Source organism: Halomicrobium katesii DSM 19301 (assembly GCF_000379085.1).
GTDB classification, from domain to species: Archaea; Halobacteriota; Halobacteria; order Halobacteriales; family Haloarculaceae; genus Halomicrobium; species Halomicrobium katesii.
In genome coordinates, this window is sequence record NZ_KB905378.1 from 2345669 (window position 1) to 2453072 (window position 107404).

Annotated in this window: 124 protein-coding genes, 5 tRNA genes and 3 pseudogenes (2 of these 132 cut by a window edge); 64 read left to right on the forward strand and 68 right to left on the reverse strand. The window is 66.5% G+C overall.

Annotation, left to right across the window (positions count from 1 at the left end; translation table 11 throughout):
* The 11 genes from HALKA_RS0112325 to HALKA_RS0112375 all read left to right on the forward strand — a co-directional run.
* Positions 1-205 carry the final stretch of a YqjF family protein gene (locus tag HALKA_RS0112325; RefSeq protein WP_018258284.1) on the forward strand. It extends 485 nt beyond the left edge of the window, so 205 of the gene's 690 nt are visible here — the last part of the coding sequence; its start codon lies beyond the left edge, outside the window; the stop codon is at positions 203-205.
* A 74-nt stretch (positions 206-279) separates the two neighbouring features.
* On the forward strand, positions 280-1005 hold the full coding sequence (locus HALKA_RS0112330; RefSeq protein ID WP_018258285.1) for an ABC transporter ATP-binding protein: 726 nt from the start codon (positions 280-282) through the stop codon (positions 1003-1005).
* Positions 1002-2411, forward strand: a complete 1410-nt coding sequence (locus HALKA_RS0112335; protein WP_018258286.1) for a hypothetical protein — start codon at positions 1002-1004, stop codon at positions 2409-2411. Before HALKA_RS0112330 ends, HALKA_RS0112335 begins: the two co-directional genes overlap by 4 nt.
* A gap of 105 nt (positions 2412-2516) precedes the next feature.
* On the forward strand, positions 2517-3920 hold the full coding sequence (locus HALKA_RS0112340; protein WP_245545393.1) for an ATP-binding response regulator: 1404 nt from the start codon (positions 2517-2519) through the stop codon (positions 3918-3920).
* A gap of 39 nt (positions 3921-3959) precedes the next feature.
* The gene (locus HALKA_RS0112345) at positions 3960-4745 is read left to right on the forward strand and encodes an HAD-IIA family hydrolase (protein ID WP_018258288.1); all 786 of its coding nucleotides are present in this window, start codon (positions 3960-3962) and stop codon (positions 4743-4745) included.
* 110 nt (positions 4746-4855) lie between these two features.
* Complete coding sequence (locus HALKA_RS0112350; protein ID WP_018258289.1) at positions 4856-5443, forward strand: DJ-1/PfpI family protein; 588 nt, start codon at positions 4856-4858, stop codon at positions 5441-5443.
* Between the two features lie 106 nt (positions 5444-5549).
* A complete protein-coding gene (locus HALKA_RS0112355) occupies positions 5550-5798 on the forward strand; it encodes an MTH865 family protein (RefSeq protein WP_018258290.1) in 249 nt (82 codons plus the stop codon).
* 144 nt (positions 5799-5942) lie between these two features.
* Entirely contained in the window at positions 5943-6122 is a 180-nt protein-coding gene (locus HALKA_RS0112360) for a hypothetical protein (RefSeq protein WP_018258291.1), read from the forward strand.
* A 77-nt stretch (positions 6123-6199) separates the two neighbouring features.
* Positions 6200-6883: a metal-dependent transcriptional regulator gene (locus HALKA_RS0112365; protein WP_018258292.1), complete on the forward strand. Its 684-nt coding sequence runs from the start codon at positions 6200-6202 to the stop codon at positions 6881-6883.
* 2 nt (positions 6884-6885) lie between these two features.
* Positions 6886-7476 (forward strand): AsnC family transcriptional regulator, encoded by a 591-nt coding sequence (locus HALKA_RS0112370; RefSeq protein ID WP_018258293.1) that lies wholly within the window; start codon positions 6886-6888, stop codon positions 7474-7476.
* A gap of 120 nt (positions 7477-7596) precedes the next feature.
* The gene (locus tag HALKA_RS0112375; protein ID WP_018258294.1) at positions 7597-10230 is read left to right on the forward strand and encodes a heavy metal translocating P-type ATPase; all 2634 of its coding nucleotides are present in this window, start codon (positions 7597-7599) and stop codon (positions 10228-10230) included.
* Here the strand turns inward: HALKA_RS0112375 and HALKA_RS0112380 are convergent.
* The gene (locus tag HALKA_RS0112380; RefSeq protein ID WP_018258295.1) at positions 10227-11915 is read right to left on the reverse strand and encodes an NAD-binding protein; all 1689 of its coding nucleotides are present in this window, start codon (positions 11913-11915) and stop codon (positions 10227-10229) included. The genes HALKA_RS0112375 and HALKA_RS0112380 overlap by 4 nt on opposite strands.
* 126 nt (positions 11916-12041) lie before the next feature.
* Between HALKA_RS0112380 and HALKA_RS0112385 the strand changes: the two genes are divergently transcribed.
* Positions 12042-13790: an ABC1 kinase family protein gene (locus tag HALKA_RS0112385; RefSeq protein ID WP_018258296.1), complete on the forward strand. Its 1749-nt coding sequence runs from the start codon at positions 12042-12044 to the stop codon at positions 13788-13790.
* A gap of 3 nt (positions 13791-13793) precedes the next feature.
* Here HALKA_RS0112385 and HALKA_RS0112390 read toward each other — a convergent pair whose 3' ends face one another.
* Entirely contained in the window at positions 13794-15320 is a 1527-nt protein-coding gene (locus tag HALKA_RS0112390) for a cryptochrome/photolyase family protein (RefSeq protein ID WP_018258297.1), read from the reverse strand.
* A 203-nt stretch (positions 15321-15523) separates the two neighbouring features.
* Here HALKA_RS0112390 and HALKA_RS0112395 point away from each other — a divergent pair, with 203 nt between their 5' ends.
* Positions 15524-16051 carry a halocyanin domain-containing protein gene (locus tag HALKA_RS0112395; RefSeq protein WP_018258298.1) on the forward strand — a complete coding sequence of 176 codons (528 nt, stop codon included), beginning with the start codon at positions 15524-15526 and terminating at the stop codon, positions 16049-16051.
* A gap of 157 nt (positions 16052-16208) precedes the next feature.
* Here the strand turns inward: HALKA_RS0112395 and HALKA_RS0112400 are convergent, their stop codons facing one another.
* Both HALKA_RS0112400 and HALKA_RS0112405 read right to left on the reverse strand, forming a co-directional pair.
* On the reverse strand, positions 16209-16508 hold the full coding sequence (locus HALKA_RS0112400) for a DUF7521 family protein (protein ID WP_018258299.1): 300 nt from the start codon (positions 16506-16508) through the stop codon (positions 16209-16211).
* Entirely contained in the window at positions 16505-16864 is a 360-nt protein-coding gene (locus HALKA_RS0112405) for a winged helix-turn-helix domain-containing protein (RefSeq protein ID WP_018258300.1), read from the reverse strand. Before HALKA_RS0112405 ends, HALKA_RS0112400 begins: the two co-directional genes overlap by 4 nt.
* A gap of 239 nt (positions 16865-17103) precedes the next feature.
* Between HALKA_RS0112405 and HALKA_RS19535 the strand changes: the two genes are divergently transcribed.
* From HALKA_RS19535 to HALKA_RS21005, 3 genes are all read left to right on the forward strand, one after another.
* A complete protein-coding gene (locus HALKA_RS19535) occupies positions 17104-17709 on the forward strand; it encodes a halocyanin domain-containing protein (protein ID WP_155119403.1) in 606 nt (201 codons plus the stop codon).
* Complete coding sequence (locus HALKA_RS21945; protein ID WP_169333104.1) at positions 17706-17975, forward strand: halocyanin domain-containing protein; 270 nt, start codon at positions 17706-17708, stop codon at positions 17973-17975. The genes HALKA_RS19535 and HALKA_RS21945 overlap by 4 nt, the downstream gene beginning before the upstream one ends.
* Positions 17976-18226: 251 nt before the next feature.
* A complete protein-coding gene (locus HALKA_RS21005; RefSeq protein ID WP_155119405.1) occupies positions 18227-18859 on the forward strand; it encodes a hypothetical protein in 633 nt (210 codons plus the stop codon).
* Positions 18860-19263: 404 nt separating this feature from the next.
* Here the strand turns inward: HALKA_RS21005 and HALKA_RS21010 are convergent, their stop codons facing one another.
* The 3 genes from HALKA_RS21010 to HALKA_RS0112425 form a co-directional block, all read right to left on the reverse strand.
* A complete protein-coding gene (locus HALKA_RS21010) occupies positions 19264-20466 on the reverse strand; it encodes a hypothetical protein (RefSeq protein WP_155119406.1) in 1203 nt (400 codons plus the stop codon).
* 609 nt (positions 20467-21075) lie between these two features.
* Positions 21076-21149, reverse strand: a tRNA-Arg gene (locus tag HALKA_RS0112420).
* 115 nt (positions 21150-21264) lie between these two features.
* Entirely contained in the window at positions 21265-21558 is a 294-nt protein-coding gene (locus HALKA_RS0112425; protein ID WP_015763632.1) for a Sec-independent protein translocase subunit TatA, read from the reverse strand.
* A 121-nt stretch (positions 21559-21679) separates the two neighbouring features.
* Here HALKA_RS0112425 and HALKA_RS0112430 point away from each other — a divergent pair, with 121 nt between their 5' ends.
* Positions 21680-22153, forward strand: a complete 474-nt coding sequence (locus HALKA_RS0112430; RefSeq protein ID WP_018258303.1) for a redoxin domain-containing protein — start codon at positions 21680-21682, stop codon at positions 22151-22153.
* 51 nt (positions 22154-22204) lie between these two features.
* Here HALKA_RS0112430 and HALKA_RS0112435 read toward each other — a convergent pair whose 3' ends face one another.
* Positions 22205-22915 carry an SDR family oxidoreductase gene (locus HALKA_RS0112435; RefSeq protein WP_018258304.1) on the reverse strand — a complete coding sequence of 237 codons (711 nt, stop codon included), beginning with the start codon at positions 22913-22915 and terminating at the stop codon, positions 22205-22207.
* Positions 22916-23615: 700 nt separating this feature from the next.
* Between HALKA_RS0112435 and HALKA_RS0112440 the strand changes: the two genes are divergently transcribed.
* Together HALKA_RS0112440 and HALKA_RS0112445 are read left to right on the forward strand one after the other, a co-directional pair.
* Positions 23616-25919, forward strand: a complete 2304-nt coding sequence (locus tag HALKA_RS0112440; protein ID WP_018258305.1) for a methyl-accepting chemotaxis protein — start codon at positions 23616-23618, stop codon at positions 25917-25919.
* Positions 25920-25921: 2 nt separating this feature from the next.
* The gene (locus tag HALKA_RS0112445) at positions 25922-26653 is read left to right on the forward strand and encodes a bacteriorhodopsin (RefSeq protein ID WP_018258306.1); all 732 of its coding nucleotides are present in this window, start codon (positions 25922-25924) and stop codon (positions 26651-26653) included.
* A gap of 156 nt (positions 26654-26809) precedes the next feature.
* On the opposite strand, the gene HALKA_RS0112450 is transcribed toward HALKA_RS0112445, so the two are convergent.
* On the reverse strand, positions 26810-27763 hold the full coding sequence (locus HALKA_RS0112450) for a transcription initiation factor IIB (protein ID WP_015763627.1): 954 nt from the start codon (positions 27761-27763) through the stop codon (positions 26810-26812).
* Positions 27764-28000: 237 nt separating this feature from the next.
* Between HALKA_RS0112450 and HALKA_RS0112455 the strand changes: the two genes are divergently transcribed.
* From HALKA_RS0112455 to HALKA_RS0112510, 12 genes and pseudogenes are all read left to right on the forward strand, one after another.
* Positions 28001-28867 (forward strand): 3-hydroxyacyl-CoA dehydrogenase family protein, encoded by an 867-nt coding sequence (locus HALKA_RS0112455; RefSeq protein ID WP_018258307.1) that lies wholly within the window; start codon positions 28001-28003, stop codon positions 28865-28867.
* A pseudogene (locus HALKA_RS19540) lies at positions 28864-29453 on the forward strand (DUF2391 domain-containing protein). Before HALKA_RS0112455 ends, HALKA_RS19540 begins: the two are co-directional and overlap by 4 nt.
* A gap of 90 nt (positions 29454-29543) precedes the next feature.
* On the forward strand, positions 29544-29729 hold the full coding sequence (locus tag HALKA_RS0112465) for an HVO_2753 family zinc finger protein (protein ID WP_015763624.1): 186 nt from the start codon (positions 29544-29546) through the stop codon (positions 29727-29729).
* Between the two features lie 2 nt (positions 29730-29731).
* Entirely contained in the window at positions 29732-29998 is a 267-nt protein-coding gene (locus HALKA_RS0112470) for an elongation factor 1-beta (protein WP_018258308.1), read from the forward strand.
* Positions 29999-30144: 146 nt separating this feature from the next.
* Positions 30145-30435 (forward strand): 50S ribosomal protein L21e, encoded by a 291-nt coding sequence (locus HALKA_RS0112475; protein ID WP_015763622.1) that lies wholly within the window; start codon positions 30145-30147, stop codon positions 30433-30435.
* 3 nt (positions 30436-30438) lie between these two features.
* Positions 30439-30795 (forward strand): RNA polymerase Rpb4 family protein, encoded by a 357-nt coding sequence (locus HALKA_RS0112480; RefSeq protein ID WP_018258309.1) that lies wholly within the window; start codon positions 30439-30441, stop codon positions 30793-30795.
* A gap of 77 nt (positions 30796-30872) precedes the next feature.
* Positions 30873-31445 (forward strand): DUF655 domain-containing protein, encoded by a 573-nt coding sequence (locus HALKA_RS0112485; protein ID WP_015763620.1) that lies wholly within the window; start codon positions 30873-30875, stop codon positions 31443-31445.
* Positions 31446-31495: 50 nt separating this feature from the next.
* On the forward strand, positions 31496-32368 hold the full coding sequence (locus HALKA_RS0112490; protein ID WP_018258310.1) for a 16S ribosomal RNA methyltransferase A: 873 nt from the start codon (positions 31496-31498) through the stop codon (positions 32366-32368).
* Positions 32369-32370: 2 nt separating this feature from the next.
* Positions 32371-32991 carry a HemK2/MTQ2 family protein methyltransferase gene (locus HALKA_RS0112495; RefSeq protein ID WP_018258311.1) on the forward strand — a complete coding sequence of 207 codons (621 nt, stop codon included), beginning with the start codon at positions 32371-32373 and terminating at the stop codon, positions 32989-32991.
* Between the two features lie 73 nt (positions 32992-33064).
* Positions 33065-34060: a 5-methyltetrahydropteroyltriglutamate--homocysteine S-methyltransferase gene (locus HALKA_RS0112500; RefSeq protein WP_018258312.1), complete on the forward strand. Its 996-nt coding sequence runs from the start codon at positions 33065-33067 to the stop codon at positions 34058-34060.
* Positions 34061-34142: 82 nt separating this feature from the next.
* Positions 34143-35210, forward strand: coding sequence for a methionine synthase (locus HALKA_RS0112505; protein WP_018258313.1), 1068 nt, complete (start codon positions 34143-34145; stop codon positions 35208-35210).
* A 471-nt stretch (positions 35211-35681) separates the two neighbouring features.
* Positions 35682-36080 (forward strand): OsmC family protein, encoded by a 399-nt coding sequence (locus HALKA_RS0112510; protein ID WP_018258314.1) that lies wholly within the window; start codon positions 35682-35684, stop codon positions 36078-36080.
* Between the two features lie 28 nt (positions 36081-36108).
* On the opposite strand, the gene HALKA_RS0112515 is transcribed toward HALKA_RS0112510, so the two are convergent.
* Positions 36109-37392, reverse strand: coding sequence for an FIST signal transduction protein (locus tag HALKA_RS0112515; protein ID WP_026190296.1), 1284 nt, complete (start codon positions 37390-37392; stop codon positions 36109-36111).
* 121 nt (positions 37393-37513) lie between these two features.
* Between HALKA_RS0112515 and HALKA_RS21645 the strand changes: the two genes are divergently transcribed.
* The 3 genes from HALKA_RS21645 to HALKA_RS0112530 all read left to right on the forward strand — a co-directional run bounded on the left by HALKA_RS21645 (position 37514) and on the right by HALKA_RS0112530 (position 40008).
* Positions 37514-37957, forward strand: a complete 444-nt coding sequence (locus HALKA_RS21645; protein ID WP_018258316.1) for a DUF5799 family protein — start codon at positions 37514-37516, stop codon at positions 37955-37957.
* Between the two features lie 125 nt (positions 37958-38082).
* A complete protein-coding gene (locus tag HALKA_RS0112525) occupies positions 38083-38865 on the forward strand; it encodes a class I fructose-bisphosphate aldolase (protein ID WP_018258317.1) in 783 nt (260 codons plus the stop codon).
* Between the two features lie 24 nt (positions 38866-38889).
* Positions 38890-40008, forward strand: coding sequence for a PfkB family carbohydrate kinase (locus HALKA_RS0112530; protein ID WP_018258318.1), 1119 nt, complete (start codon positions 38890-38892; stop codon positions 40006-40008).
* On the opposite strand, the gene pfkB is transcribed toward HALKA_RS0112530, so the two are convergent.
* The 11 genes from pfkB to HALKA_RS0112585 form a co-directional block, all read right to left on the reverse strand.
* Positions 40005-40913 carry a 1-phosphofructokinase gene (pfkB, locus tag HALKA_RS0112535; protein ID WP_018258319.1) on the reverse strand — a complete coding sequence of 303 codons (909 nt, stop codon included), beginning with the start codon at positions 40911-40913 and terminating at the stop codon, positions 40005-40007. The genes HALKA_RS0112530 and pfkB overlap by 4 nt on opposite strands.
* Positions 40910-41674, reverse strand: coding sequence for an HTH-type transcriptional regulator GlpR (gene glpR / locus HALKA_RS0112540; RefSeq protein ID WP_018258320.1), 765 nt, complete (start codon positions 41672-41674; stop codon positions 40910-40912). Before glpR ends, pfkB begins: the two co-directional genes overlap by 4 nt.
* A 74-nt stretch (positions 41675-41748) precedes the next feature.
* Positions 41749-42777: an isocitrate/isopropylmalate dehydrogenase family protein gene (locus HALKA_RS0112545; RefSeq protein WP_018258321.1), complete on the reverse strand. Its 1029-nt coding sequence runs from the start codon at positions 42775-42777 to the stop codon at positions 41749-41751.
* A 98-nt stretch (positions 42778-42875) separates the two neighbouring features.
* The gene (locus HALKA_RS0112550) at positions 42876-43517 is read right to left on the reverse strand and encodes a hypothetical protein (RefSeq protein ID WP_018258322.1); all 642 of its coding nucleotides are present in this window, start codon (positions 43515-43517) and stop codon (positions 42876-42878) included.
* 264 nt (positions 43518-43781) lie between these two features.
* Entirely contained in the window at positions 43782-44426 is a 645-nt protein-coding gene (gene leuD / locus HALKA_RS0112555) for a 3-isopropylmalate dehydratase small subunit (RefSeq protein WP_018258323.1), read from the reverse strand.
* The gene (gene leuC / locus HALKA_RS0112560) at positions 44423-45844 is read right to left on the reverse strand and encodes a 3-isopropylmalate dehydratase large subunit (protein ID WP_018258324.1); all 1422 of its coding nucleotides are present in this window, start codon (positions 45842-45844) and stop codon (positions 44423-44425) included. The genes leuD and leuC overlap by 4 nt, the downstream gene beginning before the upstream one ends.
* Positions 45841-46065 carry a DUF7989 family protein gene (locus HALKA_RS0112565; RefSeq protein WP_018258325.1) on the reverse strand — a complete coding sequence of 75 codons (225 nt, stop codon included), beginning with the start codon at positions 46063-46065 and terminating at the stop codon, positions 45841-45843. The genes leuC and HALKA_RS0112565 overlap by 4 nt, the downstream gene beginning before the upstream one ends.
* A gap of 1 nt (position 46066) precedes the next feature.
* On the reverse strand, positions 46067-47095 hold the full coding sequence (ilvC, locus tag HALKA_RS0112570; protein WP_018258326.1) for a ketol-acid reductoisomerase: 1029 nt from the start codon (positions 47093-47095) through the stop codon (positions 46067-46069).
* The gene (gene ilvN / locus HALKA_RS0112575; RefSeq protein ID WP_026190298.1) at positions 47088-47675 is read right to left on the reverse strand and encodes an acetolactate synthase small subunit; all 588 of its coding nucleotides are present in this window, start codon (positions 47673-47675) and stop codon (positions 47088-47090) included. The genes ilvC and ilvN overlap by 8 nt, the downstream gene beginning before the upstream one ends.
* A gap of 8 nt (positions 47676-47683) precedes the next feature.
* Positions 47684-49444, reverse strand: coding sequence for a biosynthetic-type acetolactate synthase large subunit (gene ilvB, locus HALKA_RS0112580; protein WP_018258328.1), 1761 nt, complete (start codon positions 49442-49444; stop codon positions 47684-47686).
* 360 nt (positions 49445-49804) lie between these two features.
* Positions 49805-50989: a LeuA family protein gene (locus HALKA_RS0112585; RefSeq protein ID WP_174259137.1), complete on the reverse strand. Its 1185-nt coding sequence runs from the start codon at positions 50987-50989 to the stop codon at positions 49805-49807.
* Between the two features lie 310 nt (positions 50990-51299).
* On the opposite strand from HALKA_RS0112585, the gene HALKA_RS0112590 reads away from it, so the two are divergent.
* The gene (locus HALKA_RS0112590) at positions 51300-51602 is read left to right on the forward strand and encodes a DUF5779 family protein (protein WP_018258329.1); all 303 of its coding nucleotides are present in this window, start codon (positions 51300-51302) and stop codon (positions 51600-51602) included.
* Here HALKA_RS0112590 and HALKA_RS21015 read toward each other — a convergent pair whose 3' ends face one another.
* On the reverse strand, positions 51603-51755 hold the full coding sequence (locus tag HALKA_RS21015; RefSeq protein WP_018258330.1) for a hypothetical protein: 153 nt from the start codon (positions 51753-51755) through the stop codon (positions 51603-51605).
* Between the two features lie 78 nt (positions 51756-51833).
* Here HALKA_RS21015 and HALKA_RS0112600 point away from each other — a divergent pair, with 78 nt between their 5' ends.
* On the forward strand, positions 51834-52508 hold the full coding sequence (locus HALKA_RS0112600) for a hypothetical protein (protein ID WP_018258331.1): 675 nt from the start codon (positions 51834-51836) through the stop codon (positions 52506-52508).
* A gap of 41 nt (positions 52509-52549) precedes the next feature.
* The gene (locus tag HALKA_RS0112605) at positions 52550-52960 is read left to right on the forward strand and encodes a JAB/MPN domain protein-containing protein (RefSeq protein ID WP_018258332.1); all 411 of its coding nucleotides are present in this window, start codon (positions 52550-52552) and stop codon (positions 52958-52960) included.
* On the opposite strand, the gene HALKA_RS0112610 is transcribed toward HALKA_RS0112605, so the two are convergent.
* The 3 genes from HALKA_RS0112610 to HALKA_RS0112620 all read right to left on the reverse strand — a co-directional run bounded on the left by HALKA_RS0112610 (position 52961) and on the right by HALKA_RS0112620 (position 54929).
* The gene (locus HALKA_RS0112610) at positions 52961-53170 is read right to left on the reverse strand and encodes a ribbon-helix-helix domain-containing protein (RefSeq protein WP_015763592.1); all 210 of its coding nucleotides are present in this window, start codon (positions 53168-53170) and stop codon (positions 52961-52963) included.
* A gap of 132 nt (positions 53171-53302) precedes the next feature.
* Positions 53303-53521: a hypothetical protein gene (locus HALKA_RS0112615; protein WP_015763591.1), complete on the reverse strand. Its 219-nt coding sequence runs from the start codon at positions 53519-53521 to the stop codon at positions 53303-53305.
* Between the two features lie 232 nt (positions 53522-53753).
* Entirely contained in the window at positions 53754-54929 is a 1176-nt protein-coding gene (locus HALKA_RS0112620) for a M24 family metallopeptidase (protein WP_026190299.1), read from the reverse strand.
* Positions 54930-55013: 84 nt separating this feature from the next.
* Here HALKA_RS0112620 and aroA point away from each other — a divergent pair, with 84 nt between their 5' ends.
* The 3 genes from aroA to HALKA_RS0112635 all read left to right on the forward strand — a co-directional run bounded on the left by aroA (position 55014) and on the right by HALKA_RS0112635 (position 58380).
* Positions 55014-56306 (forward strand): 3-phosphoshikimate 1-carboxyvinyltransferase, encoded by a 1293-nt coding sequence (aroA, locus tag HALKA_RS0112625; protein ID WP_026190300.1) that lies wholly within the window; start codon positions 55014-55016, stop codon positions 56304-56306.
* A gap of 198 nt (positions 56307-56504) precedes the next feature.
* Positions 56505-57752, forward strand: a complete 1248-nt coding sequence (gene aroC / locus HALKA_RS0112630) for a chorismate synthase (RefSeq protein WP_018258335.1) — start codon at positions 56505-56507, stop codon at positions 57750-57752.
* A gap of 1 nt (position 57753) precedes the next feature.
* Complete coding sequence (locus HALKA_RS0112635) at positions 57754-58380, forward strand: uracil-DNA glycosylase (RefSeq protein WP_018258336.1); 627 nt, start codon at positions 57754-57756, stop codon at positions 58378-58380.
* A 7-nt stretch (positions 58381-58387) separates the two neighbouring features.
* Here the strand turns inward: HALKA_RS0112635 and HALKA_RS0112640 are convergent, their stop codons facing one another.
* Positions 58388-58822 carry a CBS domain-containing protein gene (locus HALKA_RS0112640; RefSeq protein ID WP_018258337.1) on the reverse strand — a complete coding sequence of 145 codons (435 nt, stop codon included), beginning with the start codon at positions 58820-58822 and terminating at the stop codon, positions 58388-58390.
* Positions 58823-58906: 84 nt separating this feature from the next.
* Between HALKA_RS0112640 and HALKA_RS0112645 the strand changes: the two genes are divergently transcribed.
* Entirely contained in the window at positions 58907-59650 is a 744-nt protein-coding gene (locus HALKA_RS0112645; RefSeq protein ID WP_026190301.1) for a hypothetical protein, read from the forward strand.
* On the opposite strand, the gene HALKA_RS0112650 is transcribed toward HALKA_RS0112645, so the two are convergent.
* Positions 59647-60696 carry a lactonase family protein gene (locus HALKA_RS0112650; protein ID WP_015763584.1) on the reverse strand — a complete coding sequence of 350 codons (1050 nt, stop codon included), beginning with the start codon at positions 60694-60696 and terminating at the stop codon, positions 59647-59649. The genes HALKA_RS0112645 and HALKA_RS0112650 overlap by 4 nt on opposite strands.
* Positions 60697-60800: 104 nt before the next feature.
* Between HALKA_RS0112650 and HALKA_RS0112655 the strand changes: the two genes are divergently transcribed.
* From HALKA_RS0112655 to HALKA_RS0112685, 7 genes are all read left to right on the forward strand, one after another.
* A tRNA-Ser gene (locus HALKA_RS0112655) sits at positions 60801-60882 on the forward strand.
* A 183-nt stretch (positions 60883-61065) separates the two neighbouring features.
* The gene (locus HALKA_RS0112660) at positions 61066-62424 is read left to right on the forward strand and encodes a hypothetical protein (RefSeq protein ID WP_018258339.1); all 1359 of its coding nucleotides are present in this window, start codon (positions 61066-61068) and stop codon (positions 62422-62424) included.
* 38 nt (positions 62425-62462) lie between these two features.
* Positions 62463-62762: a DUF5785 family protein gene (locus tag HALKA_RS0112665; RefSeq protein WP_018258340.1), complete on the forward strand. Its 300-nt coding sequence runs from the start codon at positions 62463-62465 to the stop codon at positions 62760-62762.
* A 248-nt stretch (positions 62763-63010) separates the two neighbouring features.
* On the forward strand, positions 63011-63772 hold the full coding sequence (locus tag HALKA_RS0112670) for a GTP cyclohydrolase III (RefSeq protein ID WP_026190302.1): 762 nt from the start codon (positions 63011-63013) through the stop codon (positions 63770-63772).
* Positions 63773-63855: 83 nt separating this feature from the next.
* Positions 63856-64449, forward strand: a complete 594-nt coding sequence (locus tag HALKA_RS0112675) for a CBS domain-containing protein (RefSeq protein WP_018258342.1) — start codon at positions 63856-63858, stop codon at positions 64447-64449.
* Positions 64450-64458: 9 nt separating this feature from the next.
* Positions 64459-64926, forward strand: a complete 468-nt coding sequence (locus HALKA_RS0112680; protein WP_018258343.1) for a GNAT family N-acetyltransferase — start codon at positions 64459-64461, stop codon at positions 64924-64926.
* Positions 64927-64952: 26 nt separating this feature from the next.
* Positions 64953-65026, forward strand: a tRNA-Thr gene (locus HALKA_RS0112685).
* Positions 65027-65333: 307 nt separating this feature from the next.
* Here HALKA_RS0112685 and HALKA_RS0112690 read toward each other — a convergent pair.
* Positions 65334-65594: a PRC-barrel domain-containing protein gene (locus HALKA_RS0112690; RefSeq protein ID WP_018258344.1), complete on the reverse strand. Its 261-nt coding sequence runs from the start codon at positions 65592-65594 to the stop codon at positions 65334-65336.
* 144 nt (positions 65595-65738) lie between these two features.
* On the opposite strand from HALKA_RS0112690, the gene HALKA_RS0112695 reads away from it, so the two are divergent.
* The 4 genes from HALKA_RS0112695 to HALKA_RS0112710 are packed head-to-tail and all read left to right on the forward strand — an operon-like array spanning position 65739 to position 68249.
* A complete protein-coding gene (locus HALKA_RS0112695; RefSeq protein ID WP_015763577.1) occupies positions 65739-65975 on the forward strand; it encodes a hypothetical protein in 237 nt (78 codons plus the stop codon).
* A 46-nt stretch (positions 65976-66021) separates the two neighbouring features.
* Positions 66022-67077 (forward strand): ATP-binding protein, encoded by a 1056-nt coding sequence (locus HALKA_RS0112700; RefSeq protein WP_018258345.1) that lies wholly within the window; start codon positions 66022-66024, stop codon positions 67075-67077.
* A gap of 56 nt (positions 67078-67133) precedes the next feature.
* A complete protein-coding gene (gene msrB / locus HALKA_RS0112705; RefSeq protein WP_018258346.1) occupies positions 67134-67544 on the forward strand; it encodes a peptide-methionine (R)-S-oxide reductase MsrB in 411 nt (136 codons plus the stop codon).
* Positions 67545-67595: 51 nt separating this feature from the next.
* Positions 67596-68249, forward strand: a complete 654-nt coding sequence (locus HALKA_RS0112710; protein ID WP_018258347.1) for a DUF7978 family protein — start codon at positions 67596-67598, stop codon at positions 68247-68249.
* On the opposite strand, the gene HALKA_RS0112715 is transcribed toward HALKA_RS0112710, so the two are convergent.
* From HALKA_RS0112715 to rpl7ae, 5 genes are all read right to left on the reverse strand, one after another.
* Complete coding sequence (locus HALKA_RS0112715; protein ID WP_018258348.1) at positions 68219-68479, reverse strand: glutaredoxin family protein; 261 nt, start codon at positions 68477-68479, stop codon at positions 68219-68221. The two genes, HALKA_RS0112710 and HALKA_RS0112715, sit on opposite strands and share 31 nt — an antisense overlap.
* Before the next feature lie 80 nt (positions 68480-68559).
* On the reverse strand, positions 68560-69027 hold the full coding sequence (gene ndk, locus HALKA_RS0112720; protein WP_018258349.1) for a nucleoside-diphosphate kinase: 468 nt from the start codon (positions 69025-69027) through the stop codon (positions 68560-68562).
* On the reverse strand, positions 69024-69383 hold the full coding sequence (locus tag HALKA_RS0112725) for a 50S ribosomal protein L24e (protein ID WP_018258350.1): 360 nt from the start codon (positions 69381-69383) through the stop codon (positions 69024-69026). Before HALKA_RS0112725 ends, ndk begins: the two co-directional genes overlap by 4 nt.
* A gap of 2 nt (positions 69384-69385) precedes the next feature.
* On the reverse strand, positions 69386-69613 hold the full coding sequence (locus HALKA_RS0112730) for a 30S ribosomal protein S28e (RefSeq protein WP_015763570.1): 228 nt from the start codon (positions 69611-69613) through the stop codon (positions 69386-69388).
* Positions 69614-69624: 11 nt separating this feature from the next.
* Positions 69625-69987, reverse strand: a complete 363-nt coding sequence (gene rpl7ae / locus HALKA_RS0112735; RefSeq protein ID WP_015763569.1) for a 50S ribosomal protein L7Ae — start codon at positions 69985-69987, stop codon at positions 69625-69627.
* Positions 69988-70227: 240 nt separating this feature from the next.
* Here rpl7ae and tmcA point away from each other — a divergent pair, with 240 nt between their 5' ends.
* The 3 genes from tmcA to HALKA_RS21460 are packed head-to-tail and all read left to right on the forward strand — an operon-like array spanning position 70228 to position 73143.
* Entirely contained in the window at positions 70228-72459 is a 2232-nt protein-coding gene (gene tmcA / locus HALKA_RS0112740; RefSeq protein ID WP_018258351.1) for a tRNA(Met) cytidine acetyltransferase TmcA, read from the forward strand.
* Positions 72456-72941, forward strand: a complete 486-nt coding sequence (locus HALKA_RS0112745; RefSeq protein ID WP_018258352.1) for a DUF456 domain-containing protein — start codon at positions 72456-72458, stop codon at positions 72939-72941. The genes tmcA and HALKA_RS0112745 overlap by 4 nt, the downstream gene beginning before the upstream one ends.
* A 40-nt stretch (positions 72942-72981) precedes the next feature.
* Positions 72982-73143 carry a DUF8014 family protein gene (locus HALKA_RS21460; protein ID WP_018258353.1) on the forward strand — a complete coding sequence of 54 codons (162 nt, stop codon included), beginning with the start codon at positions 72982-72984 and terminating at the stop codon, positions 73141-73143.
* Here the strand turns inward: HALKA_RS21460 and HALKA_RS22375 are convergent.
* From HALKA_RS22375 to HALKA_RS0112880, 27 genes and pseudogenes are all read right to left on the reverse strand, one after another.
* Positions 73140-73289: pseudogene (locus HALKA_RS22375) on the reverse strand (GNAT family N-acetyltransferase); the annotation flags it as partial. The gene HALKA_RS21460 and the pseudogene HALKA_RS22375 overlap by 4 nt on opposite strands.
* Positions 73278-73529, reverse strand: a pseudogene (locus HALKA_RS22380) (electron transfer flavoprotein subunit beta/FixA family protein); the annotation flags it as partial. The pseudogenes HALKA_RS22375 and HALKA_RS22380, both read right to left, overlap by 12 nt.
* Before the next feature lie 324 nt (positions 73530-73853).
* Positions 73854-74183 carry a 4Fe-4S dicluster domain-containing protein gene (locus HALKA_RS0112760; protein ID WP_015763560.1) on the reverse strand — a complete coding sequence of 110 codons (330 nt, stop codon included), beginning with the start codon at positions 74181-74183 and terminating at the stop codon, positions 73854-73856.
* Between the two features lie 53 nt (positions 74184-74236).
* Positions 74237-75163: an alpha/beta hydrolase gene (locus HALKA_RS0112765; protein WP_018258355.1), complete on the reverse strand. Its 927-nt coding sequence runs from the start codon at positions 75161-75163 to the stop codon at positions 74237-74239.
* A gap of 67 nt (positions 75164-75230) precedes the next feature.
* Positions 75231-75377 carry a hypothetical protein gene (locus HALKA_RS21465; RefSeq protein ID WP_015763558.1) on the reverse strand — a complete coding sequence of 49 codons (147 nt, stop codon included), beginning with the start codon at positions 75375-75377 and terminating at the stop codon, positions 75231-75233.
* Between the two features lie 40 nt (positions 75378-75417).
* On the reverse strand, positions 75418-77151 hold the full coding sequence (locus HALKA_RS0112775) for a glutamate--tRNA ligase (RefSeq protein WP_018258356.1): 1734 nt from the start codon (positions 77149-77151) through the stop codon (positions 75418-75420).
* Positions 77152-77200: 49 nt separating this feature from the next.
* Positions 77201-78235 carry a geranylfarnesyl diphosphate synthase gene (gene idsA3, locus HALKA_RS0112780; RefSeq protein ID WP_018258357.1) on the reverse strand — a complete coding sequence of 345 codons (1035 nt, stop codon included), beginning with the start codon at positions 78233-78235 and terminating at the stop codon, positions 77201-77203.
* 1 nt (position 78236) lies between these two features.
* A complete protein-coding gene (locus HALKA_RS0112785; RefSeq protein WP_018258358.1) occupies positions 78237-79583 on the reverse strand; it encodes a ribonuclease J in 1347 nt (448 codons plus the stop codon).
* Between the two features lie 268 nt (positions 79584-79851).
* On the reverse strand, positions 79852-81132 hold the full coding sequence (locus tag HALKA_RS0112790; RefSeq protein ID WP_018258359.1) for a hypothetical protein: 1281 nt from the start codon (positions 81130-81132) through the stop codon (positions 79852-79854).
* Positions 81133-81197: 65 nt separating this feature from the next.
* Complete coding sequence (locus HALKA_RS0112795; protein ID WP_018258360.1) at positions 81198-81950, reverse strand: isopentenyl phosphate kinase; 753 nt, start codon at positions 81948-81950, stop codon at positions 81198-81200.
* Entirely contained in the window at positions 81947-82930 is a 984-nt protein-coding gene (mvk, locus tag HALKA_RS0112800; RefSeq protein WP_026190303.1) for a mevalonate kinase, read from the reverse strand. Before mvk ends, HALKA_RS0112795 begins: the two co-directional genes overlap by 4 nt.
* A gap of 142 nt (positions 82931-83072) precedes the next feature.
* Entirely contained in the window at positions 83073-84410 is a 1338-nt protein-coding gene (locus HALKA_RS0112805; RefSeq protein WP_018258362.1) for a cytochrome P450, read from the reverse strand.
* Between the two features lie 57 nt (positions 84411-84467).
* Positions 84468-84848 (reverse strand): DUF5518 domain-containing protein, encoded by a 381-nt coding sequence (locus HALKA_RS0112810; protein WP_018258363.1) that lies wholly within the window; start codon positions 84846-84848, stop codon positions 84468-84470.
* Position 84849: 1 nt separating this feature from the next.
* Positions 84850-85233, reverse strand: a complete 384-nt coding sequence (locus tag HALKA_RS0112815; protein ID WP_018258364.1) for a DUF5518 domain-containing protein — start codon at positions 85231-85233, stop codon at positions 84850-84852.
* Between the two features lie 97 nt (positions 85234-85330).
* Positions 85331-86110: a 30S ribosomal protein S2 gene (rpsB, locus tag HALKA_RS0112820; RefSeq protein WP_018258365.1), complete on the reverse strand. Its 780-nt coding sequence runs from the start codon at positions 86108-86110 to the stop codon at positions 85331-85333.
* Positions 86107-87312 carry a phosphopyruvate hydratase gene (gene eno / locus HALKA_RS0112825; protein ID WP_018258366.1) on the reverse strand — a complete coding sequence of 402 codons (1206 nt, stop codon included), beginning with the start codon at positions 87310-87312 and terminating at the stop codon, positions 86107-86109. The genes rpsB and eno overlap by 4 nt, the downstream gene beginning before the upstream one ends.
* Positions 87312-87488: a DNA-directed RNA polymerase subunit K gene (locus HALKA_RS0112830; protein ID WP_015763545.1), complete on the reverse strand. Its 177-nt coding sequence runs from the start codon at positions 87486-87488 to the stop codon at positions 87312-87314. Before HALKA_RS0112830 ends, eno begins: the two co-directional genes overlap by 1 nt.
* Positions 87485-87685: a DNA-directed RNA polymerase subunit N gene (locus HALKA_RS0112835; protein ID WP_015763544.1), complete on the reverse strand. Its 201-nt coding sequence runs from the start codon at positions 87683-87685 to the stop codon at positions 87485-87487. The genes HALKA_RS0112830 and HALKA_RS0112835 overlap by 4 nt, the downstream gene beginning before the upstream one ends.
* An 11-nt stretch (positions 87686-87696) precedes the next feature.
* Positions 87697-88095, reverse strand: coding sequence for a 30S ribosomal protein S9 (locus HALKA_RS0112840; RefSeq protein WP_015763543.1), 399 nt, complete (start codon positions 88093-88095; stop codon positions 87697-87699).
* Complete coding sequence (locus HALKA_RS0112845) at positions 88089-88535, reverse strand: 50S ribosomal protein L13 (RefSeq protein WP_018258369.1); 447 nt, start codon at positions 88533-88535, stop codon at positions 88089-88091. The genes HALKA_RS0112840 and HALKA_RS0112845 overlap by 7 nt, the downstream gene beginning before the upstream one ends.
* Positions 88532-88879, reverse strand: coding sequence for a 50S ribosomal protein L18e (locus HALKA_RS0112850; RefSeq protein ID WP_015763541.1), 348 nt, complete (start codon positions 88877-88879; stop codon positions 88532-88534). The genes HALKA_RS0112845 and HALKA_RS0112850 overlap by 4 nt, the downstream gene beginning before the upstream one ends.
* A gap of 23 nt (positions 88880-88902) precedes the next feature.
* Positions 88903-88987: transfer RNA gene (locus HALKA_RS0112855), tRNA-Leu, on the reverse strand.
* A gap of 101 nt (positions 88988-89088) precedes the next feature.
* Entirely contained in the window at positions 89089-89868 is a 780-nt protein-coding gene (locus tag HALKA_RS0112860) for a DNA-directed RNA polymerase subunit D (protein ID WP_018258370.1), read from the reverse strand.
* A 3-nt stretch (positions 89869-89871) separates the two neighbouring features.
* Positions 89872-90261, reverse strand: coding sequence for a 30S ribosomal protein S11 (locus HALKA_RS0112865; RefSeq protein WP_015763539.1), 390 nt, complete (start codon positions 90259-90261; stop codon positions 89872-89874).
* The gene (locus tag HALKA_RS0112870) at positions 90258-90779 is read right to left on the reverse strand and encodes a 30S ribosomal protein S4 (RefSeq protein WP_018258371.1); all 522 of its coding nucleotides are present in this window, start codon (positions 90777-90779) and stop codon (positions 90258-90260) included. Before HALKA_RS0112870 ends, HALKA_RS0112865 begins: the two co-directional genes overlap by 4 nt.
* Positions 90779-91315 carry a 30S ribosomal protein S13 gene (locus tag HALKA_RS0112875; protein ID WP_018258372.1) on the reverse strand — a complete coding sequence of 179 codons (537 nt, stop codon included), beginning with the start codon at positions 91313-91315 and terminating at the stop codon, positions 90779-90781. Before HALKA_RS0112875 ends, HALKA_RS0112870 begins: the two co-directional genes overlap by 1 nt.
* Positions 91316-91336: 21 nt before the next feature.
* A tRNA-Ser gene (locus HALKA_RS0112880) sits at positions 91337-91421 on the reverse strand.
* A gap of 153 nt (positions 91422-91574) precedes the next feature.
* On the opposite strand from HALKA_RS0112880, the gene HALKA_RS0112885 reads away from it, so the two are divergent.
* From HALKA_RS0112885 to HALKA_RS0112895, 3 genes are all read left to right on the forward strand, one after another.
* Entirely contained in the window at positions 91575-91859 is a 285-nt protein-coding gene (locus HALKA_RS0112885) for a hypothetical protein (protein WP_018258373.1), read from the forward strand.
* A gap of 57 nt (positions 91860-91916) precedes the next feature.
* Positions 91917-92972, forward strand: coding sequence for an Mrp/NBP35 family ATP-binding protein (locus tag HALKA_RS0112890; protein ID WP_018258374.1), 1056 nt, complete (start codon positions 91917-91919; stop codon positions 92970-92972).
* Between the two features lie 385 nt (positions 92973-93357).
* Positions 93358-93789 (forward strand): zinc ribbon domain-containing protein, encoded by a 432-nt coding sequence (locus HALKA_RS0112895; RefSeq protein ID WP_026190304.1) that lies wholly within the window; start codon positions 93358-93360, stop codon positions 93787-93789.
* A gap of 50 nt (positions 93790-93839) precedes the next feature.
* Here the strand turns inward: HALKA_RS0112895 and HALKA_RS0112900 are convergent, their stop codons facing one another.
* From HALKA_RS0112900 to cofD, 5 genes are all read right to left on the reverse strand, one after another.
* Positions 93840-94034: a 30S ribosomal protein S17e gene (locus HALKA_RS0112900; RefSeq protein WP_018258376.1), complete on the reverse strand. Its 195-nt coding sequence runs from the start codon at positions 94032-94034 to the stop codon at positions 93840-93842.
* A 153-nt stretch (positions 94035-94187) separates the two neighbouring features.
* Positions 94188-94766, reverse strand: a complete 579-nt coding sequence (locus HALKA_RS0112905) for a DUF447 domain-containing protein (protein ID WP_018258377.1) — start codon at positions 94764-94766, stop codon at positions 94188-94190.
* Positions 94763-95596, reverse strand: coding sequence for a triphosphoribosyl-dephospho-CoA synthase (locus tag HALKA_RS0112910; RefSeq protein ID WP_018258378.1), 834 nt, complete (start codon positions 95594-95596; stop codon positions 94763-94765). The genes HALKA_RS0112905 and HALKA_RS0112910 overlap by 4 nt, the downstream gene beginning before the upstream one ends.
* Complete coding sequence (locus HALKA_RS0112915; protein ID WP_026190305.1) at positions 95593-96339, reverse strand: tRNA-dihydrouridine synthase; 747 nt, start codon at positions 96337-96339, stop codon at positions 95593-95595. The genes HALKA_RS0112910 and HALKA_RS0112915 overlap by 4 nt, the downstream gene beginning before the upstream one ends.
* A 20-nt stretch (positions 96340-96359) precedes the next feature.
* The gene (gene cofD, locus HALKA_RS0112920; RefSeq protein WP_018258380.1) at positions 96360-97352 is read right to left on the reverse strand and encodes a 2-phospho-L-lactate transferase; all 993 of its coding nucleotides are present in this window, start codon (positions 97350-97352) and stop codon (positions 96360-96362) included.
* A 133-nt stretch (positions 97353-97485) separates the two neighbouring features.
* Between cofD and HALKA_RS0112925 the strand changes: the two genes are divergently transcribed.
* The 4 genes from HALKA_RS0112925 to HALKA_RS0112940 are packed head-to-tail and all read left to right on the forward strand — an operon-like array spanning position 97486 to position 100846.
* Positions 97486-98037 (forward strand): protein-tyrosine phosphatase family protein, encoded by a 552-nt coding sequence (locus HALKA_RS0112925; protein ID WP_018258381.1) that lies wholly within the window; start codon positions 97486-97488, stop codon positions 98035-98037.
* Between the two features lie 47 nt (positions 98038-98084).
* Positions 98085-99308: an HD domain-containing protein gene (locus tag HALKA_RS0112930; RefSeq protein ID WP_018258382.1), complete on the forward strand. Its 1224-nt coding sequence runs from the start codon at positions 98085-98087 to the stop codon at positions 99306-99308.
* Positions 99309-99329: 21 nt separating this feature from the next.
* Positions 99330-100367, forward strand: coding sequence for an amidohydrolase family protein (locus tag HALKA_RS0112935; protein ID WP_018258383.1), 1038 nt, complete (start codon positions 99330-99332; stop codon positions 100365-100367).
* A 32-nt stretch (positions 100368-100399) separates the two neighbouring features.
* Entirely contained in the window at positions 100400-100846 is a 447-nt protein-coding gene (locus HALKA_RS0112940; protein WP_018258384.1) for a universal stress protein, read from the forward strand.
* 23 nt (positions 100847-100869) lie between these two features.
* Here the strand turns inward: HALKA_RS0112940 and HALKA_RS0112945 are convergent, their stop codons facing one another.
* Both HALKA_RS0112945 and HALKA_RS0112950 read right to left on the reverse strand, forming a co-directional pair.
* A complete protein-coding gene (locus tag HALKA_RS0112945; RefSeq protein WP_018258385.1) occupies positions 100870-101802 on the reverse strand; it encodes a biotin--[acetyl-CoA-carboxylase] ligase in 933 nt (310 codons plus the stop codon).
* 70 nt (positions 101803-101872) lie between these two features.
* On the reverse strand, positions 101873-103714 hold the full coding sequence (locus HALKA_RS0112950; protein ID WP_018258386.1) for an acetyl-CoA carboxylase biotin carboxylase subunit: 1842 nt from the start codon (positions 103712-103714) through the stop codon (positions 101873-101875).
* Positions 103715-103909: 195 nt separating this feature from the next.
* On the opposite strand from HALKA_RS0112950, the gene HALKA_RS0112955 reads away from it, so the two are divergent.
* The gene (locus HALKA_RS0112955; RefSeq protein WP_018258387.1) at positions 103910-105097 is read left to right on the forward strand and encodes an ABC transporter substrate-binding protein; all 1188 of its coding nucleotides are present in this window, start codon (positions 103910-103912) and stop codon (positions 105095-105097) included.
* A gap of 39 nt (positions 105098-105136) precedes the next feature.
* Here HALKA_RS0112955 and HALKA_RS0112960 read toward each other — a convergent pair whose 3' ends face one another.
* Positions 105137-106687, reverse strand: a complete 1551-nt coding sequence (locus HALKA_RS0112960; RefSeq protein WP_018258388.1) for an acyl-CoA carboxylase subunit beta — start codon at positions 106685-106687, stop codon at positions 105137-105139.
* 242 nt (positions 106688-106929) lie between these two features.
* Here HALKA_RS0112960 and HALKA_RS0112965 point away from each other — a divergent pair, with 242 nt between their 5' ends.
* Positions 106930-107404: the 5' portion of an FAD-dependent oxidoreductase gene (locus HALKA_RS0112965; RefSeq protein WP_018258389.1), read on the forward strand. It continues 749 nt past the right edge of the window; 475 of the gene's 1224 nt are visible here — the first part of the coding sequence; it begins with the start codon at positions 106930-106932; its stop codon lies off the right edge, out of view.

Genomic DNA, 107404 nt, shown 5'->3' on the forward strand with positions numbered 1-107404 from the left:
CGAGCGCTACGTGACGACCGGGCCGCTGGAGACGCGGCTCGTCGGGTCGGTGGGACNCCCGCCGTGGACGGTCCAGCCCGCCGACGCGGCCGTGACGGAGACGACGCTGCTGGACGCGGCGGGAGTCGATGCCCTGGACGGCGAACCGCTGGCCCACTACAGTCCCGGCGTCGAGATGGGCGTCGGCGTGCTGGAGCCGCTGTAGCGATCGGCCGCTCGTCGCCGAACGGGCGAGTGGTCGACCAAACAGCTAAGCCGAGCCGTCTACTGGATAGCCCCATGCCGGCGATCGAAACAACGGGGCTCACGAAGGAGTACGGCGACCTCGACGCGCTGTCGGGACTGTCGCTGACGGTCGGGGAGGGCGAACTGTTCGCGCTGCTCGGTCCGAACGGGTCGGGCAAGACCACGACGATCGAGATACTGACCGGCCAGCGGACGCCCACGTCGGGCACGGCGACCGTGCTGGGCCACGATCCCGTCGCCGAGCCGATGGCGGTCCGTCGGGCCATCGGGACGCTGCCCGAGCGGGAGGATCCGCCGAGCTTCCTCACGCCGCGGGAGTTCCTCGAATTCGTCTGCGAGGTCCGGGCGCTGTCCGATCCGGAAGACCACATCGAGCGGTGGGCCGAGCGACTGTCGTTCGTCGAGACGCTCGACACCCTGTCGACGAACCTCTCGGAGGGCCAGCGCCAGCGCGTGATGCTCGCCGCCGCCTTCGTTCACGAGCCGGACCTGGTCTTCATCGACGAGCCGCTGGTCAACCTCGATCCGATCATGCAAGAACAGGTCAAGCGCCACCTCGCCGACTACTGCGCGGCGGGCAACACGATCTTCCTCTCGACGCACTTCGTCGAGGTGGCCCAGGAGCTGTGTACCAGCGTCGGCATCGTCTCCGACGGCCGGCTGGTCGCGACCTGCGATCCCCGCGAGTTCGACGACGGCGAGTTGCTCGACGTGTTCGTCGCGGAGGTCGACGCCGAGCGCGAGGCGGTCGTCGGATGACGGCGTCCAACCGGACGCTGCTGTCGTGGATGGTCCGCGAGGAGTGGCGGCTCCACAGCGAGCTGTTCGGCGGCCGTCGATTCGCGGGGTTCCCGCTGGCGATCGGCGCACTCACGGCGCTGGGAACCGCGCTGCTGGCGGCCACCGGGACGCGGCCCGCGGCCGTCCTCGCCGGACTGCACGCGCTGGTGGCGCTGTTCGGTCTCCAGGTCGGGACGATCGGCCTCGTCGGCCGGGACGCCCTGCGGGACGTGCTGGGCGACGTGACGCTGTTGCTCTTCTCGGCGCGGACGCTCCCGCTGTCGACGAAACGGCTCCTCGGCCTCTTCCTCGTGAAGGAGGTCCTCTACTACTCGGGGCTGTTCGTCACCCCCGTGCTGGCGGGCTTCGGTGTGGTTGCCGTCGGCCGTGGAATGGCTCCCGCGGCGGTCGCGCTCGCCTGGCTGACGGTGACGCTGGCGTTCGCGCTCGGCGCGACGGCCAGCCTCGCACTCGCGGCGCTGGCCGCGCGGAACGCGCTCGCGGTCGGCGTCGCGCTGGCCGCTGGCGTGGTCGCGGTCGTCGCCACCGGCACCGATCCCGTCGCGCTGACGCCGTACGGCCTGTTCACCCATCCGTCCGTGGCGGCCCTCGTCGCCGCGGTCCTCCCGCCGGTCGCGCTCGGCGGCCTCGGGATCGCGCTGTTCGAGCCGACCGAAGACGACGGGACGGACGGCCGCCACCGGCGGCTGGACCGCCTGCTGGTCGCCGTCGCGCCCGACGGGCTGACGCGTCGCCCGCTGCTCGCCGTCGCGCGCTCGGCGGGCTCGGTCTGGAAGGTCCTGTTCTCGATGGGAGTCCTCTTCGGCGTCACGGCGCTGGTGCTCCGGCAGGTGACGGCCGCGACGGGTATCGAGCCGGGCGTCGGCATCGCCTTCGGCACGCTGCTGGGCCTGGGCGGGTTCACGACCTACAGCTGGGTGACCCAGTTCGGGGACCCGCGGGAGTACCTCCGGTATCCCGTCAGCTACGACGCGGTGTTTCGCGGCGCGTTGCGGGCGTACCTCCTGCTGTCGGTCGGGGCGTCGCTGCCCTATCTCGCGGTCGCGCTCCTGTGGTACCCTCTCGCCGAGATCGCGCTGGGAGCCGTCATACAGCCGCTCGTCGCGCTGTACGTCTTCGGCGTGACTGCGGCGGTGACCGGGCTCTCGCCCAACGAGTTGCTGTTCGACACGCCGCGGTTCGCGCTGTTCGGTGCCGCCCTCGCCGCGCTGGCGACGCCGCTCGTGGTCGCCGCGCTGGCGGTGCGCGTCGACCCCCTTCTCGTACGCGTCGTCGCCGTGGCGATCGCGCTCGTCGGCGCGGTCGCGGGCCTGGTGCTGACGAGGCGGGCCGGCCCGCGGTGGACGAGCGTCTTCCGCGAGTGAGGCTGTCGTCGCGGTTTGCCAGTGGACGCCGTGGCGGCGCGACTGCATCGAGTACCTATAAGTGTCCGTTCACGCAATACCACGATAATCGAACTGGTGTCCCACGTGACAACGCCAAGCAGCGGTCGAGAACAGCTCAGTGTCCTCGTCGTCGACGACAGCGAATTCTTCGCGGAGATGACCGCCGAGACGCTGGCCGAGGACCACGGCTTCGGCACGCACGCGGCCAGCGACCCGAAGGCGGCTCTCGACTACTTCTCTGACAACGACGTGGACTGTATCGTGAGCGACTACGAGATGCCCGGAATGGACGGCCTGGAGTTCCTCGATGCGGTCCGGGAACGCGAGCCCGACATCCCCTTTATCCTCCTCACCGGGCGCGGCGACGAGGAGGTCGCCAGCGAGGCCATCGCCGCGGGCGTCACGGACTACCTGCTGAAGCTCGAGGTCGTCGAAGACAAGCAGTACGGACGCCTGGCAAACCGGATTCGCAACGTCGTCTCGAAGCGCCGCACGCAGGCCAAGTACGAGCTGCTGGTCGACACCTCACCGGACCTGATCGCACAGGTCGCCGAGGACGGGACGATCCTCGCGGCCAACCCGGCGATGGCCGAGTTCACCGACATCAGCCGAGCGGAACTCGTCGGCCAGACGCTCGCTGCGGTCCTCGGGACGATCGGCGAAGAGCGGACGGCAGTCGGCCGGTCCGTCATCGAGGACGGCGATCCCACCCACGCGGAAGACCAGATCGACGGCCGGTCGTTTCACAACATCTACGTCCCCATCGACGTACACAGCCACCGGCCGTCGTTCCAGCTGGTCTCTCGGGACATCACGGAGCGCGTCGAACGCGAACGAGAGCTCAAGCGTCAGAACGAGCGCCTCGAAGAGTTCGCCAGCGTCGTCAGTCACGACATGCGAAATCCGCTCAACGTGGCCCAGTCCGCACTCCAGTTGTTAGAGAAAGACAGGGGAGACGACGCCGAGCTGCGGGCGAGACTGACGCGCTCGCTCGACCGGATGGAGTCGCTGATCGACGACGTGTTGACACTCGCTCGCGAGGGCGAGACCGTCGACGACCCCAGCGTCGTCGATCTGGGAACGATCGCCCGCGAGAGCTGGATCGTGACCGACAGCGGCGAGGCGGAGCTGGTGGTCGACTCCTCGGCCCGGATTCAGGCCGACGACGGCCGTCTCGGGAGCATCTTCTCGAACCTCTACGGGAACGCCGTCGACCACGGCCGCCCCTCGTCGGACGCCGAGCCGGTGACCGTCACCGTCAGCGTGACCGACGACGGGTTCGTCGTCGCCGACGACGGCTGTGGCATGGACCTCTCGACGGACGGCGACCCCTTCGAGATGGGGTACTCAAGCGACACCGAGGGGACCGGCATGGGACTGACCATCGTCGAGCGGGTGGCCGAGGCCCACGGCTGGTCGGTCGCCCTCGGCGAGAGCGAGGACGGCGGTCTGGCCGTCGAGATCAGCGGCGTCACCTTCGTCGAGTGACCGGTCGGCCTTTGACGATCCAGTCCGTAGCGCCTCTCGATGAGCCGCGGTGTGATCGTCGATCTCGACGGAACCGTGTATCACGGCGACGACCTCGTTCCGGGCGCACCGGCAGCGATCGACTCCCTCAGAGCCGCCAGCGAGTCGCTGCTGTTCTTCTCGAACAACCCGACCCGGAGCGGTACGGCTTACGTCGACCGGCTCGCCGACCTCGGCGTGACGGTCCGTCCGGGCGAGGCCTGTTCGGCGGCCGACGTGACCGCCGAGTACCTCCGGACCCGCCACGCCGACGACGCCGTGTTTCTCGTCGGCGCGGACAGAATCGCGGAGATTCTCGACACCGAAGGGGTGGCGCTCACCGACGACCCCGAGCGAGCGGACGTGTTGCTCGCAGGGTGGAGCCCGGAGTTCCACTACGACGACATGGTCGACGCCCTCCGGGCCTACGACGAGACCGTGACCTTCCTCGGAACGGACCCCGATCGCACCTTCCCCGGCCAGAACGGCCTGCCGACGCCGGGGTCAGGAGCCATCGTCAACGCGGTCGCCGGTGTCCTCGAAGCGGAGCCCGACCAGATCCTCGGCAAGCCGTCGAGACGGGCGATACAGGCGGCACTCGACAGGCTGGGCGTTCCGGCGTCGGACTGTCTCGTGATCGGAGATCGACTCTCGACGGACGTCGCGATGGGCGAACGGGCCGGCATGGAGACCGCGCTGGTGCTCTCGGGTGCCACGACGCGGGAGGATCTCGCCGACAGCGACGTGCGACCCGACCACGTCCTCGACTCGATCGCGGAGGTCGACAGCGTTCTCTCTGAACGCTGAACGGCCGCTCCCTGTCGCTCACCTGACGAGATTCTGTCAGTTGACCGTCTGCTTTATTGTCGCCGACCGTGTCACTCTCTAACGCGCTCTCGACGAGCGCGGTGTTTCCAATGAGTGACATCCTCATGATCGTCGGCGACTTCGGCGAAGACTACGAGATAATGGTCCCCTTCCAGGCGCTGCAGATGGTCGGCCACGAGGTCGACGCGGTCTGTCCGGAGAAGGAGGCCGGCGAGACGATCAAGACCGCCGTCCACGACTTCCGGGGCGATCAGACCTACATGGAGAGCCGCGGGCACAACTTCGAGCTGAACGCGACGCTGGCCGACGTGACCCCCAGCGACTACGACGCGCTGGTCGTGCCGGGCGGACGCGCGCCGGAGTATCTCCGGACCCACGAGCCGGTGCTCGACGCAGTCCGGCACTTCTTCGAGGCGAACAAGCCCGTCGCCTCGCTGTGTCACGGCCCACAGATTCTGGCGGCTGCCGGCGTCCTCGACGGGTACGAGATGACGTCTTTCCCCGCCGTCCGGGCGGAGTGTGAGGCAGCGGGCTGTTCGTGGGTCGACGAGGTCGTCACCGACGACAACCTCGTCACCGGTCAGGCCTGGCCGGACCACGACGAGCGGCTCGCACAGTTCCTCGACCTGCTGGGCACCGACATCAGCCACGGCGAACCGGTTGCGGCGGACGACTGACGGTCTGTCCGCGCCGAACCGGTGGCCGTCTCACAATAAACTCTAAACAATGTGGCTGTGTGGTGTGGTCGAATGCTTTTTTAGACCGGTCGACAAACGGGATGACATGGCAGACAAAGACGACCTCAGAGAGCAGTTCACCGAAGCGTTCGAGGCAGCCGACTACCCGATCTCCAGTCCGATGGACCTCGTCCCGGCCCTGCCCAACGGGCCGTCGACGAAGTTCGAGTCCGGCGACTTCTCGATGACGGCGATGGAGCTCAACACCAAGCTCGGCGGGGACTTCCCCTACGACAGCGTCGACGAGTTCGTCGACAGCGTGATGGAACAGCTCGACGATCAGGACCTTCTGTAGGCCGTTCCCGCCGCGGTTTTGTCGTCTAGCCGGCCGGAGCGCCGCCGGCTGGTCGCGCCGACTGTTCGGCCGTCTGGACACAGACTGTGAGCGACGGCCCGGCCGGATGCTGGCACTTATGCCGGCGGTGACCCTAGCCGGCACATGGTCGTCGCGACAGCCGTCGACACGTTCGGCCCGTTCCTGATCCCGGCGACGCTGTTCGTCGTCGGCGTGGCCGGCTACGCGGTGCTCTGGGTCCTGACCGGTCAGCAGCGAAAGTGGGCGGCCGACGACGGCGACGGCGTCCGGAGACAGGACGGCTCAGAGCCGCCCGAGCGGTGAGCGCGAGCGGCCGAGCGGCGCGGCCGAATCCTCGGCAACGATACTTATTTCCTTGCGATGGCCCTACCGGAGAGTGAATGTTGAGCGCGAAGATGGAGGACTACCTGAAGGCCCTCTACCAGCTCCAGCGTGACGAGGAGGGAGCGGTCTCGACCTCGTCGCTGGCCGACGCACTCGACGTGACGCCGCCGACGGCATCGAGCATGCTCGATACGCTCGCCGACGCCGGCTTCGTCGAGCGCGAGAAGTACAAGGGAGCGCATCTCTCACCGGAGGGCGAGACCGTCGCGCTCGAAGTCGTCCGCCACCACCGGCTGCTGGAGACGTACCTCACCGAACACCTGGGGTACGACTGGTCGGAGGTCCACGACGAGGCCGACCGGCTCGAACACCACATCAGCGAGGAGTTCGAGCGCCGCGTCGCGGCCGCGCTGGGCGACCCCGAGGTCGACCCCCACGGCGATCCCATCCCGAGCGAGACGCTGGAGCCCCTCGACGAGGAGTTCGGCGAGACGCTCGGCGAACACGAGACCGGCGACGAGGTCGTCGTCGAGCGGATCAGCGACCGGGACCCCGACGAGTTGGCGTACCTCTCCGAGCGGGGCATCGCCCCCGAGAGCCGGCTGGAGGTCGTCGACGTGGCACCGATCGGGATGGTGACCGTCGCCATCGACGGCCGCGAGGTGTCCCTGCCCGACCGCGTCGCAGAACTGATACACGTTCGGCCCGTCCCCACAGAGGAGAACACGGGAACCGCCTGACCATGGACACGCTCGACGACACGGATCGCCAGATCCTCGAACTGCTGTTAGAAGACGCCCGCCGGCCCTACAGCGAGATCGGCGACGCGGTCGATCTGTCCGGACCCGCGGTGTCCGACCGGATCGAACGGCTCCAAGAGCGCGGGCTGTTGCGACGGTTCACCGTCGAACTGGATCGACAGATGCTTCGCGACGGCGTCTCGGTCCTCGTCGAATTGCGCGTCGATCCGGACATCGCCGCCGACGTTGGGGCTCGGCTCGATACCGTTGACGCCGTCGAACACGTGCTTCGGACCGTCGACGCGCGGCTCCTCTTTACCGCGACGGTGCCCGAGGCCGACGTAACGTCGCTGCTCGAAGAGTGGGACCTCCTCCAGTACGTCCGCGAGTTCGACGTGCGAGTCCTCGCCGACACCGTGTGGTCGCCCAGCGTCGGCTCCGCGGAACTGGCCCCGACCTGCGTCGAATGTGGCAACACCGTCGACGACGAGGGGACGAGTCGCGTTCTCGACGGGACGGAGTACTACTTCTGCTGTGAGTCCTGTGAAACACAGTTCCTCGAAACGTACGATCAGCTTCGGGACGGCATCTGATCGGCTCGGAACCGATCGTTTCGGGCCGCGAATGCTTTGCTATCCAAAGTTAGGTGTGCAGGTGGCATTACTTTCGAAGGGGCAAACCGCATGAAACGGGAGCCCGTATCGGTACGTACGATGAGCACGCGGACGACCCGTCTGTCGGTGACGGGCATGAGCTGTGCGAACTGTGCAGCGACCGTCGAGGACGCCCTCGATGCCCTCGACGGCGTCGTGTCCGCCGACGTCAACGCGGCCACCGACGAGGGGCGCGTCGAGTACGACCCCGAGGTCACGTCGCTGTCGGCGATCTACGACGCCGTCGAGTCGGCCGGCTACGGTGCCGTCAACGAGACGGTCTCGGTCGGCATCACGGACATGTCGTGTGCCAACTGTGCCGAGGCCAACGCGGAGTCGCTGCTGGCGACGCCCGGCGTCGTCTCGGCCGACGTGAACTACGCCACCGACGAGGCACAGGTCCGGTACAATCCGGCCGAGGCGGACCGCTCGGACCTCTACGACGCGATCGAGTCGGCGGGCTACACGCCGGTCCGGGAGGCGGGCGACGACAGCGGAGACGGCGGGGCCGACCGCGACCAGCGCGACCTCGCGCGGCAAGCGGAGATCCGCCGCCAGCTTCGCCTCACGCTCTTTGGCGGCGCGCTCTCGGTCCCGCTGCTGGTGATGCTGGTCGATCACGTCCTCGGGCTGGGACTGCTCGGCGATTCGCTGGCCGGCATCGACGTGGGCTGGTTCGCCTTCGCACTCGCGACGCCGGTCCAGATCGCGCTCGGCAAGCCCTTCTACGTCAACTCCTACCGCGCGCTGGTGCGCAACGGCCGGGCGAACATGGACGTGCTGATCGCGCTTGGCTCGTCGACGGCGTACGTCTACAGCGTCGCGGCCCTGATCGGGCTGATCCCCGGTGCGGGGCTGTACTTCGACACGGCCGCGCTGATCCTCGTATTCATCACGCTGGGGAACTACCTCGAAGCCCGCTCGAAGGGCCAGGCCGGCGAGGCGATCCGGTCGCTGCTGGAGATGGAGGCCGAGACCGCCACGGTCGTCCACGAAGACGGCACCGAGGAGGAGGTCCCGCTGGAAGCGGTCGAAGTCGGCGACCGACTGAAAGTCCGGCCCGGCGAGAAGGTCCCGACCGACGGCGTCGTCGTCGACGGCGAATCCGCGGTCGACGAGTCGATGGTCACCGGCGAGTCCGTCCCAGTCGAGAAGGCCGAAGGCGACGAGGTGATCGGGTCGACGATCAACGAGAACGGCGCGCTCGTCGTCGAGGCGACGAAGGTCGGCGAGGAGACGGCGATCCAGCAGATCGTCGCCCGCGTCCGTGACGCCCAGTCGCGTCAGCCGGACATCCAGCGGATCGCCGACCGAATCTCGGCGTACTTCGTCCCGGCAGTCATCGCCAACGCCCTGCTGTGGGGCGTCCTGTGGTGGCAGTTCCCCGCCGTCCTGGGCGGGTTCGTCGACGCGCTGCCCCTGTGGGGGCTGCTGGGCGGCGGCCCCGAGGCAGTCGGTGGACCGATCGGCGTCACCGAGTTCGCGATCGTCGTGTTCGCCAGCGCCGTCCTGATCGCCTGCCCCTGTGCCCTGGGGCTCGCGACGCCGGCCGCGACGATGGTCGGCACCGCCATCGGTGCCCAACACGGCGTCCTCTTCGAGGGCGGCGACATCCTCGAACGGGTCCGCGACGTCGACGCCGTGGTCTTCGACAAGACGGGGACGCTCACCGAAGGCGAGATGGAACTGACGGATGTCGTAGCGCTCGATCCGGCCGCGCCCGACGGTGGCGTCCAGCGCGGCGGACACGAGGCAGCGAGCGGCTTCGACGAGGCCGACGTGCTCGCGATGGCCGCAAGCGCCGAGCAGAAGAGCGAGCACCCGCTGGCCGCGGCGATCGTCGAGGGCGCACGCGAGCGAGGCCTCGCCATCGAGTCGCCCGACACCTTCGAAAACGTCCCCGGCAAGGGGGTGCGAGCGACGATCGATCGCGGGGAGGTGTTCGTCGGGAGCCCCCGACTGCTGGACGCCAACGGCATCGATCCCACCCCCGCCGACTCGGACCGCGAGCGGCTCGAATCGGAGGGGAAGACGGCGATGCTCGTCGGACTCCGTCCCCGCGACGCGGACGGAGACATCGACGAGCGGGCCGGCCGCGTGGTCGGTGTCGTCGCCGACGCGGACACGATCAAACCCTCGGCGAGCGACGCCGTCGCCGACCTGCGAGACCGCGATCTCGACGTGTGGCTGATCACCGGCGACAACGAGCGGACGGCTCGCGCGGTCGCCCGAGCGGTCGGGATCGACCCGGACAACGTCATGGCCGAGGTGCTTCCCGAGGACAAGGCCGACGCCGTCGACGAGATTCAGAGCGACGGGCGCGAGGCGATGATGGTCGGCGACGGCGTCAACGACGCGCCGGCGCTGGCGACCGCGGCCGTCGGCTGTGCGATCGGTTCGGGGACCGACGTGGCGATCGAGGCCGCCGACGTGACGCTGATGCGAGACGATCCGGCGGACGTGCTGAAGGCGATCCGCGTCTCGGAAGCGACGCTACAGAAGATCAAGCAGAACCTCGTCTGGGCGCTGGGGTACAACACGCTGATGATCCCGCTGGCGTCGCTGGGCCTGCTCCAGCCGGTGCTGGCGGCCGGTGCCATGGCGCTGTCCAGCGTCTCCGTCCTGACCAACAGCCTGCTGTTCCGGGGGTACACGCCCGACACGGACTACCGGCTGTTGGGGCGGCTCCGCTAGATTCCGCGTTCCTCGGTCGGTGAGACGTCGTAGCGCTTGAGGAACTGCTGGACCGCCTCGTCTGGCCCGACGAGCGTGAGATGTTCCTCGCCGGTGAACTCTCGCTGGGGGTCGATTTCGACCATCTTGTCGGTCCCGTCGTCGACGGCGATCACCCGACAGCCGGTCTGTTCGTAGATGCCCGAGTTCGCGAGCGTCTGGCCCGCGAACGGGGTTGCCGGGACGCGGACGAGCCGGATCTGGCTCGCGGGCGCGAGCACCTCCTCGCCGCGGAGTTCCCGAGCGATCATTCGTGCGCTCACCCGGGGCACCGACAACACGTAGTCGGCTCCGGCACTGAGGGCCTTCCGCGTCGCGTCGGTGTCGCTGACCCGCACGAGAATCTCGATGTCGTCGTTCAGCGAGCGTGTCAGTACCGTCGCCAGCAGCGATGCCGAGTCGTCGGGCAGGCCGACGACGATCGCGCCCGCGGTCTCGATGCCCGCCTCGTGGAGCGTCGCTTTCGAGGCCGCATCGCCGACGATGTCCACCTCGTCCCCGTCCTCGATGTCGATCGTCACCGCGTCGATCCCCGCCTCGTCGATGACCGCGCGGGCGGCCTGCCCGACTTCTCCCTGGCCGGCGACGACGATCCGGTCGTGCCGCCTGAGCGTCCGGGGCGACTGGGTCACGTTCCCGAACGCCTCCAGCGCCTCGTGATCTCCGGAGACGAGCAACACGGTGTTCTGGTGGATGACTGCGCCGGGATCCGGTGGGAGCTGTAGCTCGCCGTCGATCCAGGCCCCGATGACGTTCACTCCAGTTCGCTCCCTGATGTCGGCGTTTCGGAGCTGTTTCCCGACGAGTCGGCTGCCGTGGTCGACAGGAATCTCCGTGACCTCCATGTCCGCGCCGAGCTCGATCGTGTCCGTCAGCTCCGAACTGAGCGACGAGACCGCCTTTTCGGCGAGGCGGTGGCCGAGAACGCCGTGCGGCGAGAGGACACTGTCGGCCCCGGCCTGGGTCAGCACGTCTTCCACGTCGCTGTCGTCTGTCAGCGCGATCACGTCGACGTCGTCTCTGATCGACCGCACCGTCAGGATCGTGTTGACGTTCGCGTCACCGGCGTCCGTGATCACCGCCCGCGCGCTGTCGATACTCGCGCGCCGGAAGCTCTCGGCGTCCTGTGGGGAGCCGTGGATCGCGGAGTACCCCTCGTCGGAGAGGTCTTTCGCCTCTTCCTCGTCCGAGGACAGCAGGACGTAGTCGATGCCCAGTTCCCGGAGTTCGTCGAGCAACACGGCCGAGTCGCGCCGGTACTCGCAGATGATGACGTGGTCCTGTTTGGGCGTGAGCCGATCGTCGAGGTTCACCTCTGCGCCGGTAAACAGCGGGATGATCACGAGCCGGAGCGTAAAAAAGCCGATCCCGATTCCCGACAGCTGTGTCAGCGCCACGAACACGAGCGTAATCGGATGTGTCCACCGCTTCGAGTCTTGGCCGTAGCCGGTGGTCGTCATCGTCTGGACGACCCACTCGAACGACGCGAAGATCGACTGGTCGACGCCTTCCAGACGCGCCATTATGATGTTGTAAACGACTGCGTAGGCGAGGACCAGCACCGTCAGTCCGAGGACGTAGTAGACGACGAGTCGGTCCCGACGCGAGAGTTCGATGTCGGTGACCCGTTCGGGGAGCGAAACCATCTCTGACCTGATTCCTGCTCGCCGGTAAAAAGGTTTTATTACGCCGGATCTGTCGAGGAGACCGGACCGGTCACCGCAACTCTCCGACAGCCTCAAGCGGCAAGCGACCCGAGACGTTCCCATATCGTGGCCCGGACCGACGCCGTCGAAGAGACCGACGACCAGCGAACCGGCAGCGAGACCGTGCGCCGGCCGACCGGCCTGGGCGTCCGATCGCGTGCGCTCTGGCGCGCGGTCGTCATCTCCTGGCAGTTCGTCCCGTTCGCGCTCACCCTCCTGCGTGATCGCCGCCGGTTCCTTCTCGTCGGTCGCTCGCGTGACGTGACCAGCGCCCAGCAGTCCCGGCGGGCGCGAGCGCTGAAAGCGACGTTCGTCGACCTCGGCCCCGCGTTCGTCAAGATCGGGCAGATGCTCTCGACGCGGCCCGACGCGCTGCCGGCGGCCTACGTCGACGTGCTCGCGGAGCTTCAGGACCAGGTGCCGCCGGCTCCGTGGGACGACATCGAGCCGGTGATCGAGCGGGAACTGGGACCGGTCGATTCGGTGTTCGAGACGTTCGACACCGATCCGATCAGCGGCGCGAGCCTCGGACAGGTGTACGTCGGCGAGATCGACGGGGACCGCGTCGCGGTGAAGGTACTGCGGCCGAACGTCCGTCGCCGCGTCGAGTCGGACCTCCGGGTCGTGGCGACGCTGACGCCGATCCTGCGCTGGGCGTCCCCGCCGGGCCAGGCGTTCACGCTCGGGAACCTCGCCGAGGAGTTCACCGTGACCATCCGCGAGGAGATGGATTACGCCCACGAGGCCCGCCGGCTCGACACCGTCCGCGAGAATTTCGCCGATGTCGACGACGTGTGTATCCCCGACTCGCTGCCCGAGTACTCGACCGACCGCGTCCTCACGATGCGCTACGTCGAGGGGACGAAGATCGACGACGTGGCCGCGATCGACGAACTGGGGATCGACCGCGAGCGCGTCGTCACGCGCCTGACCGAGATCTACATCAAGATGATCGTCGAGGACGGCGTCTTTCACGCCGACCCCCACCCCGGAAACCTCGCGGTACAGGACGACGGGACGATCGTCTTCTACGACTTCGGGATGACCGGCCGGCTCGGGCCGGAGACTCGCTCTCACCTCGTCGACTTCTACGTCGCCATCGCGACCGACGACATCGATCAGGTGATCGACTCGTTCGTCGCCATGGAGGCGCTGGACCCGACGGCCGACCGACAGATGGTGCGCGAGCTGTTCGAGATCGCCTTCGAGCAGTTCCGGGGGGCCGACCTGGACGAGTTCGACGTGGAGGGGCTCATCAGCGAGTTCGAGGGGGCGATGTACGAGTTCCCGATGCGGATCCCCCAGGACCTCGCACACGTCGTCCGCGTGACGACGGTTCTCGACGGCGTGACCCGGACGCTCGCCCCCGAGTTCGACTTCATCGAAGTCGTCACGGACTACGTCCTCGAACGGGGGATGGCGAGTGGCGGCGGGGAGATCCGCGAGCGCGTGACCGACCAGCTGCGAGCCAGCGCGCGGGCGACCGTCGCGGTCCCGCCCCGACTCGACGACGCGCTCGGGAAGGTCGAACGCGGCGACCTCCCCCTCTCGGCGGTGATCGAAGACGACCGCGGTGCCTTCCGCAGGATGGCTCGGCGGCTCGTCTACGGGCTCTGTGTCAGCGTCGGCCTCCTCGCGATCGCCGGGCTCTACGCGATGGGGGCGCTGCGAGCCCTCGTCGCCGTGAGCGGGCTGACAGCACTGTTCGCTCTCGCGCTCGTCTGGTCGTTCCGGGGCCGGCGCGGTCCCGGACTGGGCGCGTCGCCGCAGTTCACCCGCCAGGAGATGCGTCGCCGCCAGAGCGGCGAGGAGTAGCCCTCACAGCTCGCTGTCGGCGGCTCGCGTCCGCAGTTCGTCCGCTCGCTCCCGGATCGCCGTCAGCTGGTCGTCGTCCTTGTCGTCGAGGTGGCTGTAGACGAGCCCCATCCGGTGGTTCGATCGGAGCCGTGACTCGTTGCGGTCGAGGAAGTCCCAGTACAGCGCGTTGAACGGACACGCTCGCTCCCCGGTCGTCTTCGTCTTGTAGTACTGACAGTCGCTGCAGTGGTCGCTCATCTTGTCGACGTAGTTCGCCGAGGCGGCGTAGGGCTTCGTTGCGAACGCGCCCGAGCCGTACAGCCCCATCTCGACGACGTTGGGCGTCGTGACCCAGTGGAAGGCGTCGACGTAGGCAGCGTGGAACCAGCGGTTGAGCTGTGCGGGCTCGACACCGAGCAGCAGCGAGAAGTTCGACAGCAGCATGAGCCGCTCGATGTGGTGTGCGTAGCCCCGCTTGCGAACGCCGTCGATGGCCGCGTCCAGACAGGCCATGTCCGTCTCGCCCGTCCAGAAGAACGCCGGGAGGTCTTCGGACGCACCGAGCTGGTTCGCCGTCGCCAGCTCGGGCATCTCCCGACGGTAGACGTGCCGGACGAACTCCCGCCACCCGATCACCTGCCGGACGAACCCCTCGACGCTGTGCAGCGGTGCGTCGCCGGCCTCGTGGGCCTCGATCGCGCGCTCGACGACCTCTGCGGGCCCCAGCAGTCCGAGGTTCAGCGAAGTCGACAGCAGGCTGTGAGCCATCGCCCACTCGCTCTCGACCATCGCGTCCTGATACGCCCCGAAGTCGGCGAGGCGGTCCTCGACGAACGCGTCCAGTGCCCGAACTGCCTGCTGTCGCGTCACCGGCCACCGGAACGGCTCCGGATCGGCCCAGTCACCGCCGTAGGGCGCTTGCTCGTAGCCACCGTCGTGGTGGTCGCGAACCCACGACTGGACCCGACGCGTCGTCTCGTCGGGCTCGAACGTCGGCACCGCCGGGGGCTCCCAGTCGTCGGGCGGCGTCTCGCGGTTCTGCTCGTCGTAGTTCCACTCGCCACCGACCGGGTCGTCGCCGTCCATCAGGTAGCCGGTTTCCCGGCGCATCGAGCGGTAGAACGACTCGTGACGGTACGGTGGGCCGTCCGTCCACTCGTCGAAGGTCGCTGGCGCACAGAGGAACCGCTCGTCGGGCACCGTCGTGAGCGTCCCGCCGTGTCGCTCGATCAGCGTCCGCAGCCGCTCGGTACCGCCATGACTCGCCGGGGTCATCGTCACGAGATCGTCGTCGGGATATCGCTCGAAGTGTGTCTCGAACCCGTCGTCGAACGTCTCCGCTCGGTAGTAGTCGACGGTCCGGCCCGCCTCGCGCAACGCGTCCCGGAAGTGACGCATCGCACTGAACACGAGCGTCGGCTTGTGCGGATGGTAGGGTAGCCGACGGAGGAAACCGCTGGACTCGATCATCACCACGCGGTCGTCGGGCCGGTCGGCGAGCGGACCGAATCGCCGGGACAGCTGGTCGCCCAGTACCAGCACGGTCATTGCGAACCACTCTGTCGCATGCCCCGCTCTTCGTCCACACGAACAATGAATACCACCCCAACGAACGTTGGTCGTCGCCGCTTCGACGCCGTCAGATGTCTCGACGAGCCGCGTTTCGCTGTCGCATGTCATCGCACCCCATCCGGCGGGATTCCCCGTGTTCGGCCACCTTATCCGTCTTCCTCTCCTATATCACTATGTCTATGAGTGACTCCCTGAACCGACGAACACTTCTCCGGAGTACCGGTGCAATCGCCGCAGCAGGTCTCCTCGCTGGCTGTAGTGGAGACGGCGGCGGCGACGCCACCGAGAGCGCGACGGACGACGAGATGACCGAGAGCGCGACCGACAGTGGCGGCTCGTCGATGGAGGCTAGCGACGAGGTCGCCGAGTACCTCGGCGAAACGTCGAACTTCGACGGGACGGTCGCCGACATGACCGGCCAAGACACCGTCACCGTCACGGTCGGATCGGAGGCAAACGGCGGCGCGTTCGGGTACGACCCCGCAGCCGTCCAGATCTCCTCGGGCACGACGGTCGAGTTCGAGTGGACTGGCAATGGCGGGACCCACAACGTGAAGTCCGAGGGTGACGGTCCGCTTGACTCCGGCGGGGCAGTCGATACCGAGGGCGTCGAGTACGAACACACCTTCGAGTCGAGCGGAACCTTCCGCTACTACTGTACGCCCCACGAGTCGCTGGGGATGAAGGGCGCTATCGTCGTCGAGTGACGGTCCGGCCGACGCCAGCCTCGTGACGATCGTCTCGCCGCCACCGGGCGGCGACGCCGCTCACTGACCGACTCGTCTTATACGGCCGACCGTCACTGTTTCGCGATATTCGCGAGACGGGGTCGCGACATTCGTCACAGACTGACAGTCGGCAGTATTAGCCGCGGTCGGCCCCAGTACTTCTCGTGACGTACAGCGAGTACGCGATGATTCCGAAGCCGACGAAGGTCAACGCGCTCTCGACGACCAGCGCCGCCGACGGATCGGCGATCAGCTGATCGGCGATGCCGGCCAGCAGCGAGCCGAACGTGACGACGCCGAATCCGGCTGCGAGGTACAGTAGTCCGGACGCGCCGGTCCTGTACCCCGCTTTCGCGGCCAGATAGGTGATCAACGCACCGAGCGCCAGCGTGCCCGTCTTGAACGCGATGACGACGAGCGGTATCTCCGTGTTCATAGTTCCTCACTGATCTGTGACCAGAAGCGCGCGAGGCGCTCGTCCGGTGTCTCCTCGTGGTCGACGACGTCTACGTCGAACGATTCGTCGCCGTCGAACGCCACGAACACGCCCCTGAAGTCCCTGACGAACTGCGTCGTGTGGTGGCCGTCGTCCCGGACTTTCGTTCGCTCGGCGACCAGCGCCGCGTCGCTCAGCGTCTCCAGTTTCCGGTAGGCGCTCGTCCGCGAGAGATCACACTGGTCGGCGACTCCCTTGGCCGTCGTCGGTTCGTCGAGCGCGGCGACGATCGCGCGGCAGTCGGGGTCTGCCAGTGCATCGAACAGGGCCTGTTCGGACGGCACCTCGTCGGTCATGCGTCTCTGTGGGCCGTGGCCGCCGCGGTCGCGTCCGACCGGACCAGTCGGAACAGGACTGTCTGCCAGTCGGGCGGAGGCTCGGGAATGGTAGCGGTCCGAGTCGGACGGCCGGGAACCGCGCGCGGCGTGCCCACCGTAGTATCATCCCCACAATGTAAAGGGAAAAGTCATGCTTTCCAGATTCTGCAAACCGGGGGGTCACTTTAGGGGCGAGCCCCCAGTAGCTCTCACTCGCTATGCGACGGTCCCTCTCCAGACGACAGCTCCTCCAGGGCGTATCGTTCGCGTCGGTCCCGGCACTCGCCACCCGTCTCGGGTCCGGCCGCTCGGGCTCACCTGCGACGGCGACGCCGACGACAGCGACACCCTCGTCGACCGACGCCCCGGTCGACGACCTCGACGCGTGGCTCGCCGACGCCAACGGCTACGACGGCCGCTCCCGAAACGTCGGCTACGACGACCTGATCGAGGTACTGGTCGGACACCCGACCGAGGGCGACAGCTACGCCTTCGACCCGCCGGCCGTCACCGTCACGCCCGGCACGACGGTGGTGTGGCGCTGGCTCGACCACGGCGGCCCACACAACGTCGTCGCGGTCGACGGCAGCTTCGATAGCGGCGACGCCACCGACCGGCCAAACGAGACCTACTCCCACCACTTCGAGACGACCGGCGTGTACCCCTACGTCTCCGAACCCCGGCGGGACGACGGGCTGAAAGGCGTGATCCGGGTCCGGGAGCCGCCGGAGAGTGGCTATCCCGACCTCGACCACTGGCTCGTCGATGTCGACGGCTGGGACGGGAGCCTCGCCGACCGCACGGCTCGGACACGGTCGCGGTGACCGTCGGCAGCCCCGGCAACGGCGGCAACTTCGGGTTCGATCCGCTCGCAGTCAGGTGTTCGACCGGAACGACCGTCGCGTTCGAGTGGACCGGCGACGGTGGCGCACACGACATCGCGTTCCAGGGCGACACCGAAACCTCGGACATCTACAGCCAGAGCGGCCGCCACTTCGAAGTGACCCTCGACGAACCGGGCGTCTACCTGTACGCCTGCCGCCCTCACGAGGGGATCGGCCAGCGCGGCGGCATCGTCGTCGAGGAGTAACTTTACCGGCAACGCTGGATGGCCGAGAGTACCTTCTCGGCCACAAGCGCCGATTTGGATCTGCTGTCGGGCCGAGCGCTTGGTACCGTGAATTTCGAGAACTGGTGCTCATCGTCGCTGTCTACAACCTCGAACAAGCCATCAAAGAGTGACCGCTACGCTGTCTGCACATTCAATAAATACAGATCTACACAATATAAACTATTACTAATTGAAAATATAATAATGGGTGAAATACATTTCTGAATTGTATGGTAGCAAAATACACTCGGCGTTCGGCAATCAAGAAATCGGTATTGATCACTTTTTGTAGCATAGGCGTCACCGGCAGCGGTTCAGCCTCCAGTCGGCGAGAGGTTTCCATCGAATCATCAACGGATAATGCCGACCACACGTTTGAGGTTTGGTTTGACGACACTGATGTCTCGGTTCAGCAGTCCGAGGGAAGCTCAAATGTCGAGACACGGGAAAATGGCGGACAGGAGTATGGTGTCGCCACCGGGACATTACGGGGAAAAGGCAATGACGCTGAGACTAACGTCTACACCGTTCCGACTGACACCCTAATCGAAGAAGTCCGTGCGTTTGACAAGCGAATCCAGATAACGACCTCAAATAACTCTGACTCACAATCTGATCACGAAGGTCGTATAGAGTTCACTGATGAGGGCGAAAGCTATTGTCGTTACTCGTTTTCAGCGCAAGGTTCGATAGACAGCAGCCCCGCGAATAATTTAGAAACTGGCTTCCTTGGAGATGATTATGAGAGTGGAATCGGCTCAGTTGATGACTATGAGGACACGTTTGATGTCATTGGTCAGATCACGGATCTGACTTTGAAGCCGTACAACGACGGTCCCGGAATTGCCGACAGGAAATTCTGAGGTTCGCACAGCGCGATTGGTCGGTCCAGTCAACGTATCTCCCACCTCCACTGGAATCACTACTCGACTTGTTCGATGTTTTCGGGACTGGAAGATGATTTAGTGAATCGTTGTACGGTACTGTACAAGAGATAGGCCGCTGACAGAACGAGAGACACGAAACCGATCCACCCTTCGTATCCAGCGCCGATTTCCCGAGCGATTGTTCCGAGCTGAATGGCGATCACAGATAAGACAATAATTATTGCTGCTCCGATCTGCTTTACATCTCTTCGAAGTTCATCCGCATTCATGGCTTTTAATTGATTTGCCCCTCCATCATTAAATACCTTATTCTCCAGATGTCAATATCTGGTTTCGGAGTAGCGCAGAAACAAAAGAGAAATCGACCTCGAACCTCGATATTAGTAGCTGAATTTGTAGTCTACGTCCATGGTGAACTTTTCTGTTCCCGAAATGATCCAGTGACCGAGTTGCTTGGTTTCAACCTTCCCGAAGATACCGTCACACTCGGAGCGAAGGACTTTATCGTCTGTATCGTACGTCTGGCTGTCGAACTGCGCGACACTTGCGAACGAGAACTGCTTCGTGTTAAACCGCTCACCATTCAGGCTCACATCCCAGTGAGCTTCGTGATCGTTTCGGAGATTATCCATCTTCGTAGCAGACGGATTAGACCACGAAACAGTTAGCGAAGCCCCTGATTTATCGATCCCAACACCGACACCATTGAGTTGACCGTTTGAACCGATCGACTTCGGTGCCTGTGAGACGGAGTTCGCACTTTCGTCCGATGTTAGGTCAGAATAGGTGTTATCATCCCAGCCGTGACGAACATCGAGCCCATGGAGGCCCCACGAGTCGCCACCTCCCGTCTCGTTGTGGCCAGGAATCATGTCCACGTTTGCCGCACTCGCGAAATACTGGTCATCGTCATCCTCGCTGCCTTCGTTCGATGCTCTAATTGTATACAGCTGTTCCCATTTCTTCATATCTCCCTGCTTCTTGTTTTGACCTTTGCGGTAGAACCTAGTATCAACTATCGGACATCCCCAAGCGTCACCTATATTTGATCCCGCGTCGTCGTTAATCTTGAAGTTCCGTTTCGTCTCACAGTCACTGCTCGCTGTTCTTACTGTGGCCTGAGATACCTGTTGGGAATATTGTTCCATCTCAGAGTGAACTTCTTCCACTGCTTCTTCAGGACTCGCTGACGAATTGTTGGATTGTGAGTGATTCGATGCGCTCACACTATGCCCGCGCCGCGCGCTTTCCTCCTCTCTGATGGTCCCGTAAAAAAGACGAGTGATCCCGTCCGGAGTGATTCCGAATAAGTAGCTTACGATGCGCTCGTTTTTATCTTGGACAGGACGGGGAACCACGACAAGCTCGGAACTGCCCTCACTAGAGGCAGCTTGTACGTTTCTGGTCTGTTCCAAGACTTTCGCGTTTGCTTCCTGAATGTCCCGCTCATCTAGAGGCGAGCTGTAGGTTCCTTTCTTCACCTCAAAAACACCGCTACTTCTGTTTCCAGCCGCTTGGCTATTGCCGACAAAACCGATTGTGGTGGACAGTGCGACACCTGATAGGAATTCTCTACGTCGCATCATATGGGAATGATAGCATTACTACTTAATAATTTCTATTTATATACAAATACTATGAGTAATTTTCATAAATATAAGTTATATCTCTTGAATTTCGTGGGTTGAACGCTCATGGTCAACCCTCTCCGGTGTGCGCTGTTGAACCCGATAAGACGGTCGGATCGGCGGGCTGGCGTTCAGTATGTGGGATGGAGTCGGCAACAGATAGCGAATCATTATTGCCATTTGCTTCTAAAATCGCCCCATCGATCAAAGTTCAGTCGTAAGAACCTCTCACCACTGGAGTCTGGTGACTGTTTCTCAAGCCCTGATTCTAGTGCTGTCTGAGGATTTAACAGAGCAGAGCAAACGTACCGCGTTTGCGAACTACGTCGTGCCGCGAACGAACAGCGTGAGAACGGCGTCGGGGACTCAAACCGAAGCAAGACGGTCGGCTTCGCTTCGCTCGGCCGCTGGGACTTGCAGGGTTCAGGGATCTCTTCGTGTCGTTTTCACGGCTCGCTGTCGCTCGGCGGTTAACGGGCGTGGCGGGAGTGAGCAAACGCGGAGCGTTTGCGAGCTACGCCACGGCCGCAAGTGTGTTTCGAGCGGACGCGAGAAACCACGAAGCGGGCGTGGCGGGATTCGAACCCGCGATCGAGGGGTTAGGAACCCCTCGCCCTCGTCCACTAGGCCACACGCCCTATCGAGCGGTGAACGAGACGGCTGAAAAACGCTGCTGTTCCGCCGTGGAGTGCAGGAGCTAACCGGTGGATGGATGGAGAAGGGACTGGGAACCTGTCGGGACCGTCGCGGGCGTTACTCGGTGGCTGTTTCGGAGGCGGTCTCCGAAGCGGTGTCGTCGGCGGTCGTCTCGACGAACTCGGAGTCGGGCTCCTCGGTCGCGCCCTGACTCTCGCCTGGGCCCTCGCGGATCTCTTCGAGTTCCTGCTCGACTTCCTCGCGGCCTTTCTGGAACTCGCCCATCGCCTCACCCGTCGAGCGAGCGAGCTTCGGGATCTTGTTTGCACCGAACAGCAGGACCGCGATCAGGAGAATGATCATCATCTCCTGGGTCCCCGGTAAACCGATCTGCAGTAGGGTTGCTACCATTGTAGCAGGACTTAGCGTGAGGTCTAATATAGGCTTTTTGCTCATCCAGATCGACGAACCGTATCGCTCGGGAGGTCCTGGAACGCAAGCGACTTGATCTGGTACCCGCTACGGGTGAGTGATGCTCTCTACTGGTGACGAAGCGCCGTCGTTTACGGCACCGCTGGCGAATGGTGACATCGAGTCGTTCACGCTCGCAGACCGCCTCGACGAGGCACCGATCGTCCTCGCTTTCTTCCCCGGTGCGTTCACCGGCGTCTGCACTCACGAGATGAACACGTTCCAGGATCGCCTCGACGACTTCAGCGAGGCCGGCGCGAGCGTGTACGGCGTCAGCATCGACACGCCGTTCTCACAGAACGAGTTCCGCGACAAGCTCGGTCTGGAGTTCGACCTGCTCAGCGACTCGAACCGCGAGATCGTCGACGAGTGGGGCCTCTCGATGGACTTCGACGAGCTTGGTGTCGACGGCGTCGCCAAACGCTCCGTGTTCGTCATCGACGGCGACGGCGTCGTCCAGTACGCCTGGGTGAGCGACGATCCCGGAGTCGAGCCGGAGTACGACGACGTCCTCGACGCCGTCGACGCCATCTGAGGACCCGGTGACCGGCCCGCTGCGTTCGGTAGGTCGGGGCTACCGGACGCGTCAGGCTTCGCCGTACACCGGGACCGCAGCGCCGCTGGTGACGGCGGCTCCCTCCGAGCACAGGAACAGCATCATCGTCGCGATATCGTCCGGATCGACCCACGTCTCGAAGTCGGCGTCGGGCATCATCTCGCGGTTCATCGGCGTGTCGATGACGCTCGGCATGACCGCGTTGGCCCGGACGACCCCCTCGTTTTCGGCCGCGATCGTCTCGGTCAGGAGTCGCACGCCGGCCTTGGTCGCACGGTAGATCCCGTCGCCCGCGCCGCCCTCCAGCGAGGAACGCGCCGACACCGAGACGACGGCACCCTCACTCTCACGAAGGTATGGAAGCGCGTGTTTCGACGCCAGAAACATCGTCTTGAGGTTCACGTCGAACAGCAAGTCGAACGTGTCGGCGTCGGTCTCGTGGATCGGATCGCCGCCGCGCCACGTCCCGGCGATGTTACAGAGAGCGTCGAGGCGGCCGTGCTCTTCGACCACGCCGTCTACGACATCGGCCACGTCGTCCTCGTCGGTGAAATCGCCCTGGTAGTAGTCGATGGCTTCCGTCTCGTCGAGCAGGAAGTCCTCGCTCTCCGGGGCGACGATGTCGGCACCACAGACCGTCGCACCGGCGTCGTCGAACGCACGAGCGACGGCACCACCGAGAGCACCGCCGACGCCGGTCACCAGTACGACGCTGCCGTCGAAGTCAAACTCGACTGACATACGAGGTAGCTCGGGCCGACAGCGGATAAAACCCAGTCCGAGTTGCCCACAGCCGAGTCTTTCGTTTCTGACACTACCGGCTGTACGTCTGTAAAGAATTTCGCGATCCCGTATCGCGAATCTCTTGAAACTACTCTGTTGAATCCGGTGATGGCGGCCAAGTCGACGGGCTATAGTAACAATTGAAACGATTTACACATCGATCGCACTGCTGTCGTGCGATCGGGTGTGCATTGATTTTCAATGGCTACTATAGCGTCCAGTGTGTCAGATGGAGTCGGCAACAAATAGCGAGTCAGAATCTCTTTTCGCTCTCCAAAGCTGACCCATCAATCGAAGGTCGGTTGTAAGAATTCGTCACCAATGGAGTCTGATAACTGTGTCTTCAGCCTCAATCCCAGTGCCGTCTGCGGATTCAACAGAGCACTTGAAACAGTTATAGCCGGCAGTATGAGACGGAGTACCGGCGGTACGAACGGCGAGACGACCTGTCCGACGACTCGGTGGCGTGTCCGGCACGGCCGACACGTCACGAATCGGTGGGCGATACCCCCAAAATTCCAGGGGGTTCTGGTGACGGCAGATCGGCCCTCGACGGGGACGGCGTTCCGGGAGATCCCCCCCGCGTTTCAGAATCCGTTTATCACCGCTGAAAACTGCGCGCGAATCTATTAATCCGTGAACGCCCAGCATCGAAACGATGAGTTCTGAGACAGCATCTCTCCTTCCTGAGTTTATCGGGGACAGTTACGCCCTGCGCCTCGGACTCGCGCTGGCGCTGGCGGTGATCGTCGTCATCGCCGTCGGCGCTGCCGTGAGCGTCCAGGCTTCAGACGAGCTGGAGTCCGACGTAGAGTCCGATCTGCGCGCGACCTCGGCGACTCAGGCCAACCAGATCGACGCGTGGCTCGGGTCGGCTCGACAGAGCGTCCGGATGACCTCCGCGCTGCCGGTCTTCGAGTCCGGGTCGACCAGCGAGGTACAGGCGCAGTTGAACACCGTACAGGACAACGACAGGCTCCCGGCCGACGTCGTCGCAGTCCACTACGTCGACACGACGACGATGGAGATCGAGGCCAGTTCGAACGAGGACTTCGTCGGCGTCGACGCCAGCGAGCAGAGAGCGCCGTTCGCGACCGACCCCCCGAGCTTCGAGGGGCCGGACGACACGCACGTGACCGATCCGTTCCAGATCTCGATCGTCGACCACCCGATCATCGCCGTCCTCTCGCCGGTCGAGGGCGACAGCGATCACGCGATCGTCTTCATGACCGATCTGAAGGAGCGGACGGAGGCGTTCTCCGACCAGCGTGACGGGTCATACACCGCCGTGGTCAACGACGACGGTCAGTACATCGCCCACCCCAACAGTAGCAAGATCAACACGGCACACGACGGCAGCATGACGATGCCGGCGTCGGGTGAATCCGAGTTCGTGGCGATGGACGACACGCTGATGGGCATGACGACGCTCGAAACGGCCGACTGGACGGTGATGGTCCACTCGGACCGGAGCGAGGCCTACGCGCTGAGCTCCCAGATCAACTCCGACCTGATCGGGATCGTGCTGTTCGCGGTGATCAACCTCGGGATCGTCGGCGTCACGATCGGGAGCGGCACGATCGTCTCCCTTCGCCGACTCTCCAACAGGGCCGAGGAGATGGGTGCCGGCGATCTCGACGTGGACCTGACCACCGCCCGGACCGACGAGATCGGCTCGCTGTACCAGTCGCTCGACGACATGCGGACGAACCTTCGAGAGACGATCTCAGACGCAGAGGAGGCGCGACGCGAGGCCGAGCAAGCCAAGAGCGACGCCCAACAGGCTCGTGAGGACGCCGAGGAAGAGCAGGCCGAGATGGAGGCACTGACCGGCCACCTCGAACTGAAGGCCACCGAGTACAGCGACGCACTGTCCTCGGCAGCCGACGGCGACCTCACCGTCCGCGTCGACACCGAGAGCATGAACGACGCGATGAGCGAGGTCGGCGAGGAGATCAACGCGATGCTGGCGGATCTCTCGACGACCATCGCCGAGATGAAGTCCTTCGCGAGCAACGTGTTGCAGGCGAGCGACGACGTGGGGACGAACGCCCAGCGGGTCGACCGGGCCAGCCAGCAGGTCAGCGAGTCGATCCAGGAGATCTTCGACGGGACGAACGAACAGAGCGAACGACTCCAGAACGCGGCCTCGGAGATGGAGACCCTCTCTGCGGCCTCCGAGGAGATGGCGGCGTCGGCCCAGCAGGTGGCCGACACGTCTCAGTCGGCAGCCGAGGTCGGCGAAGACGGCCGTAGAGCGGCCCAGGAGGCCATCGAAGAGATGAACAGCATCGAGGCCGAGACCGAGGAGACCGTCGCCGAGATCAACGCGCTCGACGAGGATCTCGACGAGATCGGCGAGATCGTCTCGGTGATCACCCAGATCGTCGAGCAGACCAACATGCTCGCGCTCAACGCCTCGATCGAGGCGGCCCACGCCGACGCGGAGGGCGCGGGCTTCGCCGTCGTCGCCGACGAGATCAAGGGCCTCGCGGAAGAGACCAAAGAGGCCGCGGGAGACATCGAGGAACGCATCGAACGCATCCAGTCACAGGCCGGCGACACCGTCGAGACGATGGAGTCGACCAGCCGGCGGATCACCGACGGCGTCGAGACCGTCGAAGAGGCCGTCAACGCCCTGGAGACCATCGTCGAGTACACGGAGGAGGTCGACGCCGGTATCCAGGAGATCGACCGGGCGACCGAAGAGCAGGCAGAGACGGCGACGGAGCTGCTGGAGATGATCGACAAGCTGACCGAGATCAGCCAGGAGACCGCGACGGAGGCGGACACGGTCGCCGGTGCGGCCGAGGACCAGGCACACTCCATCGGCGAGGTGTCTGACTCCGCGACGGAACTCAGACAGCGTGCGGACGAACTCGAACAGGCGCTCGACCGGTTCTCGGTGCAGTCTGCCGAGAGTCCCGGCCAGCAGACGACTGCGGCCACTGACGACGACTAACGATGATAGAACTCTGGTTCACACTCGGTACGATCGGTATGCTCGCTGGGACGGCAATTCTCGCCTACGGCTTCAGGCTCGTCCCGGCCGAGAGACGCACCCGGTACGCGGTGCTGGTCTCGATTCCCGGCATCGCGATCTTCGCCTACGCGATCATGGCACTCGGTATCGGCGGCTTCGACACGGGAGATCACATCGTCTGGATCCCCCGCTACGTCGACTGGCTGCTGACGACGCCGCTGAACGTCCTGTTCCTCGGGCTGTTCGCCGGTGCCGACCGCGAGACGATCGGAAAGCTCGTCGGCCTACAGGTCCTGACGATCGTCTTCGGGTTCGCGGGCGCGGTGGTCGGAGGGCTGCTCGCCTGGGGACTGTTCGCGCTGGGCGGGCTCGCCTTCGTCGGCGTCGGCTACCTGCTGTACGGCTCGGTCTCGGAGGCCGCCGTCGACACGCTCTCGGAGGTCGGATTCGGCGTCTATGAGACGCTCCGTAACTTCGTCGTCGTGCTCTGGGGCGTCTATCCGGTCATCTGGATCGTCGGACAGTCCGGGCTCGGACTGATGGACCTCGAAACGACGGCGCTAGTCGTCGCCTACCTCGACGTGGTGACGAAGGTCGGCTTCGGCCTGCTCGCGCTCAGTGGTGAGGCGATCGTCGAAGAACTCGGAGCGGACGTGTTCGAAGACGAGGACGCGGTGATGGCTCCAGACCACGACGCACAGCCGTCTGACTGACTCTACCGGCTGTACATCTCTGGCGATGCCGTGAAGATGCGTGAAAACGCGTCCTGGGTGTGGGGCAGTCTCTCACTCTGCTTGCGATCGTCTATTCGTGACCGGCGATCACCGAAGGAGTCGAGGAAAAACCGTCGTACGGCTAAACGATCGGAATCAGTGGATGCCCATCGCTTCGATCTGTTCCTGGTAGCGGTTCCGGATCGTCACTTCGGTCACCTGGGCGACGTCGGCGACCTCTCGCTGGGTCTTCTTTTCGTTGCACAGCAGCGACGCGGCGTAGATCGCCGCCGCGGCGTATCCAGTGGGGGACTTGCCCGACAGCAGGCCCTGCTCGGCGGTCACGTCGATGATCTCGTTGGCCTTCGACTGGACCTCCTCGCTCAGTTCGAGTTCGCTGGCGAAGCGCGGCACGTACTGTTTGGGGTCGACCGGCTCCATCTTGAGCTTGAGTTCCTGGGCGACGTAGCGATACGTGCGCCCGATCTCCTTTTGCTCGACCCGAGAGACGTCCGAGACCTCTTCGAGGCTCCGTGGGATGCCCTCCTGTCGGCAGGCGGCGTACAGACAGGAGGTCGCGACGCCCTCGATGGAACGGCCGCGGATGAGGTCCTCGTCCAGCGCGCGCCGGTAGATCACCGACGCGACTTCCCGCACCGAGCGCGGGACGCCCAGTGCCGACGCCATCCGATCGATCTCCGAGAGGGCAAACTGGAGGTTTCGCTCCCCCGCGTCCTTCGTCCGGATTCGCTCTTGCCACTTTCGCAGTCGATGCATCTGGGACCGCTTCTTCGACGAGATGGACCGGCCGTACGCGTCCTTGTCCTTCCAGTCGATCGTCGTCGTCAGCCCCTTGTCGTGCATCGTCTGGGTCGTCGGTGCCCCGACGCGGGACTTGCTCTGCCGTTCAGAATGGTTGAACGCGCGCCATTCCGGGCCGCGGTCGATATTTTCATCTTCGATGACAAGTCCGCAGTCTTCGCAGATGAGTTCGCCGCTCCCGTCCGTCGATATTGCCGTCGAGTCACACTCAGGACAGGTCTGCTCGGATTCTTCCGTCTCCTGCTCCTGCGTCCCGTCGTGCTCGCGCTGGCGGGTAGGGCGTTCCATGTGTCCTTTTATGGAGAAACAATTCAGACATATAAACGTTTGGCTGGTGGCGACCAGTGCCGATAGTAACACGAGCTTACTCGACAGAATATGACAGCTCAGCGCTTCTTTGCACGGATCTCGTTTCACCCTCCCTCTCGTGTGCATCCATCTCTCGGGGCGATTCCCACGGCGGTATCCCCAACGAGAAGTGAGTTCCAGTAAAGCCTTATCCGATACGACGACCCGATAACACCTATGGATGTTGCCGTACTCGGGACCTCGACCACCGGTCACGCGCTCGCCGCGTGGTGCCTTCGGTCCGACGCCGCCGTTCGTCTCTACGGGGACGACGCCAACGCCGTGATGGACAGCGTCGACGCGGTCCAGCGACGCGCTGGCCGCGAGGGCGCGATCGACGGCACGACCGGACTGGAAGCGGCCGTCGGCGGTGCCGACGTTGTCTTCGACCTCACCGGACGCGAGATCGACGCTCGGCGGGACCTGCTCGCCGAGGTCGAGGCACTGGTCGCGGCGGAGACGCTACTCGTCGTCGGAGACACGTCCGACCGGATCACGGCCGTCGCGGCGGGTCTCCGCCGACCCGGACGCGCGCTCGGCATCCACGTGGTCGATCCGGCAGAGAGCCGGCTGGTCGAACTCGTCGTCGCCGAGCAGACGACGGCAGACACGCGGGACCGCACGGTGTCGTTCGTCGAGTCGCTCGACGCCACGCCGATCGTGGTCCGGGACACGCCGGGATTCGCGACGACGCGACTCGACCTGGCGGCCATCACGGAAGCCGTCAGGATGGTCGAAGAGGGGGTCGCCAGCGTCACGGCCATCGACCGCGCGCTCGAACTGGGTCGCGATCACCCGATCGGTCCGCTCGGACTGGCCGACCGGTTGGGGCTCGACACCGTGCTGTCGGCGCTGGAGTTACTGGCGCTGGACCTCGGAGGGCGGTTCGATCCCCCGGCCCTCCTCTTCGAGAAGGTCGAGGCGGGCGATCTCGGTCGCCAGACCGGTACCGGGTTCTACGAGTGGGAACAGGGCGAGCGAGTCGGACCCGCCCAGCCGAACCCGACCGTCGAAACGCGATCGGCAGAGCCCGATGAGCGATGAGCCGGTCCGAGCGGCGGCGAGGGGACTCGCCGGTCGAGCACGACGACGCCGACATGAGCGACCTGTTCGACGACCTCTCGGAGCTGGAGGCGCTGGTCGACTCCGCCGAAGAGCGAGCGCGCGTCCGCGAAGCGATGCAGACGGCGAGCGAGGTCGACGACGACGGCCCGGTGTTCGGCCGGGTCGTCTGGGGGTTCGACCGTGCGGACCTCGCAGAGTCGGTGCTGGGCGCGCTGCTCTTTGGCATCCCGATGGCCGTCGAGGGCGGGACGGTCGACTCCGGGCAGTTCATCGCCGCTCGCCCTCCGTTCCTGGCCCTGACGCTGTTCGCAACGGTCGCGGTCGTCGTCGGGATCCTCTACGTGGCCGACATTCAGGACGTGCGGGTGGCCTACGCGTTCTTCGGTCTCGTCCCTCGGCGACTCGTGGGCGTCCTCGGCTCGTCGTTCGCGACGGCCGTCGCGCTGTTGAGCGTCTGGGGCGTCGCGACTGGGCGGACCCGTGGCTGGACTTCTGCGTCTGCGTCGTGGCCTTCTTCCCGATGGCTATCGGTGCCGCGCTGGGTGACATCCTGCCGGGGAGCTAGTCCGGCGGACTACTGTGGCCGTTCGGGAAACCGCCGTCCACTCCGGTGCGTTTGACAATCGTTAAAAGTCGTGGCCGGATACGAGAGTGTATGAGCGAGAGCGAAACTCAGCAAAAACGCACGCAGAAGTGCGTCTCGTGTGGCATCAACATCGCCGGCACGAACGCCGCCGCGTTCAAGTGCCCGGACTGCGGTCAGCAGATCTACCGCTGTGGGACCTGCCGCAAGCAGAGCAACCTCTACGAGTGTCCCGACTGTGGCTTCCGGGGGCCCTAACGATGGGGAAAGTCGCCGCCAAGATCAAGGTCATGCCGAACAGCCCCGACGTGGACCTGGACGCGCTCCAGGAACGTCTGGAAGGCTCGCTCCCCGAGGGCGCGAAGATCAACGGCGTCGAGCGCGACGACGTGGCCTTCGGGCTCGTCGCCCTGTTCCCGACGGTGATCGTCCCCGACGACACCGGTGGCACGGAAGCCGTCGAGGAGGCCTTCAGCAACGTCGACGACGTGGAGTCGGTCTCCGTCGAGAACGTCGGCCGAATATAGACCGAGCGCTTTCTTCACTGCCGTTCGACGCACCGAGTCCCGACACTCGCGCTGGTCGAGGTGCGAACGGTCCTGCCGAGTCCAGTGGCGCTGGCGCGACGGGAACGCACGTTTTATTAGGACGACCGGATTACCCCTCCGCACGAATGCCCAGTTCGGATGGACCCCTCAAAGGAACGCGGAACAAGCTGAAGAACAAGCCTCGCGAGCGCGGCACCTCGCCGCCCCAGCGCGCCGTCGAGCAGTACGAGGAGGGCGACACGGTCCACCTCAAGATCGACCCGTCGGTCAACGACGGTCGCTTCCACCCGCGCTTCGACGGTTCGACCGGCGTCGTCCTCGGACAGCAGGGCGAAGCCTACAAGGTCGAGATCAACGACAACGGCAAGGACAAGACGATCATCGTCACGCCCGCACACCTCCGCCGACAGGAGTAAGGTATGACGATCTTCAAAGAGAAGGTCGACGAGGAGTACCTCACGATCGCCGAAACGAAGGAGATCCTCGAAGACATCGAAGCCGAGCGCTCGATAGACGAGGACCGAGAGATGCGCTACGAACTCGCTCGCGCGATCGAGCACGTCAACCGATTCGCGATGCTCGATCCCGACGAGGCCGAGGAGTTCGTCGACCAGCTCCGGGACCTGGAAAAAGTCGACGAGGCGACCGCTTACAAGATCGCGAACCTCCGACCGCTGGATCGCGACGAGCTGCGCTCCGTGTTCGCACAGGAGCGGTACTCGCTGTCGGGCGACGAACTCGACGAGATTCTCAACGTCGTCAAACAGTACGCGTAGATCGGTCGCCCGCATGGCGATTGTCACCGGCCTCCCCGACCCACGCCATTAAGTGGGCGCTAGACCTATCGACTCGCATGAGTGATACCGAGAGCGGTGACGACGGCGAACCGGCCGTCGTCTTGGACTTCCTGCCACACGGCAAGTCCGAGGACGACCGGCCACAGTATCAAAAGCAGCCGCTCGCGTACGCGATGGGGACCGAAGACTTCCGGCTCTACGAGATCGTGGTCGGGGAGGAGACGGACGTGACCTTCGGTGACCGCATCGACGTTCACAGCACCGACTTCGACCGGGTCAGCGTCGTCGAGTACGACGATCTCCCGAGCGGTGCGCAGTCCGAACTCGACTACGCCGTCGAGGACCTCGTCGAGGCAGAGGCTGGCCGGTTCGTCGACTTCTACAACGAGGCCCAGCCGATCACGCTCCGGCTCCACCAGCTGAACCTGCTGCCCGGAATCGGCAAGAAGCTGCGTAACTCTATTCTGGACGAGCGCAAGCGCAAGCCCTTCGAGAGCTTCGAGGAACTCGAAGAACGAGTCAGTGGCCTCCACAACCCCAAGGAAGTCCTGGTCGAACGGATCCTCGAAGAGCTATCGGAAGACGACCTGAAGTACAGCAGGTTCGTGCGCCGCGAAGACCAGTCGTAGTCGGCCCGGAAGTGACAGCGTTTTACGGGTCTGCCCGCTATCCGAGAGCGATGACTACCGACGGACCGCCCTCCGAGGGGGCCGACGGCGCTCGCGATCCGGACGCGCTCGTCGCCCGTGCGGGCAAGCGAGCGGACACCCGACAGGACCAGCACTTCCTGATCGACGATCGAGTTCTGGACCGGATTCCGGGGTACGCCGACCAGATGGACCGATCCCACGTACTGGAGGTCGGTGCCGGTCCCGGCGCGCTGACGGATCGACTGCTCGCGGTCGCGGACCGGGTGACTGCGATCGAGCGCGATCCCGACTTCGCGGCCCACCTCCGCGAGGAGTTCGCCGACACCATCGACGCCGATCGCCTGACGATCGTCGAGGGCGACGCCCTCGACGTGGACCTGCCCGAGTTCTCCGCGAGCGTCTCGAATCTCCCCTACGGGGCCTCCAGCGAGATCGCGTTCCGGCTGCTTCCGCGTGGAAAGCCGCTCGTCCTGATGTTCCAGCAGGAGTTCGCCGAACGGATGGCGGCCGATCCCGGAAGCGACGACTACGGGCGGCTCTCGGTGACGGCGGGCCACTACGCCGACGTCGAGATCGTCGAGACGGTGCCGCCGACGGCGTTCGACCCACAGCCCCGCGTCGACAGTGCCGTCGTCCGACTCCGGCCGCGCGAACCCGACTACAGCGTTCCGGACGACGACTTCTTCATGGACTTCCTCAAGGGCGTGTTCACACAGCGTCGCAAGACGATGCGAAACGCCGTCCGAAACACGGCTCACATCACCGACCTCGGGGATCCAGACGCCGTCGTCGACGCCGCAGACGAGTCGCTGATGGGCAAGCGCGCGGGAGAGCTATCGCCCGCGACGTTCGCGGCGCTGGCGACGCTCGCGTACGAGACCGGCCGACCAGGAGAGTACTAGCGATGCCCGGCCAGCCGCCGACGGACGACGACGGACGACCTTCGCTTGCCACACAGCGCGACACGGAGACGGTGTACCAGCCGGCAGCGGACTCCGACCTGCTGGCGCGGACGGCCAGGTCACACGCCACACCCGGCGACCGCGGGCTCGACGTGGGAACGGGCTCGGGCTACGTCGCCGAGACGCTGGCCGAGGCGGGCGTCGACGCAGTCGCGTCCGATCTGAACCCGGACGCCTGTCGCGAGGCAGCAGCTCGCGGTGTCCCGGCCGTCCGCGCCGACCTGCTCGCTCCGTTCCGCGACGACGCCTTCGATCTCGTCACGTTCAATCCACCGTACCTCCCGACCGAGCCAGACAAGGAGTGGGACGACTGGATGGAACACGCGCTCTCGGGCGGGGAAGACGGCCGCAGGCTCGTCGACCCCTTCCTCGAAGCAGTCGAGCGCGTGCTGGCCCCCGGCGGACGTGTCTTCCTGCTGATCAGCAGCCTCACCGGGATCGGCGACGTGCAACGCTACGCCCACGAGCGGGGGCTCGCGGGCGAGATCGTCGCCGACGAGGCCCATCCCTACGAGCGACTGGTCGTGATCCGGTTCGAGTCACAGGCAGAACCGGGACATTGAGCTAGCTGCAATAACTGATGTGCATTTTCTGAGATAGGAAATATTAAAGCCCGTCATTACCAACGTAGCCGTAATGACACAGGTAGTCGCCACGACAGCCGGTCTGTTCCCGCTCCCGGACTGGGCGAAAGACGAACTGTCCCGACTGAAAGGCCACCAGAAGTCCGACCTCGTCAGCGGTGACGAGGGACCGGAGATCGTCGACGCCTACGACCGCGCTCGCGAAGAGGTCGTCGGCGTCCAGACCGACGCCGGCCTCGACCGCGTCTCAGAGGGCCAGCTGCGCTGGGACGACATGATCGCTCACCCGCTGGCGGTCGCCGACAGCGTCGAGACCCGCGGGATCGTCCGCTACTACGACAACAACAACTTCTACAGGGAGCCGGTCGTCACCGGCGACCTCGAAGCCTCCGGCGACGTGGCCGGCGAACTCGACGCCGCGGCAGCACACGTCGATTCGGGGCTCCAGGCGGTCCTGCCGGGTCCGTACTCGCTCGCGGACCTCGCGACCGACGAGCACTACGGCGACGAGGCGGCGTTCCTCGACGCCGTCGCGGACTTTCTCGCAGCCGAGGCCGACCAGTTCCCGAACGTCGAGACGTTGTTCCTGCTGGAACCGTCGCTCGTCGAGAACGCACCCGGCGAGGGGGCCGACGAGCGCGCCAGCGAGGCAATCGACACCGTCGCTTCGGCCGTCGACGCCGACGTGGTCGCTCACACCTACTGGGGCAGTCTCGACGAGAAGGTGTACGCCCACCTCATGGACGCCGACGTGGACGCCATCGGCTTCGACCTGATCGCCGACCACGAGGAGACGGTGTACAACGTCCAGGAGTACGGCACCAAAGACGACGTGGCGCTCGGTCTCGTCGACGGCCAGAACACGCTCGTCGAGACTCCCGAAACGATCCGCGAGCGCGTCGAGTGGTTCGTCGAGCAGACCGACGGCGACTACGACACCGTCTACGCGACAGCCAACACCGAGCTGTTCTACCTCCCGCAGAACAAGTTCGAGGCCAAGGTCGAGGCGCTGGCTGACGCCGCCGCGATCGAGGAGGTGGAAGCATGACTACCGATAGACATTCCGGTTCACTTCGCTGCACGGGCTGTGACTATCGACGTCTTGCCGAGATCAACGAGGTGATCTCGGCATGACGGGTCCCCGAGAGCAGTTCCGACCCGAGGACCACGACAACGACCACTTCCTGCTGACCAGCGTCGTCGGCTCCTACCCCAAGCCCAAGTGGCACGACCGCGCCCGCGAGCTGTTCGAGGATCCCGACGCCGACTTCGACGAGCACAACTGGGCAGAGGCGAAGGACGACGCCGCCCGACTCATCACGCAGGAACACGAGCGGTCCGGGCTCGACACCGTCGTCGACGGCGAGATGCGCCGCAACGAGATGGTCGAGTACTTCGCCGAGCTGATCGACGGCTACGAGTTCAACGGCCGCGTGAAGGTGTGGGGCCACAACTACTTCGACAAGCCCTCGATCGCCGACGAGGTCGAGTACGGCGAGGAGTGGCTCGTCGACGAGTACAAGTTCACGTCGTCGGTCTCCGACCGCCCGGTCAAGGTCCCGATCACCGGTCCCTACACGCTCGCTCGCTGGGCCTTCAACGAGGCCTACGAGACGACCGAGGACGCCGCCTACGCCCTGGCGGACCTCGTCAACGAGGAGATCGAGCGCCTCGTCGACGCCGGCTGTAAGTACGTCCAGATCGACGAGCCGGCGCTCGCCCAGTACGAGGACGACCACGCGATCGTCGGCGAGTGTCTCGAACGCATCGCCGACGGGCTCCCGGAGGACGTGCGCCTCGGCCTCCACGTCTGTTACGGCGACTACTCGCGGATCTACCCCGAGATGCTCGACTACCCGGTCCACGAGTACGACCTCGAACTCGCCAACGGCGACTACGAGCAACTCGACGTGTTCAAGAACGACGAGTTCACGAAGGACTTCGCGATGGGCGTCGTCGACGCCCACGTCGCCGAGGTCGAGTCCGTCGAGGAGATCAAAGACAACATCAAGAAAGGACTGGAGGTCGTCCCGCCCGAGCAGCTGACGGTCTCCCCGGACTGCGGGATCAAGCTCCTGCCCCGCGAGGTCGCCTACGGCAAGATGGAGAACATGGTCCAGGCCGCCCGCGAGATCGAACAGGAGCTCGACGAGGGCGAGATCGACGTGGTCGGTGGACAGACGGCGAGCGCGGACTAAGCGAGACGCCGAGCGAAGCGAGGGGTCTCGTTTTTGCGAGCGGGAGCGTAGCGACACGCGAGCAGCGAAGGGCGTGCCGAGCGAAGCGAGGGGTCTCGTTTTTGCGAGCGGTGAAACCCCGAGGCTGTCGGGCGGTGTTCAGAGCTGCATCTGCTGAGTTGTAGACACCGAAAGGGCGAGTGCTGCGTGACGGCCTCGCCGTCACGTTATAGCCGGCCGGCCCTTGCGGGAACCCCGACGAAGTCTGCTCACGGGCGCAAAGCGCCCGTTCGCACGGCCAGAGGGACTCGGAGAGTCCCTCTCGGTAAGCACGTGAGGCGCGCGCAGCGAGTCGCGGGACCGCAACTACACGAGGGCTTTCAGTGCTTCGGACTGCCTGTACCGATCTCTCATCTGAACACGACCGGCTGTCGACCCCAGTATTACGCATCGACAACGTTTACGGCGGAGCCGCCCGACCCCACGAGTGCTATGGCAGACATCGAAGTCACCAGTACGTGCGAGGAAGGGTACACGGTCACGAACGTCATCGACGACGAGTGGGAACTGGTCGTCGACGCGCTGAGCGAGGACGGTCCGTCTCCGAATCAGGTGCTGGCGGCGGACTACGTCTCGTGTTACATCCCGGCGCTGCGCGTCGCCGCAGACCAGACCGGCTACGACGATCTGGGCGCTGTCGAGGCGGAGGTCGCTGCCGATCTCGACGACGACGACGATCTCGACGCGGTCGCGTTCGATATCAAAGTCGAGGCCGACCTCGGCGACGACGTCGAGGAGATCGTCGAGCTCGGCGAGGAGATCTGTCACGTTCACTCGGCACTTCAGGAGGAGCTCCACGCAGAGATCAGCCTCGAAGGCGACGCGTTCTGAGCCGCGAGGAGACAACTTTTCCCGGCAGTTACTCCGGGAATAAGAACACAACTGCAGAGGTGTTGTGATAGCCTGTGTAGTCCTCGTCCGCCGAGCAGACTTCGCCGTATGTTTCGAAGCCAGCGAACGGTGCATCGATCGAACGGCTGATCGCGTCGACTGCGTCGTCGAAGTCATCTCCCAGAATCATCGCCCGACACGCACAGTCGTAGACGAACCCACCAGCAACGGCATCGCCGCCGAGTTCGTCGGCGGCATTCGATGCGGCTGTTTCGACGGCTGACACCTGATCGGGCTTACTGCTGTGTGTAACACGCAACTCGGTTCCTTCGGCAATGTCTACAGTAAACCCGAGAGAGCCGTCGGTATCTGCGGTGCGTCCCGGCCACCGGATGTTGTATCCTTCCGTCGAAACGAACGCGGACGCGACGAAATCTCTAATCCGAGACGCGATACCCTGTGCGTCGGCGTCGGGTTCCGACTCGATGCCCAGCTCGTAGCGGCCGAGTAACATCAGAAACTCTTCGGAACCGGCATCCAAGTCGTCGACGTCGATCCCGTACGACTCTCTCGCATCGGTCTGAATTGCATCCCGCCAGGCCTCGAAAGCGGGCCGTCCGTCGAGTTCGTAGACTGTGCTTCCTTCGGCCCGCGTGACAGTCATCGGCTCCGAGATCGGTTCGTGGCCGTGGTTAACTGTTACTGCGAATGGATTTTCAGAGGCCAGTAGCGCGAGCGCGACGGCGTCTGATTCGACCTGTCCATTACAGAATACGTGTGTCTCCTCTAGCCGAAGGTCGTCACCAGCAGAGCCGCCGACAATTGGAATCTGGTCGTCGTCGATATACTGCTCGGTGAGCTTCGTGATCTCGTCTCCGATGCTGACAATTCCGTCATGGAGGTTGATTACCGCACGGTGTGGGTACTGGTCGATCTTCGGAGCGTCCGGTTCCGGAAGATCGTGTACCGCTTCGAACAGGCAGCGCTTCTGGTCGGCACCTAACCCCGTCGAGAGCGTAGTAAAGAACTCCATCGAGTCGGAAGCGACGATGCCAACTGTCACAGTCTCTGCTTTCGAGCCCGCTTCAGTGAACTCTCCCGAAGACGAGCAGCCGATGACTTCGGTGTCTGAACCGACGACGCTTCGAATGCCCCACAGCACTGCATCGTAGTCGTAGACTGGCGAACAGAATACTTGACAGAAGTCGGGGCTATCAGCTTCAATGCCGTTAAGAGCCTCACGCGCTGCGGCCATACCGGCGGCGTCACCATTATTTCCCGTTGCTTGCCCTGTACCGACCTGTGTGTCCATGTACACTGTCTAACTGAAAGGACAACTTATGTGTCACGGAGTTAGCGGAGACTCCACGGTGGTGAAAACAAGGTAATACGAGCGGGAAACGCTCATACCCTCGGCTCGCGAACGCCTGTGTATGAGTAGCGACTGGACGAACGCGATCGCCGCGGAGCGAATGGAGGTCGACACCGAGTTCAACGACCGCGTCGAGGCCTCGTCGTTCTCGAACCAGCAGTGGAACCTCGTGATGACGGCACTCGAATTCGAGATCCACGGAGCCGAAGATCCGGAGACGGCAGAGATCGTGGCCGACACGTCGAACCTCTCGACGATCATGCCCGAACTCGATCGGATCGCCGAGCAGGGGCCGATGGGTGGCGGTGGTGGCGGCGGTTCGAGCGGCGACACCGGCGGCGGAATCCTGGGCGGCGTCAAGGACGCACTGGGACTCGGTGGCGGTGGTGGCGGCGACGACCGCATCGAGGAAGCCGAGGAGCTCGCGGCAGAGTACGCGGGACTGCTCCAGGAGAAGCTAGAGACGAACGGGCGCTGGAGTATGGTCTGCGACCGCGCCGCGTAGCGCCCGGAGCGACGTTTCGTGACCGTGACTCCCGACAGTGGCGACGCTCTGGCCGCCCCGATCGGAAACAGTACGAAACGATCATATTCGAAAACGCTTTGTGATCGTTTTTCGTACGAGCGTGCATGCACGTCAGCGACGACTCGCCGCTCGTCCGCAACGGCAAGACGATCGTCCTCGCGCACGATCACGGGCTCGAACACGGGCCAAAGCAGTTCGACGGCGTCGAGGAGCGCCTCGATCCGAACGCGGTCTTCGAGATGGCGACCCACGACGCCGTCACCGCTCTGGCCGTCGGGAAGGGACTGACCGAGACGTACTACCCCAGCTACGACGACGAGGTGAATCTGCTGGCGAAGCTCAACGGCGGTTCGGACCTCTGGATGGGCGAACCGTACGCGCCCCAGAACTGGTCGGTCGACTACGCCGCCGAGCTGGGTGCCGACGCCGTCGGGTACACGGTCTACCCCGGCGTCAACGACGAGCCGCGGCTATTCGAGGACTTCCGGCCGGTCCAGGAGCGCGCACGCGACCACGACCTCCCGATCGCGATGTGGTCGTATCCGCGCGGACAGGCGATCAAGGAGCATCGGAGCCGGGACGTGGTCGCCTACGCCGCCCGCATCGGCCTCGAACTCGGCGGTGACTTCGTGAAGGTCAAGTACCCACGCAGTCCGGAGGCCATGGCTCACGCCGTCGACGCGACCGGCGACACCGGCGTCCTCCTCTCTGGGGGTTCGAAGACCTCCGACCGCGAGTTCCTCGAACTGGTCGAGAGCTGTCTCGACGCCGGTGTCTCCGGGCTCGCGGTCGGCCGCAACGTCTGGCAACGCGAGGACCCGTACGACATCCTCGACAAACTCGAACGGGTCGTCTTCGAGGGTGCGAGTGCAGACGACGTACTCTAAGGGACGGGAGGAGAGAGTACCACTATGAGTTCGTTCGACGACGAGACCGAGGCCGCCGTCGCCGTTGCACGGGCACAGCTCCCCGAGACGGTCCCGAGCGAGCGAGTCGTCTTCGGCTTCGACGGCTACGTCGACCGCGTCCGCGAGGTCGTCGCCGATCGCCACGATCCCGACGACTACGACCGACTGGACACGCTGGCCGGCTTTGGCGATCGCGTCCACGACTCCGTCGCGGCCGACAGCTCCCTCTCCTTCGAGTGGCTCCAGCGGGGGACCCGGACCGGCGGGCACACGAGCCACCTCGCTCGGGCCTTCGGCGGCTGGGGCTTCGATCCGGTGATGATCGGGATGTACGGCCGGCCGGTGCGTGACGTGTTCGCCGACGAGTTCGCCGACTGCGAGCTCCACTCGCTGGGACAACCGGGCTACACGGACGCCGTCGAGTTCGACGACGGCAAGCTCATGCTCATCGAGAACGGGACGACGATGGACCTGGACTGGTCGTTTCTCACGGACCGGCTCGGTCGAGAACGTCTCCGCGACCGGCTCGACGGTGCGGCCCTGCTTGGCACCGGCTACTGGGCGGAGACGCCCGACCTGCCGGACGTACTCGACGGGATCGCCGGGCTCTGGGACGACATCGACGAGCCGCCTGAGACGGTGCTCGTCGATCCCGGCGACGTGCGGAAGCTCGACGCCGAGCGCCTCGACGGCGGGACCGGAGCCATCGGTCGCCTCGCGGCCAAGACGCGCGTCGTCGTCTCGGCCAACCGCGCCGAGACCCAACTCCTCGCAGAGACCTACGGCGACGGCGGCGAGGAATCGCTCGAAGCGGAGGCTCGCACGCTCCGCGAGACCTTCGACGCCAGCCTGTTCGTCTCGCACGGCGTCGACCGGTCGCTGGTCGCTGGGGTCGACGGGACCACGGACGTGGCCGTCCCGTCCGTCGACGACCCCGAGTTGACGACGAGTGCCGGCGACCACTTCAACGCCGGCCTCGCGCTGGCACTGGTCACCGGTGTCGATCCGGCCGGTGCCGTCGTCGTCGGCAACGCCGTCGCCGGTGCGTTCGTGCGCAGCGGCGAACCACCGACGTTCGAGGCGATCCGTGCGTTCGTCGACGAGTACGGGGCGAAGTTCTAGAGCCGTCGGGTCTCGACGGCGGACCGATCCCCGAAGACGCCGTCGAGGTCCGGAACGCCGGTCCCCGCCTGCGAGACCACGCGCGACGCGACCGCCACTCCCGTCGCCAGCGCGAGTTCGTCACTCTCACCGCGTTCGAGCGACGCCAGCACGCCCGACAGCAGCGCGTCGCCGGCACCGACCGTGTCGACGACATCGACGGCCAGCGGTTCGGCGTGGACGGCCCCGTCGGGACCGACGAGGACGGCACCGTCGGCTCCCAGCGACGCGACGACGCGCTCGAAGCCCCGCTCTCCGAGCGCGCTGGCGGCCGCCACACACTCCTCGACGCTCTCGACGGTCGTCTCGGTGGCTGCGGCCAGCTCCTCGTGGTTGGGCTTGCACAGCGCGTAGTCGGCCGACAGCGCCCGCAGCGTCTCGCCTTCGACGTCGACGGCCGTCCGCCACGGTCCGGACGAGGCGATGCGGTCGATGGCGTCGCGCTCTAGTCCCGGCGGGAGACTGCCACCGACGAGTACGCGGGCGGGCTCGTGGTCGGCAATGTGGTCGACGAGGTCGTCGACGGCGCTCGCGTCGACGGCGGGGCCCGCCTGGTTGAGTTTGTACTCGGTTCCGGCGGCCAGCGCGGTCGTGTTGAGCCGCGTCGGCTCGTCGACGGTGACGAACTCCGCGGGAATGTCGGCCGCTTCGAGCTGTTCCGTGACGAAGGTTCCCGTAAAGCCGCCCAGGAGCCCGGTAGCGACGGTAGCGGTGTCCATCGCTGTCAGGAACTGCGAGACGTTGATCCCCTTGCCACCGGCGTCGAACTGCGCGTCGGTCGCTCTGTTGACCGTCTCGCTGGCCAGTGGCTCGTCGAAGGTGACCGTCTGGTCGACGGCGGGGTTGTAGGTGACCGTGAGGATCACGCGTCTGCCTCCAGGACGGTCACGTCGGCCTCGTCGAGGGCGGCGGCCAGCGCACCGTCCGGCGTGCGGTCGGTCACCAGCGCGTCGACCGCGTCGAGGGCGGCGACGGTGACGAACGACTGCTCGTCGAACTTCGAGCTGTCGGCGACGAGCACGACGCGGCTGGCCTGCTCGACGAACCGGGACTTGACCGCGGCTTCGGCCTCGTTTGGGGTCGTCAGCCCGGTCGTGGCGTCGAGGCTGTTCGTCCCGACGAACAGCAGGTCGACGTGGTGGTCGTCGAGGAACCGCTGGGCGGTCGGACCGACCAGCGCCCGAGTCCGGCGGCGCAACGTCCCACCGGTCACCGTCACCGCGATGCCTTTGTCCAGCAGGGTCGTCGCCAGATCCGGCATGTTCGTCACCGCCTCGACGCCGGCCTCGCTCGGCAGCGCACGCGCGACGGCCATCGTCGTCGTCCCGGCGTCGAACGACACCACCTGCGCGTCCTGCAACAGGTCGACGGCGCGGGCGGCGATGGCCTGTTTGGCGTCCAGTCGGTCGACTTCGCGCTGGCCGTACGGGCGCTCCTGTCCGACCGACGACGCCGGGACGGCACCGCCGTGTGATCGTTCGATCCGGCCGTCGTCTTCGAGCTCCTGTAGGTCGCGCCGGATCGTCGCCTTCGAGAAGTCGAGTTCGGTTGCGAGTCGGGCGACAGAACAGCCGTCACGCTCCGTGACGAGTTCGACGATCCGCCGCTTGCGCTCGGCTGGCAGCATTACACCGCCGTTCGTGGCCGGCGAACTTACTACTTTCTATCGTTGCTGTTCGTTTTTGCTCGAAACTGAGTGATCTAGAGCCGGTCGACGACGGCCTCGGTGACCGCCTCGGTCGAGGCCGAGCCGCCGAGGTCCGGCGTCTTCGGACCGTCTTCGAGCGTCGCTTCGACGGCCGTCCGAACGCGGTCGCCCTCGTCTTCGTACCCCAGATGATCGAGCAGCATCGCGGCCGAGAGGATCATCGCAGCCGGGTTTGCGACCCCCTCGCCCGCGATGTCCGGCGCGGAGCCGTGGACCGGTTCGAACAGCGCGTTGTCCTCGCCGACGTTCGCGCTCGGCAGCAGGCCGAGGCCGCCGACCAGCCCGGCCGCGAGGTCCGACAGCATGTCCCCGGCGAGGTTCGGACAGATCACGACGCCGTAGTCCTCGGGGTGCATGACCAGATGCATCGCCAGCGCGTCCATCAGCGCCGTGTCGTAGGCGATCCCTTCGCTCGCGGTGTCACCGCTCGCGCGTTCGTCGGTGCGTGGCACCGACCGCTCCTCGGCGACCGCCTCGGCGGTGTCGAGGAACAGGCCGTCGGTCTCGCGCATGACGTTTGCCTTGTGGGCGATGGTCACGTCGTCGTAGTCGTTGTTGCGGGCGTAGTCGAAGCCGAAGTCGGCGATCTTCTCGGAGGCGTCCTCGGTGATCACGCGCGTACACGTCGTGACGCCGTCGCTGATCTCGCTCTCGATGCCCTTGTAGACGCCCTCCGTGTTCTCCCGAATGAACACGAGATCGGTGTCGGGCTGTACGGCGTCTAGGCCGGGGTACGAGACGGCCGGGCGGACGTTGGCGAAGGAGTCGACGACCTGCCGGAGCGGCAAAATCACGTCGGCGGCCGTCTCGCCGGCCGCACCGAACAGCGTCGCGTCGGCGTCGGCGGCGATCTCGCGGGTCTCCCGTGGCAGTGCCTCGCCGGTCTCGGCCTTCACGGCGTCGCCGGCCTCGCCCTCGACGAACTCGAAGTCGACGGCGATCGCCTCCAGTACGTCGACGGCCGCGGGCGTGACCTCCTGTCCGATCCCGTCGCCGGGAATCACTGCGATCTCGTGAGTCATGCGCGTACGTCTCGCGGGCGTCGAAAAGAGGGTGTCGATACCGGTCGTCCGCCCTCGCAGGGCCGGAGTCGACGGGCGGACGCGAACGCCGTCGCTCTCTACGAACTGCGTGCGTAGGCGACGCCGACGTTGTGCGTGACGAACAGCGCGAGCGCGAGCACACCGAGGCCCGCGAGGGAGAGGTCGGCGCGCTCGATCCCGACGGTCCCGAGCCACCGCGCGGCCGTCGCCGGTCGCAGTTCACACAGCAGCCAGGCCGTGGCCCCGACTGCCGTGACGAGGCCGATACTGGCGGTTCCGGGGTCCAGCAGCGACGAGTGAGGCGTCACGTCGCGGAGTGCGTTGTCCTCTACCGTGTACATTACGGCCAGTGAGACGGTGAGGACCGTCGCCGCGAGCACGAACCCCTCGACCGCGATCGAGGCCTCGGCGACCGCCAGCCACAGGGTCCACGCCGTCGTCTCGGCGACTGTGAGACCGACCAGCGCCCCCGTGGACACGGAGAGGGCGACGCCGTTGACCGTCAGGTCCTTCAGGATGCGTTCGACGACGAGTCCGACCGCGAGGATGCCACAGCCGACGAGTGTCGTCGTCGACGAAAGCGCCGCGGTCTGAACGATCGCCAGCCAGATCACGAGCGCCGCCGTCTCGACGAGGGTACACGCGAGTGTCGAGAACGCGCGCACGGTCGTCGTCCATCCCACCAGTGACGGTCGCTCACCACGTTCGTGCGTGGCCATGACCGATGGCAGACGCCGACTTCGGTTTGTTAGCCGCTCGTTACCGGCGCTCCGTGGCCGTCTGACGCTGAAAAACCCGGCGTCGTCGGCTGTCGACGCCCGTCCTGTTAGCCGTGCCTTCGTGATGGAGTTCGCCCACACCGGGATGGCGAACTCCGTCACAGAGTCACAGCCGACGGTCTCATACGGATTATTGTAGCGATTTACCGGTGATCGTCGCCACGGAGTAGACGATCACCGGTAAGCAACTACAATAAACCCGTATCAGTCGTCGGAGCGGATCTCGTCTCGGGTCTGGTCGACGTAGGGCAACGAGTCGGCCGTCTCGGCGATGGCGTTCTCGTTGGACTTCATCAGCGCCGTCGTGTCCCAGATCCCCTCGACGAGAGCCTGCCGCTGAGCGCTGTCGACGCTGACGCCGATCTCGTTGCCCCCATACGAGACGGTCTCGGCCGCCACGTCGACCTCGATGTCGCCGTCGGGGGTGTCGTCGACCCACTGCTGGAGTGCGTCGATCGTCTCGTGGTCGGCCGTCACGGTCGGGATCCCCAGTGCCAGGCAGTTGCCGGCGAAGATCTCGGCGAAGCCCTCGCCGATGATGGCGTCGATCCCCCAGCGCATCAGGGCCTGGGGCGCGTGTTCGCGAGAGGAGCCACAGCCGAAGTTGTCGTTGACGACCAGCACGTTGGCGTCCTGGAAGCGCTCCTCGTTGAACGGGTGGTCTTTCTGGTTGTCGTCGTCGTCGAAGCGCAGGTCGAAGAAGGCGAACTCGCCCAGGCCGTCGAACGTGACGACCTTCATGAACCGCGCGGGGATGATCTGGTCCGTGTCGATGTCGTTCCCGCGGATCGGGACGCCGCTGCCCTCGACGTAGTCGACGGAGGGGATGTCCTCGGTGGCGTCGGTCATGCTGTCTGCACCTCCTCCAGTTCGCGCACGTCAGACACCTCGCCGGCGATCGCCGCGGCGGCGACCATCCGGGGGTTCATCAGGACGGTCCGGCCGTCCTTGCTCCCCTGGCGGCCGACGAAGTTCCGGTTCGACGAGGACGCACAGGCCTCGTCGCCCTCCAGCTGGTCCTCGTTCATGCCCAGACACATCGAGCAGCCGGCGTTGCGCCAGTCGAAGCCGGCCTCCTCGAAGGTGTCTTTCAGGCCCTCCTCTTTGGCGGCCTGCTGGACGCGCTGGCTGCCGGGGACGACCATCGCGCGCACGTCGTCCGCGACCTCGCGGCCCTCGACGATACGGGCGGCCCGACGCAGGTCGGGCAGGCGGGCGTTGGTACACGAGCCCAGGAAGGCCACGTCGATGTCGTAGCCCTCCATGGTCTCGCCGGGTTCGACGCGCATGTGTTCCTGCGCGCGTCGCGCCGTGTCCTGCTTGCCGTCGGCCAGGTCCTCGGGAGCCGGAATCGGGTCGTGGATGCCGATGCCCTGACCGGGGGTGGTCCCCCACGTCACGACGGGGTCCAGCTCCGAGGCGTCGATGTGGACCACGTCGTCGTACTCGGCGTCGTCGTCGCTCCGGATCGACTCCCAGTAGGGCTTCAGTTCGTCGAACTTCTCGGGGCGCTCCTGGAAGTAGTCCGTCGCTTCGAGCCACTCGTAGGTGGTCTCGTCGGGGTTGACGTAGCCCGCACGGGCACCGCCCTCGATGGACATGTTGCAGATGGACATCCGGCCTTCCATGCCGAGGTTCTCGATGGCTTCACCGGCGTACTCGTAGACGTAGCCGACGCCGCCCTCGGTGCCGAGCCGGCGGATGATCTCCAGGATGATGTCCTTGGCCTCGACTCCTCGTCCGAGTTCGCCGTCGACCTGGATCTTCCGGACCTTCGCCTTCTCCATGGCGATGGTCTGGGTCGCCAGCACGTCCCGGATCTGGCTCGTGCCGATCCCGAACGCGAGCGCGCCGAACGCGCCGTGTGTCGAGGTGTGGCTGTCGCCACAGACGATCGTCTTGCCGGGCTGGGTGATCCCCTGCTCCGGCCCGATGACGTGGACGATCCCCTGATCGCCGGTCGTCGGATCGGAGAACTGGATGCCCGCGTCGCGGACGTTCTCCTCTAGCTCGACCATCATGTTCTCGGCCGCGTCCTCGGCGTAGGGCCGATCCTGGTTCCCGGTCGGAACGATGTGGTCGACCGTCGCGTGGGTCAGGTCCGGCCGCGCGACTTCGAGGCCGCGCTCTTTGAGCATCCCGAACGCCTGGGGGCTCGTGACCTCGTGGATGAGGTGGAGCCCGACGAACAGCTGGTCTTGCCCGTTGGGCAGCGTCGTGACTTTGTGCCGGTCCCAGACCTTGTCGTACAGTGTGTTCTGGCTCATACGGAATCCGTCCGTCCCTCTGTGCCGCGCTCGAAGACGCGGGTCGTGCCTTCAGTGGGAGACTCGTGGTCCACGTCGTCCATGGTGTCGGCCTCCGCTTCGTCTGTCTCCGTCGGCCGCTCGCCGCCGTCGGCGACCACTGTCGGGCCGCGACGGAACGCGCCGCCGAACGATTCGTCCGTGTGTGGATGGGTGTGATCCACGTCGTGCATGTTGCTCATGTCAGTCGTCCGCTGGTGCTTCCGCAGCGTCGGCGTCCTCGCCGTCCCACGCGAACAGTTCGCGCAGGTCCGCGCCGACGCGTTCGATCTGGTGGTTCTGTTCGGCCGAACGGTACTGCTTGTAGGCCGGCCGGTTGGCCTGGTTCTCCGAGATCCACTCGCGGGCGAACTCGCCGTTCTGGACCTCTTCGAGGATTTCCTCCATGCCCTCGCGGTCGATCACCGACTCACCGCGCGTGAGCCCGCCGTACTCGGCGGTGTCGGAGACGGAGTTCCACATCCCCATGTGACCGCCTTCGTACATCAGATCGACGATGAGCTTGAGCTCGTTCAGACACTCGAAGTAGGCCATCTCGGGGGCGTAGCCCGCGTCGACGAGCGTCTCGAAGCCGGCCTTCACGAGGTCCGTGACGCCGCCACAGAGGACGGCCTGCTCGCCGAACAGGTCGGTCTCGACTTCTTCCTGGAAGGTCGTCTCGATGACGCCGGCTCGCGCGCAGCCGACGGCCCGGGCGTAGGCGAGTGCCTTCTGCTTGGCGTCGCCGGTCGCGTCCTGTTCGACGGCGATCAGACCCGGCGTCCCCTCGTCGCGCTTGTACGTGCGGCGCACGAGGTGGCCGGGGGACTTGGGCGCGACCATCGTCACGTCCACGTCCGCGGCGGGCTCGATCTGGCCGTAGTGGATGTTGAACCCGTGTGCGAACTGGAGCGTGTCGCCCGCGTCGAGGCCGTCCTCGATGGTCTCGTACACGTCGGGCTGGACCGTGTCCGGGACCAGCATGACGACGATGTCGGCCTCGCTGGCGGCGGCCGCGGGCGTCTCGACGCGCAGTCCGTCGGCTTCCGCCTCGGTCCGGGACGACGAGGACTCTCGCAGGCCGACCACCACGTCAATGCCGCTGTCGTCGAGGTTCTGGGCCTGTGCGTGGCCCTGGCTGCCGTAGCCGAGGATCGCGACGGTCTTGTCTTCGATGTGCGATGCGTCTACGTCTTCGTCGTAGTAAACGTCGGTCGTGAGTTTGTCAGTCATCGTTCTCCAGTGTGTCGGCCCCTCTTTCAAGTGCTGCGGTTCCGGTCCGCACGACTTCCTGCACGTCGAACTGCTCGAACGCGCCGACGGCGGCGTCGATCTTCTGCTTGCTGCCGGTCAGCTCGACGGTGACCGACTCGGCGGTCGCGTCGACCGCCTTCCCGCCGTACATGTCTGCGACGGCGTTGACGTCGTCTGGCTTCTCGCCGCTGACTTTGATGAGCGCGAGTTCGCGGCGCGTGTTCTGCTGGTCCAGTTCCGTCACCGAGATCGTCGGCACGAGCTTGCGCAGTTGCTTTTTGGCCTGCTCGATGCCGGGCTGGGGTTCCTCGATGACGATCGTCATCCGGGCCACCCCGTCGTCGTGAGTCGGGCCGACGGTCAGGCTCTCGATGTTGAACTGCCGGCGACTGAAGAGGCTCGACACCTCCGAGAGGACGCCGGGCTCGTGTTTCACGAGTGCGGAGAGGACGGCCTCGCGTGGCTCGTGCGTGACCTCCGCCTCGGGGTCGATGCGAATACCCTGCGTGTTGCGCCGCCCGTCCGGACGCATCCGCTCGTCCGGGGCCGGCCCTGGCATCCCACCGGTCATAGTTGCTCCAGATGTCGCTCGTTCAGTGCGAACAGTCCGTTGTCTCCGCCGCTTGGAACCATCGGATAGACGTTCTCTGCGGGGTCGATGATCGCGTCGACGACCGCGGGGCCGTCGTACTCGCGTGCCGCCTGGATCGTCTCCTCGACGTTGTCGTACTCCTCCAGCCGGAAGCCCCGCGCGCCGAAGGCCTCCGCGAGCTTGTCGAACTCGGGGACCCACGGGTACTCGGAGGCCATCCGACGACCCTCGTGGAAGGCGTCCTGCCACTGGCGGACCATCCCGACGGCCTCGTTGTTGAGGACGACGTAGGTGATGTCGAGGTTCTCGCGGACGGCGACCGAGAGCTCCTGGACGGTCATCAGGAAGGAGCCGTCACCGTCGAAGCAGACGACCTCCTGGTCGGGCGCGGCCAGCTTCGCACCGATAGCGGCTGGCGCGCCGTAGCCCATCGTCCCCAGTCCGTGACTGGAGACCCAGGTTCGGGGTTCGGTGAACTCCCAGAACTGGGAGGCCCACATCTGGTGCTGGCCGACGCCGGTACAGACGATGGTGTCGTCGGGCGTCACCTCGCTGAACCGCTCGACGACGTACTGTGGCTTCAGCGGTTCGTCGTCGGGCGTCTCGTAGTCCATCGGGTACTCGGCTTTCCACTCCTGGCACTGCTCGCGCCACTCGTCGGCGTCCGGTGCCGACGGCATCGCGTCGTACAGCTGTCGGAGCGTGGCCCGAGCGTCGCCGATCAGCGGGTAGTCCGCGTGGACGTTCTTGCTGATCTCGGCCGGATCGATGTCGACGTGAATGATCTCGGCGTCCGGGGCGAAGGAGTCGATTCCGCCCGTCAGCCGGTCGTCGAAGCGGGTGCCGATCGCCAGCATGCAGTCGGTGTTGGTGATCGCCATGTTGGCGTAGCCGGTGCCGTGCATGCCCGCCCACTCCAGGGAGAGCTCGTGGTCTTCCGGGAAGCTCCCGATCCCCGGCATCGTCGTGACGACCGGGATCTCGTACTCGAAGGCGAAGTCTCGCAGCGCGTCGGCGGCGTCGGCCTTGATGACGCCGCCGCCCGCGAGGACGACCGGCCGCTCGGCGGCCGCCAGCGCGTCGGCGGCCTCCTGGACGTTCTCGTCGTCGGCCTCTTCTGGCACGTCGTAGGTGTCTGGCCGCTTGGGGGCCGCCGGCTCCACGTCAGTCTCCCCTTTCGTGATGTCTTTCGGCAGGTCGACCAGCGTCGGTCCCTGCCGTCCCTCGTTTGCCAGCGCCCAGGCCTCGCCGACCTCGGTGCCGACGGAGTCTGCGTCGTCGGCGAAGTAGCTGTGTTTGGTGACCGGCTGGGTGATGCCGACCGTGTCCGTCTCCTGGAAGGCGTCGTTGCCGACGAACTCCGTCGGCACCTGACCGGTCAGTGCGATCACCGGATCCGAGTCCATGTTGGCGTCGGCCAGTCCGGTGACGAGGTTCGTCGCGCCGGGGCCAGACGTGGCGAAGCAGACGCCGGGCTCGCCCGAGACGATGCCGAACGCGTCGGCGGCGTGGGACGCGCCCTGTTCGTGGGCCATGGTGACGTGGTCGATCTCGGAGTCGTACAGCGCGTCGTAGACGGGCATGATCGCGCCGCCCTGGACGCCGAAGACGTACTCCGCGCCCGCGTTTTCCAGCGCCCTGACGACCGACTGTGCGCCGGTCGTGACCGGGGCCTGCTCCGGTTCGTCCTCGTCGGCGTCGGCCTCGTCGGCCCGAACGGACGCTCGTTCACTCATCGCTCTCACCTCGCTGTGCTGTTTTGCGTGCTGTTCTGCGTGATCGTGTGTGTGTATGCATTGCTGGAGTCTCCTGTGATTGGTGGAAAACCGGTCCGACGATCGCTGAGAAGTGTGTGAGAAGAGGGGCTAGATAGCCCCTACAATACGGCCGCCGAGAATCGCGGTCGCGCGGCTGTCTGCGGGGCGAACCCTGGCACCAGCCTGCGCCGTCATCGTGTCGAGTCCCTGTGCGTGCCACATAATAAGCGTTCCGTGACACGAGCTGGCGAACGACACGCTCACCCACGACTTGCCGGACGCGTCGGCCGGCCGATACCAGCCGCTTGTGACGGTCGCGAACCGGTCGAGGAGGCATCGCTACACCCGGACCTCCTCTTGGGACTCGGGGACGCCGATGTCCTCGGCGAAGCGTCGCAGCTCCGCCATCGTGACCCGCTTTTTCTCCGCGCCGTAGTCCTTGACGCGCCGGGTCACTTCCCGAACGTGTTCGTCGGTCGGGTCGTAGCCGGCGTCGACCAGACGCTCGCGGACCGAGTGTTGGCCCGTGTGCTTGCCCAGCACGAGCTGGCGCTTGGCCCCGACCATCTCGGGGGTCATGACGCCGGGCTCGAACGTGTCGGAGTTCTCGATCACGCCCGCCGCGTGAATCCCGCTCTCGTGGGAGAAGGCATTCGCACCCACCACCGGTTTGTTCGCGGGTACGTCGATGCCAGACTTCTCCTCGATGATCGCGGAGAGTTCGGTGATCCGGGTCGTGTCGATCCCCGTCTCCACGTCGTAGAGGCTCTCCAGTGCCATCACGACCTCCTCGTAGGCCGCGTTGCCGGCGCGTTCGCCGATCCCGTTGACGCTGACCTGTGCCTGGGCCGCCCCGGCCTCGTACCCCGAGATGGCGTTCGCCGACGCCAGCCCGAAGTCGTCGTGGGTGTGGACGTCGATGCGCGCGTCGGTCTCCGCGTCGACCATCTCGATGAGGTCGTAGAACCGACGGGGCGTGGCGACGCCGCAGGTGTCGGGAATGTTGATCCAGTCGGTCCCCGCCTCGGAGACGCCCTCGATCACGTCGACGAGGAAGTCCTCGTCGGTGCGCGTGGCGTCCATCGGCGAGAACATGCACTCGACGCCGGCCTCCTTGACGCGCTCGACGGACTCGATCGCGCTGTCGAGTGCCTCCTGTCGGGTCGCGTGCATGGAGTCCTGTAGCTGTACGTCGCTGGTCGAGACGAACGTGTGGACCAGATCCACACCGGCGTCCAGTGCCGCCTCGATGTCTTTCTCGACGACGCGGGCCAGCCCACAGACCGTCACCGAACTGGCCTCGGTGATGTCTCGGACGGCCTCGAACTCCGCGTCGGAGTTGACCGGGAACCCCGCCTCGATGACGTGGGTACCCATGTCGTCGAGAATCGCTGCAATCTCTCGTTTGTCTTCGTAACTAAACGACGTTCGTGGCGACTGCTCGCCGTCACGCAGCGTCGTATCGAAAATACGTGCTTCTGTAATCTCAGAAGTGGAATCCAGTGTGCCCTGGAAGAACTCGATCCGCCGGAGATTCCGACGTGCCCTCTATGTTGTTGGACATAATCGTCTGATACGGGACGCTCCGTATATTTAAACCTGTCCATGCCTCTTTTGAGTGATACGTCTCCCGTCGCCCTCGACAGCCGTCGAACCGCTCGATACAGGCCGTCCGTGCCACACTGTACCGTGACACTCTCCGAGAGCGATCATTCTCTCGACAGGTACACCAGACGGAGCCGTCGGTGGCGGCGCAGACGACGGGAGCAACTGCACCCGTCCCAGGGCGACGGCGAGAGGAGGCTTTTTTTCACTCGGCTCCCAGAGACAGAGCATGAGTGAGTTCGAGGGGCTCGACCTGCAGGCGGTCGAAGACCAGATGGACACCGACGAGGGCGGGGACGGGAGCGACCGAATCGTGCTGGGCGTTCTGGACGGCTCGACCGATCCGGACGAGTGGCTGGAGACGATTTACGGCGGTGCCGTCCTCGTCTTGAACGTCGACGGCGACCTGAACGAGCTGGCCTCGGGCTTCGCCCGCGGCATCAAAGAGGCAGGCGGCGAACTCGTCCACTTCCGCGGGTTCCTGATCGTCACGCCGCCCGGCGTCGCTATCGACAGCGATCGCCTGGAGTGACTACGGCTCGGACAGCGTGAGAGAGTGGCCGTCCGGATCGCGAAGCCGACTGTACCCGTCGGCGTGTGCGATCGATAGCACCGCCTCTTCGACCCGTTCTGTGAGCGCACGGGGATCGCGACTGTGACGAGCGTGCTCTCGCCGTGCGATCATTCGACCGCCCGGTCTTGTGAACGTCTTCGCTCCGGTGAGGGGCGCGCTTTTGTGTTTCCTGCCCCTACTACGGACACGATGAAGGGATCCGGCTCCGCGACGGACTGGCAAGCGATCGATCGGTGGGAACACGGCGTCGGCTGGCTGCCCTATCCCGACGAGACGATGCAGCGAGCGAGCCACGCGATCGAGGTCGACGGCGAAGTGTGGCTCGTCGATCCCGTCGACTTCGACGGATTGGACGATCTCGTGGCCGAATACGGTGAGGTCGCGGGCGTCGCCGTCCTGCTGGACCGGCACAAGCGCGACGCCGCCGCAGTCGCGAACCGCCACGACGTTGCGGTTCACGTGCCGGCGTTCATGCGCGAGATCGCCGACGACTTCTCGGCCCCGGTCGAACTGATCGAACGGGAGCTGGGCGAGACGGGCTACAGCATGTACGAGCTCAAGAACAACGGCTTCTGGAAGGAGGCGGCGCTGTACAGCGACGACACGGAGACGCTGGTCGTTCCGGAGTCGCTCGGCACCTCGTCGTACTTCCGAGCCAGCGGCGAGCGGCTCGGCGTACACCCGATGTTGCGGCTCTTCCCGCCGCGGAAGCTCGCCCGCCTCTCGCCCGAGCGGGTCCTCGTCGGCCACGGCGCGGGGATCCACGAAGACGCGGCGGCGGCCGTCCAGGATGCCCTCGACGGCTCGCGGACGCGGGCTCCGTCGCTGTACGCCAAGACCGCCAGAGAGTTCATCTTCGGGTAGGCCGACGACGGAACTATGAGCGTTCGTGTCGAAGTACGGCTGTGATCTACGCGACGCGTGGCCTCGTCGAGTCGCTGCTCGGAATGGGCCGTGACGCCGATCCGGACTCCGTGACCGTCGCCGTCTCGGTCACGCCGGCCGGCGACCTTCCGGAGGCCGATCTGGACCCGACGACCGACGTTTTCACACACTTCTACATGCCCAGCGCCGGCAACTCCGTCAGTGCGGTTTTCGGCTTCGACCTGGGGACGCCGGTCGCCCAGAGCAACGGCCGATTCGTCTCACATCCCGAGGGCCGTCTGGGCGTGACGAAGACCGACGACCTCCACGAAGTGATCTTCGTCGCCGTCCCGCCCTGGGACGAGGAGTCGATCGCCGCGTTCGACCGGCGTGGCGAGGAGTTGCCGCTCACCGTCCTCGACGTCGCGCCGCCGGAGGAAGCACTAGAATAGCTACTCGATGTAGCCCAGATCCTGCAGCTGTTCGGTGATGTCCTGGAACTCGGCCTCGGTGAGTTCGCCCTGCTGTTGGTGCTGAATGACGATGCTCCGGAGCATGAAGCGAACGAGGTCGCTCGTCGACGAGAAACTCGTCCCCTCGATCGTCTCTTCGACCCTGTCGGCCAGGTCTTTCGGGATCGACACCGTGGTGTAATCGGACATACCTCCGGTTTGCCGCGCTGGCGGATAGTCGTTGCGGGCTCTGGATCCGCCGGTGTCGGCCGTTCGTACCGTTGGCCGTACCGTCGACGACGTTCCCCGGTCCGGGCCAGGAACCGCTCGCGGACGGCGGCGTCAGGGCTGGTCGGCGGTCGTGTCGAACTGGCCCATCTCGGCGTGGTTCGTCGGGTCGAAGGTTCTGGGCGCACCACAGCGCTCGGTCCAGGACTCGGTCGCCGTCGACTCGGGCGTACGGTCGGACGGGCGCGTGTAACTGCCTTCACTTGCCGGGTCGGTCGTCGCGTGCTGTTCGTCGGTTCGGGTCGTCGTGTCAGTCTGTATCCGGGTTGCCATCGTCTGTTTGGAAGGGTGGTGTCGTTCGAGTGGCGCGGTTCGGTGTGTCGCTGTCGGCGGCGGCTGCGAGTGATACGCTCATCGGTACTTCACCTTCTCCACCAGTCCTTAATAAAAGTTAATGATTAATTCCGGGGCCCGAACGAGCCACCCTCAGACGGGTCGTTGTCGAGGTTTCCCGGCGAGTGTCTCCGTGGCGACACCTCCCGGTACGCCACGCCGACGCTCCGTGTCAGACGACCAGTTCCTTGGGATACTCCGTGAGGTTCTCGTAGCCGTCTTCGGTGACGACGACGAAGTCTTCGATACGGACCCCACCGACCTCGGGATCGTACAGGCCCGGCTCGACCGTCACGACGTGGCCGGGTTCGAGGACGCCGCCGTTCGGTGCGACGCGCGGGAGTTCGTGAACGTCCAGCCCGACGCCGTGACCGGTGCTGTGGATAAATCCTGTCTCTGTCGACTCGTCGCTGCGCAGCGTCGGCTGGCCCGCCTCTTCGTACACGTCACAGACGGCGTCGTGTACCTCGGCACCGGTGGCACCGGGCTCGATCGCGTCGAGGGCGGCGGCGTGGGCTCGGGCGGTGAGTTCGTACCACTCGGCCACCGTCTCGTCGGGTTCGCCGACGACGAACGTCCGGGTCATGTCGGCGTGGTACTTCGACGCCTTGTGCTGCGGGAAGATGTCGACGATGATCGGCTCGCCGGCACGCAGCGGCCCGCTCCCCCTGTCGTGGGGATCTGCGGCGTCGCTCCCACAGGCGACGATCGTCTCGTCGAGCGCACAGCCGTGGCCCAGCAGCGTCACCTCGATCTCCTCCTTGATCCGCTCGCTCGTGAGCCGCTGGCCGTCGTAGAGCAACTGTCCTTTGGCCGCAGTGCGACTGTCCCGGAGCAGTTCCTCGGCCGCGGCCATCGCCGCCTCGTTGGCCCGCTGGGCGGTCTCGATGTGTTCGATCTCCTCGTCGGTCTTGGTCGCTCGGAGCTCCGTGATCACGCTCTCGTCGTCCGACTCCACGGTCACGCCGCGGTCCCGAAGTCTGTCGGCCGTCGAGAGGGGGAACCGCGGCGGCGCGGCGACCGACTCTACGTCGTAGGAGTCGAGGAACGCAGCGATCACGCGGCTGACGGCTTCTCGTGGGCCGTACTCCTCGACTTTGCTCTGGTAGCCGAAGTCGACGTAGCGCTCGACGGTGTCGGCGCGGGCCTCTTTGTTCGCCCGTCCGTACTCCAGGCTCCGGGAAAAGAGCAGGTGGACCTCCCCGTCGTACAGCGTCAGGAAGGAATCGGGCGCGTCGAACCCCGAGAGGTAGTACTGATCGGCCTCTGTCGAGTCGGCGTCGATCAGGTAGCCGTCGAGGTCACGATCGTCCAGGGCGGCGTCCAGTTCGCTGAACTCTGGATCCATGTTCTGTCGTGCGTTCCCGGCCTTCATTAGTCTCTCGGGGCGCAAACAGACACGCTCTTGGTCCGGCCAGCCGACCGGCCGGACGTGAACGCCGAAATCAGTCCGTCGACGGTCGGTGGCACGGCACGAGCGCCGCCGTCGAAGAGTTACACGCACCGGGCAATTCTCGCAGCGGGATACGCCGACGGCGCGGTCGTACACGACCCGCTCGTCAGCGCCGACACGAGGGCGACGATGCGAGCGGTCACCGCCTTCGGCGGCAGCGTCGCGCTACGGGACGATGAGACGGTCCTCGACGTGGCCGGCTTCGACGGGCGGCCAGAGACGCCCGACGACGTGATCGACTGTGCGAACAGCGGCACGACGACGCGGCTCGTCACCGCCACGGCCGCCCTCGGCGACGGGCTGACCGTCCTCACCGGTGACGAGTCGCTGCGCTCCCGGCCGCAGGGACCGCTGGTGGACGCCATCACGACAGACCTCGACGGACGCGCCGAGAGCACTCGTGGGAACGGCCGGGCCCCACTGGTCGTCGGCGGTGCCGTCGACGGCGGCGAGGTGTCGATCCCCGGCGACGTGTCCTCCCAGTACATCACCGCGCTCCTGATGGCCGGTGCCGTGACCGACGAGGGAGTCGACGTACACCTCGAAACGGAACTCAAGAGCGCGCCGTACGTCGACATCACGCTGGAGGTGCTTGCCGACTTCGGGATCGAGGCCGAGGCGACGCCGGACGGCTTCGCGGTCCCCGGCGGCCAGTCCTACGCGCCGACCGACGGCGAGTACCACGTCCCCGGTGACTTCTCTTCGATCTCCTACCTGCTGGCCGCGGGCGCACTCGCCAGCGAGGACGGACTGACGATCACGTCCGCGTATCCGAGCGCGCAGGGCGACACGGCGATCGTCGACATCGTCCGCGAGATGGGTGCCGGCGTCGACTGGGACCGCGAGGCCGGCGAGATCGAGGTCACGAGCGCACTGCTGTCCGGCGTCGAGGTCAGCGTCGCCGACACGCCGGATCTCTTGCCCACCATCGCGACGCTGGGCGCGGCGGCCGACGGGATCACGCGGATCGTCGACTGCGAGCACGTCCGCCTAAAGGAGACCGACCGCGTCAGCGCGATGGCCGAGGCGCTGACGAAGATGGGCGCGAGCGTCGAGGAGCGCCAGGAGACGCTGACGATCCACGGCGGCGAGAGCGACCTCCAGGGGGCGACGGTCGACGGGCGCGCCGACCACCGGATCATCATGGCGCTGTCGATCGCCGGTCTCGTCGCCGACGGGACGACGACCGTCGACGGCATCGAACACGTCGACGTGTCGTTCCCGGACTTCTTCGACGTACTCGGCGACATCGGCGCGGCCGTCCAGCACTGACACTGCAAGTGTCCGTAACGCGTCTTCGTCGAATGGCGAACAGACGGCACGGACCGCTCGCGCGCCGCTGTGCCGTGCTCCCGCGAGACGACGCGCGACGAACAGTCACCGCATAGCCGCCGGTGGTTCCGCGTTCGCACTTCAACCTTCGTACGCCGACTGTAAGGTTGAAATGCCCCGAACCCAACCAGATACGTAATGAACGGGAACGAGTTCGGTCGGCTCTTTCGGCTGACCACCTTCGGCGAGAGCCACGGGGACGCGATGGGTTGTACGGTCTCGGGTGTGCCGGCGGGTGTCGAACTGTCCGAGGAAGCGATTCAGGAAGATCTCGACCGGCGCAAGCCCGGTCAGTCGATGATCACGACCTCGCGGGGCGAGCCCGACAAGGTGTCGATCAAGTCCGGACTGCAGGACGGCTACACGACGGGAACGCCCATCGGCATGGTCATCCAGAACAAAGACGCCCGGTCGGGGAAGTACGAGCCCTTCATCACGGCACCGCGGCCCTCACACGGCGACTACACCTACTCGGCGAAGTTCGGCACGCGCAACTGGGGCGGTGGCGGCCGTTCGTCGGCCCGCGAGACGGTCAACTGGGTCGCTGCCGGCGGCGTCGCCAAGCAGGTCCTCGCACAGTCGGACTACGACGTACAGATCAAGGCTCACGTCTGCCAGATCGGCGACGTGGTTGCCGACGACGTGAGCTGGGAGGAGATACTCGAACACAGCGAGGACAACGAAGTCCGCTGTGGCGATCCCGACGCCGCCGAGGAGATGCGCGACCTCGCGGACGAGTACCAGACGGAGGGCGACTCGATCGGCGGCGCGATCTACTTCGAGTGTCGCGGCGTTCCGCGGGGCCTCGGTGCGCCGCGGTTCGATTCGATACCCGCACGCCTCGGGCAGGCGATGTACTCCATCCCCGCGGTCACGGACTTCGAGCTGGGGATCGGGCGCGACGCTCGGACGGCCACCGGGACCGACTACACCGAAGACTGGGAGTTCGGCGAGAGCGAGGCGACAGCCTCGGAAGACGCGAGCGGCGACGAGCCGCGAGCGAGAGGCGACCCCGTTCCGGTCGGCAACGACCACGGCGGCATCCAGGGCGGGATCACGACCGGCGACCCGATCTACGGCGAGGTCACCTGGCACGCGCCGGTCTCGTTCCCGAAGACCCAGGAGACCGTCGACTGGGAGACCGGCGAGAGAAAGGAGATCACCGTGACGGGGCGACACGATCCCGTCCTCCCGCCGCGGGCGGTCCCCGTCGTCGAAGCGATGCTCTACTGTACCGTGCTGGACTTCATGCTGCTCGGTGGCCGGATCAACCCGGACCGGCTCGACGGCCGGCCCGGCGAGTACGGCACCGACTACCACCCGTCGAGCCCCCAGAACGATCCCGAAGACGCCGACACGCACGCGACGACCGTCGACGAGGACTGACATGGACGCCGACCAGGAGTCTCTGTCCAATCCGTACGGGATGGACGAGACGTGCCAGAACTGCCCCGAACTCTGCGAGACGCGGCAAAGCGTCGTCCACGGCTACGGCGACGTCGGCGCGGAACTGCTCGTGCTCGGCGAGTCGCCCAGCGAGGCGGCCGACGAGGCCGGCCTCCCGTTCGTCGGTGACCGAGAGCGAGAGCTGCTGGACGTCCTCGAACGCGTCGGACTGGTGGACGATCCCGACGCCGACCGCCCCCAGTTCGACAACGTCTATCTCACCTACGTCAGCCGCTGTCGCCACCCCGAACGCGGTGCGACCGACGAGGAAGTCCGGAACTGCGAGCCCTACCTCAACAGCGAAGTCCGGATGATCAACCCCGAGCTGCTGTTGCCGGTCGGACAGGCCGCGCTGGACGCGCTGGCCTTCGAGTACACCACCCTGAGCGAGGACGAACTCGCCGTCGAAGAGCGCCACGCGACGACGATCCGGGGGCGTGGCTTCGAACTCCTCCCGATGATCGAACCGTGGGAACAGACCGACGCGGAACGCGACGCGTTCCTCGAACACCTCGGCGAGACGCTGGGCCGGGACTACCGCCAGACGAAGGGACGCCGAAGTCGGTAGCGCCCGGTCAGAACCGCTCGGCCGACTCCCAGCGCTCTCGCGTGGCCTCGATCTCGGATCGCTCCCCCTCGATGTCCGAGAGGTGCCAGACGATGTCGGTCAGCGTCAGGATCCCGACCAGATCGAGGCCGTCGAGCACCGGGACTTTCTTGACGCCCTCCTCGGACATCTGTCGAGCGACGCTCCGGACCGCCGTCTCGGGCGTGGTCGTCACGACCGAGCCGTGTGCGAGCTTCGCGACCGGAATGTCGTCCAGCGGCCGTCCGGTCCGCAGTGCGGCCGCCAGCGCGTCGTGCTCCGTGACGATCCCACAGGGAGCCCCGTCGTCGAGGACGACGACCGACCCGACGCCGGCATCGAGCTGGCGCTGGACGGCCTCGGCCAGCGTCGCGTCGAGGGCGACGGTCACGACGGCCGTCGACATGAGCTCCTCGACGAGCATGGAGTGTGCTATCACGTCCGAGAATATAACCTCCGCGCCCGGCCAGTGGAAAGTGAAAAGGGTCGCCTCACCGGAGAGAGGAGTATGACCACTGTCGCAGTGATGGCCGAACCGCCCGAATCCGGTGCCGTGCTCACGGACCTCGTCGAACGCGATCGGCTGACGCCGGACGAAGCGTCGGAGCTGTACGCCGCGATGCTCGCCGACGTCTGCGAAGCAATCGACGGGAGCGGGGCGGAGTTGCTCGTGAACTACCGTGCCGACGAACAGGTCTCCAGCGAGGACGGAACGTCGGAACGCGAGGTTCGCTCGGCGCTCGACGGCGTCGTCGACACGGACGAGGTCCGGTTCGAGGTGCAGGTCGGCTCGACCGAGTCGGCCCGTGCCGGCAACACGATCACGTACCTGCTGGAACGGGAAGGCGTCCGGACGGCCGCGGTGGTGAGGCCGACGGCCGCCCTGCTCGGTCGCCAGCACATCGACACCGCGGCGATGAAGCTCCGGAGCAACGGCGTCGTGCTCGGTCCGTCGACGGCCGGCCGGGTCAGCTACGCCGGGTTCGCCGAAGCGATCGACTTCGAGGACGCCTTCCAGACGCCGACTGTCGAGACGCTCGTCCAGCGGGCGACGGACGCGGGACTCGCCGTCGACTTTCTCCCGACGATCCCGGTCGTCGAGCGGGACGCGGACCTCTCGACGGTCGTGTCACTCCTGCGTGCTCGCAACCGAGCCGATCGACTGGTCCCCACACGGACCACGGCGGCGCTCGACGAGTTCGGGTTCGAAGTCGTCGACAGAGACGGGACCGCGACGGTCGTTCGTCCCTAGAGGAACTGCAGGCAGACCGGACTGGGCAGTTCGGTGACCGCACCGGTCGCGGACAGTTCGCCCGTCGCGGCGTCTACGTCGAACGCGACGACGTCGTTCGTGTCCATGTTCTCGGCCAGGAGCGTCTCGCCGTCGGGAGTCAGCGCGAAGTTCCGCGGCCACTCGCCCCGGGTCGACACGGTGCCCTGGAACTCGACGGTCCCGTCGTCGACGGCGAACGTGGCGATGCTGTCGTGACCGCGGTTCGAGCCGAAGACCCACTCGCCCGAGGGGTGGACGTGGATGTCTGCGGTGATGTTCTCGCCGTCGTAGTCGTCGGCCACCGTCGGCGCGGTGTCGACCACGGTCAGACTGCCCGTGTCCGCGTCGCGCTCCAGTACCGTCACCGTCGAGTCGAGTTCGTTGATGAGGTACGCGTACTCGCCGTCGTGGTCGAACGCCATGTGACGAGGGCCCGACCCGGCCGCCAGCTCGACCGTCGCCGCGTCGCTCGCCACGAGCTTTCCGTGGTCGAGGTCGAGTTCGTAGCCGACGATCCGGTCGTCGCCCAGGTCCGGCACGTACGCGTACTCGTTGTCCGGGCCGGGCTGGATCGAGTGCGGGTGAGCGGCCTCCTGTCGCTCCTCGTTGGGGCCCGAGCCCGTGTGTTCGACGAGGTCCGAGGGCGCGCCGATCTGGCCGTCCTCGGCGATCGGACACATCGCGACCGATCCCCCCGTGTAGTGGGCGACGAGTAGGTACTGGCCCGTGGCGTCGACCGTGCAGTGACACGGGTCGGCACCGCCGCCGGTCCTGATCTGATTCAGTCGCGTGAGCTCGCCGGTCGCCCGGTCGATCTCCAGTGCGGTGACGCCGCCGTCGTCGACCTCGTTGACCGCGTAGCAGTACTCCCCGCTGGGATGGATCGCCAGGAACGAGGGATCGTCCCCCGCGGCCGTGACCGACCGCTGTTCGACAGCGCCGTCGCCGTCGACCGCGACGGTGTAGATGCCGTCGCTGTCACCATCCGTGTACGTTCCGACGAGTGCGAGTTCCTCTGTGGCCATCACTCTCGCTTCGACGGCCCCTGTCTTCGGTCTTTGGGCTCGCCGCCGCCCGCCCACAATCGACACTCCTTAGGCCGACCCCCGGCTATCGACGACTGTCCTGTGGTGGGATGGCAGAGCGGCCCATTGCGCCTGCCTTGAAAGCAGGTGGCGCAAGCCTCCTGGGTTCAAATCCCAGTCCCACCGCTGTGTTACCCCGACCAGCACTGCGTGGCGACGGCACAGCCCGGATTCTCCCCAGCGGTAGGCCGCCGCCGTCGCCGTCCGGGGCGTCGGTCGAGCGGTGAACCGAAGGCGAAAAAATCGCTTTCACAAAACACGAAGCTTATACCGTGGTGCTAAGTTGTTCAATCAAACAGAGTGTTACAGATGTCGAGCAACACAACGTCGTCGAGATTCGGGACCGGTCTGGCGCTTCTCGTCGCCGGACTACTGGTCGTCAGTAGTATCGGGCCGGCGCTGGCTGCACCGCGCGTGTTCGTCGCGGGTGCGTCGTTGACCGAGAAGACGACCGCGACGGGCGATAGCGTCGACGTGAAGATCAGACTCCGAAACACCGGCGAGGACGACGGTGCCGGTCGCGTCACGATCACGGCCAACGGCGAGGAAGTCCACGTCGAAAACTACGCCGTCGAGAGCGGGGGATCGCGGACCGTGCGGGTTCCGCTCAGCTTCGACGAACCCGGTGAGTACGAGATCGTCGCCAACTCGAAGACGGCCGGGACGGTCCTCGTGGACCGTGCGGTCGCGCGGACGACCGAGTATCGGTCCGACGGACGGACCATGCGGGTCCGCACCGGCTCGGTCGACGGGACCGGGCCAGTCACCGCGACCTTCCCGACGACGAACGACTCGCTGGCCGTCGATTCGCTCACCTTCGGGACCAGCAGAGACCGGTTCAACCGGACGGTCGCGACCTACACCGATCCGGAGGCGGTTCCGTTCTCGCTCCCGTCGGGTGACGGGACCACCGTCTTCGGTGCCGTCACCGTCCAGCAGGCCGCCGACGTGGACGACCGACGCGTCCGGATTGCGGTCAACCAGTCCGTGATCGACGCGACCGACGTGGACAGCGACGAGGTCGAGATCTACAGCGGGACGGACGGTGCCGTCCAGCGAACCAACACGACGTTCGAAGGCCCCGCTGACGGTCGCTACGTCTACGAGGCCCGGACCAACGAGACCGAGACGCTGTTCGTCGGCTCGCTGGCCCCGGTGTTCGAGGTCGGCGGACACACGCTGTCGACCAGCGAGAACGGCGTCGAGAAGGAGCTGTCCGTGAGCGCGAACGTCACCAACGCGGGCGACGTGGCCGGCGAGTACACGGCGTCGCTGCGAGTCGACGGGACCGCCGTCAGCAACGAGACCGTGACGCTCGGCCCCGGCGAGACGCGCCGGATCACCGTGTCCGAGGCGATCAGTCGCGACGGGAACTATCGTGTCGCCCTCGACGAGCAGTCCGTCGGTAGCGTCGTCGTCGAGACGGGTGACGGCGAACAGACCGAGACAGACAGCGAGCAGACGACGGGCGGAGACAGCACGCCGGAGTCTGACGACGGTGCGGACCAGACGGAGACCGGTGAGGCCACTCCCCCCGAGTCCGACGGCGGGTTCGACGTGTCTGTACCCGAGTCCGTCTCGGAGTTCGACGTGGGCCTCACCGAGATCGCGATCGGTGGCGGTGTCGCCGTGATCGGCGTCCTCCTCGTCGCGCTCCGACGCTGGTAACCGGGAGATTTTTGCGTGGGTCACCCTACCCATCCGGTATGGACTGGCCACACGATCCCGACGGCGAGGAAGGGAGCGAAGGGCGTCGAAAGTACGGCCATGCGGTGATCGCAAAGAAGATCGACGAGGAGGCAGACTTCCCGCTGTCGGCCGACGAGTTCGTCGCGGAGTACGGCGATCACCCGATTCGAATCGACTACGAGACCGTCGTCTCCGTCGCCGACATCTTCGAGCACGTCGAGGGCTCGGAGTTCGAGGACTTCCCGGAGTTCCACAAGGCACTGGGGCGTGCGCTTCGGTCGGCCGATTACTGGCCGTACCGTCTCGAACACGCGTAGTGTGCGCGTGAGGCATGTGACCGAGACACAGTCTTTCGAGCGCCGCCGACTCGCTGGTCGCCCAGCGCCGTCCCTGATACGGAAAGTTGTAGGTCTTTACCAGATCGACCGCACGCCGTCGTGCGGTCGACTGGGTAAACGCCTACAACCGTCCGTATGAGACGATTGTCGCCGCGTCCGCACCGATCCCGGTTCGACGGACCGTTCCGACAGAACAATAGCCGTCCCTCGCTAACGGTGAGCCAACCGTGACTAACACGCAGGTGACCCACATACAGATCGACAACTACGGGCCGTGGACGGTGACGCCGGAGCCACGCCGCGAAGTAGATCTCCAGACCCTCCAGTCGCGCCTCTTTGCCGATCTCTCTCAGCTGTTCGGGAACCGAGACGCGTACGTCTTCTTCACCCGGTTCGACAACATGATCGCGGTCAGCAACGGCGTCGATCTCGACGATCACGCGCTCATCCAGGAGTCGGTCGCGAACCGGTATCCCGTGACGATGAGTCTGAGCGTCGCGACCGGGACGACGCCGGCCGAGGCGCTGGGCACCGCGACCGAGCAGCTCCAGGCGGCCGGGAGCGCGCAGGACGAACACCGCCGAGAGATCCTCAAGGGACGCGTCGTCGACGAGGAGTTCCGCACCGACGAAGACGTACAGATCGCCCACTTCGACGTGAACGACGCGACCGAGAAGTACACCGACCAGCTCAACGAGTTCGACACGTTCATCGAGATCGAGCAGGGGTACGCCGAGTTGATGCGCCACATGCGACGAGCCCACGACTCGCTGGCTTTCTTCGTCGGCGGAGACAACGTCATCGCGACGTGTCCGGAACTGGACGAAGCCGACTACCGGGAGGCGATCGATCACGTCCAGGAGACCGTCGGCGTCGAACTGAAGGTCGGTGTCGGCCGCGGTGCCGTCGCCGCCGCCGCCGGAATCACCGCGAAGCACGCCCTCGAAGAGTGCCGAGCGACCGGCGACGACGTCACGATCGAGTTCTGACGGCCCAGTCCTTACCGTTCGGACGCGGCGGGTATAAGCGTAGTGCAGGTAGCTTTTAGGGCACCTGTGTGTTACCGGCTACCATGAACGAGAACGTGACAGTGCAGGAGGTGATGGAACGCGAGTTCGTCGGTGTGAGCGAATCGGACGGCGTTCTGGAAACGTCGGAACTGCTGCTTCGGGAGGCGGCCGATCTGGCCGTCGTACTGCGCGGCTCCGAGCCGGTCGGCGTCGTCACCGACAGGGACGTGCTCGCCCACCTCGTCTCCGACGGCGATCCGTCGGCGGCGACGGTCGAAGACGTGATGACCGAGTCCGTTCCGACCGTGGCCGCCGAGGAGACGCTGCCGGAGGCGCGCGACCGGATGTCGTCGTGGTCGACCAGCTGGCTCGTCGTCTCCGACGGCGGCGAGCCGGCGGGCATCGTCACGGAACACGACATTCTGGCCACGTCGGCGCTGGGTAGCGAGGCGACCGCCCAGGAGGCGATGGGACAGACCGCGAGTCAGACGGTGGCCGACGAGGTGGCGGCGGCCGGTGCCACCGCGACGGCGGGCCAGACGACCCCCGACGAGCCCTTCGACGATCAGGGCATCTGCGAGCAGTGTGGCTCGCTCGCCCGTAACCTGGCTGCGTTCAACGGGCAGCTCCTCTGTGACGACTGTCGAGACATCTGAACCGACCGTATGGAGATTACTCTCGCGTCGACCGGTCAGGTCGACGACGTTACCGAACTGTGGGTCGAGTTGGCCAGCGGCCAGCGCAGCCACGGCTCACACATTCTCCCCGAGGAGAACCGCTCGACCGCGCGGGACGCCGTCCTCAGACACACCGTCGCGGACGAACTCGCCGTCGCGGTCGTCGACCGCACCGTCGTCGGCTTCGTGATGTTCACCGTCGAAACCGGCGAGTACCGTCAGGACCGGACCCGCGGTCTGATCAAAAATATCTACGTGCGGCCCGACGACCGGAACCAGGGGATCGGGACGGCGCTGCTGGCGGCCGCAGAATCCGAGCTGGTCGATCGCGACGCCGACTGTGTCACCCTGGAGGCGATGGCAGACAACGACGCGGCCCGCCGATTCTACCGTCGCCACGGCTACGACCCCCACCGCGTCGCCTTCGAAAAGTCGACCGAAAGCGATACCCTCTAAATGGTCCCCGCATAATTACCGCCTGCGCCAGGGGAGCTTGGGTGGTCCAAGCACTCGACTTGTAATCGAGAGTTCGTGGGTTCAAATCCCACCCCTGGCTCCTCCCGATTTTCACACGTCGTATAGTAACAATTGAAACGATTTACACACCGATCGCACTGCTGTCGTGCGATCGGGTGTGCATTGATTTTCAATGGCTACTATAACGACGAGCCCAGCACCGCACACCGTCGGCGGATCACCGGCTCGGAGACGGTAGCCAGTCGACCAACGCGGTCGCCGGTGGGTCAGACTCTCGCGACGCTCCCGAGACGGAACGTCGCCGCCTGCCAGTGAGCGTCGATATCGCAGGCGCTCACCGGGACATCGGTACAACTGGCCGCAGGAAACAGCGACGGCCGGCAGTGTTACCGCTGGTCGTTCGGAGAGTCTGGTGGGCGGACCACGACCTGGTCGCCGACGCCGTCCACTCGGTCTGCGGGGACGCGGAGATGGCCGTCGTCAGTCCGCTCCAGTGTCTCCGGAACGTCGCTGGAGGGGTCGGTTTCGACGATCAGCGTCGCCAGCTCGCCGGTGTCGATCTCCATCGTCAGGTTGTGAACCACACCGAGCGCTTTGCCGTCGGTGCGTATCACTGGCTTTTCGGGGAGGCTGCTTGCGAGGACCATGCTCGTGTCGTCGGTCTGAACACAATTAAAAATCGCTGATTTCGTTCGATTCCGTGGGTGACTGGTGGGGGTAGCGGCCTCCAGAGAGAGCACCGATCGCCGCCGGGTGCGTGATTTAAGTCCGTGCGACCCCCGCAGTCGGATATGGGCGACACGCTGGAGCTGTACACTGGGGATACCGTCACGGTCGAACACGTCAAGCCGCTCTCGAACGGCGGAGGGCGCTTCGATGTCACCGCGGAGGACGGCCGGAAGTGGCGCATCGACGTGACGCGCGACGGCGACGTGGACGTGGTGACGACCTGGGAAGACGGCACGCTGGCGAACCTGGACGTGCCCGAGTGGATGGACGACGTGACGGGGCGGTTGAGCCGGCTGTGACGACGGGACCGGACCTTTTTGAGGCAGGACGGAACGACACGGCGACGTGACCTTCGTACTCGGACGCGAGCGTGGTCTCGACGGCGGCCCGACGGTCAGACTCGGCACCTATCGCGCGAGTGACGGCAGCGGCGTCGGTCCGGTCCATCTCGATCTCGACCGGCCACACGCCGTCACGATCGTGGGCAAGCGAGGATACGGGAAGTCCTACACGCTGGGTGTGATCGCGGAGGGACTCGCGCGCGCTGGCGGGACCGGTCCGGTACTCGTCGACGCGATGGGAGAGTTCGGAACGCTGACGGCCGACGCCAGCGGCGATCCGGTTCCGGCCACCGTGGTCGACGAGCCGCGGGTCGCGCCGTCGTCGCTGTCGCCCCGGACGTGGTGTCGGCTGCTGGGGCTGGCCCCCGACAGTCCCGCGGGCAGTCTGCTCTGGCGGGCCGCCAGCGAGGGCGGATCGATCTCGGAGATGCGCACGTCGGTCCAGGCGGTCGACGCGTCGGCGGGCGTGGTCAGAACCGTTCGCAACCACCTCGAGATGGCACAGCGCTGGGGGGTGTTCGATCCGGCGGGAGTGACTGCGACGGCTCTCGCCGACGGGACGGTGACGGTCGTCGACGTGTCGACGCTGGACCGTGCTCCGGCCAACGCCGTCGTCAGGGCGATCTGTGACCTCCTCTATCGGGGGCGGATCGAAGGGCAGATCGAACGGCTCCCCTGGCTGCTCGTCGACGAGGCCCACGCGTTCTTCGACGGCGTCGCCGAACCGGGCCTGCGACGGCTCCTCACGCGCGGGCGAACGCCGGGCGTCAGCCTCGTCTGTGCGACACAGCGCCCGAGTGCCGTCCCGGCCGTCGGCCGCTCCCAGACCGACCTGCTCGTGGCCCACCGGCTCACGTCGGGCCGCGACATCGAGGCGCTCACCGCAGCCCAGCCGACGTACCTGACCGGCTCGCTGACAGAGCAGCTACCCACCGGTCCCGGCGAGGTCGTCGTCGTCGACGACACGACCGAGAGCGTCCACGGGGCGACGGTCCGGGACCGCGTGACTCCCCACGCCGGTGATAGCCCGAGAGCCAGCGCGGTGGCGTCGGACGAGTGATGCGGTCTCTGTCCGATCGCTCTACGCTTTTGTGTCTCCGTCCCCAACGGAGAGCCATGAGTGAGAAAATCACCGACGAAACGGCGGACAACGACGAGGAGTGGCGCGAGATCCTCACGGAGGAGGAGTACCGGGTCCTGCGAGAGCAGGGCACCGAGCCGCGGTTCAGTAGCGACCTGATCGACGTGAAAGACGACGGGCAGTTCCAGTGTGCGGGCTGTGGGACGGCGCTGTTCGACAGCGGGGAGAAGTTCGACTCCGAGACCGGCTGGCCGAGCTTCTGGGACGTGTACGACGAGGGCGCGATCGAGACCCGTCGGGACACCAGCCACGGCATGGACCGCACGGAGGTCGTCTGTGCGAACTGCGAGGGTCACCTCGGCCACGTCTTCGACGACGGTCCCGACCCGACCGGCAAGCGCTACTGCATCAACGGCGCGGCCCTGGAGTTCGAGGCAGACGAGTAGGACCACCGGAACGCTTTTTACGGTGTTCGCGATTCGTACGTGTAGGTACCAGTGACAGACAGTACGACCGACGCGACCGACGACTCGGCGGCCTCGACAGCAGCCGACCAGCCACTGTTGAAGCCCTCGCTCACGGAGTTTCCGTGGCTCCGTGCGGCCCTCGCATCGGTCGGAATACTCGCCGTCCAGTACGCCGCGATCGTCGTCACACTTGCGCTCTCGGGATCGGCGGTCACCAGGGCGGAGTGGTCGCTCTGGCAGAAGGCCGTCCAGTACGTCTACGTGGTGTACAGCGCACACCACGTCCCGATCGCGACGACGGTCTCGCAGGGAGTCCAGGCCGGGTCGGGACTGAACAATCTCCTCTATGGCCAGCCGTTCTTTCCGGCCGTCCTCTTTTTTGCCCTTCCGGTCGTCGTGCTCCTCGCTGCCGGGTTCCTCTTCGAGCGCCAGCGGACGCCGCCGGTGACAGTCGGGGGCACAGAAGAGAGCGCGATGGTCGCCACGGGCGTTGCCATTCCCTACGTCGCCGTCGGGGCGCTCGGTTCGTTCGTCTTCGTCCGGCGGATCACGGGCGAGGCCGCACAGGCGGTCTCGGCTCCCGCGCTCCTGTGGACACTCGTCGCGATGTTCCTGTTTCCGATGGTGTTCGTGGCGATCGGTGCGGCACTCGCCTACGTCGTCTCGACGCCCGGTCGGGCGTAGCTTCGCTCGACGAACTCGAGGATCCGTTCGGACTCGGCCATTGTGACGCCGCGGTCCTCGTCGACGAGGACGGGCACACCTCGCTGTCCGGAGACCCGCTTGACGGCGTCGCGTTCGGAGTGGCGTGGCTCGACCCACACCGAGTCGTAGTCGATATCGAGCTCGTCCAGTCGCTCGGCGACCGCCTCGCAGTACGGACAGCCATCGAGCTGGTAGAGTGTGATGCTCATATCCGTGCCTCGGACCGGAGTCAGAAGCCGCTTTCGGCGCGGCTGTCGGCGGTGTCTCGAAAGAAATCGGGGCGGCTGGCTTACTCGTAGAGCCAGGTTTCGTCGATGCGCTCCCACTCGACGAGTTCGTCCTCGTCGAAGAAGAGCTCGATCTCTCGCTCGTTCGAGCCCTCGTCCTCGTGGTCGGAGCCGTGGATGACGTTCCGTCCGAGGTCGAGTCCGAGGTCACCGCGAATCGTTCCGGGTGCGGACTCGGCCGGATCGGTCTCGCCCATCATCGAGCGGACCTGTCGGACGGCGTCCTGTCCTTCCCAGACCATCGCGAAGACCGGACCGGACGTGATGAACTCGACGAGACCCTCGAAGAACGGCTTGCCCTCGTGCTCGCCGTAGTGTTCCTCTGCGAGCTCTCGGTCGATCTGCATGAACTTCGCGCCGACGAGCTTGAGCCCGCGGTCCTCGAAGCGGCTCACGATGTCGCCGATCAGGCCACGCTGCACGCCGTCGGGCTTGACCATGACGAACGTCCGTTCGAGGTCCTCGCTCATGCCTCGGCCTCCTCGGTCTCTTCGTCGTCGGTCTCGGCGGACTCCGCTTCGTCCTCGTCGGCCGCCTCGTCTGCCTCGGCGGATTCGTCCTCGTCGGCGTCCGCTTCGTCTGCCGGCTGCTCGTCCGCTGCTTCGGCGGCTGCCTCGGCTTCGGCGGCCGCTTCCTGCTCTGCAGCGGTGGTCTCGCGACCGGCCTCGGTCCACTCGAGGTTCCGCGCCTCGCGGCCGAGATCGGCGTTGTTCTCACATTTCGACGAGCAGTAGTGGATCGTCGTTCCGCTCTTTCGAACGAACATCGTCCCGGTGCCGGGCTCGATGTCCGCGCCGCAGTAGTCACATTCTCGGATTCGAGGCATCGTTACTGACCTCCGATCTGGTCGGCCTCACGTGCGGTCTCGCGCAGCTGGAGCACGTCGCCCTCTCGGACGGGACCGAGGACGTTTCGGGTGATGATCCGACCCTGGTTCGAGCCCTCGCGGATGCGGCACTTGACCTGCATGGCCTCGCCGTGCATCCCCGTACGGCCCACGACCTCGATGACCTCGGCCGGCGTGGAGCCACTGTCTTCGGATTCCTCAGCACTCATCCTCGGTCACCTCACCGAAGTTCCTCGACCTTGCTGGCAATGTCCTCGACGTCGTCTTCCGCCTCACCGGCGTCGACGACTGCCGCGGCGGCACTGCCGACCTGGAGGCCGGCGGCGTGGCCGAGGTCACTCTGCTCGGCGACGAAGACGAACGGCACGTCTTTCTCGTCGGCGAGTTCCGGGATGTGCATGACGATCTCCTCGGGCTGAACGTCCTCGGCGACGAGGACGAGTGCGGCGTTGCCGCGCTCGATTGCCTTGGTCGTCTCGTTCGTTCCTTTCTTGACACTTCCTGTGTCCCGCGCGACCTCGAGCGCCTCGAGGGCGTCGTCTGCGAGATCTGCAGGGACGTCGAAATCTACGTATACTGGCATTGATGGATCACCTCCTGCACGCGGGCTCGCGCTCCCCCGCCTGAGAGTCCTGAGAAGGCTGGGAGCATCATCAACCCGGTGCAGGCTGTACCCGTGACTGCGACACGAGCCCTAAAAGGGGTTTCGAAGCCGAAATCCCGTGACAGGCCGCCACACGGTCGCTGGCCGGGGATCGCTTCGGTCGTCTGGCCCGTCCGAGAGGACCGGCAGACCCATACTCGCGGCCGGAACAGTGTCGGTATGGAACTGGCGGCACGGCTCCGTGCGGAAGCACAGCGCGTCGACGAGCGCCGCGTCCTCGTTCTCGCCGGCACGCCGCCGGCCACCCGCGACGCGGCGGGCGACGCGCTCGACGCGGCGGGCGTGAGCAGCGAGGCGCTCACGGTCGTCGGTCCGGCCGATCGTCTCCCCGGCGAACACCTGGATACGGTCCACGCTGGCGAGCTCCTGGGCCGGACCCGAAGCGCCGTCGTGCTGGACTGTCACGAGGCCTGTCGACCCAACGCGCTCGGAGCGGCCGTCGGTGCCGTCGACGGTGGGGGGCTCTTGCTCGTGCTCGCGCCCGCGCTCGACGACTGGCCCGACAGACGCGACTCGTTCGACGAGCGCCTCGCCGTGCCGCCCGCGACGGTCGAAGACGTGGCGGGGCACTTCCGGACGCGACTGGTCGAGACGCTCCGGGCACACCCCGGTATCGCCGTCGTCGACGCCGACAGCGGGACGATCGAGCGGTCGGGGCTCACCGACCCCGCTCCGCGCGTTCCGAGAGGCCGGCCCGCGCCGCCCGACGACCGCGGCTTCCCGCGGGCAGTCTACGACGCCTGTCTGACCGACGATCAGGTCGCTGCCGTGCGCGGGTTCGAGCCACTGGCCGGTCCGGGCAACGCGCTCGTCGTCGAGGCCGACCGAGGTCGGGGCAAGTCCAGCGCCGCCGGCCTGGCTGCGGGCGCGCTGGCGCGAGACGGGCTCGACGTGCTCGTGACCGCGCCCCAGTACCGGAGCGCGCGCGAGGTGTTCGACCGGGCCGGCGAGGTGCTCTCGACGATGGGCGCACTCCGGGAGCGCGACGATCCCGAGACGCCCCACGAACTGCGGACGGCCGATGGACGGGTTCGCTACGCCGATCCGACGGCGGCCGCGACGGCGACCGACCGCGACCTCGTGATCGTCGACGAGGCCGCCGCGCTCCCGGTTCGGGTCCTCGAACGGTTCCTCGACGCTCCCTCGGTCGCGTTCACCACGACGGTCCACGGCTACGAGGGGGCCGGACGGGGCTTCTCGGTCCGGTTTCGGTCGCGGCTGGCCGACAGCGACTTCGAGGTGTGCGAGCGCCAACTGACCGAGCCGATCCGCTACGCGCCCGGCGATCCCGTCGAGTCGTGGGCCTTTCGTGCGCTGTTGCTCGGTGCGCGGCCGGCCGTCGATCAGGTGGTCGCCGACGCGACCGCCGACAGCGCCGACTACGAGCGGTGTGGTTCCCGGCGCTTGCTCGACGACGAACACCTGCTGCGGGAGGTCTTCGGGCTGCTCGTCCTCGCTCACTACCGGACGGAGCCCGACGACCTCGCGCGACTGCTCGACGCGCCCAACGTCGGCGTCCGCGCGCTCACCCACGACGGACACGTCGTCTCGGTCGCCCTGCTGGCTCGCGAGGGGGACTTGCCGGCGACGCTTCGGGCGGAGATGTACGAGGGCGGACGGGTCCGTGGCAACATGATCCCCGACGTGTTGACGACGCAGTTGCGCGACGAGGCCGCTGGCGTGCCGGTCGGTCAGCGCGTCCTCCGGATCGCGACACACCCGGCGGTGCGCTCTCGCGGACTCGGCTCGCGACTGCTCGACGAGATCGACGACGAGTTCGCGGACGCGGTCGACTGGCTCGGCGTCGGGTACGGTGCGACGCCCGAACTCGTCGATTTCTGGGCAGACAGCGGGTACCGGACCATCCACTGTTCGACGACCCGCAACGACCGGAGCGGGGAGTACTCGGCGATCATGCTCCGGCCCTGCTCGACGGCGGGAGCGGCCCTGGCCGATCGGCACGCGTCGTGGTTTCGCGACCGGATCGCCAGCGTCCTCTCGGACCCGCTCGACGACCTCGATCCCGACGTGGCCCGCACCGTGCTCCGCGCGGTCGACGGGACGCCCGAGTTCGACCTCTCGGAGCCAGAACGCAGGCTCGTCGCGGGCATCCCCGGCGGTGCGGGGGTCTTCGACACCGCGCCCGAGCCGGTTCGCCGACTCGCGCTCGCCCACCTCGTCGCGCCCGCCGAGCCGGACGCGCTCACCGACGACCAGGAGCGACTCCTCGTCCGGAAGGCGCTACAGGGCCACGACTGGGACCGCGTCGCCGACGAACTGGAGTTCGTCTCGACGGCCGAGTGTATGCGCGCGCTGGGCCGGACCGTCGAAAGATTGGTACGGCTGTACGGCGACGATGCACTCACGGAGGAACTCGACCGCCACACATGATCGATCTCCTGGTCCTCGCTCTCGCCTTCGTCTTGCTCGTCGTGGGCGTCGTCGGGAGCGTCGTCCCACAGATACCCGGCGCGCCGTTCTCCATCGCGGGCGTCCTCGTCTACTGGTGGTACAGCGGCTTCAGCGAGCCCGGCACGCTGTTGCTCGCGGTCCTACTCGCGGTCGGAGTGGCGACGCTGGCGATCGACTGGCTGGGCGGCGCGGTCGCGGCGAAGGTCGGCGGGGCCTCGACCGCGACGGCCGTGATCGCCAGTCTCGTCGGCGTCGTCCTCTTTTTCGTCTCGGGCGGCCCGCTCGGCATGATCCTCGGGATGACACTGACGGTCTTCGTCGTCGAGTACTACCGCCAGCAGGACGCACGCGCCGGTGCGAAGGCCGCGCTCGTGACGACGCTGGGCATCCTCAGCTCGTCGGTGATGCAGGCCGTGCTGACGGGTGCGATGCTGGTGACGATGGTCGTCGTCGCGCTGTGAGCGAGCAACGACTATCACCTGCCGTCGCCAATGTTCTCGTATGCAGTGTGGCGAGGACGACTGCGAGAAGCGGGCGGCGGTGGAGCTACACGTCCCCTGGCGAGAGAACCTCGTCGTCTGTCCGGCCCACGCCGGGGTGTGGGCACGGCGAGACGGCGTCGTCCCGGTACCGATCGAGGGCGAAGCGGACCGCTGGCCCTAGAGCGCCGTCGCCATCATCACCTCGTCGATGTAGTCGCCGTCGAGCTTGTAGTGGTCGGCTCGGACGGCCTCGGTCTCCCAGCCGTGGGCGTCGAGGAACGCGATCGCCTCTTCGTTCGTCGAGGGAACGGTGTTGTAGAGGTCGTCGGCGTACACGTCCGCCATCCCCTCCTGCAGGACCTCCCTGTAGCCGGGCGGCCCCATGCTCAGCAGCGACACCGTCCCGCCGTTGCGGACCTTCGTCTGGAGTGCGGCCCGCAGGGCGTGCTTGTCGTTCGGATTCATCACCGTCGGCGTCTTCCCCCGTTCGAGATGGCCGTCCTCGTCGAAGGACACCTGTCCCTCCCGGAAGTCGGGGACGCCTTTCGTCAGTACGACCGTGTGCATTGGTTTCTGTTACCTCGTGTGTTGTTCTCACCCACGGGGGCGTAATAGTAGTTTGTGCTGCATTTCTGGTTGATACGTCTTGGCAAATAGCGGCCACGCTGTCGGCTCTGATCGTGGGGTGTTCCGACGACAAAACGGCAGCTATAGTAACAATTGATACGGAAAGTTGTAGGTCTTTACCAGATCGACCGCACGCCGTCGTGCGGTCGACTGGGTAAACGCCTACAACCGTCCGTATGAAACGATTTACACACCGATCGCACTGCCGTCGTGCGATCGGGTGTGCATTGATTTTCAATGGCTACTATATCGAAGAAGAGACGGTCAGATGCGGCCGGCCCGGCCCGGGTCCACGTCGATGGCGTCGACGGGACACACGTCGACACAGAGCATACAGTCGATACACTGGTCCTCGTGGGCGGGATCTGCTTTGATCTCGCTCTCGGGGTGGTCCGGCGTGTCGACCCACTCGAACACGTCGACCGGACAGTCCTCCAGGCAGGCACCGTCGGCGATACAGATGTCGAAGTCGACGGCGACGTGCGTTCCGTGAATGCCCAGCGTCTCGGGCTCCTCGACCGGCCCCCACACCGAGTGGCCCTCGTGGTCCTCGGCGATGTCGCGGTTCTCCTCGAACTCGGGATCGATAGCCATTGGTACCTACATACTCCGCTGGCACGCACTTAAGCCTTTGATCCCGGCGTGTGCTACTGCCGACCGATCCCGTCGCCGTCCGTCGGTTGTCCGGTTCCGAGACTCTCGCCAGCCGCGCCGTCGCCCAGCGCCCCATCCTCCAGCGGCCCACCGTCCAGCGGGCCGTCGTTCGGCGGCCGCCCGTCGTCGCGCTGACCGCCAAGCTGGGTCGTGAGGAACTGGTCGGTCTCCTCGATCGTCCGGTCGAAGGCGTCGTCCGGGAAGCCGTGGTCGCCGCCCTCGATCACCACGAACGCCGCGGTCGACAGCGCGTCGACGGCGTCGGCGTACCGCCGGGCCTGCTCGATCGGAAGGACCTCGTCGGCGTCGCCGTGGACGACCAGCGTCGGCGGCGTTCCCACGTCCGTCTGGCCCATCGGCGACGCGAAGTCGTAGGCCTCGGGCACGTCTTCGCGGGTCCCACCCAGGTAGTCCGCGCTGATCTGGTGGCCCTCGTCGAACGCCCGGAAGTCGTAGATGCCGGCCCAGCCGACGGCGGCCGCGACCGACGACGACGCCCCGGGGTAGGCCTCGGGCTCGAAACCGGGCTCGTCGGCCGTCACGGAGACGAGCGCCGCGAGGTTCGCCCCCGCGGAGTAGCCCGCCGCCGCGAGCCGCCCGGGATCGATCCCGTATTCCGCACCCTCGACGCGACACCACTCGACCGCCGCCTTGGCGTCGATCAGCGCCGCCGGGAACGTCGCCTCGTCCGCGAGCCGGTACTCCGGGGTCACGACGACGTACCCCGCGTCGGCCAGGGCACGCGCCTGTTCGGCCAGCTGGGTCTTCCCGCCCGATCGGAAGGCCCCGCCGTGGAACAGGACGACGGTCGGTCGCGGCCCGCTCTCGCGGGGTTCGTACACGTCGAGCCGGAGCGTCCGCGCCGGTGTCTCGTGGAACGCGATCTCGGAACGGACCGTCCCGCTGGTGTCAGTCGTCACTCCCGGAGAGATCGGTCCGCCGATACAAGTGCTCGTCGGAGTCCGCCCTGTCACGACGCCGGCCCGACTAGTCGCAGTGCGGACACTCGCGTCGCTGGACGCCGTCGGGATCGAGCGTCCACTCCAGCTCGCGACCGCAGCGGTCGCAGGTCCCGTCGTCCGACTCCGCTTCGTCGTCGCTACGCTGGCACTCGCCGCCTGGGATCGGGTCCATGCCTAGTCCCCACAGCGGGCGAGACAAAAGCGTGGTGCCGTCAGGGATGCGCGTGGTACGCCAGCACGTCCTCGCCCTCGCCGAGCGCGTCGATCCGGGCGAAGCCGACGCGCTCGAACTGGACCACGTCGTCGGCCTCGTAGTCGGTCACGCCGGGCTCCGCGATCCCGCTCACGTCCCCGTCCATCGTCCGCAGTCGGACGCCCGGGCCGTCCGCGGGTGCCCAGTGGATCACGTCGACGTCGCCCTCGGTCACCACGTCGAGATCGTCGCCCGTATACTCCAGGGCGTCACGAGTGTGGCGCACGCAGCCAAAGCCCTTGAGCCAGACCCGGTCGCCGTGCGGGGGCAGGTCGTCGCCCTCGACGACGACGGCGTCGCCCACCGGAATCGATCGGCGGCCCCGATCCTCGTGGTCCGGGTGGACGTGTGGCTCCCCGGCGTCGGGCCCGCCGACGACCTGACACTCGACGATCCCGCCGGTCTCCTCGGCGTCCCGGACGAGGAAGGCCCGGTCGGCGTCGTCGTCGATCAGTTCGCGGTTGTTCGCGTAGATCGCCGACATCGCCAGGTCGACGTTCGTGGTGGAGGTGCCCAGCCCCGTCATCGCCTCGACGATGGCCTCACCGCGGATGCCCCGCCGGCGGAGGCTCGCGATCGTCGGCGCGCGCGGATCGTCCCAGCCGGTGAGTTCGCCGGCCTCGATCTTCTCGATGATCGTCGAGGTCGACATCGGCACGTCGTAGGCGTCGATCTGGACGTGGCCCCAGTGGAGCACCTCGGGGTACTCCCAGTCGAAGTAGTCGTAGAGGAACTGCTGGCGCTTTGCCGAGTCCTGCAGGTCGATCCCGCGGATGATGTGGGTGATCTCCGTGAGGTGGTCGTCGAGCCCGCTCTGGAAGTCCAGCATCGGCCAGCAGCGGTAGTCGCTGGCCTCCTCGCGCGGGTGGGGCGTGTCGATCATCCGGAAGGCGACCCAGTCGCGCAGCGCGGGGTTCTTGTGCTCGATGTCGGTCTTCACCCGCAGCACCATCTCCCCGCTCTCGTAGTCGCCGTCGATCATCGCCTCGAACTCGGCGTGGACCTGTTCGACGTCCTTCTCGCGGTGTGGACAGGCTTCGCCGTCGTTTTTCATGTCCGAAAACTCCGCCTGCGGGCACGAGCAGGTGTACGCCCCGCCTTTCTCGATCAGCTCGCTGGCGTACTCGTAGTAGGTCTCGACGCGGTCGCTGGCCTTGATGACCTCGTCGGGCTCGAATCCGAGGTAGTCGATGGCGTCGAGAATCTCGTCGTAGGCGTCCAGATCCGGGCGTTTGGTCTCGGGGTCGGTGTCGTCGAAGCGACACAGCATCCACCCGTCGTACATCTCCTTGTAGGTCCCGATGACGGCGGGCATTCGGGCGCTCCCGAGATGCCACGGGCCGTTGGGATTCGGCGCGAGACGCATGCGGACCTGCTCGTAGTCGTCGACGTTGGGGAGGTCCGGCAGGGGTTTCTCGTCGTCCTCGTCCTCGCTCTCCAGTTCTTCGAGGACCTCGGGGGCGAGTTCGGCGAGTCGCTCGCGGCGCTCGTCGGCGTCCATCCCGTTGACGCGGTCGATGACCGGCGCGATCACGCCGGGAATCTCGTCGCCGTACTCGCGAAAGTCCGGGTGCTCGCCCATCAGCGGCCCCATGATCGCCCCGACCTGTGCCTCGCTGCCGTGCTTGACTGCGTTCGTCAGCGCCGCCGCTTCGGCGGCTTCTTTCACGCGATCGCGGAGATCCTCGTCCATGCACGCACGTCGGCGGGGCGGGGTGAAAATTACGTCGGAACGGTTCCCGTCAGTACTCGCGCTCGACGAGGAAGTCCGCGATCCCCGCCAGTAGCCGACGCGGCTCGTTGTCCGGCAGCACTTCGAGGCGGTCTTTCCCGCTCGCGATCAGGTCGTGGGCCGTCTCGCGTGCGAACTCGATGCTCCCGGCGGCTTCGAGTTCGGCGACGGCGTCGTCGATCTCGCTCTCGGTGACTGCCTCGACGGAGTCGGTCTCGACGAGCCCCTCCACGTCGACGCCCTGCTGGCGGGCGTGGAGCGTGACGATCGTCTGCTTTTCCTCGACGAGGTCGGAGCCGCGCTGCTTGCCCAACTTCTCTGAGGGCGTCGTCAGATCGAGCAGGTCGTCCTGAATCTGGAACGCCCGGCCCACGTCGAGGCCGTAGCCATAGAGCGGTTCGACGGCGTCCTCGGCACCCATCAGCTGTGCCGGGATCGACGCCGAGGCCGCGTACAGCACCGCCGTCTTCAGCTCGACCATGTCGAGGTACTCGTCGGTGGTCACTCCCGCGCGGCTCTCGAAGTCGATGTCGAACGACTGGCCCTCGCAGATCTCCGTACACGTCTGGGTGAGTCGCTTCGTCGCGGCGACGGATCGCTCCGGCTCCGCGCCGGTGTCCAGCATGTACTCGAAGGCCTTCGAGAACAGCGTGTCGCCCGCGAGGATCGCCGTCGAGAGGTCGTACTCGCGGTGGACCGCCGGGACCCCGCGACGCAGGTCGTCGTCGTCCATGATGTCGTCGTGGATCAGGGTGAACGACTGGATCGTCTCGATCCCGACGGCGGCGCGCAACACGTCGATCTCGCCGCCGTCGACGGTCGGGAACGATCGGTAGTCCGTCGACTGCGGTGCCACGTCGGCGAGCGACTCGGCCGCCAGCAGCAACATCGTCGGACGGAGTCGCTTCCCACCGGCGTCCATCAGGTATCGCGACGCCTCGTAGAGCTCCTCGGGCTCGTCGACCGGGAGCTCACGCTCGATCGCGTCGTTGACCTGCTCGCGGCGGGCGACGATCGCCGCCTCGACGTCCTCTTGACGAGCCATCCTACTCGACCAGCGTGATCCGGTTGCCGTTACTGGTCGCGTGCAGGTCGCGGCCGAGCTTGTAGCCCTGGCTCTCGGCGAGGCTGACGTACGGTGCGAACCCGGACATGCTCTGGTGGCCCGGAATGACGTTCTGGGGCTGGAGGGCCTGGAGCATCTCGTAGTGGCCTTCCTCGCGGAGGTGCCCCGAGACGTGGATGTCGTCGTAGAGGCGCGCGCCCTGCATCTTCAGGAGCTGTTCGGACTGGTAGCGCTGGCCCTCGTTGGACGGCTCGGGAATGACCCGCGCCGAGAACAGCACCTTGTCGCCGTCTTCCAGCTCGTAGGGCGTCTCACCTCGACCCATCCGGGTGAGCATCGCGCGTGGCTCGCCCTGGTGGCCGGTGACGATCGGCAGGAAGTTCTCCTTGCCGTCGTTCATGATCCGCTTGAACGTCCGGTCGACGGACTTGCGGTGGCCGTACATCCCCAGATCGTCGGGGAAGTCGACGAAGTCGAGTCGCTCTGCGGTCCCCGAGTACTTCTCCATCGAGCGACCGAGCAGCACCGGCTGGCGACCGATCTCGTCCGCGAACTCGACCAGGGACTTCACGCGGGCGATGTGCGAGGAGAACGTCGTCGCGACGATCCCGCCGTCGTAGTCCTCGATGCTGGTCATGACGTCTTTGAGGTGTCGGCGCGCGACGGACTCGGAGGGCGTTCGGCCCTTCCGGCCGGCGTTCGTACAGTCCTCGATGTAACAGAGGACGCCCTCGCCCTCGCGGCCGATCTCTCGGAACCGCTTCATGTCGATGGGATCGCCCAGCACCGGAGTGTGGTCAACACGCTTGTCCAGCCCGTAGACGACGGACCCTTCCGGCGTGTGGAGCACGGGGTTGATGGCGTCGATGACCGAGTGGGTGACGTTGACGAACTCCAGTTCGTTCTTGTCGCCGATCGACATCGTGCCGCCGGCCTCCATCTTCACGAGGTCGTTCTGGACGCCGAACTTCTCCTCGCTTTTGATCTCCTGTTTGACCAGCTCGATCGTGTACGGCGTCGCGACGACGGGCGCGTCGTAGCGGTGTGCGAGCTTCGAGATCGCGCCGATGTGGTCGAGGTGGCCGTGTGTCGGCACGATGGCCTTCACGTCGCCTTCGAGTTCGGACATGACGCGGTCGTCCGGGATCGCACCCATGTCGATGAGGTCGAGCGAGTGCATCCGCTCGGTCTCGACGTTGTCGTGAATCAGTACCTTCGAGAGGTTCAGGCCCATGTCGAAGATGACGATGTCGTCGCCCGCGCGAACGGCCGTCATCTGTCGGCCAACCTCTTCGTACCCGCCAATCGTTGCGATTTCTACTTCCATAGTTACCTCTCCGAGTAAGGCCGCACGAACGCGGGGGGTACCGGCTACGACAGTTCGTCGATCGCTCGCTCGACAGGTCCTGTGGTCCGCGGGCCGACCGGGTCGCCCCGTAGCCCCGGATCACTCGAAGGGGTGGGAACCAGCGGTTCCCGACCGTCGTCCGCCGGCCGCCTCCCGCTCGCCGGGCGGCCGCACGCTCGGTTACCTGGGCCTACGACGGCCGCTGTTAAAAACGGAGGGGTTCCGGCGACGGGGGGTGTGGCGCGGGCTACTCGTCGTCGAGTGCGTCCGAGAGCGGATCACCGTCGCCCTTGGTCTCGAAGGAGTAGCTGCGCTCGTCCTCGTCGTCGAGATCGTCTTCGTAGGCGTCGCCGTCGGTCGTGGTCTCCTCGTCCTCGTCGCCCGTCGTGCTGTCGGCGGCGGTCTCCTGGAGGTCCTCCCAGCTCGTTGCACTCTCGGCCGGGTCGTCGAACTGCTCGTCGTCGACGAGGCGCGTCTCGTCGGGCGCGGACTGTTTGTCGACGAAGGGGTCGTCTCGCGGCGACGATTCGTCGACCCCGCTCTCTCCGTCGGACTGGCCGTCCTGGGTGGACTGGTGCTGTTCGAACTCTTCGGGGTCCGGCGGCGTCCACTCGGCCTGTCCGCTACTCGACGGCTCGTCGCTCGGTTCGTCGTCCGGTTCGGGCTGGCTCCCGACCGGGTCGTCGCTCGGTCGGTCACTCGCGGGCTCGTTCGCAGGCTGGTCGTCCGTCGTCTCGGTCTCGGATCGGCTCTCGGCCGGCTCGGCTCCGGGCTGGCTGTCCCCCGGTTCGTCGACCGCTTGAGGACTCGGGGGCTCGTCCACGGACCGGTCGCCGGCTGGCTCGTCCAGCGGTCCCGGCTGGTCGGACTGTCGAGCGGTGGGGTCTGCTCCCGACGTGCTCTCGTCTGTCGACTGTGAGTCGCCCGCCTCGGACGCTCGTGACTCGGCCACTGGCCGATCCGGCTGTCGAGGATCGTCCTGCACCTGTCCGGCAGGACGCTGTTCGGACGGCGACTCGGCGTCGGGCTGTTCGGCCACTTGCTCGGGACCCGACCGTTCAGACGCCGGCTTCGGGCCTGGTTGGTCGGTCTCTCGTGGTGTCTGACTCTCTGGCTCGCTCCGTGCGACCGGTTCCGTGTCGGGAGAGTCGCTCTGGACGGGTTCGGCGTCGGTCTCGTCGCCCGTCACCACACCGGCGTCGGCGTCTGCGCTCGGACTGTCGAGTTCGGCCTCCGATTCGAGGACCGAGCGCGTCCCGACGGCCGTCCCGTCGGCGACGAGCTTGAACAACAGCCCGCTGACGCCTCCGATCGTCGCGAGGACGCCAGCGAGGACGATCGCGACGCCGGCCCAGCCGGCCGTCGTGGTCGGGGCTCTGAAACCCGGACTCGCGACCGAGCCGGTGAGAAAGCCTCCGAGGAGGTTTCCGGTCAATACGAGGACGGTACCGGCCAGTGTCACGACGAGTAGATGGGCGAGAAAGCGGGTGCCGTACCTGAAAACGCCACTGATTCCGACTACTGCCATACGTTGGACAATAGCCAACGCGAACAAATAGGTTTCGCCCAGGTGAGACGTGTGTTCGGATCGGGCTACTCCCGGCCACCGGCGATCGTCGTTCCCGGCGCTTCCCCGGCGAGGAAGGCGTCGAGGGCGTCCGGCCCGAAGATCTGGGCGGGCACGCCGAGCGCCAGCAGCGCTCGCACTTTCCCCGCCATGCCACCGGTCACGTCGGTCGCGTCGCTGTCGCCGACCGCGTCGGCGACGTCCGCGAAGGCGTCGACCCGATCGACGACCGATCCCGCGTCGTCGAGCACTCCCGGGACGGTCGAACACAGTCCCACCCGGTCGGCGTCGACGGCCGGCGCGAGCGCCACGACGAGTTCGTCGCCCGAGAGGACCGTCACGCCGTCGCCCTCGTGGGCGATCACGTCGCCGTGCAAGACGGGAACGAACCCCTCGTCGAGGAGCCGTTCGACGGGCTCCGTCGCCAGCGACAGCGCTCCGCCCTCGTCGCGGGCGGCCGCCGACAGCGGCTGGACCGGGAGGGCGGCGACCCCGGCCGCTTGCAGCGCCTCGACGACTGCACGGTTTAGCTCCACCATCGCGTCGTGAATCGCGAGCGCCCCCCCGGAGTCGCGGGTCCCGGTGGTGGTCGAGACGCCGTGTTCGTCCGCGTGGTGGTGGCCGAAGCTCCCGCCACCGTGGACGACTACGAGTGCGGCGTCGCTCTCCGCGACGGCGGCGACGGCTCGCTGCAGTGCCGCCGTGTCGACGGTCTCTGGACGGTCCTTCTCGGTGACGACGCTTCCACCCAGTTTCAGCACGACCGTCTCGGGACTCATTCGATCCGAACCCCCTCGGTGTCCAGCGCCGCGCGGAACGCGTTCTCACAGCCCGGCGTGTAGGAGAGCGCGGTCTCCGTCGCGTCGGTCTCGTCCAGCGCGACGACACAGCCGTTGCCGCCAGCGCCGGTGAGTTTCGCGCCCAGCGCGCCCGCGTCTCGCGCCGCCCAGACCATGCCGTCGAGCGATCGCGAGGAGACCCCCAGCGCCGACAGCAGGCCGTGGTTGAAGTCCATCAGCTCACCAAGCTCGCTCAGGTCGCCGGCCTGCAGTGCCCGCTCGCCCTCGCGGACGATGTCGCCGACCGCCTCCACCGTGTTCGCCGCGAAGTCGTACTCCGAGCGGAGCTGTCGGACGCCCGCGACGAGCGTGCCGGTGTCCCCGGCACCGCCGTCGTAGCCGATGACGAACGGGAGCGTGTCGACGCCCTCGATGCACCGACAGTCGTCGCCCTCGACGCGAACCGCGCCGCCCATCGCCGAGCAGAACGTATCGGCCCGCGACGCTTCCCCGTCCTGAACGCTGTGTTCGACGCGATAGGCTCGCTCGGCCACCTCCCGAGCGTCGAGCTCGACGCCCAGTTCCGCCGTCGCCGCCTTGATGACGCCGACGACGACGGCCGCCGACGAGCCGATCCCGGCTCCCAGCGGGATGGAGCTCTCGACGCTGATTTCGAAGCCCGCATCCGGCGCGTCGGCGGCGTCGCGTGCCTGCTCGACGGCCTCGTTGATGTAGCCGACGCCCGCCTCGACGAGGGACTCGGAGACGTTCACGTCCGGTCGATCCGTCGCGTCGCCGTTGTACTCGATGGTGAACCCGTCCAGCGTGAGATCGTCGAGGTGAACGCGAAGCCCCTCGTCCCGTTCCTCGACGGTCACGTGGGCGCGGCGCTCGATCGCACAGGGGACCGCCGGCTCGCCGTAGACCACCGCGTGCTCCCCGAACAGATACACCTTCCCGGGAGCGCTCGCTGTAACCATACTCGGCCCTGCGTGGCCATCCGTATAGTAACCGTTGATACGGAAAGTTGTCGTCGCGTACCGGTGAGCGTCTACCCCGTGGCGACGCCCACCGGACATTCCTACAACTGTCCGTATGAAACCGGCTCCGCCTCGCTCGTCCTCACCGCTCCTCGACCCGCATCGACATCTCCTGGCGCGGGTGGACCGTCAGCGACGGCATCAGTTCCAGCGGCGTCTCGCCTTCGAAGCGGAGCCGGTAGTCCTTCGCGACAGTGGCGACGATCAGCTTCGCCTCAAGCAGCGCGAGGTGTTTGCCGATGCAGTGGCGCGGCCCGCCGCCGAACGGGAAGAACGCGAAGCGGTGGCGACCTTCGCTCCGTTCCGGAGACCACCGTTCGGGGTCGAACTCCTCCGGGTTCTCCCAGTGGCGCTCGGAGTGGTGGACGGCCCACTGTGGCAGCATGAGATTCGTCGACGGCGCAACGTCGTACCCACCGAGTTCGACCGGCTCGGTCGGTGTCCGGAAGATCGTGTACACGGGTGGGTACATGCGCATCGATTCGTCGATCACCCAGTCGAGGTACGCCAGTTCCTGGACGTGGTCGATCGTCGGCCGCTCGTCACCGACGACCGCGTCGATCTCCTCGTGGAGTCGCTGCTCGACCTCGGGGTGTTCCGACAGGAGGAACCACGTGTACGTCAGCGTCAGCGCGGTCGTGTCGTGGCCCGCGAGCAGCATCGTCATCATCTCGTCGCGCAACTGCTCGTCGGACTGTTCGCCGCGGTCCTGCGCTCGCATGAGGATCGACAGGAAGTCCATCGGGCCGTCGTCTCCGTCGCCCGTCGTCCCGCGGCGGCGCTCGAAGATGTCGTCGAGCACGCCGTCGAGCGTCTCCATCGCCGCGTCGAACTCGGCGTCGTCGGGCATGGGCACCCAGTCGGGCATCGCAAAGCGGATGGGGTCGGGCTCGAACCGCGCCCCCAGCGGGACGAGCTGGTCTTGCACCGTCGTCACGCGTTCGTCCGGCAACTCGACGCCCATCATCAGGTCGAGGATCACGTCGAGCGTGACGTGGGTCATCCCGCGTTCGGCGTCGACCACCGAACCGTCCTGCCAGTCGGCGACGAGCGAGTCGGCGTGATCCACGATCCGCTCGTCCATGTCGGCGAGGCGCGCCATACTGAAGGCCGGATTCGCCAGCTTGCGCTGCTCCTGCCAGGTGTCTCCCTCGCTCAGGAGGAGGCCGTCACCCAGCAGGTCGCCCAGTGCGTCGTCCTGGAAGTCCGGCTTCCGATACTTCGCGTCGTCGTCGACGAGAATCTGCTCGACGAGCGCCGGCTCGGCGATCAGGAGGGTGTCCATCGGTCCCATGTCGAAGCGTGCGACGCCGCCGTACGCGTCCTCCAGCGCCTCGACGAATCGGAACGGGTCCTGGGCGTACGTGCGACTGCTTCCGAACAGCGGTTCTCCCTTCGGCCCCGGCGGAGTCTCTGCCATCGTGTCGCCTATGCGCTCTCGACGTTTGAACCGTGTGCCAAACGACCGGTGGCCGCCCTACAGCCACCGCGCGGGATCGAGGTCCCAGTCGGTGTGGAGCCGCGCCCAGACGCCGCCGAGCCCGCCCAGCCCGCTCAGCCCGACCGTGTAGATCCCGAACAGCCCGAAGACGATCGCCAGAAACAGGTCGTAGGCCGGCGACGACGGCGGGACGCCGTAGCCGAGCCAGCCGACGACCAGCAGCGTCGGCACGAACAACGCGAGCAGCGGGATCGCCGCGACGACGCCCGAGAGCAGGCCGACGGCCACACCAGTTGCGTAGCGACAGCCACGCCGATGACTCGCGACGGCACCGCCCACGACCGGCGAAAAGGGGAGCACCGAGAGGAGGACCGTCACCGCCGCGCCCCACCCGGCGTCACGGAGCAGCCCCGACATCTCACGAGCCAAGTTCCGTGTCGTACTTCACGTAGTTGCCGAGCCAGCCACCCAGTGCGCTAAAGCCCACGACGTAGGCGACGTAGAGGAGGAACACCAGCAGCATGAACGCGATTCCGATCGCTCCGAAGGCGAGTCCGTCGGGACCGGCACCGATCGCGAAGAGCCCGAACAGGGAGCCAACCACGAATCCGCCGAGTCCGAGCGGTATCAGCGCGACCAGACCGGCGTAGAGGCCCACGCGGAGTCCGTCCGACCGATCGCCACCTTCCAGATAGCCCGCCGTGAGTCCACCCAGTAACGGCCCGAGCGGCAACACTGCACCGGCGACGGTGCCGACGGCTGCACCGATCAGGGCGTTGACGAGCGTGTCTCCTTGTGCCATGTGGCGTCGTTCAGCCCCCTCGTTCTTAAACCATCTCGTCCGCCAAGCGGTGATCGCAGTCGCTACCGGATCTGTGAGAACGGAAAATCGGGGGCGTCTACAGCTCGCTCTCGAAGTCGGCGAGCTCGTAGACGGTGTCGGAGCCGCGGCGGTCGAGCGTCTCGTTGGCTAGCAGCCAGTAGACGACCGACAGCGCCTTGCGCCCCTTGTTGTTCGTCGGGACGACCAGGTCGACGTTCGCGGTGGTGTTGTTGGAGTCACACATCGCGATGACCGGGATGCCGACGGTGATCGCCTCTTTGACGGCCTGGGCGTCACCGATCGGGTCCGTGACGACGACCACGTCGGGCTCGATGTACCCGTCGTAGTCGGGATTGGTCAGCGTCCCCGGAATGAACCGCCCGGTACGGGCGCGTGCGCCGACGGCGTCGGCGAACTTCTCGGCCGGGAACCGACCGTACTGTCGCGAGGAGGCCACGAGGATCTGCTCGGGGTCGTAGTTCGCGAGGAAGTCCGCCGCCGTACGGATGCGCGAGTCCGTCATCGAGACGTCCAGCACGTACAGCCCGTCGGTCCGGACGCGGTGGATGAACCGCTCCATGTCCTGGGTCTTCTGCTGGGTCCCGATGTGGACGCCCGCGCCGAGATACTCATCGACGGGGATGAGGAGGTCTGCCTCGTCGTCGGGCATGACGTCCTCGTCGAGGGACGGTCCCTCGTCAGCTTCTTCAGCCTCGGCGTCGGCCTCGCTGGCCTCGGCGTCGGCGGCCGGTTCCTCAGTGTCGGTAGCCTCGGCGTCGGCCTCTGCTTCGACGTCGTCTTCGGGGTCGAAGTCAGAGTCCTCTGCGTCGAGACCTTCGTTTTCGTTGCCGCTCATACTGCGTTGTCCTCGATTCGGATGAGTTCGTTCAGCTTGGCTGTTCGCTCGCCACCGACCGCGCCCGTCTTGATGAACGGTGCGTCGGTCGCGACGGCGAGGTGTGCGATCGTGGCGTCTTCCGTCTCACCGCTGCGATGGGAGACGACCGACGCGTACCCGTTGTCCCGGGCCAGTTCGATGGCGTCCACGGCGTCCGTGAGCGTTCCGATCTGGTTGGGCTTGATGAGGATGGAGTTTGCCGCACCGGCGTTGATGCCGGCTTGCAGGCGCTCGACGTTGGTGACGAACAGGTCGTCCCCACAGACGAGCGTCTGGTCGCCGACCATGTCGGTCAGATCGGCGAACGCCTCGTAGTCGTCCTCGTCGAGCGGGTCCTCGACGTAGACGAGGTCGTACTCCTCGACCTTCTGGGCGATGTAGTCGATCTGCTCCTCGGCCGAGCGGACCTGATCGTCGTAGACGTAACCGTCCTCTTCGGCGTCGTACAGTTCCGCGCCGGCCACGTCCAGGCCGAACGAAATCGCGAAGCCGAGATCGTCCGCGACGGTCTCGACCGCCTCGGCCATGATCTCGAAGGCCTCGTCGTCGGAGACCGACGGTGCCCACGCGCCTTCATCACCCTTTCCAGCGGGCAGGTCCCGCTCGGCGAGGATGTCGTGGACTTCCTGGTGGACCGCGGCGTTGGCGAAGACGGCCTCTTCGACGCTGGGCGCACCGACGGGTGCCGCGAGGAACTCCTGGATGTTCGTCGCGTCCGCGGCGTGTTCGCCGCCGCCGATGATGTTCCCAAGCGGCGTCGGGTACTCGTTGCCCCGGAACGTGCCACCGAGGTGCTGGTACAGCGGCGCACCGAGCACGTCGGCTCCGGCCTTCGCGGCCGCCATCGAGATGGCGACGGCACTGTTGGCTCCGATCTCCGAGAAGTCGTCGGTCCCGTCTGCCGCGTGCAGCGCCGCGTCGACGTCACGCTGATTGCCGGCGTGAACCTCGCCGATCAGTCGGGGTAGCGCGCCCTCGCGTGCCCGTGCGATCGCCTCGGTGGCGGGCAGCTCGATGGCCTCGTACTCGCCGGTACTCGCTCCGCTCGGTGCCTTGCCGCGACCGAAGCCGCCGCTCTCGGTGAGCACGTCGGCCTCGACCGTCGCGTTGCCACGCGAGTCGAGCACGCGGCGCAGTCGTACGTCCGTGATGAGCGTCATCAGTTATCACCTCGTCGAACTGTGAAGGGCAGGACCCCAGCGTCGTACTCCTCGGCCGCGATGAGGATCGGCTGAGTCTGATCGGTGTCGATGAGCACCGGCGCACCGAAAGCCACCTGCAGTGCTCGCGCACCGATGATCCGCGCCTTCTCGTAGCGGTTTTCCTGAACCATCATTGATAGGGTGCCACGATGTCGACGAGGTCCTTATGCGAGACGAGCATCCGGCGACAGCAGTGGCGCTCGACGCCGAGTTCGTCGAGGACCTTTTCGGGGTCCTCTGGCTCCTCGGCTTCGCGGGTGCGGGCCTTGAACTCCTCCCAGTGCTCGGCGACGACGTTACCACAGGTGAAACACCGGACCGGTACCATCATATCATATCACCTTAGCGGTAGGACTTCTGGTAGCGGGCCCGTGCGCCGGGGCCGCCCCACTTCTTGGCTTCGGACTGGCGAACGTCGTTGACCAGCAGCGAGCGGTCGAACTCCATGAACGCGTCACGGAGTTCGGCGTCGTTGGTGTGGTCGACGAGGCCGCGTGCGATCGCGGTCCGGGCCGCGTCGGCCTGGCCCATGACGCCGCCGCCCTCGACGGAGACCTCCACGTCGACCTGCTCGCGCAGGTCGTCGTCGGCGATCCGGAACGGCTCCAGCATCTTCAGCTGGGCCAGCTCGGGATCGACCAGCTCGACCGGCTGGGAGTCGATACGTACCCGACCCTCGCCCTCGCGAACGGTCGCTCGGGCGACGGCCGTCTTCTTCTTGCCTGAGGTGTTCGTTACCATGTTACGTTCGCTCCGATGGATTCGCTGACGTCTCCGAGCGAGACGAACTTGATGTTCGACAGTCGATCCAGCGAGGTGTCCTCCAGAATCTCCGCGTCGAGATCGTGGTCCTCGTAGGGGTTGCCCACGTAGACACGGATGTTCGAGAGCGCCTCGCGACCGCGGTTCTTCTTGTGGGGAAGCATTCCGCGGATCGAGCGCTTGAAGATGCCGTCCGGTCGCTTCGGGTAGTACGGACCTCGATCAGAGCCGACCTCGCGGCGCTTCTGGAACTTCTCCATGATCTGGTCCTCGTTACCCGTGATGACGGCCTCCTCGGCGTTGACGACGGCGATCGTCTCGCCGTCGAGGGCACGCTGTGCGACGTTGGAAGCGACGCGTCCGAAGATGCAGTCGCGGGCGTCGACGACGACGTCCGCGTCGAATTCTGCGACGCTCATTGGATGATGCGCACCTCCGAGCCCTCGGGGTTCTGTTCGACTGCGGTTTCGAGCGATACTGCCTCTCCAACCTGGTCGATCTTCTTTTCGGCCGTTCCGGAGAAGTCGACAGCTGCGACGGTCACGTCCTTCTGCAGGACGCCGGAACCGAGCACCTTGCCGGGCACGATGACGGTCTCGTCTTCCTGGGCGTATCGTTCGATACGGCCGAGGTTGACTTCCGCGTGCGTGCGTCGTGGCTTTTCGAGACGCTCGGCGATGTCGCCCCAGACGTCCGCGCCCGAACGGGCGGCGGACTTCAGGTCGGCGATGAGACTACTGAGTCTCGGATTAGTCTTACTCATGACGTTCCTCCTGTGTGAGAAAGTGCAGGGAGCAGGATTTGAACCTGCGGACCCCTACGGGACAGCGCCCTGAACGCTGCGCCGTTGGCCAAACTTGGCTATCCCTGCTCGCAATAGGTCGTTTTGTTTGCCCCGTAAAACCGCTTTCGATCCTCACGCTGGCGCGGGGTGGCGTCGCGATCATCGGTGCGGTTGGGGCAGGGGTCATCTTATAGTTGGACTGCGTCGCGTAGTTCGTCCGCACGGGATCGAATCGAATCGACCGCGCGGAGGGTGAGCTCCTCGACGGAGAGGGAACCGTCAGTCTCGGCGTGGAAGACGAACGCGTTCTCTACGTCGTGAACTTCCAGTTCCTTACCTGGGTAGCGCTTCGTGAGATCGCTGTCGAACTCCTCGGTCAGGACGAGGTCGCCGTCATCGGCGTCCCCGTCGACGTGTTCGGCAGCTTGCTCCTCGATGACGCCCCGAAGGATGTGGGTCTCGTCGTCCTCGAACTCGCCTTTGTCGCCGACGACCTCGACGCGCTGGAGGTGTCGGTATCCGACGGCCACGCCGCCCTGATGCTTGGCGTGTTCGCGGCCACGATCCAGGACGGCGTCGGCCTCGACTTCGAGGCGCTGGCCGTCCTTGAGATCGATGATCGGGATGTTGTCGTCGGCCGGCCCGACCAGGGAGTCGGAGCTGACCAGATCACCGGAGTAGGCGGTTTCGGGACCGGAGACGTCGATCGACAGCGTCACTTCGTCGCCGACCTCGAAGTCGTCGAGGTCGGTCGTGAGTGGGACCAGCCCGAGGCGGAGTCCGATCTGCTCGTCGAACATCACGCTGGAGTTCTCGATGACTCGGACGGTATCGACGCTGAAGGTCGGCACGTCGGCGATCATCGCCCGGCGGATGCCGTTGGCAAAGGCGGGGCTGATCCCGCGCACGAGGAACCGCGCCTCGCGATCGGAGCGTTCGACGAACTCGACCTCGTAGTCCTGTGTCATTGGTTAGAATCCGGCGTTCTTGGGGCCGCGGGTCCCGTCGTGCGGGATCGGTGTGACGTCTTCGATACGGCCGATCTCCAGGCCAGCACGGGCGAGCGCTCGAATCGTCGCCTGTGCGCCCGGACCGGGGGACTTCTGCTGGTTCCCGCCGGGACCGCGCACGTTGACGTGGACGCCCTCGATGTTCTGGGCCTTGGCCTTCTCGGCGACGACTTCGGCCATCTGCATCGCGGCGTAAGGCGACGCTTCGTCGCGGTTCTGCTTGACGACCGTCCCACCGGAGGACTTGGCCAGCGTCTCGGCACCGGTCTGGTCCGTGATGGTGATGATCGTGTTGTTGAACGATGCGTACACGTGGGCGATGCCCCACTTGCTGTCTTCGGATTCACTCATTCTTGGGCCTCCGCTCGTTCTGGGTGGAGTTCGTCCGCGATCGGGCTGTGTTCGTCGAAGCCGACCTCGCCTTCCGCGTCGGCCTCGACTTTCATGCCGGGTCGGGTGACGCGGGCGTCACCGAGGACGATGTGGCCGTGCGAGATGAACTGTCGGGCCTGCTCGGGCGCGTTCGCGTAGCCCTTGCGGTAGACGACAGTCTGGAGTCGGCGTTCGAGCACGTCGGTCACGTCGAGCGACAGCACGTCGTCGAGTGCGTCGGTCTCGTTGAGGACGCCCAGTCGCTTGAGTCGGGTGAGGAACTCGTCGGCTTCGAACCGGGAGCCCTCGCCCTCCGCTCGGCCCAGCAGCTTTCGGGCCTCGCGTCGGTAGCTACGGAGCTCGGACTGTGCGCGCCACAGTTCCTCCTTGTTCTTCAGGCCGTAGCGGCCGATGAGGTTCTGCTCGTCGGCGATGCGTTCACCCTGGTAGGGGTGGTTCGGCGTCTCGTAGAACTTGGTGTTGGATCCGAGTGCCATTATTCCTCACCGCCCTCGTCTTCCTCGGCGGCCGCTTCCTCGGCCTGTTCCTCCTTGATGGCCTCGACGTTGACACCGATGGTGCCCTCGGTTCGGCCGGTGGACTTCGTTCGCTGACCGCGGACCTTCTGGCCGCGCTTGTGGCGAACGCCCTTGTAGGAGTCGATCATCTGCATCCGGTTGACGTCGGCGCGACGCTGCATCTGCAGGTCGTTGCCGATCTCGTGGGTCGTCTCACCGGAGTAGAAGTCGTTCTGGTGGTTCGTGAGCCATTCCGGGACCTCGTCAGCGTACCCCTCGACCTTCTCGACGACGGCCTCGATGTCGTCGTCGTCCAGCGCGCCAAAGAGCGCCTGGCGGTCGACACCGGCCTTCTCGGCGATGATGCGCGCGGCGCGCTTGCCGATGCCGTTCATGTCTGTCAGGGAACGCTCGACGGACTTCGTGCCGTCGAGGTCAGTCTGTCCGATACGGACGAAGTAGCGGAGTTCCTCCTCGTCCACGTCTTCGTCCAGTTCTGGTTCTTCTGCACTCATGTGTGGTTAGTCGGGTGTGAGCGTCGTGGCGGGGATTCGAACCCCGGAGGCTGTACGCCACAGAGTTAGCAACCCTGCGCCTTGGGCCAGGCTTGGCTACCACGACACGCGTTCATAGTACTCGCGCCCTCTCGACGAGGACTCGGGACGCCGCGCCCCTGCACGAGTCTACTCAGATTTCCACGCCGGGTGTACATAAACGCAACGAATCGCCCGCCCCGTCGTCACCGATTTGCATGCCCCGGACGAACCGACGGCTATGGCACCGACAGTCGTCGATCCCGGCGATCGCCACCGCCTCGAAACCGAACTCGGTCGGTTCGCTCCCGACGTGGCCGAGCGATCCGACGGCACGCTGGTCGCGACGTTCGGCTCGACGGCACAGTTCGCCGTCGAACCGGACGGCACCGTCGACGCGGGGATGCCGTTGCACGAGTTCGCCGGGCCGGCCGAGCGACTCGCGTTCGACCACGAGGACGGCGTGATCGAGGTGACGTTCGAGGCCGGCGACGACGCGGCCGTCTACACCTTTCGCCGTCCCTGAACCGGGGCTGCTCCGTACGTCACAACCCTTATCGCCGGTCCCCCGCGTAGCACGCGTATGGACGAAGCTGCCGTACGCGAGCGCCTGCGGGAGGTCCGCGATCCGGACCTCCGCGACGACATCCTGTCGCTGGGCCTGGTCAACGAGATCGAGATCGACGACGCGTCGATCGCCGTCGACCTCGCGCTGGGCGCGCCGTACTCGCCCAACGAGACCGCCATCGCGGCCGACGTGCGCGAGGCGCTCGACGACGCAGATCGGGAGATCGAGTTGACCGCCAACGTGGACCGGGGGATGGACGCGGAGGGCACCGTCCTGCCGGGCGTCAAGAACGTCATCGCCGTCGCTTCGGGGAAAGGCGGGGTCGGCAAGAGCACACTCGCGGTCAACCTCGCCGTCGGCCTCTCGGAGCTCGGTGCGCAGGTCGGCCTGTTCGACGCGGACGTGTACGGGCCGAACGTTCCGCGAATGGTCGCCGCCGACGAGCACCCGCAGGCCACCGAGGACGACCAGATCATCCCGCCGGAGAAGTACGGGATCAAGCTCATGAGCATGGACTTCCTCGTCGGCGAGGACGACCCGGTCATCTGGCGCGGGCCGATGGTCGACAGCGTCCTCACACAGCTGTGGGAGGACGTGGTCTGGGGGAGCCTCGATTACATGGTGATCGACCTGCCGCCGGGCACCGGCGACACCCAGCTGACGATGCTCCAGAACATCCCCGTCACGGGCGCGACGATCGTCACGACCCCCCAGACCGTCGCGCTGGACGACGCCCGCAAGGGGCTGGAGATGTTCGGCCGTCACGAGACGCCCGTCCTGGGACTCGCAGAGAACATGTCGACGTTCACCTGCCCGGACTGCGGTGGGGAACACGACATCTTCGACTCCGGCGGGGGCCGGGAGTTCTCCGAGGAGACCGATCTCCCCTTCCTCGGCGAGATCCCCCTGGACCCGGCGGTCCGCGAGGGCGGCGACGACGGCGAACCGATGGTACTGGACGAGGACAGCGAGACCGGCGAGGCGTTCCGCGAGTTCGTCCACCGGACCGCGATCAATCAGGGGATCGTCCACCGCAAACGCCACGCCGACCGCGTGGCCCCCGACCAGTAGCCGGCGTCGGGTCGATCAGAACACCGCGGTCACGCCGCCGAGCAGTCCGTACAGATACACCTCGACGCAGGTCTTCTGGGCACACCGGAAGGTCCAGGCGCGTTGCGGACGTACGAGAGAACGATCGCCCGGCCTCGCTCGCGGGGAGTTCGCGCGCCGCTGTGAGAGCGCGGCGTGACACCACGTCGACGTGGAACGGCTCGACCGGAGAGGGAAGCGTCTCGCGATCGGCCCACTACTGTACTAATCGAACAGTTAGTAATCTGCGTTACTGTTTCGTCCATCGAAACCGACAAACGCTCGTAGGACAGCTCTCACCGGCTGTCGTCGATGTCTGTGGGTAGTCGAGAGAAGGTTTATGGCTGACTAACGAGTAAGTCCGCGTATGGAACGATCGCAATCCCGCAAACGGCCATTGCTCGCCGCGTTGCTGGGCGCGCTCGCGACGGGACTCGGTCACCTCTACCTCCGGCGGTGGCGTCGGGCCCTCGGGTGGCTCGTAGCGCTGTTCGCCGTGTCGGTCGTGTTCGTCGACCCCGCGGCCTTCGAAGCGGCGGGCCAGGGGAGCGTCGACCCGCTGGCACTCGCGCCGCTCCTGCTGGTCGCCACGCTGAGCGTCCTCGACGCGTACGCCCTCGCACACGTCCACAACGCGGTCGCTCAGCTCTCGGTCACCGACGACGGACAGCTCACGCACTGTCCGAACTGCGGTCGCGAACTCGATCCCGACATCGAGTTCTGTCACTGGTGTACCGCCGACGTTTCCGAACTCGACGTCGTCGCGACGACCGACGACGTGGGCTCCGAGTCAGACTGACCCAGTACCGACTGTTCGGTCGTCGTGAGAACGAAGAGAGAAGACCCGAGTTACGCTTCGGCGGTCTGGGCGGACTGCTTGCGTGCGATGTAGCCGGCGATGCGGTTACGGACGCCCTTGGACTCGATGTTGGTGAGCTCGGTGACGACGTCTTTGTTGTGCTCGAAGTCCGCGCCGAAAGCGTCCGGATACCGTTCCATCAGGAGCGTCCCTGTCTTCTTGACGTAGGCGGGCTTGATTGCCATACGGCCACTTACCGGAGTGGCCCTCTAAAAGGATTCGGAACGACGGTCGGTTGGTGGGGAGTGACACGCCACTCATACTGCCGGCCGTAACTTCGTCCAGATATTCGCAACCCCGGGGTGGCGAAATCTGTGACAGATTTACAGCCGGTAGTATCATTCGCCGTCGACGCGCTCTCGGACGACGGCGAAGGCCTCGCGCTCGCGCTCGCCGCCACAGCGCTCGACGACGGCCTCGAAGTAGTCTATCCGATCGCGGAGTGTCTGGGTGTCGTACTCGGGCACGTCGAGCCGAGAGGCCGCGACGGTCGCCTCCACGACGGCGTAGTAGGCGCGGTTCGTCGTCGGAACGGTGCGGTGCTCGACCGCCGACTCGATCGGCGCGAGCGTCCACTCGACCCACTCGGTGCCACCGTCGGTGCCACTCGCTCGCTCGTCGACGGCGACGCGGGCCCAGGCGTTCGCACTCGAAAGCACCGGCGCTGTCTCCTCTCGGACCGTCATCGCGGCCTCGGCGAAGTCGACGGGGTCGGCCGTGAACTGGACGTACCCTTCGCCGCGCTCGCGGAAGTTCCGCCACGTTCGGGTTCGACCCCACGTGCGCGCGAAGACGGCATCGTCGCTGTCCGGTGCGTGCAGCCCCAGCGCGGCGACGTTCCAGCGGTCGTTGGGGCCCAGCGTCGTCACGACCGACTCGGTCACGCCGTTCAGATCGACGGGCCAGGACGCCGTCACACCGACAGCCCCCGCTCCAGCGCGACGAACAGCCCTCCGGCGATCAGGTCCGCGGTCGTTCCGGGGTTGATGTCTCGTTCGACGAGATCCGCTGCGAACTCGTCCACGTCGTCCTCGCCGTCGAGAACGGCCTGCGCTCGCCGCTGGACCGCCAGGGCCGTCTCTCGGTCCTGTCGCGTGCTCACGAAGGTGTCGGGTCGAGCCGCCAGCAGTTCGAGGAAGACCGTCGCCGCGCGGTCCGCCACCGGCCCAGACGCGCTCTCGATGCGGTCGGCCGCGTCGAAGACGCGTTCGAAGCCGTCGGTCCACTCGGCGGCCACGTCGTCGGCGTCGGCACTCCGTTCCATCACGTCCGCCAGCGTCAGCCCGCGGTCGCGCAGCGTCGGGACGGCCTCGGCTCCGCGGCGAACGTCCAGCGGTTCCATTCCGTCCGGCGGCTCGTCGACGGCCACGTCGACGTGTTCGAACGCGCGGTAGAAGCCCGCCGCGTCGTCGACGGTCGTCTCGGCGACGACCGCCCCCGCGCGCTCTCGCGAGAGCGCACCGCTGGCCGCCGTCGCGACAAGCGGTGTCACCACGAGGAGCGCGCCGAACTGCGTGTTGCCCCCGCGCTGCTGGGCCATCCCCTCGACTGCGCGCTCGAACGCGTCACCGATCGGGTCGCCCGCGGCTGCCCGTTCGAAGCCGGGTCGGGCACCGACCGCACCGGCGAGGAAGTGCTCGAACCGGAGGTCCTCGTACTCGTGTTCCCGGTCGACGTTGCCGGGCTTCGGCGTCCCGGCGACTTCGAGCAACAGCGCCAGCTCGGCGTTCTGGGCGGTCGTTCTCACGGCTTCGCCCCCGTCTGGAACCACTCGTGGGTCGCGCGCCGGACCGCCGCCAGCACGTCCGGGTCGTCGCTCGCCCGACCGACGCTGACCGCGTCGGCACCGTGTCGGAAGTACTCGTGGGCGCTCTCGGCGTCTCTGACCTCGTTGTTCGCGATCACGAACAGGCCCGTCGCGTCCGCGATCTCGCCGACGACGTGCTCGGAGTCCATCGCGTCGACGTGGACCGCGTCCGCGCCGGCCCGCTCCAGCTTCGCGGCGAGCGTCGGCAGCTCCACGCCGTCGACTTCCGCGCGGACTTTCACGCTGACGGTCGCACCGGTCGCGGTCGCCGCCTCGACCTGCCGACAGAGCTTCTCGGGCCTGTCGAGCAGCGCTTGCCCGGCCCCGGCCTCGCACATCTCCGCCTGGCGACAGTGGGCGTTGACCTCCAGGATCGCGTCGTGGTCCTGACAGCGGCCGGCGGCGTCCTCGATCGGCGCGAGCGCGGCGCTGCGAACGTTGACGCCGGCTCTGATCGGCAGTTCGTCCATCGCTCGTAGCTGCCGCTGGACGAACGCCAGCGGGTCGGACGGCAGGAACTCCGTGCGGTCCCGTTCGACCATCGACCGGGCCGCTCGCCGGGTGGCGTCGTCCAGCGCGATCCCACCGAGGAAGGCACAGCCGGCGAAGGGGCCGCCGCCTTCGGCCCACTCGGCGTCCGAGCGGCCGCTGAGACTCGCCAGCGCGACGGGGGGATCGAACAGCGCCCCGCCTCGATCCGGGCTCACGCGACCACCTCCAGTGCCTCGTCGACCGCGCGGGCGACGCGTTCGGCGTCCGCGTCGTCGTCGATTCGCGTGTCCGTTCTGACGGTCGGCCGATCGAGCGTCGTCGGATCGTCCTCGTCGAGGACGAACGCGTCCGCGAACGGATACGCGTCCGCGACACCGGCCGTACTGGCCTCGTGCCCCGTCGCGGTCATGAGCGTCCCGGCGGGACCGGAGAACACCTCCTCGCCGACGAACGGCGAGACCGCCACGACCGGCGTGCCTTCCAGCGCCGACTCGAACCCCGAGACGGCACGCATCGGGCCGATGCTCGTGACCGGGTTCGACGGACCGATCACGACCGGCTCGGAAAGCGCCGCGTCGACGGCCGGTGTGGTCGTCGCGTCTTCGCTGCCCCGGAACTCGACGCGCTCGATCGCCGGGTCGCCGCCGTTGGCGACCCACCACTCCTGGAAGTGCTGGACGCCGTCGGGCGTGTGGATCAGCGTCGCCACCGGATCGTCGCTCATCGGGACGAGCGTGCGGTCGAGCCCGAACGCGTCGGCGAGCGTCGCCGTCACCTCCGTCAGCGAGTGGCCCTCGTCGAGCAGGCTCGTCCGGGTCACATGGACGGCCCGGTCGCGGTCGCCGATGTGCATGAACTCTGCGACGCCGGAGAAGCGTCGCCAGCGCCCGATCTCGCGGCCGCCAGTCTGTGCGGAGTCGGGGAGATATCGCGGCCCGTCCGCGAGACCCGCTCGCTCGGCGAGTCGGTGCAGTTCGTCGTGTGTCTCTGTGGTATCGGTATCGATACCCCACCAGGTCTCGCGGTCGAGGACGCCGCCGTCGAGGAACAGCACCGTGTCCACGTCCGGACAGACGAGATGCCCACCCAGGATCACGTCGTCGCCGGTGTTGCCGACGACGGTCGTCGTCGCTGGTGGGAAGACGGCGTCGGCCCCGGCGAGCAGCTTCGGCGTTCCGGTACCGCCGGAGAGAAACGTCACCATACCTCCTGTAGTGGGGACGGAGTTGATAAAACATCGTCTCTCACGGGGCGTCGCGGGCCGGCCCGGCCGCCGATTGTCAACACTGAGAACTGCGGGGATTGATTCAAGTCTCGCGGACACTCTAGAGAAGACAATGTCCGAATCTCGACGCCTGGACCGGGTCGACGCCCACCGGTTCGCCCCCGCTGGTCCCGACGAGGAGTACGTCTACGGTGCGTGCTGTCCCGGCTGGCACTCGACTGCGGACCCCGACGACGCCGTCGAAGAGTGGATCTCGTTCATGCAGGAACGCGGCATCGAGCGCGTGCTCTGCCTGCTCTCGGGCACCCAGCTCGACCAGACGGAGGCCAGTACCGGACGGTACGTCCGGGCTTTCGGCGGCGAGAACGTCGAACACGTCCCGATCGCCGACCACCACCTGGCCGACGCCGAGACCCTCGACACGGAGATCCTTCCGTTCATCGAGGCGTCCGTCGACGCCGAGCAGCCGGTCGTCGTCCACTGTCTGGCCGGCATCGGCAGGACCGGCCACGTCCTCGCCGCCTGGCTCGTGTCCGGTTGCGGGTACGATCCCGTCGACGCCATCGAGACGGTCGGCGAGCTGGGGCGATCGCCCGGTGAGGCCGTCGACGCCGGACACGCCCGCCGCGGCGAACTCCACGAGCTGCTCTCGACGGTCGCCTGACACTGTCGGAACCACTCTTATCCTCGGACCCGACCAAGCACTACTCGATGACCACGATCAAGGACAGCGTCCACGACCACATCGCCGTCGAGGGCGTCGCCGAGGCGCTGCTGGACACGCCGCCGGTCCAGCGGCTCCGCCGGATCGCCCAGCTCGGGACGGTGACGCTCGTCTACCCGTCGGCGAACCACACCCGCTTCGAGCACTCCCTCGGCGTCTATCACCTCGCCGACGAGGCGCTTGGGCACCTCGGAATCGAGGGACAGAAGGCCGAACGCGTCCGCGCCGCGGCGCTGTTGCACGACGTGGGCCACTCGCCGTACAGTCACAACGTCGAGGCGGTGATCTACCGCGAGACGGGGAAGTACCACGACGACGTTCACGACCTGCTCGACCGCGGCGAGGTGGCGCGCGTGCTGGCCGACCACGACCTCGACCACGACGCGGTCGCCGACCTCGTCGCCGGTGACGGCGAACTCGGACAGCTCGTCTCGGGCGAACTCGACGTCGACCGGATGGACTATCTCGTGCGGGACGCCCACCACACCGGCGTCCCCTACGGCACGATCGACCACGAGCGGCTGGTCCGGGAGCTTCGCTTCGTCGACGGCGACCTCGTGCTGGACGAGGGGAACGTCCAGACCGCGGAGTCGCTGTTGCTGGCGCGTGCGCTGATGAACCCGACCGTCTACAGGCACCACGTCGCCCGGATCGCCAAGACGATGCTCCGACGCGGGACCGAGCGCCTCCTCGAAGCCACCGACACCGACCCGGCCGAACTGCGCCGCTGGGACGACAGCGACCTGCTCGTCTCGCTGCGTCGGACCGACGCGACGGCGGGGTACGCGCACCGTCTCACCGAGCGTCGCCTGTACAAGCGCGCGATCTGGGCCGAGATGACGGCCGTGCCCGACGAACTGCTGGCGATGGACCACGCCGAGATCCGCGAGGAGGAGCGGGCGATCGCCGACGCGGCCAACGTCGACGCCGACGCCGTCCTCCTGGACGTGCCCGGCGAACCGTCGATGCCCGAGTCGTCGAGTCGGGTCGTCGTCAACGGCGAGGTCCGCGGACTGAGCGAGCAGTCGACGCTGGTCACGGCCCTCCGAGCGGCCCAGCGAGATCAGTGGCGGCTGGGCGTCTACGCCCCCGAGGCCGTCGCCGACCGCGTGGGCGAGCGTGCGATTCGCGTGCTCGGCCTGGAACCCGACGGTGCGATGGTCCGGGACGCGCGGCCGGGCGTCCACGCGACACTCGACGAGTTCAACTGACCGGAGCCACCACGTGTGCCCATGAGCGACCAGACCATTCTCACCGGCACGATCTTCCGCGGCCGCGAGTTCGAACCGATCGAGGGCCGCGTCGTGATCGAGGACGGCGAGATCGCGGCCGTCGAGGAAGCGACGGTCGATCCCTCCTCGTGGATCATCCCGGCGTTCGTCAACGCCCACACCCACATCGGCGACTCCATCGCCAAGGAGGCCGGCGGCGGCCTCACGCTGGAGGAACTCGTCGCGCCGCCCGACGGTCTCAAACACAGGCTGCTCGAACAGGCCAGCCGCGAGGAACTCGTCGACGCGATGGCCCGAACGATATCGTTCATGAAGCGAGCGGGAACGGCCGCGTTCGTCGAGTTCCGCGAAGGCGGGGTCGACGGCGTCGCGGCGATCGAGGCGGCACTGGCGAACTCGCCGGTCGACAGCGTCGTCCTCGGGCGGGAGACGGTCGCGGCGATGGAGCGAAGCGACGGGTTCGGTGCGAGCGGAGCCGCCGACGGCGACTTCAGCCACGAACGGACGGCGACCGCCGAGGCGGGGAAGCTGTTCGGCATCCACGCCGGGGAGGTCGACGCCAGCGACATCAACCCCGCGCTGGATCTCGACCCGGACTTTCTCGTCCACATGGTCCACGCCGAGGGGTTGCACCTCGACCGCGTGGCCGACAGCGAAGTCCCCGTCGTCGTCTGCCCTCGCTCGAACGTCGTGACGAACGTCGGCGTCCCGCCGATCGCCGACTTCGTCGAGCGCACGACGGTCGCGCTGGGGACGGACAACGTGATGACCAACAGCCCGTCGATGTTCCGCGAGATGGCCTGGGCGGCGAAACTCGCCGACGTTCCGGCCGCCGAGATCCTCCGCATGGCGACGGTCAACGGAGCCGAGATCGCGGGCCTGAACTGCGGCCTCGTCGCAGAGGGACGCGACGCCGATCTACTGGTGCTGGACGGCGACTCCGATAATCTCTCGGGCGCGCGAGAGCCAGTCCGCGCGATCGTCCGGCGCGCCGGGATCGACGACGTCGAACGAGTCCACTACGCAGGCAAGGCTTAAGCGCCCACCCAGTAAACTGTTAACACGAAACAATGTACGACCGCTTGCTCCTGCCGACGGACGGCTCGGCCGGCATGGAGCGGGTCATCGAACACGCCGACGAGATCGCGCGACGACACGGCGCTGCGGTCGAGGTCGTCTACGTCGTCAACACCGCACACATGACGACGATGCCGACCGACGCCTCCGTCGAGGGTATTCGAGGCCTGCTCAGCGAAGAAGGCGAGATGGCCATCGAGGCCGCAGAGCGGATCTGCTCGCCCGAGACCACCGTCGAACACACGATTCTCGAAGGAGATCCCGAACGGGAGATCGTCGCCCACGCGGCCGAGAGCGGTGCCGACCTGATCGTGATGGGGACCCACGGACGCGGCGGTATCGACCGCCTCCTGCTGGGGAGCGTCGCCGAACACGTCGTGCGGCGCTCGCCGGTCCCGGTCCTGACGGTCCACGTCGACGAAGCGCTGACCGCCGCCTGACGTTCGTCCCGTACCGCGGCGGATCAGGCCGGCCGGAGGTGCTCGCAGTCGCCGGCCGTGATCGTCACCCGCTCCTCGCCCGTGTCGACGACCAGCGCGCCGGGAAACGATACGTCGACGGCCTCGCCCTCGACAGTGCCGCCGGGCGTCTCGACGCGAACCCGTTTGCCGAGCGTCGTCGCGTCCGCGCGCCACGCCGGCACGACCGCGTCGAGATCGCGACGGAGCGCGTCGAACTCTTCCAAGAGTCGCTGGGTGAACGCGCGTCGGTCGACCGGCCCGACCGCGTCCTGGACGCTCGTGGCGTCGGCCTCGTCCGGCAGCGCCGCCGGGTCGACGTTGACGTTGCTCCCGATCCCGACGACGACCCAGTCGACGCGGTCGGCCTCGCCCTCGACCTCGGTGAGGACGCCCGCCAGCTTCCGCTCGTCGTCGCCCACGACCACGTCGTTGGGCCACTTGATCCGTGCGTCGACGCCGGCCTCGCGGGCGGCGCGGGTGACGGCGACGGCCGCGGCCAGCGTGAACGCCGGTGCGTGCGCGATCGGAACCCTGGGACGGAGCACGAGCGAGAGCCAGACGCCGCCGCTGGGCGAGGCCCACGCCCTGTCGAGTCGACCCCGGCCGCCGGTCTGCTCGTCGGCCAGGACCGCAACGTCGCTTCGCCCGTCGGTCGCGAGCTCGCGTGCGCGGCGGTTCGTGCTGTCGATGCTGTCGTGGTACTCGATCTCGAAGGGCGCTTCGAGCCCGTATGCGACGGCGCTCGCGCCGAACTCGGGGACGGACACGAGTTCGTAGCCGCCGTCGCCGCTGTCGATCTCGAACCCTTCCGCTCGCAGCTGCTCGACGTGCTTCCAGACCGCTGCCCGAGACACGTCGAGGCGATCGGCCAGCGCCGGCCCGGCCACCGGCCCCTCGGAGAGCGCGTCGAGCACCTGTTCGCGTGTCGCTTGCATACAGAGCCCCTCGGCGGGGACGGCAAAAACGTCTCCGTCTGTCAGCGACCGTCGAACGCGACGCGAGCGGTCACCCGACGACGAACAGGAGATCGTCCATGTCGACGGACTCGCCCTCGTCGACAGCGACTTGGGTGACGGTCCCGCCGCGTTCGGCCACGATGTCGTTCTCCATTTTCATCGCTTCGAGCACACAGACCACGTCGCCGGTCTCGACCTCGTCGCCTTCCTCGACGTTGACTTCGAGGATCGTGCCCTGCATCTCCGCGGTCACTTCGTCGCCTTCGGCGCTGGCTCCGCCGCCGTCGCCGCCCGAATCCGAGCCGCCACTGCCGGGTCGCTGGGGGCGGTCGCCGCCGTCGCCGCCCTGCACCTCGCCGACCTCGATCGGCGGTGCGCCGCGCTCTTCGAGTTCCACGTCGAAGCGCTTGCCGTTGACCTCGACGGTGAACTCCCGCTCGGTCACCTCCTCGTCGTCCGCGTCGCTCGTCGTCTCGGTCCCCCACCGCTCCTGTGCAGCGTCGATGCGCTCGGGGTCGAGCGTCTCGTCGAGGTACTTCGTCGTGTGCATGCCCCGGACGAACTCGTCGTCGGTGAGCATCAGGCGGTGGAAGGGAACGATCGTCGGGATCCCCTCGATGTCGTACTCGCCCAGCGCGCGCTTGCCCCGCTCGATGGCCTCCTCGCGGTCGCCCGCGTGGACGATGAGCTTCGCGATCATCGAGTCGTAGTCGGTCACCAGCTCGTCGCCCTGGCGCAGCGCGTCGTCCATCCGGACGCCGACGCCGCCGGGCGGATCGTACGTTTCGAGGGTGCCGCCGGTGGCGGGCGCGAAGTCGTCGGCGGCGTTCTCCGCGTTGATCCGGAACTCGATGGCGTGGCCGTCGACCGTCACGTCGTCCTGTGAGAAGCCGAGCACCTCGTCGGCGGCGACCCTGAGCTGCCACTTGACGATGTCGATCCCCGTGATCTCCTCGGTGACGCAGTGCTCGACCTGGATGCGCGTGTTCACTTCGAGGAAGTAGAAGTCCGCGTCGGGACCGAGCAGTTCGCCCGGCTCGCGGTCCTGCTCCTCGACGAGGAACTCGACGGTGCCGGCGTTGTAGTAGCCGGCCTTGGAGACGCCCCGGCGGGCGGCCTCGCCGATTTCCTCGCGGAGTTCGTCCGAGAGGGCGGGACTGGGCCCCTCCTCGATGACTTTCTGGTGGCGGCGCTGGAGCGAGCAGTCGCGCTCGCCCAGGTGGCGGACGTTGCCGTGGTGGTCGGCGATGATCTGGACCTCGATGTGGCGCGGATTTTCGAGGTAGCGTTCGAGGTAGACGGAGTCGTTCGAGAAGTACGCCTCGCCCTCGCGCTTGGCCGATTCGAGCTGGTCCTCGACTTCGTCGGGGCTCTCGACGATCTTCATGCCGCGGCCGCCGCCGCCGCCCTCGGCCTTGATGGCGATCGGATAGCCGTTCTCGTCGCCGAACTCGTGGACCTGTTCGGGGTCGGTCACCGGGTCGGTCGTCCCCGGAACGATGGGCACGTCGGCCGACGACATGATCGTGCGGGCCTTCGTCTTCTCGCCGAGCGACTCCATCGAGTCGCTCTCCGGACCGACCCAGGTGATGCCGTCGGCGGCCTCGACGCGGGCCGCGAAGTCGGCGTTCTCCGCGAGGAAGCCGTAGCCGGGGTGGATCGCGTCGGCGTCGGCCTGTCGGGCGGCGTCGACGATCGCCTCCTGATCGAGATACGAGTCGGCCGCGCGGGCCGGACCGACGTTGTACGCCTCGTCGGCGTATCTGACGTGGCCCGAGTGCTTGTCGGCTTCGGAGTAGACCGCGACGGTTTCGACCCCCAGTTCCTCGCAGGCCCGCATGACCCGAACCGCGATCTCGCCGCGGTTCGCAACGAGAACCTTGTCGAACATATCTCCCAGTACCGACGACCCCCTCATAAAACTATGCGGAATTACACGTCTCTGGTCGGCCGGTCGATCGCCGATCCGGTCCGTGGTTCCGTGCCGGCGGGATACAGGCTGCGGTACTCTTCCCGGCAGCTCCGACTATCACGCGAGATATTGGCGGCCGAACGTTTATGCCGGTAAACGGGCGATTGTACGCTAATGTCTAGCGGAGTTCAGCACTCTCGTGGTGGCACGTTCGAACTCGTCCACCACTACGTCGGGGGCGACGGCGAGGCCGCACTGAGAGCGATGATGGACGGGTTCACCGACAGTCACAGCTCGATCTCGGTTCGGGAGACCCACTACGACAACATGCGCCTCCAGGTCAAGAGCCGGATCCTGGGTGAAGATCCGCCGGACGTCTGGACCGGGTGGCCCGGCGGCGAGATGGCTGGCTACGCGGAAGTCGACGCGGTCAAAGACATCACCGATCTCTGGGAGGCCTCGGGGATGGCCACGAACTTCCGGTCGGTCGCGGCGGACGTGTCACAGGTCGACGGTCGGTACCACGCGGTCCCGATCACCATCCACCGGGCAAACGACATGTATCTCCACACCGAGACCGTCGAGGCGCTCGGGATCGACCCCGCGCGAGCGTCGGACCCGACCGAACTCGTCGAGATGCTGGAAGCGGTCGACGACGACCACGACGGACCGTCGTTCTTGCTCCCGATGGCCGACCCGTTCACCGTCCTGCAGCTGTGGGAGATCACGCTCCTGGGACTGTCCGATCACGCCACCTTCGAGGCGATGACCGCGGGCAACGCGTCGCGTCACCGCGACGTGGTCGTGAGTGCGCTCGAACACATCCAGCGTTTCTCGGTGCTGTCCAGCGAGGACTCGCTGTATCACGGGATGACCGACGCGAACGAGCAGTTCATCGACGGAGCCGCGCCGGTCTACCCGCAGGGCGACTGGGCGGCCGGCGTGTTCGACGAGACGCCCGAGTTCGACTTCCAGTCCGAGTGGGACCGCGTCGCGTTCCCCGGTACGGAGGACATGTTCGCCGTCGTCATGGATTCGTTCATCCCGTCGTCGAAATCGGACAGCGACGCGCTCGAGACGTTCCTCGAATACGTTGGCTCGTGTGACGCACAGGAGCGGTTCAGCCGGAAGAAGGGGTCGCTGCCGGCACGGAAAGACGCCTCGATCGACGGGTTCACCGAGTTCGGGAAATCACAGTACCGGCAGCTCGATCGCTCGGCCGAACAGCCCCAGATAATCACGCACGGCCTGAGCGTCTCCTCGGCACAGCTGGTCGACCTGAAGTCCGCGATCGCGGGCTTCATCGACGAGTGGGACGCACAGGCGACGGCCGACGAGATGATCGGCGCCTTCGATCGCTGACACGGCGGTGCAGCCGGCAGTACGAGAACGGCGGAAGTCCTACAGCGGGATGTTGCCGTGCTTGCGCTCGGGCTGGTGCTTGCGCTTGTTTCGTAAGGTGTCCAGATCGTCGATCAGCCGCGGGCGCGTCTCCTGGGGCTCCAGCACGTCGTCGACGAACCCCCGCTCGGCCGCAGTGTAGGGGTTCGCGAAGGCGTCGCGGTACTCGTCGATCAGCTGCTGTCGGCGGGCCTCCACGTCGTCGGCCGCCTCCAGTTCGTCGTCGTAGAGGACGTTCACTGCACCCTGTGGCCCCATGACCGCGATCTCGGCGGTCGGCCAGGCGTAGTTCACGTCCGCGCCGATGTGCTTCGAGGCCATCACGTCGTAGGCTCCGCCGTATGCTTTGCGGGTGATGACGGTCAACAGCGGCACTGTCGCCTCGGAGTAGGCGTACAGCAGCTTCGCGCCGTGGTTGATGATCGCGTTGCGCTCCTGGTCTTTGCCCGGCATGAATCCGGGCACGTCGACGAAGGTACAGATCGGGATGTTGAACGCGTCACAGAACCGGACGAAGCGAGCGGCCTTCCGGGAGGCCTCGATGTCCAGCGTCCCGGCGTTGACGCGGGGCTGATTCCCGACGACGCCGATCGAGCGCCCGTCCAGTCTGGCAAAGCCCATCGTGATGTTCCGAGCGAACGCTTCGGCGACCTCGAAGTACGACCCCTCGTCGACGACCCCGTCGATGACGCGCGTCATGTCGTATGGCTGCTGGGGGGCTTTGGGAACCACGTCGACCAGCTCCTCGTCTCGGCGCTCGGGATCGTCCCAGGGATCGACGCGGGGCGGGTCCTCGACGTTGTTCTGCGGGAGATAGGAGAGCATGTACCGGATGTCGTCCATCGCCGCCTTCTCGTCGGCGGCGGTCAGGTGGGCGACGCCGGACTCGCTGGCGTGGGTCTGGGCCCCGCCGAGCTCGTCGAAGCCGACCTCTTCGCCGGTGACCGTCTCGATCACGTCCGGTCCCGTGATGAACATGTGGCTGGTCTCCTCGACCATGCAGACGAAGTCCGTGATCGACGGCGAGTACACCGCGCCGCCGGCACAGGGTCCCATGATCGCCGAGATCTGCGGGACGACGCCGCTGGCCTGCTGATTTCGGTGGAAGATGTCGGCGTAGCCGGCCAGCGAGTCGATCCCCTCCTGAATGCGCGCCCCGGCCGAGTCGTTGAGGCCGATGATCGGACAACCGGTCTCGATGGCCTTGTTCATCACCTTGCAGACCTTCTGGGCGAAGGCCTCGCCCAGCGACCCGCCGAAGACGGTGAAGTCGTGGGCGAAGACGAACACTTTCCGCCCCTCGACCTCGCCGTAGCCCGTCACGACGCCGTCGCCGGGGACGCGGCGCTCGTCCATGTCGAAGTTCGTCGAGCGGTGTTCCCGCAGCTGGTCGATCTCGACGAACGTGTCGTCGTCGAGGAAGTAGTCGATGCGCTCGCGGGCCGTGAGTTTGCCTTTGTCGTGCTGGGCCTCGATGCGCTCTTCGCCCCCGCCCAGTTCGGCCTCGCGCTTGCGCTCGCGCAGGTCGTCGACGCGGTCCTCGTGGGTCACGCGGAACCACCGTCCGCCGCGATGTCGTGCATGCGTAGCAGTGACACCGACCGCGGGAAAAACCTTTGCGGGAGGCGGGTCGATCCCGGCCTGGGACGCGGATCGGGAGACGTGTGACCGTCAGTGTCCCGCTATCAGAGCGGCGCGACACCGTTGCCCGCCGGCGACCCGGTACCATCTGGAACGTCAGCGCCAGACCGTCTCGGCGGCAGGGTCATGTGCATCGAGACCAACACCTAGTGATGACACGATCGACGACGGTCCTCGTGATCGGCGGTGGTGCGACGGGCGTCGGCATCGCCCGCGACCTCGCGTTGCGCGGCGTCGACGTGACGCTGGCCGAACGCGGTGGCCTCGCGAGCGGCACCTCCGGGCGGTCACACGGGCTGCTTCACAGCGGCGCGCGCTACGCCGAGGCCGACCCGACGGGTGCCGAGGAGTGTATCGAGGAGAATCGCATCCTCAGGTCGATCGCCGGGGCCTGCATTCGCGATACCGGCGGCCTGTTCGTCCAGCTGCCGGCCGACGACCCCGACTACTTCGAGCGCAAGCGCGCGGCCTGCGAGGAGCTGGGCATCGACACAGAGCTGCTCGACGCCACGGAGGCCCGCGACCTCGTTCCCGACCTCTCGGAGGCCGTCGAACGGGCGTTCCGGGTGCCCGACGCCGTGATCTACCCCTCGCGGCTGGTGGCGGCCAACGCCGCGGACGCGGCCG

What these genes read in the sequence shown, in the direction of transcription:
- HALKA_RS0112330 (WP_018258285.1), top strand. Translation starts at nt 280, where the DNA reads ATGCCGGCGATCGAAACAACGGGGCTCACGAAGGAGTACGGCGACCTC.
- HALKA_RS0112335 (WP_018258286.1), top strand. Translation starts at nt 1,002, where the DNA reads ATGACGGCGTCCAACCGGACGCTGCTGTCGTGGATGGTCCGCGAGGAG.
- HALKA_RS0112345 (WP_018258288.1), top strand. Translation starts at nt 3,960, where the DNA reads ATGAGCCGCGGTGTGATCGTCGATCTCGACGGAACCGTGTATCACGGC.
- HALKA_RS0112350 (WP_018258289.1), top strand. Translation starts at nt 4,856, where the DNA reads ATGAGTGACATCCTCATGATCGTCGGCGACTTCGGCGAAGACTACGAG.
- HALKA_RS0112355 (WP_018258290.1), top strand. Translation starts at nt 5,550, where the DNA reads ATGGCAGACAAAGACGACCTCAGAGAGCAGTTCACCGAAGCGTTCGAG.
- HALKA_RS0112360 (WP_018258291.1), top strand. Translation starts at nt 5,943, where the DNA reads ATGGTCGTCGCGACAGCCGTCGACACGTTCGGCCCGTTCCTGATCCCG.
- HALKA_RS0112365 (WP_018258292.1), top strand. Translation starts at nt 6,200, where the DNA reads ATGTTGAGCGCGAAGATGGAGGACTACCTGAAGGCCCTCTACCAGCTC.
- HALKA_RS0112370 (WP_018258293.1), top strand. Translation starts at nt 6,886, where the DNA reads ATGGACACGCTCGACGACACGGATCGCCAGATCCTCGAACTGCTGTTA.
- HALKA_RS0112375 (WP_018258294.1), top strand. Translation starts at nt 7,597, where the DNA reads ATGAGCACGCGGACGACCCGTCTGTCGGTGACGGGCATGAGCTGTGCG.
- HALKA_RS0112380 (WP_018258295.1), bottom strand. Translation starts at nt 11,915, where the DNA reads ATGGTTTCGCTCCCCGAACGGGTCACCGACATCGAACTCTCGCGTCGG.
- HALKA_RS0112390 (WP_018258297.1), bottom strand. Translation starts at nt 15,320, where the DNA reads ATGACCGTGCTGGTACTGGGCGACCAGCTGTCCCGGCGATTCGGTCCG.
- HALKA_RS0112395 (WP_018258298.1), top strand. Translation starts at nt 15,524, where the DNA reads ATGAGTGACTCCCTGAACCGACGAACACTTCTCCGGAGTACCGGTGCA.
- HALKA_RS0112400 (WP_018258299.1), bottom strand. Translation starts at nt 16,508, where the DNA reads ATGAACACGGAGATACCGCTCGTCGTCATCGCGTTCAAGACGGGCACG.
- HALKA_RS0112405 (WP_018258300.1), bottom strand. Translation starts at nt 16,864, where the DNA reads ATGACCGACGAGGTGCCGTCCGAACAGGCCCTGTTCGATGCACTGGCA.
- HALKA_RS19535 (WP_155119403.1), top strand. Translation starts at nt 17,104, where the DNA reads ATGCGACGGTCCCTCTCCAGACGACAGCTCCTCCAGGGCGTATCGTTC.
- HALKA_RS21005 (WP_155119405.1), top strand. Translation starts at nt 18,227, where the DNA reads ATGGTAGCAAAATACACTCGGCGTTCGGCAATCAAGAAATCGGTATTG.
- HALKA_RS21010 (WP_155119406.1), bottom strand. Translation starts at nt 20,466, where the DNA reads ATGCGACGTAGAGAATTCCTATCAGGTGTCGCACTGTCCACCACAATC.
- HALKA_RS0112425 (WP_015763632.1), bottom strand. Translation starts at nt 21,558, where the DNA reads ATGGTAGCAACCCTACTGCAGATCGGTTTACCGGGGACCCAGGAGATG.
- HALKA_RS0112430 (WP_018258303.1), top strand. Translation starts at nt 21,680, where the DNA reads ATGCTCTCTACTGGTGACGAAGCGCCGTCGTTTACGGCACCGCTGGCG.
- HALKA_RS0112435 (WP_018258304.1), bottom strand. Translation starts at nt 22,915, where the DNA reads ATGTCAGTCGAGTTTGACTTCGACGGCAGCGTCGTACTGGTGACCGGC.
- HALKA_RS0112440 (WP_018258305.1), top strand. Translation starts at nt 23,616, where the DNA reads ATGAGTTCTGAGACAGCATCTCTCCTTCCTGAGTTTATCGGGGACAGT.
- HALKA_RS0112445 (WP_018258306.1), top strand. Translation starts at nt 25,922, where the DNA reads ATGATAGAACTCTGGTTCACACTCGGTACGATCGGTATGCTCGCTGGG.
- HALKA_RS0112450 (WP_015763627.1), bottom strand. Translation starts at nt 27,763, where the DNA reads ATGGAACGCCCTACCCGCCAGCGCGAGCACGACGGGACGCAGGAGCAG.
- HALKA_RS0112455 (WP_018258307.1), top strand. Translation starts at nt 28,001, where the DNA reads ATGGATGTTGCCGTACTCGGGACCTCGACCACCGGTCACGCGCTCGCC.
- HALKA_RS0112465 (WP_015763624.1), top strand. Translation starts at nt 29,544, where the DNA reads ATGAGCGAGAGCGAAACTCAGCAAAAACGCACGCAGAAGTGCGTCTCG.
- HALKA_RS0112470 (WP_018258308.1), top strand. Translation starts at nt 29,732, where the DNA reads ATGGGGAAAGTCGCCGCCAAGATCAAGGTCATGCCGAACAGCCCCGAC.
- HALKA_RS0112475 (WP_015763622.1), top strand. Translation starts at nt 30,145, where the DNA reads ATGCCCAGTTCGGATGGACCCCTCAAAGGAACGCGGAACAAGCTGAAG.
- HALKA_RS0112480 (WP_018258309.1), top strand. Translation starts at nt 30,439, where the DNA reads ATGACGATCTTCAAAGAGAAGGTCGACGAGGAGTACCTCACGATCGCC.
- HALKA_RS0112485 (WP_015763620.1), top strand. Translation starts at nt 30,873, where the DNA reads ATGAGTGATACCGAGAGCGGTGACGACGGCGAACCGGCCGTCGTCTTG.
- HALKA_RS0112490 (WP_018258310.1), top strand. Translation starts at nt 31,496, where the DNA reads ATGACTACCGACGGACCGCCCTCCGAGGGGGCCGACGGCGCTCGCGAT.
- HALKA_RS0112495 (WP_018258311.1), top strand. Translation starts at nt 32,371, where the DNA reads ATGCCCGGCCAGCCGCCGACGGACGACGACGGACGACCTTCGCTTGCC.
- HALKA_RS0112500 (WP_018258312.1), top strand. Translation starts at nt 33,065, where the DNA reads ATGACACAGGTAGTCGCCACGACAGCCGGTCTGTTCCCGCTCCCGGAC.
- HALKA_RS0112505 (WP_018258313.1), top strand. Translation starts at nt 34,143, where the DNA reads ATGACGGGTCCCCGAGAGCAGTTCCGACCCGAGGACCACGACAACGAC.
- HALKA_RS0112510 (WP_018258314.1), top strand. Translation starts at nt 35,682, where the DNA reads ATGGCAGACATCGAAGTCACCAGTACGTGCGAGGAAGGGTACACGGTC.
- HALKA_RS0112515 (WP_026190296.1), bottom strand. Translation starts at nt 37,392, where the DNA reads ATGGACACACAGGTCGGTACAGGGCAAGCAACGGGAAATAATGGTGAC.
- HALKA_RS21645 (WP_018258316.1), top strand. Translation starts at nt 37,514, where the DNA reads ATGAGTAGCGACTGGACGAACGCGATCGCCGCGGAGCGAATGGAGGTC.
- HALKA_RS0112525 (WP_018258317.1), top strand. Translation starts at nt 38,083, where the DNA reads ATGCACGTCAGCGACGACTCGCCGCTCGTCCGCAACGGCAAGACGATC.
- HALKA_RS0112530 (WP_018258318.1), top strand. Translation starts at nt 38,890, where the DNA reads ATGAGTTCGTTCGACGACGAGACCGAGGCCGCCGTCGCCGTTGCACGG.
- glpR (WP_018258320.1), bottom strand. Translation starts at nt 41,674, where the DNA reads ATGCTGCCAGCCGAGCGCAAGCGGCGGATCGTCGAACTCGTCACGGAG.
- HALKA_RS0112545 (WP_018258321.1), bottom strand. Translation starts at nt 42,777, where the DNA reads ATGACTCACGAGATCGCAGTGATTCCCGGCGACGGGATCGGACAGGAG.
- HALKA_RS0112550 (WP_018258322.1), bottom strand. Translation starts at nt 43,517, where the DNA reads ATGGCCACGCACGAACGTGGTGAGCGACCGTCACTGGTGGGATGGACG.
- leuD (WP_018258323.1), bottom strand. Translation starts at nt 44,426, where the DNA reads ATGACCGACGCCACCGAGGACATCCCCTCCGTCGACTACGTCGAGGGC.
- leuC (WP_018258324.1), bottom strand. Translation starts at nt 45,844, where the DNA reads ATGAGCCAGAACACACTGTACGACAAGGTCTGGGACCGGCACAAAGTC.
- HALKA_RS0112565 (WP_018258325.1), bottom strand. Translation starts at nt 46,065, where the DNA reads ATGAGCAACATGCACGACGTGGATCACACCCATCCACACACGGACGAA.
- ilvC (WP_018258326.1), bottom strand. Translation starts at nt 47,095, where the DNA reads ATGACTGACAAACTCACGACCGACGTTTACTACGACGAAGACGTAGAC.
- ilvN (WP_026190298.1), bottom strand. Translation starts at nt 47,675, where the DNA reads ATGCCAGGGCCGGCCCCGGACGAGCGGATGCGTCCGGACGGGCGGCGC.
- ilvB (WP_018258328.1), bottom strand. Translation starts at nt 49,444, where the DNA reads ATGAGTGAACGAGCGTCCGTTCGGGCCGACGAGGCCGACGCCGACGAG.
- HALKA_RS0112590 (WP_018258329.1), top strand. Translation starts at nt 51,300, where the DNA reads ATGAGTGAGTTCGAGGGGCTCGACCTGCAGGCGGTCGAAGACCAGATG.
- HALKA_RS21015 (WP_018258330.1), bottom strand. Translation starts at nt 51,755, where the DNA reads ATGATCGCACGGCGAGAGCACGCTCGTCACAGTCGCGATCCCCGTGCG.
- HALKA_RS0112600 (WP_018258331.1), top strand. Translation starts at nt 51,834, where the DNA reads ATGAAGGGATCCGGCTCCGCGACGGACTGGCAAGCGATCGATCGGTGG.
- HALKA_RS0112610 (WP_015763592.1), bottom strand. Translation starts at nt 53,170, where the DNA reads ATGTCCGATTACACCACGGTGTCGATCCCGAAAGACCTGGCCGACAGG.
- HALKA_RS0112615 (WP_015763591.1), bottom strand. Translation starts at nt 53,521, where the DNA reads ATGGCAACCCGGATACAGACTGACACGACGACCCGAACCGACGAACAG.
- HALKA_RS0112620 (WP_026190299.1), bottom strand. Translation starts at nt 54,929, where the DNA reads ATGGATCCAGAGTTCAGCGAACTGGACGCCGCCCTGGACGATCGTGAC.
- aroC (WP_018258335.1), top strand. Translation starts at nt 56,505, where the DNA reads ATGAACGGGAACGAGTTCGGTCGGCTCTTTCGGCTGACCACCTTCGGC.
- HALKA_RS0112635 (WP_018258336.1), top strand. Translation starts at nt 57,754, where the DNA reads ATGGACGCCGACCAGGAGTCTCTGTCCAATCCGTACGGGATGGACGAG.
- HALKA_RS0112640 (WP_018258337.1), bottom strand. Translation starts at nt 58,822, where the DNA reads ATGCTCGTCGAGGAGCTCATGTCGACGGCCGTCGTGACCGTCGCCCTC.
- HALKA_RS0112645 (WP_026190301.1), top strand. Translation starts at nt 58,907, where the DNA reads ATGACCACTGTCGCAGTGATGGCCGAACCGCCCGAATCCGGTGCCGTG.
- HALKA_RS0112650 (WP_015763584.1), bottom strand. Translation starts at nt 60,696, where the DNA reads ATGGCCACAGAGGAACTCGCACTCGTCGGAACGTACACGGATGGTGAC.
- HALKA_RS0112660 (WP_018258339.1), top strand. Translation starts at nt 61,066, where the DNA reads ATGTCGAGCAACACAACGTCGTCGAGATTCGGGACCGGTCTGGCGCTT.
- HALKA_RS0112665 (WP_018258340.1), top strand. Translation starts at nt 62,463, where the DNA reads ATGGACTGGCCACACGATCCCGACGGCGAGGAAGGGAGCGAAGGGCGT.
- HALKA_RS0112675 (WP_018258342.1), top strand. Translation starts at nt 63,856, where the DNA reads ATGAACGAGAACGTGACAGTGCAGGAGGTGATGGAACGCGAGTTCGTC.
- HALKA_RS0112680 (WP_018258343.1), top strand. Translation starts at nt 64,459, where the DNA reads ATGGAGATTACTCTCGCGTCGACCGGTCAGGTCGACGACGTTACCGAA.
- HALKA_RS0112690 (WP_018258344.1), bottom strand. Translation starts at nt 65,594, where the DNA reads ATGGTCCTCGCAAGCAGCCTCCCCGAAAAGCCAGTGATACGCACCGAC.
- HALKA_RS0112695 (WP_015763577.1), top strand. Translation starts at nt 65,739, where the DNA reads ATGGGCGACACGCTGGAGCTGTACACTGGGGATACCGTCACGGTCGAA.
- msrB (WP_018258346.1), top strand. Translation starts at nt 67,134, where the DNA reads ATGAGTGAGAAAATCACCGACGAAACGGCGGACAACGACGAGGAGTGG.
- HALKA_RS0112715 (WP_018258348.1), bottom strand. Translation starts at nt 68,479, where the DNA reads ATGAGCATCACACTCTACCAGCTCGATGGCTGTCCGTACTGCGAGGCG.
- ndk (WP_018258349.1), bottom strand. Translation starts at nt 69,027, where the DNA reads ATGAGCGAGGACCTCGAACGGACGTTCGTCATGGTCAAGCCCGACGGC.
- HALKA_RS0112725 (WP_018258350.1), bottom strand. Translation starts at nt 69,383, where the DNA reads ATGCCTCGAATCCGAGAATGTGACTACTGCGGCGCGGACATCGAGCCC.
- HALKA_RS0112730 (WP_015763570.1), bottom strand. Translation starts at nt 69,613, where the DNA reads ATGAGTGCTGAGGAATCCGAAGACAGTGGCTCCACGCCGGCCGAGGTC.
- rpl7ae (WP_015763569.1), bottom strand. Translation starts at nt 69,987, where the DNA reads ATGCCAGTATACGTAGATTTCGACGTCCCTGCAGATCTCGCAGACGAC.
- tmcA (WP_018258351.1), top strand. Translation starts at nt 70,228, where the DNA reads ATGGAACTGGCGGCACGGCTCCGTGCGGAAGCACAGCGCGTCGACGAG.
- HALKA_RS0112745 (WP_018258352.1), top strand. Translation starts at nt 72,456, where the DNA reads ATGATCGATCTCCTGGTCCTCGCTCTCGCCTTCGTCTTGCTCGTCGTG.
- HALKA_RS21460 (WP_018258353.1), top strand. Translation starts at nt 72,982, where the DNA reads ATGCAGTGTGGCGAGGACGACTGCGAGAAGCGGGCGGCGGTGGAGCTA.
- HALKA_RS0112760 (WP_015763560.1), bottom strand. Translation starts at nt 74,183, where the DNA reads ATGGCTATCGATCCCGAGTTCGAGGAGAACCGCGACATCGCCGAGGAC.
- HALKA_RS21465 (WP_015763558.1), bottom strand. Translation starts at nt 75,377, where the DNA reads ATGGACCCGATCCCAGGCGGCGAGTGCCAGCGTAGCGACGACGAAGCG.
- HALKA_RS0112775 (WP_018258356.1), bottom strand. Translation starts at nt 77,151, where the DNA reads ATGGACGAGGATCTCCGCGATCGCGTGAAAGAAGCCGCCGAAGCGGCG.
- idsA3 (WP_018258357.1), bottom strand. Translation starts at nt 78,235, where the DNA reads ATGGCTCGTCAAGAGGACGTCGAGGCGGCGATCGTCGCCCGCCGCGAG.
- HALKA_RS0112785 (WP_018258358.1), bottom strand. Translation starts at nt 79,583, where the DNA reads ATGGAAGTAGAAATCGCAACGATTGGCGGGTACGAAGAGGTTGGCCGA.
- HALKA_RS0112790 (WP_018258359.1), bottom strand. Translation starts at nt 81,132, where the DNA reads ATGGCAGTAGTCGGAATCAGTGGCGTTTTCAGGTACGGCACCCGCTTT.
- HALKA_RS0112795 (WP_018258360.1), bottom strand. Translation starts at nt 81,950, where the DNA reads ATGAGTCCCGAGACGGTCGTGCTGAAACTGGGTGGAAGCGTCGTCACC.
- mvk (WP_026190303.1), bottom strand. Translation starts at nt 82,930, where the DNA reads ATGGTTACAGCGAGCGCTCCCGGGAAGGTGTATCTGTTCGGGGAGCAC.
- HALKA_RS0112805 (WP_018258362.1), bottom strand. Translation starts at nt 84,410, where the DNA reads ATGGCAGAGACTCCGCCGGGGCCGAAGGGAGAACCGCTGTTCGGAAGC.
- HALKA_RS0112810 (WP_018258363.1), bottom strand. Translation starts at nt 84,848, where the DNA reads ATGTCGGGGCTGCTCCGTGACGCCGGGTGGGGCGCGGCGGTGACGGTC.
- HALKA_RS0112815 (WP_018258364.1), bottom strand. Translation starts at nt 85,233, where the DNA reads ATGGCACAAGGAGACACGCTCGTCAACGCCCTGATCGGTGCAGCCGTC.
- rpsB (WP_018258365.1), bottom strand. Translation starts at nt 86,110, where the DNA reads ATGAGCGGCAACGAAAACGAAGGTCTCGACGCAGAGGACTCTGACTTC.
- eno (WP_018258366.1), bottom strand. Translation starts at nt 87,312, where the DNA reads ATGACGCTCATCACGGACGTACGACTGCGCCGCGTGCTCGACTCGCGT.
- HALKA_RS0112830 (WP_015763545.1), bottom strand. Translation starts at nt 87,488, where the DNA reads ATGATGGTTCAGGAAAACCGCTACGAGAAGGCGCGGATCATCGGTGCG.
- HALKA_RS0112835 (WP_015763544.1), bottom strand. Translation starts at nt 87,685, where the DNA reads ATGATGGTACCGGTCCGGTGTTTCACCTGTGGTAACGTCGTCGCCGAG.
- HALKA_RS0112840 (WP_015763543.1), bottom strand. Translation starts at nt 88,095, where the DNA reads ATGGTAACGAACACCTCAGGCAAGAAGAAGACGGCCGTCGCCCGAGCG.
- HALKA_RS0112845 (WP_018258369.1), bottom strand. Translation starts at nt 88,535, where the DNA reads ATGAGCGTCGCAGAATTCGACGCGGACGTCGTCGTCGACGCCCGCGAC.
- HALKA_RS0112850 (WP_015763541.1), bottom strand. Translation starts at nt 88,879, where the DNA reads ATGAGTAAGACTAATCCGAGACTCAGTAGTCTCATCGCCGACCTGAAG.
- HALKA_RS0112860 (WP_018258370.1), bottom strand. Translation starts at nt 89,868, where the DNA reads ATGACACAGGACTACGAGGTCGAGTTCGTCGAACGCTCCGATCGCGAG.
- HALKA_RS0112865 (WP_015763539.1), bottom strand. Translation starts at nt 90,261, where the DNA reads ATGAGTGAATCCGAAGACAGCAAGTGGGGCATCGCCCACGTGTACGCA.
- HALKA_RS0112870 (WP_018258371.1), bottom strand. Translation starts at nt 90,779, where the DNA reads ATGGCACTCGGATCCAACACCAAGTTCTACGAGACGCCGAACCACCCC.
- HALKA_RS0112875 (WP_018258372.1), bottom strand. Translation starts at nt 91,315, where the DNA reads ATGAGTGCAGAAGAACCAGAACTGGACGAAGACGTGGACGAGGAGGAA.
- HALKA_RS0112885 (WP_018258373.1), top strand. Translation starts at nt 91,575, where the DNA reads ATGGCACCGACAGTCGTCGATCCCGGCGATCGCCACCGCCTCGAAACC.
- HALKA_RS0112890 (WP_018258374.1), top strand. Translation starts at nt 91,917, where the DNA reads ATGGACGAAGCTGCCGTACGCGAGCGCCTGCGGGAGGTCCGCGATCCG.
- HALKA_RS0112895 (WP_026190304.1), top strand. Translation starts at nt 93,358, where the DNA reads ATGGAACGATCGCAATCCCGCAAACGGCCATTGCTCGCCGCGTTGCTG.
- HALKA_RS0112900 (WP_018258376.1), bottom strand. Translation starts at nt 94,034, where the DNA reads ATGGCAATCAAGCCCGCCTACGTCAAGAAGACAGGGACGCTCCTGATG.
- cofD (WP_018258380.1), bottom strand. Translation starts at nt 97,352, where the DNA reads ATGGTGACGTTTCTCTCCGGCGGTACCGGAACGCCGAAGCTGCTCGCC.
- HALKA_RS0112925 (WP_018258381.1), top strand. Translation starts at nt 97,486, where the DNA reads ATGTCCGAATCTCGACGCCTGGACCGGGTCGACGCCCACCGGTTCGCC.
- HALKA_RS0112930 (WP_018258382.1), top strand. Translation starts at nt 98,085, where the DNA reads ATGACCACGATCAAGGACAGCGTCCACGACCACATCGCCGTCGAGGGC.
- HALKA_RS0112935 (WP_018258383.1), top strand. Translation starts at nt 99,330, where the DNA reads ATGAGCGACCAGACCATTCTCACCGGCACGATCTTCCGCGGCCGCGAG.
- HALKA_RS0112940 (WP_018258384.1), top strand. Translation starts at nt 100,400, where the DNA reads ATGTACGACCGCTTGCTCCTGCCGACGGACGGCTCGGCCGGCATGGAG.
- HALKA_RS0112945 (WP_018258385.1), bottom strand. Translation starts at nt 101,802, where the DNA reads ATGCAAGCGACACGCGAACAGGTGCTCGACGCGCTCTCCGAGGGGCCG.
- HALKA_RS0112950 (WP_018258386.1), bottom strand. Translation starts at nt 103,714, where the DNA reads ATGTTCGACAAGGTTCTCGTTGCGAACCGCGGCGAGATCGCGGTTCGG.
- HALKA_RS0112955 (WP_018258387.1), top strand. Translation starts at nt 103,910, where the DNA reads ATGTCTAGCGGAGTTCAGCACTCTCGTGGTGGCACGTTCGAACTCGTC.